This window comes from Paraburkholderia sp. J63 (genome assembly GCF_905220245.1).
In the GTDB taxonomy this organism is placed as follows: domain Bacteria; phylum Pseudomonadota; class Gammaproteobacteria; order Burkholderiales; family Burkholderiaceae; genus Paraburkholderia.
On sequence record NZ_CAJMZF010000029.1, the window covers coordinates 1 to 95,977 of the forward strand.

A 95,977-nucleotide genomic window follows, 5' to 3' on the forward strand; every position below is an offset into this window, starting at 1 on the left:
GCCGCAAGGCAAGTTCATGACGGAGCGTAAGCAATGAGCGACGCAATCGGGAGCAGCGCCGAAGCCGGCGCTCAGGACGCACCGCGCACCGTCGTGGTGATCGGCGGCGGCCAGGCCGCGGGCTGGGTCGTGAAGACGCTGCGCAAGGAAGGCTACGCGGGGCGGCTCGTGATGATCGCCGACGAAGTGCATCTGCCCTACGAGCGTCCGCCGCTCTCGAAGGCCGTGCTCGCGGGCGAGGCCGATATCGAAACGGTGCGCATTGCGAAGCCCGACGAATTCGCCGCCTTGAACGTGGAAGCGTGGCAACCCGATTGCGCGACGGCGATCGATCGCGCGGCGCGCGTGGTCACCACGCGCTCGGGCCGCGAGGTGAAGTACGACCGCCTCGTGATCGCCACGGGCGGCGCGGCGCGCAAGCTGCCCGCGAGCATCGCGAAGAGCGCGCACGTGACCTGCCTGCGCACGCTCGACGAAGCGATGGCGCTGGGCGAGCGGCTGCGTCGCAGCCAGCGCGTGCTGGTGGTGGGCGGCGGCTGGATCGGGCTCGAAGTGGCCGCGACGGCGCGCAAGCTCGGCGTGGCGGCCACCGTGGTGGAAGGCGCGCCGCGCCTGTGCGCTCGCTCGCTGCCGCAGGACGTCTCGGACTTCCTGCTCGAACTGCATCGCGCGAACGGCGTGGACGTGCGCTTGAACGCGGCGCTCGTCTCGCTCGAAGACCGTGCGGAAGGCGGCGTGCGCGCGACTTTCGCCGACGGCAGCACGCTCGACGCCGATTTCGCCGTGGCCGGCATCGGCCTCGCGCCGCACACGGCGCTGGCCGAGGCCGCGGGGCTTGCCGTGGAAGACGGCATCGTCGTGGACGAATTCGGAGAAACTTCGGACCCCTGCGTATTTGCCTGCGGCGACGTGGCGAACCATCCGAATGCCTGGCTCAAGCGCCGCGTGCGGCTGGAGTCGTGGGCCAATGCCCAGAATCAGGCGATTGCGGCGGCCAAGGCCGTGCTCGGTGTGAAGACGCCCTATGCGGAAATTCCGTGGTTCTGGTCCGATCAGTACGACGTGAATCTGCAGATCCTCGGCGACATTCCGGCCGGCGTCGTGCCGGCGCTGCGCGGCAGCCTTGACGAAAAGCGCGCGACGCTCTTTTTCGTCGAAGAGGGGCATCTGCGCGGCGTCATCGCGATCAATTCGGCGCGCGACCTCAAGCTCGCGCGCAAATGGATGAGTCAGGGACGCGCGGTCGACATCGCAGCGCTCACGGACACCAGCAAGGCCCTCGCTTAAGGCCTCACGAGACAACACGGAGACGGGACCAGGCATGAGAACTTTCGACACTACCATCGGCCATGGCGACGGCGCCACGGTCGCAGAGACGTTCAGTGGGCCACACACGCGCGGCTCGATCATCGCGCGGCTCGAACGGCTGCCGACCAACGCCATGCAGGTGCGCGCGCGCCTCTTGATCGGCCTGGCCACGTTCTTCGACGGTTTCGACGTGATCGCGATTGCGACGACGCTGCCGATCCTGATCCAGAAGTGGCATCTCACACCGTGGGAGATCGGCTTTCTGATCGCCTCGGGTTCGGTCGGCCAGTTGTTCGGCGCGTTCCTGTTTCCGTGGCTGGCCGAGCGCCACGGCCGCGTGCGCGCGATCGCCTGGAGCTCGGGCATCATCGGCGTGACGAGTATCGCGTGCGGTTTCGCGCCCACTTTCATGGCCTTCGCCGCGCTGCGCGTGGTCCAGGGCCTGGGTCTCGGCGGCGAGCTGCCCGTGGCCGCAACGTATATCAACGAAGTCAGCCGCGCTCATGGCCGTGGACGTTTCGTTCTCCTCTACGAGATCGTGTTCCCGGTGGGCTTGCTGGCGTCGAATGCACTCGGTGCGTGGGTCGTGCCGCGCTTCGGCTGGCAGGCCATGTACTTCATCGGCGCGCTGCCGCTCGTGCTGTTCTTCGTGCTGCGCAAGCTCGTGCCCGAGTCGCCGCGCTGGCTCGCCGAACGCGAGCGCCTGCAGGAGGCCGCCGATGCCGTGAACGCGTTCGAGCGCACCGCGAAGGGCCCGCTCGATCCGGTCACGAACGCCGCCGACTTCGACGCGCTCGTGAAGCGCCATCCGAAGCGCAGCATGAAGGACCTGTTCGGCCCGGCCTATCTCAAGCGCACGCTGGCGGTGGCCATGCTGTGGATGACCTGCGGCTTCATTCAGTACGGGCTCTCCACCTGGCTGCCCACGATCTACCGCAACGTCTATCACGCGCCGCTGCAACTCGCGCTCAATCTCGCGGTGGCCGCCTCGGTGCTCGGCGTGCTGGGCTCGCTCACCTGCGCGCTGCTGGTGGACAAGGTGGGCCGCAAGCCCATCATCAACGTGTCGTTCGTGCTGTGCGCCGTGTCGCTCGCGCTGGCCGGCGTTTGTCATGCCATGTCGGTCTATGTGGTGGCGACGTTCTGCGCGCTCTCGCTCGGCCTGCTCGCCTGCGGCTTCATCACGGCCTATGTCTACACACCCGAGCTCTATCCCACGAGTATCCGCGCGCTCGGTTGCGGCGTGGGCGGCGCATGGCTGAAGGTGGCGGCCATCTTCGCGCCCACCATCGTCTCGAAGACGATGATCGGCGGCAATCTCGACGTGGCGTTCTATATCCTTGCCGCCGTGCCGTTCCTCGCCGCCTTGACGGTGCATTTCCTCGGCATCGAAACCAAGGGCAAGGTGCTCGAGCAACTGGAGGCCTGAGCGCCGGCACTCGCCATCGTGCGATGGCGAGAACGCGAGGCTTTTAATCAGACGCAGTTTAAATTCGCGTATTAAAAGCCTGTTGAGCGACCACGCAAATTCTTTCTTACGGGAACCATTCGAATAGCGCGGCGCAAATCCATCGCGTGTTCAAATATTCGTCGATGCGCTTGGACGCGCATCGATTCTGTGCTATCAAAATAAGAACAAAGAACAAGATTGGGTTCCGATGTTTTCCGTTTTCAGCTGGGGGTCATGAGCAGGACTCGAAAGCGGAGGCAGCCATGCAAGACCTCAGTGGCTTTCTTCTCTCGTTGCATGGCGCCGCACGTGAAGTGCCGTTCGAAAACTTCCAGGAGCATGCGCTCGTGCTGCTCAAGGAACTCGTGCCGTTCGACGCGGCGCGCTGGGGCACGGCACGCCACGACTCACGCGGGGCCGAATTTCACGCACCGTATCTCTACAATGACTCGCCCGAGTCGCTCAAGGATTACGACGCCGTTCGCGAGCAGGACAGCGCCGCCGCGTGGTGCCTCGCTCATCTCGGCACCGTAATCAACTTTCCGCTTTCCGCGCTCTATGCGCAGTCCCACTGCCCGGGGCTATTGAGTTACGTGCGCCGCTATCGCCATATGCACGGGCTGATCATTGGCTGCAAGTCGGGAGAAGAGGGCTTGAGGCAAGCCATTTCCCTCTATGGCGCATACGAGGACAAGCCATTCGACGAGACGCAACGCAGAACGCTGGAAGTGGTGTTTCCGCATCTTACGGAGGCCTTGCAAACGAGTCTCGCGTTTCAGATGGAGCGGATCAGGCCGCAAGGGAGCGAAGCGAAGTGGTCGATGGCGGTCTGCGATGCGGCGGGAGATTTTTTGTTCGTCGAGCCAGGCTTTCGCGATCTGTTGCGTCAGGAATGGCCGTCTCATGCGCATCATGCTTTACCGGCGGTGCTCGCGCACCTGGCGAGCGCCGGTGCCCAGGCGGGTTTTCAGGGGCATGCAGCGCTGTTCTTTATCGAAGTCGTTCAAGACAAGGCTTTCGTGCGCGCCCGCGCGCGCTTGCCGGTGGACGCGCTTTCCCGGCGTGAACTCGAAGTCGCCAAACTCGTGACGACGGGTCTCACGCACAAGGAGATCGCGCGCTTGCTGGACATCGCGCCCGCCACGGTTCGCAATCATTTACAGGCGATACACGAGCGAGCCGGCGTGCATTCCAATGCCGAGCTCGTGCAGCAACTCAGGCGTGCGGGGCACTAGCTTTCCACCAGTGCGAGGCCGGTGCTTCGAGATGAATGAAATGGCCGGTGTCGAGCTCGATGGACTGCGCGTGCGGAAACAACTGCATCCAGATGCGGCGCTCGGTGGCGAGATTAATGAGCGGATCTTCGCGGCCGAATACCAGTTGTACTTTTTGGATGCCCGGCACGGGCTCTAGCAGGGGCAGCGGATCGGCCCAGAAGTCGCGCACGATGACCTCGAACGCACTGGGGTCCACGACACTCTGGCGTGCGAGCAGATCGAGATACCAGCGCTGGCGCGTGGCCGAGCCCGCGCTCCAGTAAAGCTCGAACAGGTTTGCAAAGCTCGTGACCTGAACCGCGAGCCGAGCGAAGCGGGCGTAGTCGCTGGTCGCCTTGAATTCCTCGAGCGCGGCGAGCAGCGGTTCGGAGGACGGCGAGAGCGCGAGCAGCCGTGTGGCGAGCCGCACGAACGCATCGCCGATGTCGTAGACCGGCGCGAGCAGAAACAGCTTGCCCACGTGTGCGGGCACGCGGGCGACGAGGCGCAGCGCGAGATGCGCGCCGAACGAATGCGCGATCAGATCGACGGGCCTTCCAGTGGTATCGGCGAGCATGCGGATTTCGTCTTCGGCTGCCTCAATGAGCGCATCGAACGGCCGGGCGAACAGCACGACCGAACGCGGCTGGTCCCACCAGTGAATCGGCAGCGTGTGCCCGTAGAGATCGCGTTCGGCGATCGACGAGAGTCCGGGGCCGCCGTGCAGGAATAGCGTGGACAAGGGGGAGTTCATGCTCGCTCCGCGCGACGTGCGAGTGATACCCGCCCTGGCCGGGGCGGGCTGTGCGCGTGGCCGCTCGAATGCCGTATCACTGGACGTCGACGACTCCGGGGTGGTCGCGGCACATGCAGTGGGCGCCCGGTTCGAGGCTCGTGTCATTCAGATGGCAGGTCCAGCCGTGCGTCATGCGGCAGATTTTATTGGTGCCGGCCGCCTGGGGCGCAGGGGCGGCTGCGGCGGCCGTCGTTGCCGCGGCTTCGGTTTGAGCAGCAGGCTGCGCGGCTGCCGGTTGTGCGGGATTGTCCTGCGCCCATGCGGTCGAACACAGAACGCAAGCGAGGAGGAGGGCAGGGGGCATCTTCATGTGCATCTCCAGCTAAGGCGAGAGGCGTCGTGCGCGGCGGCTTTGCGCGTACGAGACCGGGCATCGTCGGGCGCGATGGGGGGACGTTGGTATGCCTGCCGCTTCTCTGAGAGCCGAGGCCGGAAGAATCGAATCGTGTTGCCCGGCCCCTTGTGGATAGGGTGGAAGTTTCGGGTCGCCCGCGCAATGATGCAATTGCATCATGCGTGATGGGCCTGTGGAGTCGGGGCGTTCGGGTGCGTGACGGCTGGCGATACGAGCGGTAAGCGAGCTCGCGAATCAAGGATCGTTGACCGCGTTGATAATGTCCGTGAGGAACCACGGCAGGATCAGTTGCGTATTGGGATCGCTGACGCCAACGCTGAGTCTCGGCGGCTTGGTGGGAACGCGGTTGCTTGCGTAGTAACGCGTATCTGCGGGAGCCTGCCGGGCGGATTGATCGCTCACGGGCGGCGGCGGTGCGGAGGCACAGCCGGCAGTGAGCGCAACGAGTACCACTGCGGAATAAAAGGGTTTCATGAGGACGAACTCCAGCCACGTTATTTTTGACAACGTGGCCGGTGGCGAGTTCGTCCCGGCGCGCGGGCGCCGCTAAGTCCGCGCTATGACGCTCAGTTCGGTAACAGCGACCCGCTTCTCAGCGGTTCCGCACCCGCGACACACCCCACCTCCATCCCGGCGCTGGCAAACCGTGCGCGCTGGCGCGCGTACAGCACGCCGGCAACGGAGCTTTTGACCGTGACGACGCGATCGGTCAGCGGGTCGACGATATCGGCGATCGGGTGGCCGGGCTCGACCCGGGCGCCCACCGCCGTGCGGAACACGAGCACACCCGAGATCGGCGCGATGAGCGACTCGCTGCCGGCAAACGGCGTAGGCCCGAATTCGAGCGGCGGCAGCGGCGCGGGCGTGCCATCGATCACGCCGCGGTGCGTCAGATATTCGACGATCGCATTCGCGTCGTGCTCGGCGAACCCGTACGACACGTCCGCCTGGCCGCGCATCTCGATCGTTACGGAGATCGAACCATTCGGAATCGGATAGCGCTCGCCGTAGCGCGCACGCAATTCAGACCAGCAAAAGCTGTGAATCTCGTCGAAGGGATTGCCGATCGAATTGAGCGCGAGCAGCGAAGCCTTGGCGTCGAGGTAGCGCGCGAGCGGCTCCACATCGGCCCACAGATCCGGGTTCGTGTAGAGATGCATCGCGGCTTCGAAGTCGCAGTGCAGGTCGAGCACCACGTCGGCATCGTACGAGAGGCGCTGCAGCGCAAGGCGCTGCGACTGAAGCTCGGTGGTCGGCGTTTGCTCGGCGAGCGCCTCGCGCATGGCGGCGCGCACGGCCAGCAGGTTCTGTTGCGCGTCGCCAGTGAGGCGCGATTCGATACGCGGTATCACGAGCTCGGCCAGATCGTGAAAATGGCGATTGAAGTTCGAGGCGGTGCCGGTCTCGAAGCGGCCGAGCATCTGGCCGAGCAGACGCTGGTTGAGGCCGATCGGATTGGGCACGGGCACCACCACGATCTCGCCGCGCAGCTTGCCCGCCGCTTCGAGCGCGGCGAGGCGCCTGCGCAGCGCCCACGCGACCAGCATGCCGGGCAGCTCGTCGGCATGGAGCGACGACTGGATGTAGATCTTCTGCCCGCCGGCCGGGCCGTAGTGGAAGCTCGTGAGGTGGCGCTCGGTGCCGAGCGCCGGGGAAATCAACGGATGCGTCTGTGTTTGCATGATCAGTGACTGCGCCCGATGCCGTTAGCTGCCGTACACGTCGAAGTCGAAGTACTTCGACTCGATCTTCTTGTACGTGCCGTCCTTGATCATGCCGGCGATGGCCTTGTCGATCTGCGCCTTGAGGTCGGCGTCGTCCTTGCGCAGGCCGATGGCGGCGCCCACGCCGAGCGTGTCCTTCGGATCGTTTGCGCTCAGGTCGCCGCTCGCGAACTGGAAGCCCGCGCCGCGCGGGGTCTTCAGGAAGCTTTGCTCGGCCTGCACGGCGTCTTGCAGCGCGGCGTCCAGACGGCCCGAGATCAGGTCCGCGTAGACCTGGTTCTGATCCTGGTAGGGCACGACCTGCACACCCTTGGGCGCCCAGTAGAGCTTTGCATAGGCCTCCTGAGTCGTGCCCTGCTCGACGCCGATGGTCTTGCCCTTGAGCGAGTCTGCCGTCGGCTGGAGGCTCGAACCCTTCTTCGCGACGAGGCGCGTCGGCGTATGGAACAGCTTGGTCGAGAACGCGATCTGCGCCTCGCGCTGCGGCGTCATCGACATCGACGAAAGCACGCCGTCGAACTTCCTGGCCTTGAGCGCCGGGATCATGCCGTCGAACTCGCTTTCGACCCAGACGCACTTCGCGTTCATGCGCTTGCAGATCTCATTGCCGAGGTCGATGTCGAAGCCGACCAGCTTGCCGTCCGTGCTCTTCGATTCGAATGGCGGATAACTCGCATCGACGCCAAAGCGGACGGTGGACCAGTCCTTCGCGGAGGCGGACGTTGCGATCGCCAGGATCGCCAGGGACAGGGCAAGCTTCTTCATTGACGTGAATCTCCAGTATCGACATCGGTGCCGCTCGGTAAGCGGCCACATCTTCACGCGGATGAGGTTTCATCCGCAAAGTTGAATAGACAAGATAAACGAATGGATATCGTTTGGTTAAGTAGGGTTTTCGCTGAAGAACTATTGTGAAGCGCCTGTTAGCACGGGCGTTCGTGCGAAACGGCGCGGGGTGCGGGAGGGGGAGTGGTGTCTTACAGGTTTAAAGTATAGACAACTAAAAAGCCCAGACCGCCGAGGTCTGGGCTTTCTTGCGTCTTCAAACCGGGCCGCGTCTTCACGCGGCGCCGGCGTGCATGCGCGGCTTAGCTGCCGTACACGTCGAAGTCGAAATACTTCGACTCGATCTTCTTGTACGTGCCGTCCTTGATCATGTCGGCGATGGCCTTGTCGATCTTCGCCTTCAGGTCGGTGTCTTCCTTGCGCAGGCCGATGCCGGCCGCATCCGACGGGATCTCGGCGCCCGCGAACTGGAAGCCCGCGCCGCGCGGGGTCTTCAGGAAGCCCATGTCGGCCTGCACTTCATCCTGCAGCGCGGCGTCCAGACGGCCCGAGATCAGGTCGGCGTAGACCTGGTCCTGGTTCTGGTAAGGCACCACGTTCACGCCCTTGGGCGCCCAGTTCGTCTTTGCGTAGGTCTCCTGAATCGTGCCCTGCTCGACGCCCACCGACTTGCCCTTGAGCGATTCGGCCGTGGGCAGCAGGCTCGAACCCTTCTTGGCGACGAGGCGCGTCGGCGTGTTGAACAGCTTCGCCGAGAAGGCGATCTGCTCCTGGCGCTGAGGCGTCATCGACATCGACGAGAGCACGCCGTCGAACTTCTTGGCCTTGAGCGCCGGAATCATGCCGTCGAATTCCTGCTCGACCCAGACGCATTTCGCGTTCAGGCGTCTGCAAATTTCGTTGCCGAGGTCGATGTCGAAGCCGACGAGCTTGCCGTCCGCGGCCTTCGATTCAAACGGGGGGTAGCTCGCATCGACACCAAAGCGGATGGTGGACCAGTCCTTCGCGAAGGCGGAGGTTGCGATCGCGAGGATCGCCATGAACAGGGCAAACTTCTTCATTGCTTTGGAGTCTCCAGTATCGACTTCGGGGTTGCCGTGAAAGCCCGCGGCATCTTTTCCGGAAAAGACCGTGCTGTCGGCCGGTTGGATAGACAAAATAGACAATTGGCGATGGACGGTTAAGTAGGGTTTTCGCTGAACACGAACAGATGAATTCGCCTGGGTCCGATTGGAGCAAGAATTGGCGTGCCATGCGCGAGGTGCGTCTTATGTATTTAATGTATAGACAAGAAAATAATGGAATGAATGCATCGTAATGAGTTCGTCAGAAAAGAATAAGCCGCCGCAGATCATTATCGTGCGGCGGTTTCAAAGTGACGCTATCGGGCCTTTGCTCGCCTATTCCCAGAAGCCCCGATGCGAGCATGCCGCTTCATCTTCCAGCACCGGGCCGACGACATCGATATGCCGCTGGCCGCGCAGGAACACCTCGCGGCACGGCAGCGAGAACGTCGGATTTTCGGGGTGCGCGCCGGTGAGCGCGAGCAGCCGGTGTTCGGAGAGCGCATACACCACGCGCCCGATATTGCACCAGTAGATGGCGCCCGCGCACATGCAGCACGGCTCGGCGCTCGTATAGAGCGTGCAGCGGGCAAGCTGCTCCGGTGACAGCACGCGCGCCGCTTGCGCCGCGGCGGCGAGCTCGGCGTGCTGGGTGGGATCGCCTTGCGGCGGCATCGAGTTGTTGCCGGCGGACGCGACGATGTTGCCGTGCTCGTCCGCCACGAGGGCCGCGAACGGATGGCGGCCGTTGCGTCGCGATTCGTCGGCCAGCTCGATGGCTTTGCGCAGCAGCGCGAGGTCGCGTTCGTCGAGCTTGGCGGGTTCGAGATCGGTGGTGGCGTTCATTTGAAGTTTTCCGTTGTGGTCAGTGAAGGAAGGTGGCCCGGTTAGTTCAATGGGCTTCGGTGCTGGTGTTCCCGGCGAGCGCCGCCGTGTTCTCATGCGCTTGCTGTGCGTCGCGATTGAGCAGGACGTTGAGCACGATGGCGGTAATGGCGCCGAGGAAAATGCCGCTGTCGAGAATCAGCTTCACGGGTCCGTGGACCTGGGCGAAAAGGGTAGGGAAGGACATCGGCAACACGCCCACGCTCACGGACACCGCGACGATGATCGCGTTGCGCGTGCCGTCGAACTTCACGCGCGAAAGCTCCTGAATGCCGGCCACGGTCGTCATGCCGAACATCACGATCGCGCAGCCGCCCAGCACGGGCCGCGGCACCGAGGCGATCAACGCGCCGAGTTTGGGAAAGAGCCCCATGAGCACCATGATGACGCCCGCGGACGCCACCACATAGCGGCTTTTCACATTCGAAAGGGCGATGAGGCCCGTGTTCTGCGTGAACGCGTTGTAGGGAAAGCTGTTGAAGAGGCCGCCGAGCATCGTCGAAAGGCCGTCGGCGCGAAAGGCGTTGCCAAGCGTCTGCTGTGAGGAAGGGCGGCCGATGATCGTGCCGATGGCCAGCACGTTGCCCGTGGTTTCCGCCATGATGACCAGCATCGCCAGCGCCATCACGAGCGTGGGCGTCACGGCGAAGCGCGGCACGCCGAACGCGAACGGCGCGCTGATCTCGAACCACGCGGCGTCGCCCACGTGCGCAAAGCTCGTCATGCCGCATGCGGTCGCGATCAGCGTGCCGGCGATCAGCCCGATCAGCACCGAGAGATTGCCGATAAACCCCTTGAAACGCGCATGAATGAAGAGCGTGACGGCCACGGTGGCGAAGCCCAGCAGCAGGTTCGCGGCGGAGCCGAAGCCCGGCGCGTCGGGATTGCCGCCGCCGAGCCAGACGGCCGCCGCCGGCATCAGCGAAACGCCGATGATCGTAATCAGGCTGCCGATCACCACGGGAGGAAAGAAACGCAGCAGCCGGCTGAACACCGGCGCAATGAGCACGGTGAGCGCGCCCGCGGCGATCACTGAGCCGAACACGTAGGTGAGGCCGTATTGCTTGCCGATCATGATCATGGGCGCGATGGCGATGAACGAGCAGCCCTGGATCAGTGGCAGGCGCGCGCCGAACTTCCAGATGCCGATCGTCTGGATCAGCGTGGCGATGCCCGAGGTGAGCAGATTGGCGTTGATCAGCGTGACCATCTGCTGCTGCGTGAGGCCGAGCGCGCTGCCGAGTATCAGCGGCACGGCCACGGCGCCCGCGTACATCACCAGCACGTGCTGCAGCCCGTAGCTTGCGAGCTGGCGCAGCGGCAGGAGTTCGTCGACGGGATGAATGCCGGGTTTGCTCATGAAGTGTCTCCTTTGTATGGGCCGGGCCTCGGCGGCTGGTCGTGCCTCGTCCGGTGCGCCGTAATCCATCACGTTTGCAGGGTCACCAAATGAACATCCATCGTTTTTATCAATAATTCAGGGAAGCGCCATGCGCTATTCGCTCGACCAGCTTGAAATGTTTGCGAGAGTCGCGAAGACCGGCTCGTTCTCCGCGGCGGCGCGCAGTCTGGGCAAGACGCAATCGACCATCAGCGTGGCAATCGCGAACCTCGAAGTGGACTGGGGCCTGCCGCTTTTCGACCGCACGAGCAAGCTGCCCGTGCTCACGCCCGCGGGCCGCAAATTGCTCAACGAAGTGGAGCTGGTGCTCGAGCGCTGCCTCGATCTGGAATCGCAGGCCAACGATCTCGGGGAACTGGTCGAGCCGCGCCTCACGCTCGCGATCGAAGTGCCCTACAACGCGCTGATGCCGGCGATCACCGACTTTTCCACGCATTTCCCGGCCGTCGATCTCGACATTCGCCATCCCTTTCACGGCGACGTGAGCGAGCTGCTGCTCAAGGGCGAGGTGGATCTGGGCGTCGCGTTTGCGCAGCCCGCTTATCCGCGCGACCTCGGTTTTTCGCAGATGGGCAAGCTGATTCTTGCCCACGTCGCGCGCCGCGATCATCCGCTCGCACAGCAGGCGAGCGTGAGCTTTGCCGAGTTGCGCTCGTATCGCCGCCTCGTTTTCAGCGCGCACAACAACACGCTGCCTAGCACGGAATACCTCGATTCGGCGCGTAGCTGGCAGGCGGAAAGCTACCTTGCGCTGCTGGAAATGACGCGCGCGGGACTGGGCTGGACGACGCTGCCGCGCCAGTTGATTCTGCGCGAGCTCGAAGCCGGCGAATTCGTCGAGCTTCAACTGGCCGCCTATCCCCATACCGACTGGCTTGTGGGCGTCGACCTCATCTGGTCGAAAGCGCGCGTGCTGGGCAAGGCGGGCGTGTGGCTAAAGCGCCGCTTGCAGGATCATAAGGTCTACGAACTGGATCGCAATGGCAATGCCACGACGCTCTAATTGGCACGACGTGCGATCCATCGTCGGAAAGGATGCGAAAGAAGAATTCTTTTCGTTTGCTTTATTGTTCGCGTGGCATGGGCGCTGAATGTCTATGCTCCTTCTAACTGCTCTTGCGGCAGCGAGTTGACCTCAGGAGGGAGCCATGCAAGCGGATCCAAAGGTTATCGAATATCTGAACGCTGAGCTCAAGAACGAGCTGACTGCCATCAATCAGTATTTTTTGCACGCTCGCCTCTACAAGCATTGGGGGCTCGAGGCGCTGGGCAAACACGAATATGACGAATCGATCGAGGAGATGAAGCACGCGGACAAGCTGATCGAACGTATTTTCATGCTCGACGGCTTACCGAATCTGCAGGACCTGAGCAAGCTTCTGATTGGCGAGGACGTGCGCGAGGTGCTCGAATGCGACCTCAAGCTCGAGCGAGTCGCCCAGGCGCAATGCAAGGAAGCCATTGCGTACTGCGAGTCGGTGCGGGACTTCGTGTCGAGAGAGATTTTCGTGGAGATTCTGGACGCCACCGAAGATCACATCGACTGGCTGGAAATCCAGCTTGGGTTGATCGACAAGGTTGGCCTCGAAAATTATCAGCAATCGGCCATGGGGTCGGTTAGCTGAGGCGCGGCTGCCCGGCAATTGATCTGAACAATCAAGACCACGCCACGCCACGCCGTGCCACAACGCGCAACGCCGCGAGCGTTTGCTTCGCGGCGTTGCGGGTCTTTGCATCGGCTTTCGCTTCGGCTGATTACCAGTTGTAGCGCGCGGAAGCGATGACCGTGCGCGGATTCCCATAGATGCACACGGCGGACGACTGGCAACCGCCTACGTAGCGACGATCGAACAGGTTCGTCGCGTTGATCGCGAAGCGCCAGTCGCGCGTGTCGTAGTGCACGGCCGCGTCGTAGAGCGTATAGCTGGGCACGGTGATCGAGTTGTCCGCCGCGCCCGCGACCGAGCTCTGGTAGCGCACGCCCGCGCCGAAGCCCAGTCCGGCGAGCACGCCCGTGTGCCAGGTCCAGTCGGCCCACAGCGACGCCATCTGCCGTGGCCGCGGAATATCGACCGGCCATTTGTTCAGCGACTCGTCGTTCGCCTTGACGTTCTTCACGTCCTGATAGACATAGGCCGCAATGATCGACAGATTGTGCGTGAGCTTGCCGACCGCGCTGAATTCGAACCCTCGCGAACGCACCTCGCCCGTCTGCACGTAGGTGCTTTGCGTGGGATCGTCGGGGTTCGGCGTCGCCACATTGGTCTGGTTGATCTGGTAGAGCGCGGCGTTCAGCATCAGGTTCTTGCCGGGCGGCTGCCAGCGCAGGCCCAGTTCGACCTGGCGTCCGCGCGTGGGCTCGGCAATCGAGCCGTCGGCCATGTTCACGCCGAGCAGCGGATTGAACGAGGTCGAGTAGCTGAGGTACGGCGCTAGACCGTAATCGCCGAGGAACGTCACGCCGACGCGTCCGGTAAAGGCATGGTCGGCCTGGGTCTGCTGCGTGCCGCCCATCAGGTCGTTCTGCGTCGTGATCGACCAGTCCTGGCGGCCGCCGAGCGTGAACACCCAGCGGTTCCACTTGATCTGGTCCTGCAGATACAGGCCGAACGCATCCATCGAGCTCTTGATGTCGGTGCGCGGGTAGGCGTCGGGCGAGGAAAAGATCGCCGCGGTGACGGGCGTGTAGACCGGATTGAACAGGTTCAGGTCCGACGCGAGCGCCAGTTGTTCGCTATCGGTCGTGGTCTGCCGGTTGTACTCGAAGCCGGCCAGCACGGTATGGTCGAGCGCGCCCGTGCGGAATTTCGCCTGCGCCTGGTTGTCGACGTCGAAACGGTTGTAGTTGAACTGGAAGATCCCGGCGTAGCGCGTGAGCGACGCCATCGTCGGGTCCGCATCGTCGAGACCGCCGCCGTATACCGACCAGTCATTGGTGGACAGATGCATGAGGCGCGCGCTCTGGCGCACCGTCCATACTTCGTTGAACTGATGTTCGAACTGGTAGCCGACCGACGCCTGGCGCTTGTCATAGCGGTCGAAATCGGGGTCGCCCGTGTAGAGATTGTTCGAGATCACGCCGTTCGGATTGGGCAGCACCGTGCCGCTGGCGGGCAGGAAGTTGCTCGCGGTGTCGGTCCAGTCCTGCAGATAAGTCGCGTAGAGCGTGAACGAAGTGGCGGCGCTCGGCTGCCACTTGATCGAGGGCGCGAGCGCCACGCGCTGATCGGCATTCGGACCGAGCTGCGCATTGCCGTCGCGCGCGACGCCCACGACGCGGTACGAGAGCGTGCCGTCCTTGTCGATCTTGTCGCCGATGTCGAACGCGAGCTGCTTGCGCGCGAAGTTGCCGAGCTGCAGTTCCATTTCGCGGATGCGCTCGCCGTTGGCGAGCTTGCTTTGCACGTCGACGATGGCGCCCGGATCGCCTTGCCCGTAGAGCACCGAGGTCGGGCCGCGCAGGACGCTCAGGCTCTCGATCATGTAGGGATCGACGCGCCAGCTCGCGAGGTTGATCGTGTTGGGCACCGAAAGCCCGTCGACGAACAGCGTCGGCGTGAAGCCGCGCAGCGCGGCATACCAGTCGGAGCGATTGTCCGAGCTATAGGTGGAAAATCCCGGCACGTAGCGCAGCGCCTGATTGACGTCGGTCGCGCGCGTCATCTCGATCTGCTCGGCGGTCACGACGTTGATCGTCTGCGGAATCTCGTTGATGGGCGTGTCGGTCTTGGTGCCGGTGACGCTGCGGCGTGCGACGAGCCCCACGGTGGCGTTCTGGTCCTGGCTGCCCGCGATGGCGATGGCGGGCAGCGTCTTGTCGGCCGCGGCGGGCGCGGCGGCTGCGGCGGACGTGTTCGCGGCGCTGTCCGCCTGGCTGCTCGTCTGTCCCGCCGAGGGCCGAGGCCGGGAAGCGTCCTGTGACGGCGCTGTCTGCGCGAGCGCGTGGCTCGGCGCGGCCGCATAGAACGCCATGCCCGCAGCGGCAGAAATCGCGCGCAGGCGCGTGCTGGTTGCCCATTCCATCCTTCGTTGCTCTCCAATAGTGTGTGGCCGCCCATTGGGCGAATCTCTGGCGGGGAACGCCGGCCTCGTGACCGGCGCGCCCCGCGTTTTCGGGTTGTTCTCGTGCCGTACGCGTGGCCCGCGCCCGGTGTGCTGCTTCTCTCCGCTTCGGTTCCGGCTCCGGCTGGCCCGCCCGATATCGACGCATCGACGAATCGACGCATCGACAATTCGGGCCGCCCAGCGAAGGGCACGCGGCAGCGACTTGGCTGTCGCGCAGCGGCATGGTGGAGCCAGGGGACTGACCGCTCATCGCGGTGAGGGAGAAGGGGCGGTTCATGGCCGCGCCCGGTTTCGTAGGGGGTGTCGCCGTCGCGCGGTCGGTCGGCAGGACGGATCGCGCGCCGGATTATGCAAGAATGAGAATTATTACTACTCCAATTCAGGCCATTCCTTACGGCTGGACAGGAAGAAGCTTACAGGTGACGGAGGCTCGACGTAATGACAACCTCTATCGCGATCCGGCCATTTTGTTGCTGAAACTCGATGAAAACGGAAAAGTTTGAAAATCTGGAACCGGTGTGGCGGCAACGCTTCCTGCCGATTCGCACCGATGCGGAGAATCCCGTGGTCGCGCGCATGTGGGACTTCGAGGACGGTTTTCGCGACCCGTGGCACGCCCACGAGGAGGCGCAACTGATCTACGTGACGCGCGGCGTCGCGCGTGCGCTCACGCAGAACGGCATCTGGACGCTCGCGCCGTTCCAGGCGATCTGGGTGCCGCCGGGCGTCCTGCACGAGCTTCACGCGATTGGCGAGGTCACCGCGCGCACCGCTTACGTCGATGTGAACGCCGCCCCCGAATTCCGGGCCTGGACGCAGTGCAAGGTGGTGCAGGTGGGGCCGCTGCTGGACGCCTTGCTGGTGGCCGTGGCCGTGAGCACCGGCGATCGCGACACGCGGCGCACGACGCTCGCGCTGCCGCTGCTCCGGCTCGAACTGTCGAGCGCGCGGCCGGCGCTGAGCGGCACGCTCCCGCTTCCCGCCGACCGGCGCCTGCGGGGTGTGTGCGAGCAGTTGCTGCTATGTCCCGAGAACAACGACACGATCGATGTCTGGGGCGTGCGCGTGGGTGCGAGCGCGCGAACGCTGGCGCGGCTCTTTCGCGACGAAACGGGGCTCAGCTTCGGGCAGTGGCGGCAACAACTGCGCCTCGTGGAGGCCGTTGCGCGGCTCGCCCAAGGCACGCCCGTCGCCGCGGTGGCCGTCGAGCTCGGCTATCAGAGCCCGAGCGCGTTCACGTCGATGTTCCGGAAAACGCTGGGCGCGAGCCCGCAGCGGTATCTCAGGCAGCGCGAAAGCCCGTGATCGGCGTCCCGCCCGGCCGTCCGTCGGCCATCAGAAAGCCCAGTTCAGCCGGCCCGCAAACGCGTTCTCACGCGTATGGCCGCCATACTGGCCCTGATAGTTCACGTCGAGGCTCAGGCGATCGGTGAGCCGCGCCGAGAGACCCGCCGTGAACTCCCCGACCGTGCGCGACATGCCAGTGCCGTTGACCGTGAACGTCGCGCCGGGGATGCCGTTGAGCCCGAGCATCATCGAGCTGTCCGAGCTGCCCAGCAACTGCCGCATGCCGAGACCGAGGCTCGCGACCCACTCCGACGACCTGAACGTCCACGCGTGATCGAAGCGCAGCATCAGGCGCGCGTCGGCCGTCGTGGTGTGCTGCCCCGGCACGTTCAGGCCGAGCGCCGGATCGCTTTCGCGCGTGCCATTGAGGTCGAGATGCGCGGCGTCGAGGCCGACGAGCGGCGTCACCGAATTGCCGTGCCCGATGTTCCACGTCTGCGCGATGCGCGCCTGCGCGCTCCAGATTCTTGCGGTCTGCGAGGCCTGCTCGTAGTCGACCGGGCCTTGGCTATAGCCGACCAGCAAGCCTGCGTTCGCCGTGCCGACCGGATGCGACGCGTACATGCCGACCTGCCACAACGTCGAGCTAAGCGTGTCCGCCGCATAGTCGCGGGTCGCGCCGACGTGCGTCGAGCCCGCGCTCGCGCCGAGCGTCCACCCCGAGTAGCGCGTCTGCGCGCCCGCGAGAAAGCCGCTCGCGGTCGTGCGCACGCCATCGGCATTGCCGTCGCCCTGGAGCTGGCCCGCCGAGCCGGACGCGTCGAACCAGACGTCCTTGTCCGACGTCGCGCCCACGCGTCCGGAGAGGCCGATATGCGCGTACACCGGGTCCCAGCTGTCGCGCACGCTGTCGGCGAGCACGGCGGGAGTATCGGCGTAGATCTGGCCGTCGAGACGGTCGAGCATGCGCGCCTGGTCCGCCGGGGCCTCCATGTAGAGGTTGTTCAGCGCCGTTTCCAGGGCGCCGCTCGCGCTCGGCACCGCGCCGTCGAGCACGGTGGCGACGCGCAGCTCGTTGGGCGTCTGCGCGCGCGGCGCGAACGCCGCGGTCGGGAACACCGTGATCGCGACCTGCGGGTCGGCGTCGTAGGTCATGAAGAACCCGTAGTTCGAGGACAGCCCTTCCACCTGCACCTGCGAGAACGTGCCGGTGAGCGTCGCCGTGGGGTCCGGGTTGTCTATCAGCACGTACTTCGTCTTCAGATAGTTGCCCGCGCTGGCGTAGACGGTGGCCGCGCCTGCGAGGTGAATGTCGCCGGTGACGTTCAACTGCGTATGCGAGGCGCCGGGCGCCGCACCATCGGTGCCGGCTGTCGGCGTGGCGGTCGGCGCGATCGCGAACACCACGTTGCTGCCGGCGCTGAGCGTCACGTTGCCTTGCAGCGTGGTCGCGCCGCCGCTCGCGCTCACCGCGAGCCCGTTGGCCGTCTGGACGGTGTTGCCCGCGACGAGCACGCCGCCCGCTGCGTTCACGAAGTCGCCCTTGAGCGTGCCCGCGCCCGACACGAGCCCCTGGTTCGTGAACCCGCCCGCGAAGTGGGCCGTCTGCCCGGCCGCGAGCGTCGTCACGCCCGAGTTCGTCGCGGCGCCCGCGAACGACGCGGCGCCGGGCAGGAACTGGCCGCCCGAGAGCACCGATACGGCGCCCAGCAGACTGCCTCCGGCGCCCAGCCGCAGCGTGCCCGTTTCGACGGTCGTGCCGCCCGTATACGTGTTTGTGCCGGTGAGGGTGGTGGTGCCGTTGCCGGCGAACAGCATCGCGCCGGCGCCCGTGATCGCGCCCGAGATCGTGCTGTCGAAGCCCTGGTTGTCGATCGCGCCGCCCTGCGCGCCCAGCGTGATCGGCGCCGTTTCGGTGATGGCCGCGAGCGTCCGCAGCGTGCCGCCGTCGAGCGTGATGGCGCCGGTGCCCAGGTTGGCAGCGGAGCCGATCGCGACCGTCGTGCCCTGCTGGATCGTCGTGCCGCCGCTATAGGTGTTCGCGCCGGACAGCGTGGTGGTGCCCGCTCCGGCCAGGGTGAGATGGCCCGCGCCGGAGACGGTGCCCGAGAACGCGGCGCTGTTGCCGCCGTTGTCGATCACGCCGCCATTCGCCGCGACGTTGGCGTTCGCGCGCTGCACGACGTTGCCGTTGGCGATATAGGTGCCGCCGTCGAGCGTCAGCGGACCGGCGCCGAGGCTGCCCGCGACCAGCGTGCCGCCGTTGATCGTGGTGCCGCCCGAATAGGTGTTCTGGCCGGCCAGCACCTCGGTGCCCGCGTTGAGCGTCACGCCGCCGGTGCCCGCGATCGTGCCCGTGAACACGTCCGCCGCATTCGTGAGCACGAGGCCGTGGGCGCCCAGCTTGACCGCGCCCGTGCCGGCCAGCGTAGCGATGCTGCGATCGCCGCTTGCGCCGCTGATGTCGAAGGTGCCGTTTGCGACCACGCCGAGCGAGCTCGCGATGCTGCCATTGCCCGCGAGCGCGATAGTTGCGCCCGCACCGATTCCCGTTGCGCCCGTATAGGCGTTGATGCCGGAAAGCGTGAGCGTGCCGCCCGTGACGCTCACGCTGCCGCTGCCCGCGATCGAGCCCGAGAATGCGCCGTTCGCATTCGTGATCGTGAGCCTGTTGCTGCCGAGCTGCACGGTGCCCGCGCCCGAGAGCGCCGCGATGCTCGCGTCATGGCTCGCGCCGCTGAGGTCGAACGTGCCGTTATCGGTCACGCCGCTCGAGTTGCCGACGGTGCCGGCGCCGGCGAGCGCGAGCGTCGCGCCCGCGGCGATGGCCGTGGCGCCCGTATAGCTGTTCGCACCGGCGAGCGTAAGCGTGCCGCCCGCGACCGTCACGCCGCCGCTGCCGCCGATCGTGCCCGCGAACGTGCCGTTTGCGTTCGTGATCGCGAGGGTGTTCGCGCCCAGCACCACGCTGCCGTTGCCGGCGAGGCTCGCAATCGCTTCGTTGCCGCTCGCGAGGCTGATGTCGAAGGTGCCGTTGTCGGTCAAGCCGCTCGAAGCCGCAATGCTGCCGCTGCCGGCGAGCGCGAGCGTCGCGCCGCTGGCGATCGTCGTCGAGCCGGTATAGGTGTTCGCGCCGCTGAGCGTGAGCGCGCCGCCGTTGCCGCTGTTCACGATCGTGAGGCTGCCCGGCGTGCCCGCCGTGGCGTCGGCAATCGGATTGACGATCTGCGCGCTCGTGCCGGCCGTATCGATCGTGCCGTTGTTGCCCGTGATCGTGAAGCTGTAGGGGGCGAGCGGCGTGCCGTCGAGCACCAGCGTGCCGCCGTCGAACACCGGATTCAGCGTGGCGGGCGAGCCGGCCAGGCCCGCGGCGTTGGCCGTCGACGTGATATTCGTGGCACTCGCGCCCTGGCCGAGCTGTTGCTGCTGTTGCAGATAGCCGATCAGGTTCTGGATCAGCGAAGTCTGCTCATAGCCGGTCTGCAGGAAGTTCACGTCGAGCACGGAAATCAGCGCGCCCTGCATGGCGTTGCTCAACGTGCCGACGCCCCAGGCGGCCGCGCCGCATACGCCCTGGCCGTCCGCGGTGATGCACGAGCCGTTGCCGAGCGACGAGAACGCACCGATGGCGGCATAGCTGACCGACGCGTTCTGGTTCGCGCTCAGGTATTGCGAGGCGGTCGTCTGCGCGTTGCCCGAATTGTCGCTCGTGCTCACGCTGACGTCGCCGCCGCCCAGCGAGGCGATGAACGGACCGAGCGCCGCATCGCGGGTCGCGCCGTACCAGGCGTTCTCGCCCATCACGAAGAGATCGCCGCCGCCTTGCAGATAGCTCGTGTACAGGCTCGTGTAGTTGAGCGGCTGCGCGGCGCCGAGGTCCCACACCTGGGCGAAGCCGGACAGCGTGGCGGGCATGCTCGTTTCGTTGATGACCGTGACGGTGTTGCCGGCCGCCGTGGCGAGCGTGGCAAGATTGGTCGCGATGGTCGGGACGTCGCCGTAATCGACGATCAGCACGTTGGCGGCCTGCGCGGCCGGTTGGCCCGCCGCCAGCAGCGCGAATCCGAGACCGGCCGCCGCATACCGAAGGGGCTTGCCCGTGCGCGTGCCGGCGCGTTGCGATGCGCACATCGGAGCGATCTGCCGCTGCATGGTGGTCCGCCCGCGAAAGCCGACCGACTCGAACTTGCCGCAGATTTTTATCAGGCGATAAATCATTTAGTTGTCCATTTTAAATGGGGCAGGCCTTTGCAATGGCGCGATGGCGGTTCTGGCGCAACCGTCCTCATGCGGACAGACGCGAGCGAACCATCGACTGCAATGGTCTGGAATAAACGTCGTTATGCGGGGTTGGGGGAGGGTGTCAGGCCGGGTCCGATGCTGCCCACTCTGCTTGCCTGTATGCCGGGGCGGCTCGCCCCAATTGCCGAATTGCTGTCTCGCACCGCCTGCTCCGTCTTCATTCGTATTTCGCCGCTCGATGCTGCAGGTGCTCAGCGCAGGTGCGGCATCGTCCTGTTTAACGGAAGTTTTTCCGGTTTCATTAATTTATTTTTGTATCGATATGCGGCGCAGGCACAATGGGTGGAAATATTTACCGGAAATGGACGATTGAAGCGTTCGGCTTGGCGTTCCCGGCGCCGCTCAGCGGGCCCCCAGCCGTTATAAAATCCCGGCTTTCGCCGCCCGCCTATCAGGACCCTCGATGATCAAAAAGGTCGACGCGCCGTTTCAGCAGATCAAAGCCCTCGTTCGCAAGCGCATTCAAACCGGCGACTGGAAGACCGGGGAGCGCATCCCCTCCGAACTCGATCTCGCCGCCGACCTTGGCGTGGCGCGAATGACGGTGAATCGGGCGCTGCGCGAGTTGACCGACGAAGGGGCATTGCAGCGCATCGTCGGTGTCGGGACCTTCGTTGCCGAGGAAAAGCCGCAATCGAATCTGCTGATGATCGCGCACGTGCGCGACGAGATCCACGCACGCGGGCATCAATACCGCTGCCACGTGATCAGCCAGGCGCGCGCGCTCGCATCGACCGAGATCGCGGCGGCGTTCGGCCTGCCGGTCGACGCACCGGTGTTCCATGTGGTTTGCGTGCACGAGGAGAATGGCCGGCCGATTCAACTCGAAGAGCGTTATGTGAATCCGGCCGCCGCGCCGGATTTCATCGACCAGGACTTCCGGACCGAGCCGCCGTCCGAGTATCTGTACAACAACGTCTCGCATTACGAGCTCGAGATCGAGCATATCGTCGACGCGACGATGCCGACGGCCGAGCAGGCGAAGCTGCTCGACATGCGCGCCGACGAGCCGTGCCTGACGCTCACGCGCCGGACCTGGACCAACGGGCTGCCCGTGACGTTCGTGCGCTTCGTGCATCCGGGCAACCGCTATCGGCTCGGTTCGCGCTTCAAGCCCGGCGCCACGCGCCATCAAATCTGATTCGTCTTCCGCTTCGCCGATGACTGGCGAAGCGCGCGGCGGTCCCTATGCTTGCCCGCCGCGCGCGCGTTGCTCCTTTAGAGCTCGCTCACCTGCCCATCGCTTTTCGACCACAGAACGGGGAACAGCGGATGCGCGAGCGATGCGCCTTCGGGCAATGCATCGGCGAGCCCGGGAAAGTCCGGCGACGTTTTCCAGCGGCGCGGCGCGTGGCGAACGTCGTCGCCGACGAAGCGGATCGAGAACGCGCGCCGCCGGTTGCGCGTGCCGCCCGACGCATGCAGCGTCAGCATCCGGAAGCACACCATGTCGCCCGGTTCCAGCGCCCAATGCCGGATCGGGAACGCCTCGCGATTTGCTTCGATGTCCGGAAGATCGGCGAGGCTGCCTTCGGGGAACCACTTCGCTTCCTTGTCCATGAACGTGCGCGGCATCAGCCACGGGCCGCGATGCGAGCCCGCGACGAATTCGAGCGTCGATTCGAGCGGGACCGGATCGACCGGAATCCACATGCTGACGTTGTCCTCGCCTTCGATGTTGTAGTAGGGCTGGTCCTGATGCCACGGCGTGCGCTGCTGCGTGCCCGGCTCCTTCACGAGCAGATGGTCGTGATGCAGGCGCACCGTGTCCACGCCCATCAGTGCCGCCGCGACCGAAGGCGCGGGCGAGCGCGCGATGAACTCGCGATAGGCGGCGTTGTGCTCCCAGTTGCAGAAGTCCTCGAAGAACCAACCCGGATCGTCGGGACGGCTCGCCACCTTCGAGCGCGGGCTCGGATGCGCGAGATTGCTGTCGATGCCGGTCTTGAGCGCCTCGATTTCGCTGGCCGAAAAAATGCCCTTGATGCAGACGGCGCCCTCGGTGCGGAAGGCTTCGATGAGCTCGGGCGTGACCGCTTTTTCAACGCGTTCACGAATGGTCATGGTCATGGCTGGGCTCCTGGTGATTGCGGTGATTGAATTCATTGCTGGGCGCCGTAAATATCGAAATCGAAATATTTCGCCGCAATCTTCTGGTAAGTACCATTCGCGCGAATGGCGGCGATCGCGCCGTTCAGGCGATTCTTCATTTCGGTGTCGTCTTTGCGCAGCCCCATCGCCACGCCATGGCCGATGATGCGCGCGTCGGTGACGTCGCCGCCGGCGAAGGCGTAGCCCTTGCCGCGCGGCGTATTCAGGAACGCGTAGCCGGCCTGCGTCTTGTCCTGGAAGGTGGCGTCGAGGCGGCCATTGACGAGGTCGGCATAAACCTGATCCTGGTTCTGGTACGTCACGATCGTGACGCCCTTGGGCGCCCACTCGGCCTTCGCGTAGGTTTCCTGGGTCGTGCCCTGATCGATGCCGATGCGCTTGCCGACGAGCGACGCCACGGTCGGCTGCAGTTTGGAACCGGCTGGCGCGACGAGCGCCCCCGGCGACGAATAGAGCTTGTTCGAGAAGTCGATCTGCTTAAGACGTTCGTCGGTGGCCGTCATGGCCGACATGATCACGTCGAACTTCTTCGCATGCAGCGCGGGAATCATGCCGTCGAAACCCTGCTCGACCCAGACGCATTTCGCATGGAGCTGCGCGCAGATCGCATTGCGCAGATCGATGTCGAAGCCGGCGAGCGAGCCGTCGGGCTGCTTGGCCTCGAACGGCGGATAGGTGGGGTCGACGCCCCAGCGAATCGTCGAGGTGTCCTGAGCAAATGAAACGAGAGGCGCCGCGGCAAGCGAGACGGCGAGAAACTTGACGATCCGGTTCATGACTGCTTCCCCTGATAGGTCGGCGCGACGGGCGAGGGCCGCGCGGCCGGTTGGTCGAACTGCGGTAATGGGCGTCTTTGTCGTGCGAGCGGGTTTCGAGGCCTCGATGAAACTGCCATGCAGTCTAGACCACGTGGATTGGCGTGTGCAAGCGGGGAGGGCGCGTGGAGCCGGTGAAGCGTGGCGGAGCGCTGAGGTGGGCTCTGAGGCGACTACGATTGATGACGATAAATACGGCTTATAACGCGAAATTAGCCATTAAATCGGCGAAGAAGTGCATTCCTAGGGATTTGCCCTGGCTGCCGTGCGCGAGCGGGAATCGCGCGTTGCACCGATCGTTGGCTCTATCAATATGTCTATACAACTTGGTGCGCGAGGAAGGTATTCGGGAGGTGTCGCCCTGGCGATCCGCGCGTAACATAGAACCCGTTACTGCGAACCTTGGGAGGCAGCCATGAAAGCGGTATGCCCGCTGCACGGACCAACGACCATCATCGGCACGAATGCATACGGTTTTCCGGTTTATGCGTGCTGCTGCGACGACGTGCCCAATATCATGCATGACGCATGTACAAGAGAACCGGCGTCACGTAAATCCGAGCCGCCGCGGCAAATTCCACAACCGAAGACGAGAAAGGAATGAGGCAGGGAATGAACCCGGGAATGAGGCTGACGTTCGGCTTGCCGAAGGCTTGCTGAAAAATATGTATTTATTTAATCGGTGACAAATCACCGCAAGATAAACCCCGATAACGGCGGCGAAAAAGTAAAACGCCTATATATGCCGCCGCGCCGCGCGTTATTTCCATCAGGGATAGTGCCCATCGCCCGTGCCGCCGGTGCTGATGCAAACTACCTTTTATCCTCCTGTTAAAGCCGTTCTTTGTAACAACCCAAAAATGTTTGGAGGACTTATGGCACAGCGCATTGCCTACGTAACTGGCGGAATGGGTGGCATTGGAACCGCAATCTGCCAGCGGCTGCACAGCGATGGCTTTACCGTCGTCGCCGGGTGCGGCCCGAATTCACCGCGCCGCGCAAGATGGATCGAGGAGCAAAAAGCGCTTGGGTTCAATTTTGTCGCTTCTGAGGGTAATGTCGCCGATTGGGAATCTACAGCGAAGGCTTTCGACAAGGTCAAGTCGGAGGTAGGCGAAATCGACGTGCTCGTCAACAATGCGGGCATTACTCGAGACGTCGTATTTCGCAAGATGACGCACGAAGAATGGATCGCCGTGATCGACACCAATCTCACCAGCTTGTTCAATGTTACGAAACAAGTGATTGACGGCATGGTTAATCGCGGATGGGGGCGCATTATCAACATTTCGTCCGTCAATGGCCAGAAAGGCCAGTTTGGTCAGACGAATTATTCAACGGCCAAAGCCGGTATTCACGGCTTTACGATGGCGCTAGCCCAGGAAGTCGCGACCAAGGGAGTCACGGTCAATACCGTTTCGCCGGGTTATATCGGCACCGATATGGTGCGCGCGGTAAAACCCGAAGTGCTCGAAAAAATCGTCGCGAGTATTCCAGTGCGGCGCCTCGGCGAGCCGCATGAGATCGCATCGATCTGCGCATGGCTGGCTTCCGCCGAAGCGGGATTTGCCACCGGCGCCGACTTCTCGCTTAACGGTGGACTTCATATGAGTTGAGCCCCAGCGTCATGGGGCTGCTGAGCGGATGCTCACCAGGATCCCTGCCAGGCGGAATACGCCAGGCAGGGATTTTTCATTTTCAGCACACGGCCGCGAGTACGGGTTCTGAAGCGGCGTATTGCCCGTCGTATGGCGCCGGTGGTGCGACTTGTGTTTCGGCTTCGCCTGGGAATGCGCTTGCGGATGGGCTGGTGTATGCGCTTCGCCAGCGTGTTGCGGCTTGCTTTGGCCTTCGCCTAAGCCGGTCTGACCTTCACCGAAATAATAGGTCTGCGAGGTTTGCGCGTGAGCGGCAGCCGATAGCGACAATGCCATCAATAACAGGCATTTCGAAAGTTTCATGCGTATTCCTTTTCCTCGTTACGAAGGGGGTTGCGATTCAATGCTCCCGCGCGGCGCGCGCGGGCTGTCCTTATTTTCCCTCGTCCTTGCCCGCGACCATCGCGGACGCCGCTTTCAGGCATTCGATGAAGCGCAGCGCGGCCGGCGTCAGCAACGCATGGCGCCGCATCACGATGGCGACCGTCAAAGGCGGTAGCGGCTCGGCCAGGTTCAACGCCACGATCCCGCGCGGCCTGTGCCCGGCCTCCATGAGCGGCCGCGCGAACACCCCGAGCGCATCGGTCTGCGAGACGAGCCCCAGCGTCGCCGAAAACGAGGGGCAATGGATCACGTGCTTGGGCATCTCGATCCCGAGCGGCATGAAGATCGAGCGGACCAGGTCGTCGCCGTGCTCTCCGTATCGCGGCACGCACCATTGCGCGTCGGTCAGCTCGCGCAGCGATCGGGCGCGTGCAAGCCGATGCCGGTTTCTCGCCACCACGGCGAAAACGGTCCGGAATAGCGGAATGCTCGCGAATTCGTCGCTGTCCGGCGTCATGTCCTGGAGCCGATGCGTAACGATGAAGTCGAGCGTGCCATCGCGCAGCCGGGCGAGATCGTTCGCGCTGAGCGCGTCGTCGAGATTCACGCTAGCGCCGGGCAGGCTGCGCGTGAACGCAGCGAATGCGCGCGGCAGGATCGTGAGCGCCACGGTCGGGCTGACCGCGAGCGACACCGATCCGGTCGTGCCCAGCCGCAGTTGCTCGATCTCGTCGCGCGTGCGCTGCATTTCCTCGACGATCAGCCGCGCGCGAATGGCAAACGCGCTGCCGTACTCGGTGAGCGCAATGCCCTTGACGCTGCGCGTGATGAGCGGCGCATCGAGATCGAGTTCGAGCTCGCGCACGATGCTGCTGACCGCCGGCTGCGTGACGCCGAGCGCACGGGCCGCGCCGCGGATGGTCCGGTGCTCGGCGACCGCGAGAAAGGCATTGAGCTGCTTGAGTTTCATGGGCGGCTGGCGGTGAAGCCGTGAATTCCGGCACGTGCGCCAAGTGAAAAGAAAAAATTATCGCACGTAAAAAATTCTTGAATTTTCTTTATCGTGGCGGCTCGCTATGCTGGGTGCTTTCAAGGAGCGACCACGATGATCCTCGTTAATCAGCAACGGCTCTGGGATTCGCTGATGGAGATGGCGACAATAGGCGCGACCGCGCATGGCGGCAGTTGCCGGCTCGCGTTGACCGACGAGGACGTTGAGGGGCGGCGCCGCTTCATTCGCTGGTGCGAGGAAGCCGGTTGCGAAATCCGCATCGACCCGATCGGCAACCTGTTCGCGCGCCGGCCCGGCACGCAGCCCGATGCGCCGGCCGTGATGTGCGGCAGCCATCTCGACACGCAGCCGCTCGGCGGCCGCTTCGACGGTGTCTACGGCGTGCTCGCCGGGCTCGAGGCCATTCGCACGCTCAACGACCTCGGCGTGGTGACCCGTCATCCCATCGACGTCGTCGCATGGACCAATGAAGAGGGCTCGCGCTTCACGCCGGGCATGATGGGCTCGGCGGTCTACGCCGGCATCCTCGATCTCGAGACCGCCCGCGCGCGGCCGTGCATGCAAACAGGCGTGCTGCTCGGGCAGGAACTCGAGCGCACCGGATTCGCCGGTCCCGCGCGCGAGCAGCAGATGCCCAAGGCTTATTTCGAGGCGCATATCGAGCAAGGCCCGGTGCTGGAAAATGCCGGCAAGCCGATCGGCGTCGTGACCGGCGTGCAGGGCATGGATGAGATCGACGTCACGGTGACGGGCTTCGAATCGCACGCGGGCACGACGCCGATGAGCGTGCGCAAGGACGCGATGGGCGCCGCGGCCGCGATGATCGCCGCGATCATCGAGCACGGCCACGCGTTCGATGCCGATGCGCGCGTGACGGTCGGCCATGTGTCCTGCCAGCCGAACTCGCCGAGCACGATACCCGGCAAGGTCTGCTTCACCGTCGACGTCCGCCACCCTTCGAAGCCGGCGCTGCAACGGCTCGTGGCCGACATCGAGGCGATCTGTCTGCAGCGCACTGCGCTGCGCGGCGCGACTGTGCAACTGCAGAAGGTCGCCGAGTACGAGCCCGTGGTTTTCGATGCGCAGTGCGTCGAGCGCGTGCGGGAAGCGGCGGCCGCCGCCGGCTATCCGTATCTGGAGATGTGCAGCGGTGCGGGGCACGACGCGGTGAACCTTTCATACGTCGCGCCGACTGCAATGGTGTTCGTCCCGTGCAAGGCCGGACTCAGCCACAACGAGGCCGAAGACGCCGATCCCGTGCATCTCGCGCAAGGGGTGGCGGTGCTGGCGAACCTGCTGGCCGATTGCGCGCGGTAACGGTAGTGGTGGGGTGTGCGGCGGCTAGTGCGGCGCGTTAGCTTCGATCTGGTCTAGCGTCGCCAGCACGAACGCATAGACGTCCTCGAGCGCCGAAACGAGGCGCGTCCCCGGCGGCACGCCATCGAAGGCATCGGCCGGGCCGATGCAAATCAGGGGCTTTGCAAAACGCGTCGCCAGCCGGATTTCGTCGAGGGTGCCCCGGCTGCCTGGGAGCGCCACGACCACGTCGCTCGTGAGTATGTTCACGTAGTTCCGGTTCAACGCGTCATCGGGCGTGTCGGCTTGCTTGCGCGGCAGCGGTGTGAGGATCGGCAGGTCGATAAACGGATTCGGATAACCGGCGAGGGGCGCAAAACCGCGGACGGGATGGGCCTCGCTCGGCATGATTCCAATGGATCGGCCCTTGCGGCCCGGCGTCGTCGAGAACGCCCGCGCCGTCGAAAGCATGACGCCGAGACCCGCGCCCGTCAGCAAATCGAAACCGCGCCCGGCGATCCATTTTCCAAGCGGCGCCGAAAGGGCTTCCCATTCGGCCTTGCCCGAACCCATGACTCCAACGATTGCCACCGGCTTTCCTCCTGATCCTTTGATCCTCTGATGCGCGTGAACGCGAGACGCGCTGCCGGCCAGCTTTGCTTAGCCGACCGGGCCAAAACGCCGAAACGATTCTCGACGATTTGGTGGGCAGTGTCGAACGGTCTCGTCGGCGCCTTTCACGAATCTTGCGCCTCGGCGCGACGCTATCGGGCGGTCTCCCGTGCAACTAACAGCCAAAAACGTCACGCGCACGATGGCGGCGATACGTGTGCGTGACACAGCGTCATACAGGAAAAAACACGCTTCGACGCCTAAACTGTTCTATGAGACTAACGCCGCTGTGGCGGGGGTTCATCGAGGGCCGGCGGACCCAGCGTCGTGCCGGACGATGCGCGAGAGATCGAGGTAAACATCATGACAAGGCGCGGATTGTGCCGACTGCTGTTCGTACTGGTGGCGCTATGCATGAGCGCCACGGCGAGCGCCGGGAGAGGCGGTGGCGGCTGGTATCACGGCGGAGGCGGAGGCGGAGGCGGCGGCTGGGGCGGCGGGTATGGTGGCGTGAACCACAGCGGCAGCTGGAGCGGCGGCGGCAGTTGGAGCGGAAGCAGGGGCAGTGGGAGCTGGAGCGGCGGCGGCAGCTGGAACGGCAGCTACCACGGTGGCGGCTGGTATCACGGCAGCTATTACCATGGCGGCTACTATCACGGCGGCTACTACCACGGATGGTATGGCTGTTGCGGGTCCGTGAGCGTCGGCTTCTACTTCGGGCCCGGCTTCGTCTACGGCTATCCGTTCTATCCGTATTACTACCCGCCCTATTACACCAGCGTCTATTACCCGTACGTATCCGGCGACTTCTCGCAGCCGACCGAGTACGTCGAGCAAGGCCAGGTCCAGGACCAGGCCGGCGGCGGCGACATGAACGACCAGAGCGGCGGCGCCCCGCAACTCGCGTTCTGGTACTTCTGCGAGAAGCCGCAGGGCTACTATCCCTATGTCCGGGCTTGCCCCGGAGGCTGGCAGAAGGTGCCCGCGCGGCCGCCTGATAGTTGAAGTTGAGCCGTTGAACGCGCGCGGGCGCCCAATCAGGATTCAGTGATTGGGCGAAGCGCGATCGTCGGCACAAACCCCCGCGATCCGCATGGCCGATACACACGCCGAACGCAAGCAAAGCCTTGTCGCGCCGGCACGTGGCGCAAAAGCGCACCCAGTTGAGCAAGAAACTGCTTGACGTGACACCAGGGACCGCGTACTGTCGTGCACCAAAGTCTCAAAAGTGCTCGATTGCTCTTCAATTGCCGCTATCCGCGGCTCTCGTTGGCCTCTCCTTTTTGATTTTTCATTCGCCCTTTTTTCGGGGCGTGCAACTTTATTCGTCTGTTTAAGGAATTACTAGTGGAAACCGGTACTGTCAAATGGTTTAACGATACCAAGGGTTTTGGCTTCATTACGCCGGACAAGGGTGGTGATGACCTGTTCGCACACTTCTCGGAAGTGCGTGGCACGGGCTTCAAGACGCTGGCCGAAGGTCAGAAGGTCACCTATGAAACGAAGCGCGGCCCGAAGGGTCTCCAGGCTTCGAACATCACGCCGCAGTAACGCTATCGGATCGCGCCCGCTGCTCCTTGCAGCGGCGCGATCTCTCGCCTTGCTCTGGCACGCGTATGTCACGCTTGCCAGCTATCTTTTCTTGCATTCCTGTTCCCGCCGCGCCTGCAGGCTAAAGGTGTGGTGTCTATAGCTCGCCCGGGTTCGTCCGGTTTTCGCGCTGGCTACTCGATATCGGGTTCCCGTCGTCCGGCTGCGAGTCCGGTGTGCTCATCGAAGGCGTCCCTCGAGTCCATGGCTCGGGAAGTCTGAAGCCTTGGCGGATCGCCGGGTTTCGGCGCGCCAGGCGTCGTTGCTTGCTGGTCCAGGTTTGCACAGATCCGTTGCCGGCGCATGCGCGCCGGACAACGCTCAACATCACCACGCGTGCAAGCGTTGCAGTGATCGGCGCTGTTCGCCGACGTGCTGTATTGCGCAACGCAACGCTCTCTGGAGGCATCGATTTGGCAAAGGAAGAACTGCTGGAACTGGACGGGGTCGTCGACGAAGTGCTGCCGGACAGCAAGTACCGCGTCACGCTCGAAAATGGCGTGATCGTGAATGCGTACGCATCGGGCCGCATGCGCAAGAATCACATTCGTATTCTTGCTGGCGACCGCGTCACGCTGGAACTGTCGGTCTACGATCTCACGAAGGGGCGGATCAACTTCCGTCACAAGGACGAGCGCGCGCCTACGGGTCAGCCGCGTCCCGCGATGCGCCGCCGCTAAGCGCGCCTTGCTCCCCAACACACGCGTGCGCGCCTGCGCAAGGCACGGCGCGGTGTTGAACGGCATGAACGGTCCCGCTCAATGAAGCGCAGACGATTGCGCATCGCGTTGCGGGGCCTCGCCGTTACCCTGTCCCATCACTACCCTCGCTATCAAGCGGTTCCTTGAGGCGGCGTCTTGTGACGCGCGAGGAACCGGTCGAGCTGGCCTGCGAACGCTTTGCCGTCGCGCGCGCTGAAAGGCGCGGGGCCGCCCGTATCAATGCCCGCATTGCGCAGTTGATCCATGACGTCGCGCATCGTCAGGCGCTCCTGAATGTTCTCGCGCGTGAACCAGTTGCCGCGCGAGTCGAGCGCATGGGCGCCGCGCTCGAGGACCGCCGCCGCGAGCGGTATGTCCGCGGTAATCACCAGATCGCCCGGCGCGACCAGTTCGACGACGCGGGCATCGGCCGCATCGAAACCCGCCGGCACCTGAATCGACTTGATGAACGGCGACGGCGGCGTGCGCAAATATTGGTTGGCCACCAGCGTCACCATCACTTCGGCGCGTTTGGCGGCGCGAAACAGGATGTCCTTGATGACGGCGGGGCAGGCGTCAGCGTCGACCAGCACTTGCATGAAAGCCATTCCAGTACGTTAAAACGCGATCATAGCTCAAGGTTGGCGCTGCTTTTGCCATGACCGTTGCCATGATCGTTGCCGTGACCCGAAGCGTCTCCTCGCAACGCCACCTCGACGCAAAAGTCATGAACAGCCGTCACCATCTGCTGCAGCCCCGGCTGCTCCAGCGGGTAGTGTCCGGCGTTTTCCAGCATCGTCACCTTCACGGGCACGCGCCGGATTCGTTGCAGGAACAACTGACTCAGATGCAGCGGCGTCCAGCGATCCTGCGCCGGCTGCGTGAGCAGGATCGGGCACACGTTGAAATCCTCGGGCTCGACCACGGGCCGATAGCCCGTATAGCTGGCCAGAAAACGCATGGTTACCCACTTGCCCGCCGAGGTCTTGTCCGCCATGCAGGCCTCGAGCGCAGCGGGGTCGTTGACGAGCGCGTGCATCTTGCTCGCGGCCGCCATCGGCATGCGCAGGCCCGCGAGCGGCGTGCACGCGGCGAGCGTCGCGAGCGGGCCGCCCACGCGGCTCATGAAGCGGTTGTAGGCGGTCTCGTCGCGAACCTGCTGGAGGCGTTGATCGAGAAACGTCATGCCGACAATGCCCTTGACCTTGCCGTTCTTCGCGGCGACGTGATACGTCTGCATTCCGCCCGCGCTCAGCCCGTACAGCACGATGGGCCGGTTGTCCCGCGCGAGTTCCGCGTCGATGAGATCGCTGCCGGCCTGGACCCAGTCGTCGTAGCGAATGGGCTGGCCGCGGCGGACCTGGGTGAGGCCGTATTCCGGCATGTCGATCGCGATGGTTTCGAAGCCTCGGCGGGCAAGCGGCGCGCCCAGTATCGTCGACATCTGCCGGCCGTTCGTGCCCACGCCATGGAACAGAATCACCTTCAGCGGCGCGCGCGCATTGCGGTAGCAATCGAGATGGATGCGGTGCCCGTTCCATGACCACCACTCTTCCTGCGGCAGTTGCGCGGGTTTCAACTGGAACTCGACGGGGAGAAAGCCTTGAATCCGTTGCCAGCTTTCTTGTTGCGCATAGGTCGTCATTCGGAATCTCTCTTGGGTGCAAAGGCGGCGAGCGTGGCGCGAGCGGCACGCGGCGCTCGCGCATCCACTGCAACCGGATGACCTGGATAGTGCGTCCTGCATGGGAAAACACCAATGCTGGGACGGGACAATTGTTTTAGTATTTGGGCCAAATTGATGCGTCGAGGGGTTTCTCCGCATGAGCTTCTGGGATTTCACCCGGAGTCCGGCCAGCGCCCGGCTGATGGTCGATTTCGGCGACGAGCGCGGCCTGCCGCACGCGAAGCTGCTCGCCGGCACGGGCTTGTCGGCCGCGCAGCTCGACGATCCGAACACCGAGGTCACGGCGGCCCAGGAGCTGCGGCTCTCCGACAACCTGCTGCGGCTGCTCGGGGACCCGCCGGGAATCGGCCTCGCGCTGGGCGGGCGCTATCACTTCTCGGCGTACGGCGTGTGGGGCTACGGCCTGATCGCGAGCGCCACGGGACGCGATGCGCTCGCGCTGGCCATGCGCTTCCTGCCGCTCACCCACGCCTTCACCGTGATCACCTTCCGGGAGGCCGACGATTGCTGCGTGCTCAATTTCGGCGCGCCGGAACTGCCTGCCGCGCTGAGCCGCTTCTGCGTGGAGCGCGACATGGCGGCGGCGGCCGTCTTGCTGCATGAAGTGGGCGGGAAAGACTTCGTGCTGTCGAGCTTCACGCTGCAGGCGAGCAAGCCGCGCGAGGGACGCGGGGCGCATGGGGCGCAACTGGGCGTTCAGCGTCTGCACGGGGTCGAACCGGCCTATGGGGCGCGCGCGAACTGCCTCACCTTCGAACGCGCGTGGCTCGACCGCAAGCTGCCGCAGGCCAACGCCACGACCGCGGCGATGTGCGAACAGATGTGCAAGCAACTGGTGGAGGCACGCCGCGCGCGCGTTGGCACCTCGGCGATGATCCGCCATTACCTCAATGCGATGTGGGGCGGGGCGCCGCTTTCGCTCGAAGAGATGGCGCGGATGATGAACACGAGCGCGCGCACGCTCAAGCGCAGGCTCCAGGAAGAGGGCACGACGTTCCGGGCGCTGCTCGACGAATCGCGCAGCGCGATGACCGAGACGCTATTGAGCGACGCGCGCCTGACGCTCACCGAGATTGCGGAACGGCTGGGGTATAGCGATTTGTCCAGTTTCTCGCAGGCGTTCAAGAGATGGCATGGCGTGGCCCCGCAGGTCTATCGCGCTGGCATGGCGCAAGGGCTCAAGGAGATGAAATAGTCGGATTGAAGGTTGATCAGGATGCCGAATAGATTCGCACATCGAACGGCGGTTGTGCCCGGCAAATTGCCGTTCTCATTGGAGGGATGATCTTGATGAAAGAGGATCTTGCAAAGCTGGCGGCGGACCTCGAGCGCCTGCTCAAGCTTCGCAGCCTGCCGTTCGGAATGACGCTATACGAGCGGCGCGAAGACATGGAAGCGATTCATCGCATTCGCCGCCCCAAGGCGATCCATACGCTCGATCAGATCGTGGGGCAGGCCGCCCGCCTGGGTTTCACGGTCGGCGTCACGGCCGAGGATCTGGTGGGCGCGCAGTGCCGGTCGGTCGTTGGCCTCGGAAATGCCAAGGATGACGAATGGAAATCGGGCCAGCAAATGGCGGGCGTCTGGTACGCCACGCTCGAAGATTCGCGCGCTCATCAAGCGGCGATGGAGTGCGTCGCGGACGGCCAGTATGAAGCGCTCGTGGTTTCTCCGCTTGCCGCGGGCCGTATCGATCCGGCCATCGCGCTGTTCTATGCCACGCCCGGCGCCATGATGTACTTCATCAATGGTCTGCAGTGGTCGGGGTACAAGCGTTTCGACTGGAGCGTGGTGGGCGAATCGGCGTGCGCGGATTCGTGGGGGAAGGCGCTCAAGACCGGGCAGCCGAGCCTCTCGATTCCCTGCTTTGCGGAGCGCCGATACGGCGGCGTGCTCGACGACGAAATGCTGATGGCGCTGCCGCCGGCGATCCTCGCGCAGGCCATTGCGGGCATGGAGGCGCTTGCGAAGAATGGACTGCGCTATCCGTTCGCACAGTACGGGATCCAGCAGGACGTTCGTGCCGGGATGGAAGTGAGCTACGCGAAAAAGTAATGGACGGGCGATGGCTGCCGCACGGACGACGTGCGGCAGCCCGATGAATCACGGCCTGAAGCACCAGTAATGGCCAATCGGGTTGCTCATGGCCGCGAGTCCATATCGATACGCCGCGCGCGCACGCATTTCAATCAGGTGGTGCAAGTCCGCGGTCAACCGGACGGCGCTGCCGATGTACGAATGATTGAGGCCGAACAGGCTGGTTTCGATGGCGCTGGCATCGACCGTCTCTACGCCGGCCAGAACCAGCAGCGCCTGGCCGGCGTCGCCGGCGCGGGGCGCGCCATTCGCTTTTTTCGATGCCGCCAGAGCTTTGTCGTTTGACGACGCGTAGAGCGTGGTCGCGATACCGAGCTTTGCCAAAGGCGGGACGATCTGAGTCCTGAATACGTCCGCATCGATATCCGGAGCGGCAAAAACCACCTCCGTCATCCGCTCCAGTTCCTTGCGGTGACCTGACATCATCAACTTGATGGTTTCCCCCAACACCCGGTTTCCCATGCTGTGCGCGAGTACGACGACCTCGTCGAATTTTCCGTTGCGCATGACGGTCAGGACGAACTCCTGGAAATAGATGGCCGCCTGATCCGCATCGTTCCCGTCGCGGATGTAATCCAGCACCTTGTCGCCCGAGGGCCAGCTATAAACGAAGGGCACGCCCGAAAACTCGATGTCGTAGGCGATTTGCGCGGCCCGGCGGGCCGCATCTTCGAAGCTCGTATTGAACCCGTGAATGAAGATCAAGGCCCTGCGCTTTTCACCCTTATGCGGGTGCTCCGATATGGCTTGCCCGAATTCGCTGGCGCTGTATTCGTCGACACGCATCAGGACGACATGTTTTGCGGGGTTCTGCAAAAAGTATCGCAGCATGAACGGCGATTCGAGTTTTCCGATCCTGTGGTTATGCGGAATGCTGACCTCGCATACGCCATAACTGAGTTGGTTCCCGCGGCCCGCGCCAAAGCGTTTCGCCGGCGATTTCGCGCGAGGGTGGCGCTCACGATCTGTGCCGAAGAAGATTTCGACGACTTCGAAGCGTTCTTCCTTCACAGGCACCGAGCTTTCCATCTCGACGGAAACGAAGTTTTTCTTCGCCTCTTCTATCAGGGGCAAGAACCCACGGCGCTCAATCTCCATCTTCCGAAGATCGGCGTAGGGATCCTTCGGCGATCGCGAGAGTATGCCGAGCCGGCCAAAGCGCACCTCGCGATCGGCGAGAAGGGTGTCGCGCAATGCCTCGACGACGCTGTCCAATGCGTACCTTGCGTCGGCCCCGTTCAGGTTGGCTTCCGTTGCAAGCCGCATCACCAGGTCTTCGCGCGGCGGCATCGGTCCAAATTTTCTCGGTGCCCGCACCGTGGCAACGGGCCGCCGATGCCAACCGGATCGCGGGCCGCCTTCGTCCCGAAGCGTGGGGGAGGGCCTGAAATACACCTGCTCGTTCGCCTCAATGATGGCTCCGGCAGGCTTCCCCGATTTCATCAGCTCGTATAAATCGAAAGAAAACGCGCCGATGCCGACCAGCGTGATGACCTTGCCCTGCCCGATCTCTTCGAGCACGATCCGCGACAGAAGCGAGATGGCCAATTCGGCGACTTCGTTTTGTAGCCCCGTTCGCTCGGAGATCAGCCTGATCAATTCAGGTTCGTCGATGGTGTTATCCGTTTCCATCTTGTAGCGTGAGTTTGGAGTGCAATGGGGAGGGTCTCGATGTTTTTATCGCGGTCGGATGCCGCTCAATGTGCGCTGCCACGCATTGTACGGCGAAGCGCGGGCCAGCGATTTCACGCGTGCGCGTGCGCGTGCGCGTGCGCGTGCGCGTTCGCGCTCGAGCGTTTATGCGCGGGACATAAACGAGCGCTGCTACGGCTGGCGGGGCACCGCTTCAGTCATGCCGCGCCAGTTCTTCACGCTATTCGTTAGCAGAACGTAGGTTGGCAGCATGACAATCGAATTGTCGAAGTTGCGCACCTTGATCGTGTTCAGCGCAATGTCGATGACGGTGCCGTCGGCGACGAAGCCTGGCACTTCTATCCAGTCGCCCACTCGCACCATGTCGTAGACCGTGAGCTGAATACTGGCCACGAAGCCGAGCAACGAGTCGCGAAAGACGATGATGAGCAGCGCCGTCATCGCACTGAGGCCGGTGAGGAAATAGGCAGGCGAGCGCTCGAGCAACACGGAGATCACCGAAATCAGCGCGATCACGTAGAGCACGATGGTGGCGATCTGCAGGAAGCTTTTGATCGGCCGCTCGCTCGCGGACGGGAAGTGGCTGTAGCGCTCGCCCACGCTGTCGAGGAACGCGAGCGTGGCGCGCAGCAGCGTATACACCATATAGCAGGCCGCGAGCACGGCCAGCGGATGCCCGAGCGCCGCAATCAGCGGAAACGTGAGGCCGGACAGCAGCGGCGCGGCCGCGTAGACGAACAGCGCGGGCACGAGCGGCGCGAGCCGATGGAAGACCCGGTGGCGCTCGGCGGCGCGCAGCCACTTGCGTCGCTCCTGGCGCGCAAGACGGCCGACGATCATCAGCATGATCGCGCGCGTGACGTAGTAGCAGATCGCGCTCGCCAGCAGGATCGCGAGCAGCAGCGCGGCGACCAGCACAACGGCGACCCACGTGCTGTCGGTATAGACGTGGAAGTGATGCCAGTCCGGCCCGCCCTCGAAACGCAGCGCCTTCTCGAACATCGATCCCTCCCGTGCCGCCCGCCCCGAATAGCAGAACAGGTGGGTCTGGTCTGACGATTCGCGCCAGCGTCAGGCTCGGGCGGTCATGCCCCGCGTCTGGAGCGCTTGCCGCCAGGCATTGGGCGCGGCGCCGAACGCATCGCGAAAGCGATGGCTCAAGTGGCTTGCATTCGCATAGCCGCACGCTGCCGCGACCTGTGCAAGCGGCAGGGCGGTCGTGCGTAACAGCATACGCGCGCGTTCGAGACGCTGGGCGGCAATCCACGCATGCGGCGGCAGTCCGAACGACGTGCGGAACATGCGCGCGAGATGGTATTCGGAGAGGCAGGCGACCTCGGCCAGCGCGCCCAGCGTCAATGGCTCGCCGAGATGGGCGTCGATGTAATCGCGCAGGCGCCGCCGCGTAGTCACCGAAAGGCCGCCCTTGAGCGACGCACCCGGGCGGCGGACGCCCTGGCTGCGCAGCAGCAGGCTCAGCACTTCGTGGGCCGTTTCGTTGCTGCGCAGCAGGCCGTCCGGACTGGCCCAGTCCTCATGAGCGAGCATCTGGCAAAGCGCGGCGATGCGCTCGTCCTCGAAATACGTGCGGTCTGCCAGCGTGAGCTCGCGCGGTTCACGGTCGAGCTCACGCACGGCACGTTGCGTGAAGTGCCCCGGCAGAAAATAGAGGTGCATGAAATGCATGTGGCCACGCACCCACCAGCGCGATTCATGATCGCCTGGCAGCGCGCAGAGGCGGCTTGGCGCGCCGTAAATGCCCGGCAGCTTTTGTCGTTCGGTGCGGTAGCCGCCATCGATATAGCACGACAGCGTGTGATGGCCCGGCTGATCGTAGACGGTCTCGGTCTCGCGCGTTTCGCGCGTCCAGACAGCGGCTGCAAGCTGATCGCCGAGCCAGGCAAACCGCTCCAGCGTCGCGTTGGCGGCGCTCAAGGTGCGGCACACCGAATGCAGCCCGAACGGGGTATCGGCGAAATCGGGTGCGGCGGGAGACACCGGAGCGTCCATGGTTCGTAACGGCAAGGGGAGAAGTCGTCGCGGGTGGGTCACGGCAGTATACGCTCCGGCCCCGCCACACGCGGGCCATCGGCAAGAAATGCGCAATCCTGGACAAGCGCGTGCCGCCGCCGCACGCCATAGTGGGTGCATCGCGTATCCGCTACTTTCCGCCATCTCCGCCTTCTTCCGCCATGAATCTTCTTCTTTATGCGCTCACCGTGCTGATCTGGGGCACCACCTGGATCGCCATCAAGTGGCAGCTTGGCGTCGTGCCGGCGCCCGTTTCCATTGCCTGGCGCTTCGGGATCGCGGCGCTGTTGATGTTCGCGCTGCTGGCGATCATGCGCCGTCCCATATGGCCGCCGCGAGCGGCCTGGCGCTATCTGGCGGCCCAGGGCCTGGCGCTTTTCTGCCTCAATTTCCTGTGCTTTTACTACGCCGAGAGCATCGTGCCGAGCGGCCTCGTCGCCGTGGTGTTCTCGACCGCGCCGCTGCTCAACTCGATCAACGGGCGGCTGTTCATGGGCCGGCCGTTGCAGCTTTCCGCGGTGGGCGGGGCCGCGCTGGGGCTCATCGGGATCGTTTGCCTGTTCGTGCAGCAGATGGCCGGGCATATCGGCGATCAGACCGTCTGGTTGGGACTTGCCGTTGCGTTTCTCGGCACGCAGTGCTTTTCGGTCGGCAATCTGCTGTCGAGCCGCATGCAGTCGATGGGGCTGCATCCGCTGGTCACGAATGGCTGGGCCATGCTGATCGGTACGGTGGTGCTGCTGGCCGGCAGCGCGCTGGCTGGACTGCCGTTCGGGATCGAGATGGACGCGCGCTACCTCGGGGCGCTGGCCTGGCTCGCGGTGGCGGGCTCGGTAGTGGGTTTTACGGCCTATCTCATGCTGGTTGGGCGCATTGGTCCCGAACGGGCCGCCTATTGCACGGTCCTGTTCCCGATCGTGGCGCTCGCGGTATCGACGGTTTTCGAAGGCTATCGCTGGTCGTGGTTGACCGTGGTGGGCTTGCTGCTGGTTGTTGCGGGCAATCTTGTGGCGTTTGATTTGACGCGGCGTGTGTTCGTGCGCCGTGCGGCGGCCTCGTGAGAGCCGCTAATCGGAACAGAAGGCGGAAGGCTACGCACTTGCGACGAGGCTGATGCCCGTGCTGGAAGGCCCTGAGTGGGGTATCTCGCACAGCGGGCCTTGGCCCGCAATGCAGGTGCCGACGCCGGCACCCCTTCCCGCTACGCGTGCGCGCGGCCGCGGTGCGCGCGCATCGCCAGCCAGCTCAAGCCCGCCCCGACTCCGCCCACCATTCCCCCGAAGGTGCCGATCCACGCAAGCCCGAACTTGTGCGCGATATGGTTGCCGAGCAGCGCGCCCGCGCCAATGCCCACGTTGTACAGGCCCGAGTAGATCGAGACCGCGAGGTCCGTGGCGTCCGGCGCGAGCCTCAGCACCCATGCCTGCATGGCGAGGCCGAAGCAGACGACCGCGCCGCCCCAGATCACGGTATGGACCGAGAGCGTGACGATGCCGAGGGCGCAGGGAAACAGCACCAGCAGGCAGGCCGCGAGCGCGACGATGGAGGAGAGCAGGAATTGCTCCGGCCGGTGCGGATAGATGCGGTTGAAGCAGATCGCGGCGGGAATGCCGGCGACCCCGAACAGGATCAGCAATGTGGTGATCCGGCCTTGGCTCGCACCATTGACCGTTTGCACGAACGGCTCGATATAGGTGTACGACGTGAAGTGCGCGGACACGACGAGAATCGTGATCAGGTAAAGCAACACGAGCGTGGGCTTCCTGAATAGCGTGGGCAGGCTGCGCAGCGAGCCCGACTGATGGCTCGGCAGTTCGGGCAGCACGGCGCGCAGGACCACCAGCGTGAGGGCGGCGGCGCCGGCGATCACGACGAAGGTGACGCGCCACCCCAATGTCTCGCCGATCACGCGTCCGATCGGAATGCCGGCCACCATGGCGATCGAGGTGCCCGTCGCGAGCAGGCCGAGGGCGTGACTCTTCTTCTGCGGCGGCGCGAGCCTGACCGCGAGCGCAACCGAAATCGACCAGAAGATGGCGTGCGCGCACGCAATGCCGAGTCTGCCGAAGACCAGCACGGGAAAATTCCAGGCGACACTGGTGACGATGTGGCTCGCAACGAACAGCACGAATACCCAGACCAGCAGCTTGCGACGCTCGACGTTACGGGTCAGCACCGTCAAGGGCAGCGATACGACGGCCACGGTCCATGCGTAGATCGTGAGCATGAGGCCCACGTCGGTGGGCTGCATGTGCAGGCTCGCGCCGATGTCGCTGAGCAGCGCGACGGGCACGAACTCGGTGGTATTGAAGATGAAGGCGGAAAGCGCCAGGGCGAGTACGCCCCACCACGAGTGCTCGGGAGAGGCCAGTTCAGGCTTGGACATGCTTGCTTGCAGGAAAAAACAGACGAAAGCGGATTATCGCGTATAACCTCGCGGTCCATCGATCTGGTAGGCGGGCTATCCGCATCTGGGCGCGCAGGATGCGTGCGTGCTCCGCAGCGCGAGGGCGATATCAACGACGCCTCAATCACCAGCCTTATATAGTTAGTCATCCTTCTAAAAAATTCTCGAGCGCCAACTTTGACGAAAGCCAGTCGGCTACGCGTCACAGCACGCCTGGTTCAAAGGCACCCCAGACCTTCGCCACCTCCAAAGCTGAACAACGGCTTTCATTCATGCCGTCGCCGCAATACCATCGAAAATCGCCGCGGTAATACGCGTGTCGTAGACGTCTGTTTGACTCCAGCGTGTGGTTTGCCGCACCGGCTCCCGGTCCGGTGCATAGGGCATGCAGCTGGAGGCCGCCTGCCAGGCGACTTTCGTTCCTTCCTTTTACCTGTCCATGCCGAACGCCCGCCATGCCATTGCCAACTGGGGCTGAGCCAACCCACCGTCACCGCACAGATTCGCGCGCTGGAGGCCCAGTACGGGGTCGAGCTGTTTTATCGCGGCGGCAAACGCTTATCCCTCACCGATGTTGGAATTGCATTAATGGAGAAAGCGATCCAGATGTTCTCCCTGGAGACTGAAACCGATTTCTTTCTCGGCAGCCGCGAGTCCGTTCGCGAGGCGATTGTGCTCAACATGGGCGTGAGTGCGATTCCAAAGCGCGAGGTGCCGAATCACCCCGATCTTCGGATGCTGACGTTCACCGACGCGCAACCCGCGATGAGCGAGTACCTGTATCGCTTGAACGACCGGCGCGACGCGCGGCTCATTGCGGCGTTCATGGCCGAGGCGTCGATCGTCTATCCCTGGGCTCACCCTGCAAAGATACGAATGAGGTCATCGGCAAATTTTCAGTTGACGTCACAGCGGCTACTTGAGCGTTGAATATAGTCTGGCTCAGTGACTCCCGCGGTGGTGGCCCTGTTTTCGGGTCGCTCTACCCGCCCGTTGAAGGGAGCGCGGAACCCAGACATGAGGCCGTATGAAAGACGAGTTTGACCTGGCGGTAGTGGGCGCGGGAATCGTGGGGCTCTCCATCGCGCTCGCTGCCGCGCGCAAGGGTAAGCGCGTTGTCGTGATCGAGCGGGGCGCGCGGGCCACGGGCGCATCGATACGCAACTTCGGCTTCGTGACGGTGACGGGCCAGGAAGCCGGCGACCACTGGGCTCGCGCGATGCGAAGCCGCGAGATCTGGATGCGCGTGGCCGACGAAGCCGGCATCGAGGTTCACCATCGCGGCCTGCTGTTGCCCGCACGGCGCAGCGAAGCCGTGGACGTGCTGCACGCCTTCCTCGCGACGCCGATGGGCGAGGGCTGCAAGATGGTCACACGCGAGGAAGCCGCGAGCATGGTGCCCGCATTGCGAACCGGCGAAGTCAGCGAGATCCTCTATAGTCCGCACGAACTGCGCGTCGAGTCCACCGAGGCGATACCAAAGATCGCCGCGTGGCTCGCGCAAAGGCATGGCGTTTCGTTCCACTGGAGCACGGCGGTGAACGCCATCTACGGGCATCGTGTCGAGACGAGCCGCGGGCCGATCCACGCCGACGCCATCGTCGTATGCCCCGGTGACGATCTGTCGACGCTCTATTCGGAGCGTATCGGGCAGTACGGGCTGAAGATCTGCACGCTGCAAATGTTGCGGCTCAAAACGGGTCATCCGCAAACGAGGTTCGGCGCGGCGGTGATGTCCGATCTGAGCCTCGCGCGCTACGAGGGCTTCAGCGCATTGCCCGAAGTGCAAGCATTGGCAAGCCGGCTAGATGAAGAGGAATCCGAAACACGTGCGGCCGGCATCCATCTGATTACTGTTCAGTCCGCGGACGGATCGCTGGTCGTGGGTGACAGTCATGTTTATGGCAACGCCCACGATCCGTTTGCACAGACGCGCTTCGACGAATTGATTCTTGCCGAGTTCGATCGCGTCTTCGATCTGCCCCAGCGCGAAATCGTTCAGCGATGGGTGGGCTCCTATGTGTCTTCGGGCGAGCGGACCGTTCTGGTCGATCGCCCCGACGACCATGTCCGGGTCGTCATGGTAACGGGGGGCACCGGCGCGTCGACGGGGTTCGCACTCGGCGAACAGGTAATCGACGATCTCTATTCATGAAATGCGAGGCGAAGCGATGAAGGCAGATGAAATGACGAAGCTGAAGGCCGTCGTGTTCGACTGGGCAGGAACGGTCGTGGACTTTGGTTCCTTCGCCCCGATGGGCGTGTTCGTCGAAGTATTCAAGCAGTTCGGGGTCGAGGTGACGATCGACGAGGCGCGCCTGCCGATGGGCCTGCCCAAGTGGGACCATATCGACGCGATGCTGCGCATCCCGCGCATCCACGACGCGTGGAAAGCAAGTCATGGCCGCAACCCGCTCTCCACCGATGTCGACGACATCTATCGCGTGTTCGTGCCGCTGAACGAGGAGATCGTCGACCGCTATGCCGATCTCGTGCCGGGCGCGCGCGAAACCGCCCAGGCATTGCGGGCGCGCGGCCTGAAACTGGGCTCGACCACGGGCTATACGCGCTCGATCATGGCGCGTGTTCTGCCGCTCGCGAAGGAGCAGGGCTACGAAGTCGACAACCTCGTTTGCGCCGGCGACCTTCCGGAAGGGCGGCCCACGCCGATGAACATGTACAAGTGCTTTCTCGACCTCGGCGTTTGGCCCGGCTATGCCGTCGTCAAGGTCGACGATACGGGCGTCGGGATCGAGGAGGGCGTTCTCGCGGGATGCTGGACGGTCGGCGTTGCGCTGAGCGGCAACGAAGCCGGCATGACCGTGGACGCCGTGCGCAATGCGTCCGCCGACGAACTCGCCGTGGTCCGGCGCCGGGCGACGGCCGTGCTGAAAGAACACGGCGCGCACTTCGTCATCGATACGGTTGCCGATCTGCTGCCGGTGATCGACGAGATCGAAAAGAAGCTGGCCGCCGGTCAACGCCCCTGGACCGATAGATAAGCGGAGCGCCGGGAACGCCAGGCCGGCGTTTCCGGCAGAAGAAGCGCCCGGATTCGGTCACTCGCTATTTGTCGAACGGCAAGGGGAGCTGGTTCGAGACCGAGTTCGCCGAATTCACGAAGGAAACCGGCATCAAGGTTCAGTACATCGAGGGTGGCTCGGGCGGCGTGGTCGAACGGCTCTCGAAGGAAAAGTCGAATCCGCAGGCCGACGTGCTCGTGACCCTGCCGCCCTTCATGCAGCGTGCGGCCGCCACCGGCCTGTTGCAGAAGTTCCGGCCGCAGGCGGCGGCCGCGATCATGGGCGGCACCGAGAGCTATCAGCCGCTCGTCAACAACTACACGAACTTCATCTATAACGCCGCCGTGCTGAAGGATGCGCTGCGCACGTATGCCGATCTGCTCGATGCCAAGTACAAGGGCAAGATCCAGTATTCGACGCTGGGGTCTTGCGCGCCTCTCTGATCGCCGCATTCGGCTTGAGCTTCGCGATGTCGATGGGCGAACTCGGCGCGACGGTGATGGTCTATCCGCCGGGCTGGGTCGGCTTGCCGGTCACGATTTTTAGCCAGACCGACCGCGGGGACGTGTTCTCTGGCGCGGTGCTGACTGTCGTGTTGATTGTCGTTACGCTGGTGCTGCTGATCGGGCTCGAACGCATTGCGGCCAGGACAGCGGCCACGCGTTAGAACCGGCTGTGTGTGCGTATTCGGGCTTCGCAATGAAGCCCGTTCCATTGGGCGAGGGCCTCTGCCGGGCGCTACGTCCACTTGGTGTGCCGGGGTTTGCCCGGCACACGGCCAGCGTCACGATGCATTCACGAGAATGCAATCGCTACTGCCGGCTCTTGAGCTTGTTCTTGACGCTGGCAACACCGTCTACCTGCGCGGCCGCTTCCGACGCGGCCTGCACCTGATCGCGGCTCGGTACGGAGCCGCGCAGGGTCACGGCACCGTGGTGCACGACAATCTTCACGCGCGAGGTGTCGACGTTCGCACCGGATACCGCGCTTCGGATGTCGTTTGCGAGTTTCTTGTCCTCCTTGTTTGATGCGACCAGGGCGGAGGCGGAGTCAGGGGCTAGCGGTACACCTTGCGCCCAGGCGCCGGCAGCGCCGCCAATGGAAATGGCGACTACGCAGGCACGAAAAATAGCTCGATTCACGGTTTGTTCTCCTTTGTCACTGTGTGTTTATTGGAACATCAGATAATACGTGCGATGCGCAGAATTAACGTCGTTAATTAATAAGGCATCCATACTAAAAGAGCGATATCAATCCTCGCTCGATCATGTATTGCCGGGCAACCAGCGCGCTCGATAACCTCCGGATTCGTTACAGGGCTGGCGTTGGGTCGAGGTCCATGGCGTCCATAGTATAGGCAGAAAAATCCGGTTTCCGCCAAATCCCCCATTTTTATCCCCACCCCTCCCCCATCGTCATTATTGTCCGCTCGCGACGATGCTTAAGATCGACGCAGATGTGCAGAAACAGGCGCATCCCCGGAGATAGCCCCTTTAAAAAAGCCTCGCGCACGCCCCGCGTGCAGCCCCTGGAGACACCCCGTGACTCTCGATTGCTCGGCAAGTCCTATTTCGGCAGAAGAAACCGTCGGAGGCGTTCGCATTGCACTGATCCTCATGGGCGTCGTGATTACGCTGCCGGCCTTCGCGATGGGCGCGCAGCTCGCGCATTCGCTCGGCACCCAGCACGCCATCGTGGCGAGCTGGGTCGGCGGTCTGTTGCTGGCGGCCGTCGCATCGCTTGCGGCCGTGGCCGGAGCCCGCTCGCGCCTGTCGAGCTACATGCTCATCGTCCAGGCGTTCGGCACTCGCGGCGGCACGATCGCCAATACGGTGCTCGCCATTTCGATGTTCGGCTGGTTCGCCGTGATCGCAATGCTGTTCGGCCGCGCGATGCAGCCGAGCGCCGCTGCGCTGCTGCCGCATATTCCCGTCACGGCATGGGCGTTGATGGGCTGCGCGCTGATGACGGCGACCGCCGCGGTCGGCTTCCGCGCGCTCGATCTGCTCTCGCTCGTGACCACGCCGCTCAAACTGGGCCTGCTGTTCGCCACGTTCTGGTTCGCGCTGCACATGCCGCACGCCATGAATGCGCTGCACTTCGCGGGCGCCGATAGCCTCTCGGTCGGCTCCGGCATTTCCTTCGTCGTGGGCGGCCTGATCGTTGGCGCGGTGCTCGCGCCGGACGTTTGCCGGTATGCGCGCACGCCCTTGCAAGGCGCGCTCGGCGTGTGCATTGCGTATGGCATCGGCTTTCCGCTCGTGCTCAATCTTTCGGGTATTCCGAGCATCGTGACGGGCGCGGCCGATCTCGTCGAAATCATGAAGCTGCTGGGCATGGGCCTGCCGTGTCTGCTCATCATCCTGCTTTCGGCGTGGGTCACGAACGCATACAACCTGTACGCGGCGTCGCTCGTGCTCGTGACCGTCGCGCCAAAGCGCCCGCGTTGGGGCCTTGCATTGGCCGCCGGTGTGTTCGGCACGCTGCTCGGTGTGCTCGGCGTGGGCGACAAGATGGTGCCGTTCCTGATCGTGCTTTCCGTCGCCGTGCCGCCGATCGCCGGCGTGTACCTCGCGAACTTCTATCTCGCCGCGGGCAAAGTCGCCGACGTCACGCCAGCATGGCGCATCGAGGCCCTGGCAGCCTGGGCGCTCGCGACGGGCATCGCCGGCTGGATGCAGGCGCAACAGATGAGCGTGACCACGATTCCCGCACTGGACTCGCTGTTGCTGTCGATCGCGGCATACGCGGTCCTGCGCCGTCTCGTGATGAGGCGCTTGCCCGTCAATACGCAATCGCAGAGCTGAGCTTCTGCGGCGCACTTTACTCGCCCCCTGCGCCGCATTCCGGGAGACCCGATGGAAGCGGCCGCCAGGGCGGTGCAATTCACCCAACAGAACGAGGAGCATATGTACCGAGCAGGAATCGACGTAGGCGGCACCAACACCGACGCGGTGCTGTTGCATGGGCGCGAGGTCGTCCTCGGCATCAAGACCGCTACCACGCGCGACGTCACGAGCGGCGTGCTCGATGCACTGTCGCGCGTATTGCGGGAGTCCGATGTCGCGCCCTCGGCGGTCGGCGCCGTGATGATCGGCACAACCCATTTCACCAACGCCGTGATCGAGCGGCGCGAGCTTTCGCGGGTCGGCGTGCTGCGTCTGTGCCTGCCGTCGAGCGCCGATATTCCGCCTTTCTCGGGCTGGCCCGCCGATCTGGTCGAAACGCTCAATCCGCTCGTGCGTCTTTCGGCGGGCGGCCACGAGTTCGACGGGCGCGAGATCTCGCCGCTCGACGTCGCCTCGATCCGCCGCTTTGCCGACGAATGCGCGCAGGCCGGCATCGATCACATCGCGATTTCAGGCATATTCTCGCCGCTCGCGCCGGGCCAGGAGGAGCGCGCGGCGGAGATTGTGCGCGAGCGTCTGCCCGCCGCGCATATCACGTTGTCGTCGTCGCTTGGCAACCTCGGGATGCTCGAACGCGAGAACGCGACGATCCTGAACGCAGCGCTCGTCGATCTCGGCGGACGCATCAGCCGCGCGTTCAGCGACGCGTTGCGCGCGACCGGAGTGAGCGCGCCGTTCTTTCTCACGCAGAACGACGGCACCCTGATTGCCGCTGAACGTATCGCCGATTATCCGATTCTCACCGTGGCTTCGGGCCCGACCAATTCGATGCGCGGCGCGGCGTTCCTCTCGGGCAAACCGGATGCCATCGTCGTCGATATCGGCGGCACGACTTCGGACGTCGGCATGCTGCAAAAGGGCTTTCCGCGCATGGCCGGCGTTGCGGTCGAGCTGGGCGGCGTGCGCACCAACTTCCGCATGCCCGACGTGCACTGCATCGGCCTCGGCGGCGGCTCGCTCGTCGATACATCGGCGCGAGCGATAGGCCCGCGCAGCGTCGGCTATCAACTCTATGAGAAGGCGCTCGTATTCGGCGGCGATACGCTGACCGCGAGCGACATTGCGGTGGCCGCGGGCATTGCCCAATTCGGCGACAGCAAGCACGTCGCGCATCTTGGCGCAGACGACGTTCGCGCGTGCACGCAACGCATGCACGCGATGGTCGCCGCCGCCGTGGACCGCATGCGCATCTCGGATGCGCCGGTGCCGGTGCTGCTCGTCGGCGGCGGCAGCGTGTTGCTGGACGGAGACGTGGACGGGCTGCCGACGATGCGTCCGCCGTCGTTCAACGTGGCGAACGCCGTGGGCGCGGCCATCGCGCAGATTGGCTGCGAGATCGATCACGTCTACCGCCTCGAAGACATCGGCCGCGAGGACGCGATCGCCGATGCGCAGGCACGCTGCCGCAAGAAGGTGATCGACGAAGGCGGCGTGGCGGAAAGCATCGATACGCTGAACGTGGAAGAGACGCCGCTTGCCTATCTGCCCGGCAAGGCCACGCGCATTCGCGTGAAGATGGTGGGCGACCTGCGTCTGTGAACCGCTCAAAAAAAAAGCGCATATCAATATGGAGAACGAATCATGTGGAAAATAGACGCCGACCAGCTGGACGCCATTGCGCTTGGCAGCGCGATCTACGGAACGGGCGGCGGCGGCGATCCGTACCTGGGCAAGCTGCTCGGCCAGCGTCTGATGCGCGAGTCGGGTCCCGTTGACCTGATCGACGTGATGACGCTCGACGACGACGCGCTGGTCGTGCCCGTGGCCGGCGCCGGTGCGCCCGTGGTGATGACGGAAAAGCTGCCGAGCGTCGAGCCGCTGATCCTTGCGCTGCATGCGCTGGAAAAGCATCTCGGGCGCAAAGCCGACGCCACATTGTGCATGGAGGCGGGCGGCTTCAATTCGACGATCCCGTTCTCGGTCGCCAGCCGCGTGGGTATCCCGCTCATCGACGGGGACACCATGGGCCGCGCGTTTCCCGAGCTCCAGATGTCGACCTGCACGATGTACGGCATTGGCGCGACGCCGATGGCCGTTGTCGACGACCGGTCCAACGTGGTGCTGATTCAATCGGGCAACAACCATTTCGCGGAGCGCACGACGCGCTCGATTCTCGTCGAAATGGGCGGCGCGTGTTCGTGCGCGCTGTATCCGATGACGGGGGCGCAGGCCAAGCGCGCCGTGATTCGCGGCTCGCTGCGCGCGCTGCAACGCGCGGGGCAGGTGGTGCTCGACGCGCGTCGCGAGGGAAGCGACGCAGTTAGCGCGCTGCTCGGCGCGCTCGGTGGCGTTCGTCTCTTCGAGGGCAAGGTGACCGACGTCGTGCGTCGCCTTGAAGGCGGCTGGCAGCGCGGGGTCGTCACGATCGCGGGCCTCGACCGGTTTGCCGGCCGCACGGCGCAACTCGAACTCCAGAACGAGTTCCTGCTCGCCCGCGTCGATTCGCGCGTTGTCTGCATGACGCCCGACCTCATTTGCACGCTCGACATGGAAACGGGCGAGCCCATCACGAGCGAAGCGATGCGCTACGGGCTACGCGTGACGCTGATGGGACTGCCGAGCCACCCGTCGTGGCGTACGCCCGCCGGTCTCGATCTCGCGGGGCCGCGCTACTTCGGCTACGACACCGACTACGTCCCGCTCGAAACGCTCACGAGCGCCGCACAGGAGGACGCGCTCACCGAAGCGTGAACGAAGCCATCCGCCCTGCAAAGCGCAAAGAACCCTAAACGGCGGCAAGGGCAACCCAGGTGGCCGCGCGAGACTCGCGCCGGCCATGGGAAAACGTGTGAGGAGATCTCTATGGCAGCAGCTCGTCGTCAAACTGGAAAGTTGGCCCGGCTTTCTCGCGCATGCCGCGCGCGGGCCGCATCGGTAGCACGCTTCATGCACGCGCGCGTTGCGGCGCTGCGCACAAGCCGTGGTTGCGCCATGGTACTCGGTGCGGCCGCCTTCATGGCCGCGGTGTGGTCGCCCGCCGCCTGCGCGGGCAATTTCATCGGTTTCTCGCAACCGGGCATTCCCGGCACCTTCGGCGTGCTGCTGTTTCCCTCGTACTCGCATAGCGCGCCGAACATCAACACGGGCAAGATGTTTACGGAGCTCGCGTACTTTTCGAAGACCGGTGTCACGGGCACGACGCGCGACCAGTTTGAAACGTGGCTGGGCTTCTATTCAGGTGTGCAGACGACCCCGAAAGGATCGGACGATTCCGCATTCGGGATTTCCACGCCGGAGCTGGGCCTCGAATACTACTATCACGTCGTGGAATCCGCGGATAACACCTTCGGGACCGACGACTTTCGCAGTTGGTGGATCAGCCCGATGCTGATTTTCAACGCGCCGAACGGATCGAGCAAGACCGGTGGATTTGGCGCGGGCGCGAACCAGTGGTCGATCAGCGCGAGCGTGAACAACTATTTCGGCTATGGCCGCTGGCATGCGACGGTGGCGCCCATCGCCGGCGCGTATCTGTTCCATAACTACAATCTGACCGAATTGCCGTCCGGCAGCGGCGTGCGCATGCGTGGTGGTCTTTCGCTTTCGCTGTTCGATATCGCCGCCGGCTATCAGTTCGTTCCGAACCTGTTGGCCGGTATTCATCATGTTTACAATATCTACAATATTGGCGGATCGGATTTTCAGCGCGCGACGGAAGGGATGATCGGCCCGACGTTCACATACCTCGGTTTCGCCGCGCAGAACTGCTTCATCTCCGGTACGCTCGACGTGGACTATCACCATCAGGGCGTGCCGCGCAGCGTGAGTGTGAACTTCTCGCTGGTGAAGAACTTCTGATCCGCGCCTCCCTCTATTACGCCGCAGGAGAGTGATTGTGGAGCGCCGAGCGCGACTGGACCTTGCTACCCGTTTCGAACCCGACGTCCGCATCGACGATGCGCTCGCGCGCGAGCGCCTGCTGCGCCAGTTGAGCGACGCCGCGCCGGCTCGCGCACGCGTCGTGGTCGTGCGGGCTCCTGCCGGGTTCGGGAAAACAACGTTGTGCGCGCAACGATCGAGGCAATTGCAGGAGTCGGGCGTCGCCACGGTGTGGCTGAACTGCATGGAAGGCGATCGAAAGGCGGCGGACTTGCGCGCACTGCTGGGCGAGGCCCTGCGGCATGCGGGCTTGGTCCCGGCGCGCGCCCCTGCAAAACTCGATGCGTTGCTCGCGACGGCATGCGAGCGCGCCGGGGAAATCGCGGTCTTCATCGACAACGACGAACATCTCGCCGGAACCGACGCCGACGAGCAATTGACGGCGCTGGCGCAGGTCCTGCCCGAAGGGGTGACCTTGTACCTTGCGGGCCGGCGGCCGCCCGACGCGTTCCAGTCGCAGCGCTGGCTCGGAGGTCATTGGCGCGTGCTCGACCCTGCGTTGCTGTGCTTCAGTACCGATGAAGCGGCGCGCTTTCACCAGCAGGCAGGGTGCCAGGCGCCGCTCGCCGCCTTGCTCGAAAGCTGCGAGGGCTGGCCGGTCGCGATGCAGTTCGCGCGGCGTCAAGACGCGCAAGGCAGTGGTGCGATCGGTGCTGCAATCGGCGGCGCCCAGGTGGAAGCCGATGCCTGGCTCGCGACGCAGATCGTCGACCCGCTCGACGCTGCCGATCGCGCCTTCCTCGTCGAAACGGCCATTCTCGACGAGGTGCGCGCCGACATTGCCGACGCCGTGCGCGAGCGGGCCGATAGCGGGCACCACATCACGCGGCTGGCCGCGCTTTCGCCGATGATCCGGCCGGGAACGTCGCCGCTCTCCATCCATGTCGTTCCGTGGCTGCGGCAACATCTGCTGCGTCGTGCGCTTCAGGATGGCGACGCGGTCGTCAACGCTCGCCATATGCGCGCCTCGGGGGCCTATGCCGCTCGCAACGATCTGCTCGCCGCCGTCGACCACGCCGTGGCGGCCCACGAGCCCGAGGCGGCGGCGCGGCTGCTCGAAGCGCGTGGCGGTGCGCGCCTCATGGCCGATGCGGGCGTCGGACGCGCGCGCGTATTGCTTTCGCGCTTGCCCGCCGAGATCCGGCACCGCCATCCTCGCTTGCGGCTACTGCATATCGGCATCCTGCTCGTCGAAAACAATGCGAGCGAGGCGTGCTGGGATCTCGAACGGCTGCAAGCCGAATTGCGCGACCCGCCCGCTGGTTCGCCATCCCCGCGGCTCGCTGACGACGCCGCCTTTCAGCTCGATCTCGCGCTCGTGGAGACGATGGTCCTGGTCCATCGCGCCGAGCATGAACTCGTGGTCTCGCCGTGGGCCGATCTCGATCGCGTGACCCGGCTCGCCATGACGCGCTTCTGCGAAGACTGGCGCCTGCTCGGCATCCTGATTCCGCTTCAGGTGATGTTCATTCATCGCTATGGGCCGCTTTCCGACGCCGCACGCTACATCGCAAGAATCGAGACGATGTACCGGAGCCCGGACCACGATTACAACCTCGCGTGGGTGCGCCTCAATCGCGCGCGCGAATGCATGGGGTCGGGGCATCTGGCCGAAGCGGACCGCATTCTCACCGAAGTGAGCGACCCGCGCCTCGCCGTCGCGCGCTTCGGACAGAACTCGTTTATTCATCGGGTCGCGACGATGCGCGCGCGCATTGCGTACCTCACGGGCCACGTCGAGGTCGCGGCGCGCATACTCGACAGCATCCCGGCGAACTCGGCGGGGCTGGTGCTCGAAGTCATCTGTGCGCTCTACGTCGATCGCGCGCGCTGCCATTTCGCGCTAGGGCAAAGCGATGCTGCGCTGGCGCGTCTCGATGCGGCGGACCGGCTCGCCGCGCTGGAGACGCTGCCGCACCTCGGGGTTCAGTCGGCATGCTTGAGGCTCGTATGGCTTGCCGACTCGGGGCAGGTGGAGGCCATGCGCGCACTCGAGGAACGCATCGATCTCGCGGCGCTCTGGAATACGGCGTGTGAACCGCGTGCGTTACCGTGGGACGACGTCGAAATGGTTGGGCACGCAACGATTCGCAGCGCGCTCGCGCAAGGCCGCAGCGACATCGCGCGCGAAGCAGCGGACCGGCTGCACGCGCTCGCGGAGCAAATGGAGGAGCGGCCCGGCATCGTGGTGGCGCGCCTGCTGCGCGCACGCGCCTTGAAAGCCGCAGGGGCCGATCACGCGAGCTTCGAAGCGTGGGCGGCGGCGGTGTCGATCGCGGCCGAGGGCGGCATGAGCCAGCCGTTTGTCGAAGACTGCCCGGACATGACCTTCGTGAACAGGGCGCTACTGGACGAAACCCCGGCGCAGCACGCTTTGCGCAAGCGCATTCAGGCGCATTTCCTCGATGCGCTGCGTTTGCGCATTGACCGCGACGAGCGGCTCACGCCGCGCGAACGCGATGTGATGTACTGGCTCGCCCAAGGGCAGACGACCAAGGAAATCAGCCGTGCGCTCGGTGTCTCGCCCGAGACGGTCAAGCAGCATCTGAAGACGATTTTTTCGAAGCTCAATGTGAATACGCGTGCGGCCGCTATCGAGGCCGTGCAGGTCGCGGCGCAGAGTGGGACATGACTGACGCATCTGAGGAGACGATATGGCTGTGGAGGCTGCAATCAATGAAGCGCCGCGTGCGCTCGACGCCAGCGCGTTGCGCGATTACGTGGCACAACGCTGGGACGACGAAATCGTCCGGGCGTTGACCGACTATATCGGCGTGCCCGCCAAGAGTCCCGCATTCGACCCGCACTGGGCACGCAATGGCTATCTCGAACGCGTGGTGGCCGATGCCGTGCAATGGGCCGAACGTCAGCCGGTGAAAGGGCTGAAAGTGGAGGTGATCCGGCTGCCAGGACGCACACCGCTGATCTGGTTCGAAGCGCCGGCCACTCGTTCGGGCAGCAGTCAAACCGTGCTGCTTTATGGTCATCTCGACAAACAGCCCGAGTTCGATGGCTGGCGTCGCGATCTCGGACCGTGGACGCCCAGGCTGATCGACGGGCGGCTTTATGGCCGCGGCGGCGCGGACGATGGATATGCGATCTATGCGAGCGTGACGGCGCTCGCCGCGCTCGATGCACAGGGTGTGGAGCGTCCCCGCTGTGTCGGCTTGATCGAGACATGCGAGGAGTCGGGTAGCTACGATTTGCTGCCCTACGTGGAGGCTCTGCGCGAACGGCTTGGTCAGGTGGGCCTCGTGGTGTGCCTCGACTCCGGTGCGGGCAATTACGATCAATTGTGGCTGACCACGTCGTTGCGCGGCGCCGCGGTGGGCGACCTCGAAGTCGAGGTGCTGGAGGAAGGGATTCACTCGGGCGCATACGGCGGCATTGCCGCATCGAGCTTTCGCGTGATGCGCCAGCTTTTCGAACGGCTCGAAGACGCTTCGACGGGCCGCCTCCTGCCCGCGCGATTTCATTGCCCGATCCCGCCGTCCCGGCTGCGCGAGGCGCAAGCGGCCGCGCAGATTCTTGGCGATGAAGTCTGGAAGAAGTTGCCCTGGGCATGCGGCCAGGACGGCAGCAAGGTGTTGCCGACGACGACGGACCCCAAAGAAGCATTGCTCGATTCGACGTGGCGGCCATCGCTCGCGGTAACGGGCGCATCGGGCCTGCCAGGGCTTGCCGATGCCGGGAACGTGTTGCGCCCGCGCACGGCGTTCCGGCTTTCGCTGCGTCTGCCGCCGCTGGTCGATGCGGCGCAGGCCGTCGCCGCGCTCAAGACATTGCTCGAACTCGATCCGCCCTATAACGCAAAGGTGACATTCAAGCCCGCGGCGGGTGTGGCGAACGGCTGGAACGCGCCCGAAACCCGCGGCTGGCTGGAGGCCGCGTTGAGCGAAGCCTCGCGCGCGCATTTTGGCGCCGATGCGGCTTGTATGGGGCAGGGGGGCACGATCCCGCTGATGAACATCCTGCAGGCCGGCTTTCCGAAGGCGCAATTCATGGTGTGCGGCGTGCTGGGACCGCAGTCGAACGCGCATGGGCCGAACGAGTTTCTGCATGTGCCCTATGCAAAGAAGTTGACGGCGGTGGTGTCCGAAGTCATTGCGCGCGCATTCCCGACCGATCAGCACGAGCACTAACCAAGTTTCATCCAGGTGGCGCTCGCAGCACTGTGATGAGCCGAACGACTATGGCCAATAATTCGATATGCGAAATATTATGGATCACGCAGTGAAGCCAGCCACTTCGTTTTCATCCCACGACAGGAAGGTGAACGCATGAAGATTCGCATCATTTTGCCCATTACCGGCGACGCGCTGATTCCCGAGGTACTCAGCGAGGCACGGCATTGGGCGCTGCCCACGACCACGGTGGATGCCGTGAGCATTCAGAGCGGCAGCACCAGCATCGAGTCGGAGTACGACGACGTGATCAACGGTCCTGGCATCCTCGCCCAGGTCAAGCAGGCCGTCGCCGACAAAGTCGACGGCATCTTCGTCTCGTGCTTTGCCGATCCGGCGGTGTCGGCGGCGCGCGAGATTGCCGATATTCCCGTGGTGGGCGGCTTCGAACCGGCTGTGCTGACGGCGCTCGGGCTTGGCGAGCGCGTTGGCTTCATCACGGTACTGCCCGAGGTGCTGCCGATGTTGCGCGGACTGTCGCGCGGCCATGGCATCGATGGCCGGATCGCGCCACCGAGGGTCGTGAACATTCCGGTCCAGCAACTCACGGATCGTCGCAAGCTGCTTTCGGCACTGCTGGAGCAGGCAAAGGAAGCCGTCGTCACGCGGAAAGAGGCCGATGTCATCGTGCTCGGCTGCACGGGCATGCTCGGGGTGGCGAAGGACCTGCAAGCGGCGCTGCTGGACGCGGCCAATGTCCATGTTCCCGTCGTCGATCCTACCGCTGCCGCCATCACATGGCTCGAAAGTGCCCATCGAATGGGGCTGCGGCCGAGCCGGACGACCTATATGCCTCCACGGAACCCGCATTGACGGGAGGCGCGTGAAGTTTGCCGGTGCGTGCCGTGGCCCGCAACGCAAACTTCAACGCGGCGCGCGATCCTTCCGCGCGCCGCCGGGCAACCGCACGGCGCGCGCATACGAAGCCAGCATCGTCGCCAGTTCCTGCGCCGCGGGCGTGAGCGGGGCCGCCGCGCGCTGCAGAAGACAGACCTGCTGATCCGCGGGACGCTCGGCAATCGGAATACAGGTCAGGCGGTCGGCAAACGGTCCCCGCGTGGCGACCACCGAAGCCTCCAGCGCAAGGCAATCCGTCTCGCTGACCCAATGCAGCGTTTCGAACAACCCTTCCACGGTTGCGATGATGCGCGGCGCCGGCAAGCCGTGATCGGCGAAGAAGGTCGTGAGCCGGCTAGAAGCGAAGGTGTCCGTAATATTCGGCGAGCGCGTGGCGAGCCAATTGGCGCTCGCGAGTGCGCGAAGCGAGCGCGCCCGTGCCAACGGATGATCGCGGCGGCAGACCACTACCGGATTCGACGGATAAAGCTCCGTCACCGAAAGATCGGTGGTATCGGTCTGGTCCGAAACAAGCGCGAGCGCGAAATCGAGCGTCCCCTCGCGTATCCACGAAATCATCATGCGCGAAGTGCCGGTGCGCAAACGCAGCGCCACGCGCGGAAATCGCGCGCTGTATTCGCCGAGCACCGGCGCGAGCGTGTCCATTAGCGGCTCGGTGGTCAGGCCGAACGCCACTTCGCCCGCATAGTCGCCGCGTAGTTGCTGCGCTTCCGCGCTCGCGCGCTCGCACTCGCCGAGTATCGACGCCGCCCGCACCAATAGCCGCTGCCCCAGCACCGTGAGCGTGACGCCGCGATTGGTGCGCATGATCAGCTCGCCGCCCAGCTCCGTTTCCAGGTTGCGCAATTGTTGCGTGACGCCGCTCTGCGCCATGCCGAGCGCGCGGGAAGCCGCCCGCACGCTGCCGTTCCCGGCAACGGCGACGAAGATGCGTAACTGCGAAAGCGTGAGGCTCACGGCGGTGGTCTTGTGCGACCGGTGATCGGTCAAAGTGATCATGATAGACGAATGCGGGCTTTTCCAGAACGCGGCGACGTCCTACCATCGGACAGGCTGGAGACACCGTTCCTTCCTCGATCCTTCGCCATGAAAAAAATCGCATCGATCCTTCTTTCCGTCGCGCTGACCCTCGGCATCCACGCCTCCGCGCGCGCGAGCGACACGCTGCGCCTCGGCATCGACCCGACTTATCCGCCCATGGACGCCAAGGCGCCCGACGGCTCGCTCAAGGGCTTCGACGTCGATCTCGGCAACGAAATCTGCCGGCGCATTCACGCGCATTGCCAGTGGGTCGAGCTGGAGTTCTCGGGCATGATCCCGGCGCTGCAGGCGCGCAAGATCGACGCGATCATGTCGTCGATGGCGATCACGGCGAAGCGCGAGCAACAGATTCTCTTTACCTCCAAGCTGTTCCAGTTCAAGTCGCGGCTCGTCGCGCGCCAGGGCGCCCCTTTTGGCAGCTCCGCCCAGGCGCTGGCCGGCAAGTCGGTCGGGGTGCAGTCGGGCACGCAGTTCGAGACCTATGCGCTCGCGAACTGGGCGCCGGCGGGCGTGCATGTCGTCACTTACAAGAGCCAGGATGAAGTGTTCGCAGACCTGATCAATGGGCGGCTCGACGCCGCGCTGCTGGGCTACGTCGAAGCCGATTACGGCTTCCTGCGCACGACGCAGGGCAAAGGCTTCGCGTTCGTTGGCGGCCCGATCTCGATGGGCGACCGTGGCACGGGGATAGGCCTGCGCAAGGACGAAACCGCGTTGCAGGCGCAGATGAACGCGGCCATCGCGTCCATGCTCAAGGACGGCACCTATGCGCAGATCGCACACCGGTATTTCGACTTCGATCCGTACGGAAACTAAGTCCTGCCAATTATCGATTTTTTGACATCGCTTTTTATTCATGAACCGGCAATCGATTCCGCTCCTCAGTGCCACGCCCGGCACGCATCGCGAACTGACCAGCTTCCATTTCGGCCCTGTCGACGCGCACCAGAAAGTCTATATTCAGGCGTCGCTCCATGCCGACGAAACGCCGGCCATGCTGGCAGGGGTTGTGCTGCGCGCGCAACTGGCGGAACTCGATGCGCAAGGCGCGCTCGCCGCGCGCGTCGTGCTCGTGCCGCTCGCCAATCCGGTCGGCCTGAATCAGCACGTGCTCGGCCAGTTCATCGGCCGCTTCGACCTCACGAGCGGCAGGAACTTCAACCGCCATTTCCACGCGTTCCCGAAGCTGCTCGCGCGCGCGCAGCAGGTGCTCGGCCCCGACGTCGAGCGCAATCGCGAGCTCATCCGGCAGCTCATGCGCGAAGAGCTGGACGCGCGTGAGCCGCTCACGGAATTCGATTCGCTACAGTCGGCGCTGCTCAAGCTCTCGCACGACGCCGATCTCATCATCGACCTCCATTGCTCGCTCGAGGCCGTGATGCACGTGTACACGAGCGAGGCGGGCTGGCCGGACGTCGAGCCGCTTGCGCGCTACCTGGGCTCGCGCGCACAACTGCTCGCGACCGACTCGGGCGCGCAGGCGTTCGACGAAGCGCATAGCCTGCTCTGGTGGGAGTTGCGTCAGCAGATGCCGGCCACGCAGCCGGTGCCGGCCGGACCGACTGCCGTGACGATCGAATGCCGCGGGCAGCGCGACGTCTCGTGGGACAGCGCGCAGCGCGACGCCAATGCGCTGATCGATTACCTGCGCTGGCGCGGCGCGATCGTCGGTGCAGACGCCAAGCCGCTGCCCGAATTGCTCATGCCGGCCACGCCGCTCGCCGGCAGCGCGCAGTTCTATGCGCCGCAAAGCGGGATTCTCGTGCATCGCGCCAATATCGGCGACTGGATACGCGAGAACGATCCGCTGTTCGATATCGTCGATCCGATGACGGGCGGGACCGTTACCGTGAACAGCACGGTGGAGGGCGTGTTCTATATGCGCAGGGCGATCCGTTTCGTCACGGCCGGCGCGCCGCTCGGGCGCGTGACGGGAACGAAGCCGATACGCAGCGGCGTGCTGCTCGGGGCTTGAGGCGCGACGGGTATGGCTTCTGCTGTACCACGCTGAATGCTTGCGTAAGCACGCGCAAGTAGATCGTAGCCTTTGCTGGAGCGGATCACGGTAAAGCAGCACGGCGCGGACGACTGGCGTATTGGGCAAGACGCGAGCCGGCATCGTTCAAGGCGGCCCAGTCTCGCGTGGCCATGCGCGGCCGCGCTGGTTCTTGTTGCTTGCGCCGCCTGCTCGACCGTTCCCGTGCAATCGCTACCCGGCCCCGCGGCCGCGTCCATCGTCGTCGCGCGGCGCGGCTGGCATACCGATGTCTGTATGCGCAGCGAAGATTCCGGTCCATTGAAGGCGTCACTCGCAGCGGATTTCAAAGGCGCGCGCTTCCTTTGCTTCGGCTTTGGCGAACGGCAATATGTCGTGACGCGCACGCATAGTCCGCTGGCGGCGCTCAGGGCGCTGTTTCCGAGCCAGCCGGCCGTGTTGATGACGGTGCTGAACGCGCCCCCGGCGGCGGCGTTCGGGCGCGCGAGCGTGACCCCGCTCGCGGTGACGCGCGAGGGCCTGGCCGGACTCCTCGCGTTTCTCCAGCAGTCGATCGAGCGCGATGCATCGGGCACGCCGCTGCGGCTGGGCGAAGGGCCTTACCCTGGCAGCGAGTTCTTCGCGGCCACGGGCACCTACGATGCGTTCTACACCTGCAACACGTGGACCACGGACGCGTTGCGCTCGGCTGGATTGCCGGTGGGCGGCGCCGTGCTCTTTTCGGGCGATCTGATTTATCGGGTGCGCCAGCTCCCCGCCAACAAGCAGGCGCTTGCCGCGCCTTCGCCGGACACCGCTTCGCACTGATGCGCGGCCATCAGGCCATCAGCCCTTATTGGCAAGGCGCAGTCGCGCAATCGGTTGCGGGGCCCTGCTGAGGCACGACGACCGTGGTCTTGTCGGGCGGTGTCGGGGAACTGCTGCTAAACGAGAGACAGCCCGTGAGCAGAAGCGGGAGAACGAAAACGACTCGGAACCATGGCATGACAGTGCCCCAGGCAGACAGGATGACACCGTCTCAAGCAAGATCGGCTCCCGATAGGTCTGAGTATTCTGGCTGGCTCGATCCTGCATGGTTCCTGCATGGTCATGCTGGAGCGCGGCCTTTTCATTCCACGGCCAACTGATGGAGCAAATACTGAAGCCGCCGCGACTGCAAGGGCAAGATGCCTGGCGTCGAGCGAATCTGCTGCACGCGATCACGCCAGTAACGCCGGCCGAAGATCGCGATATTGCCGTCGACGGCAATGGCGGCTTCGAGGTGGGCAATGGCGCCGTCGAGATTCTTCACGGTGTACGGGCTTTCTCTCTGCGGGCCTGTCCTGGTGTCCTGGCGCGTGCCCCCGCGCTTCGCCGGGTGGCCCCCGTACTGCGGATCTCTCAGTGGTCCTGGCGCAACCTTGATTATCATTTTGCTCCCCCGAATATCGCAACAGAGGAGCAACGGTCATGCCAGATGGCCGGGACTCCACGCGAGCGGGCCAGGACCGTTTTTGACGCCGCTGCGCCTGGACGGTCCCGTCCGCGACTATCGGGGGGAGTGGACGTTTTCGGCCAGTTACCGGTCTTCGCCGCTTGCGGCAGCGTCCTGGCGAAGTTCGGCGAGCAACGCCACCGCACGCGCAATGCGGCGGGTGAAATCGTCCGATAGCCCGCGCAAGCCGCGCGCGAGCGTCTCGATGGCTTCGGTGCGGCGGCCGGTGGATTGCAGGAGATCCGCGAGATAGTGCGCGGCGTCCACGCGCGCGGGCACCGAGCCGAACGCGAGCGCCGTGGAAAGCGCGGTGCGCAGCCCCTGCTCCGCGGCTCTCAGGTCGCCGAGCGCCCACTGCGCGCGGGCCCGCGTGACCAGCAATTCGCCGAGGTAGGCGCGCTCCTGGCGGGCGAGGGTTTCATCGGCGGCGGTGGCGAGCATCGCCTCGCATTGCGCGGCGCGGCCGGCGCGCAGCAGCAGTTCGCCGTGCTGCCACATCTTGAAGGAGTAGAACAGCGTGCCGCCGTTGCTGGCCAGATGATTGTCGTAGCCGTCGAGCATGACGGCTTGCGCTTCGTCTTCCTGGCCGCGCGCGCTCAGGTGGCAGCCGCGGAACACCTGGCCCACGCCCCGATAAAAGGCGAAGCCGTGGGTGATCGATACCGATTCGAGCTCGCTTGAGAGCAGCCCGAGCCGCTCCTGATCGTCGAAGAGGCACGCGAGCCACACGGCCCCCTGCAGATTGACCGCGTGAGCCAGCGCGTGCGTGACCGGACCGGAAGCGCGCAGGATCAGCATTTCCATCGCGCGTCGCGCCTGCCCGAACGCGCCGATCTGGTAGGCGGCGAGCCCTTCGAACGTCAACGCGAGGCTCGCCAGATCGATGCCCTGGGAACCGGTGCGCACGTCGTCGAGCCCGGCGTCGAGCAGATGGCCGCGCGCGAGGCAGGCGAGCGCCTCCTCGCTGTCGCCGAGCCAGAACAGCGTGTTGGTCATGGCGAAGTGGGCTTCGTCGAGCGAGACGCGATCGCCGGTATTCTGCGCACGGTGCAGCATGTCCTGTGCGCTCGCGCGGGCCTGCTTGAGTTGCAGCGTCGCGAGCTGCGTGGTCCAGATGCCGAACTGGATGGCCGCGATTTCGGCCGGCTCGCAGATGCCTTCGCCGGCGGCCAGCGCCGCCGTGTAGCACGCCGTGGCTTCGCTATTGAGCCAGCCGTGCACGCTGCGCAGGCTCATGCCGAGCAGCCGGTAGGCGTCGAACTGGATGCGGCGCGCCGCGTCGCCTTCGTGATTCGCCTGCAGGACATCGAGGCAATGGCGCAAATGGGGAATGGCCTCGGCGAAGCGCGACGTCTCGATCAATGCGCTCGCATGTTCGAGCTGCTTGTGCGCGTCGCGATGATGCACCTCGCGCGATTTCAGGCGCCGTTCGATGGTCTTGCGGCCGACCCCGAGCAACACGGCGGCGGCGCTCTTGTTGCCCGCGCTGCGTTCGAGCGCGCGATCGATCAGGAGGTCTTCGGCGGCGGCGAGCTTGTCGCGTCCTTCGAGCTGTAGCAGCAGGTCGGCGAGCGCCGTGCGCGAAACGGACCCGGCCGCTTCATTGGCGAGAAACGGTTCGAGCGCATCCACGTCGATCAGCGTGCTTTCGGCCAGCACGTTCAGCCGGCTGATCAGGTTGCGCAATTGACGGATATGTCCCGGCCAGGGGTGGCGGCTGAGCCGCCGGATGGCGGCCGGCGAAAACTCGAGGCGGCGCGCGTGCTGCGCGGCGAAGTGCGCGACGAGCGCGGGGATATCCTCGGCGCGCTGGTCGAGGCCGGGCACGGCCAGCACGAACACGGCGAGCCGGTAAAACAGATCTTCGCGAAAGAGCCCCTGCTGCGCGAGCTCGCGCAAATCCCGGTGCGTCGCGGCGACCACGCGCCCTTCGAAGCGCAGCGTCGATGAGGCGCCCACGGGACGAAAGGTCCGCGTTTCGAGCACGCGCAGGAGCTTGGGCTGCAGCGCGAGCGGCAGCTCGCCGATCTCGTCGAGCAGCAGCGTGCCCTTGCCGACTTGCTGGAACAGACCCGGGCGGCTTTCGCCGGCGCCCGTGAATGCGCCTTTGGCGTGCCCGAACAGCTCCGCTTCCACGAGGTGCTCAGGAATGGCGCCGCAGTTGACGTCGACGAACGGTTGATCGTGGCGCAGGCTCAGTGTATGGATACGGCGTGCGACGAGCTCCTTGCCCGAGCCGGTCGGCCCGATGATGAGCAAGGCGTGATCGGTGGGCGCGACGCGATCGATCATGCGGACCAGCTGGCGAAACGCCGGCGCTTCGCCTATGAATGCGCCATGGTCCGTTTTATCTCGCGTGAATGGAACGACAGGGGACGAACTCATGGTCGGCTGGGCTCTCGCGCGTAAGGTTTTGTAATTGTTGCCCCTGGATGTTCCCTCCAGGCCGCTCTCGCTATCATGTTGGAAAATTAACGGCCGCGCCACGGGGGCCGCAGGCGCGGCGCTGGCTGGAGGGCGAAGCGCGGCGACCGGAGCGTGACCCGTGCCCGATCGGTTTGATTGGCTCGATGTGCCGGGAACGGGGTATCGAATTGGCCGCTTTGCTGTCCCGTAGCGATCAGTCTGCCAGATTTACAAAGGATACCGAAGTATTTCGAGCGGCCGTTTCCGGTGCAATGAGAACCGATGGCAACAACGGCGCGGCAAGCGAATTCACCACGAAATCACGTCGCAAGATTGTGTTGCGTCATTTATACAACACGTTCGTTTGTGCACACACGGCCGTCCCCCGACTCTGATAGTCTTTTCTGAACCACAGTCCGGTCCTTTCAGGGGACAGAGATGTGCGATCGTGGAATCGAAGACGGGGAGGGCTCACCCATGCTGCGCTGGCTTTCAAACCTGATTGCACACAATGCCGCAACGCCGCAGAAGCAGGCGGAGCGCGCGCTCGGTGAATTACGCATGGCGCTGTTCCAGGCCGAACAGCGGGTCCTGGATGCGCAATTGCAGGCCGACTATTACCGTATGCGAATTGCGTTTTGCGAAGAAGTCTTGAAGACGGGTATCGAACAGGTGTCGGATCAGCGCAAGGGGCAACGCGAACCGGTTCCACACGAATTGCGGCCGAATTTGAAGCTCACCACGGCTCAGTAGACCGCTGCTTGTCATAACGGACTACTGATTATTTCAGCATCCCGGGAAGGGGGCGTGCCCCTTTCCTGTCCTGTCGCACCCGTTTCGAGGCCGGAGTCCTTGCGCTTCGGCCCGGATGCGGCGCGTGCTCGCGCGGTTCTATCGGCGCTCACCGCCAGTCCGTCGCCACGTCCTCGGGATCGGTCAGCGTCAAACCCGAGGCCGGCAGCGGCAGCGCGGTCTTGTAGCGTACCTGCTTCAGCGCGAAGCTCGAACGGATGTTCGACACGCCCGGAATCTTGGTCAGATGCTCGAGGATGAAGTGCTCGAGCGTCTGCATGTCGGGCATCACGACGCGCAGCAGATAATCGGCATCGCCCGTCATCAGATAGCACTCCATCACTTCCGGGCGCTCGGCAATCGCTTTCTCGAAGCGTTGCAACGCCTCTTCCACCTGCTTTTCCAGGCTGACCTGAATAAACACGTTGATGCGCAGGCCCAGGCGCTCGGGGTTCAGCAGCGTGACCTGCTCCTTGAACAAGCCCAGTTTTTCCAGCGCGCGGACCCGGTTGAAGCACGGTGTTTGCGAGAGATTGACCGCGTGCGCGAGGTCGGCATTGGTGATGCGCGCGTTCTGCTGCAACTGGCTGAGGATGCCGATGTCGATGCGGTCGAGCCGCTTCGGATTCGAGCCCATAGTGGCAATTCTCCAGAAATGGCGTCGTTGCCAGAATAAATACACTATCGAACGCGCGAATGGCAAGTAAAAGAGCGTCCCTATTTTCCCTCGTGCCCGTTAGCATGGACTCGTCATCGGGTGAACCGGAAGCTTGAATACGAGGGGCGATTTCATGACGGACATGTCGAGCGGAATCATGCAGTTGTGCGCGCCGGGAGCCGGCCGCGAGGACTCCGATCCGGAGGAAACGCGCGAATGGCTGGAGGCGCTCGAAGGCGTGGTCGAGCACGTGGGCGGCGAACGCGCGCAGTATTTATTCGAGCGGCTGGCGGCGCATGCGCGCGCGCTCGGCGTCGAGTCGGCGCGCGTGCGCGCGACGCCCTACGCCAACACGATTGCGCCCGATGCGCAGCCGCGCTACCCCGGCAATCTCGAACTCGAAGAGCGCCTTGCGGCCGCGCTGCGCTGGAACGCGCTCGCCATGGTCGTGCGGGCCAATCGCGCCTATGGCGAGCTGGGCGGACACATCGCCAGCTATGCCTCGGCCGCGGATCTGTTCGAGGTGGGCTTCAATCACTTCTTTCGTGCGGCGGGCGAGGCAGGCGCGCCGGGAGCAGGCGGCGACCTCGTGTATTTCCAGCCGCATTCCTCGCCGGGCGTCTACGCACGCGCTTACCTCGAAGGCTTTCTCGACGAGCGGCATCTCGAACATTACCGGCGCGAGATCGCGGGCCCGGGCCTCTGCTCGTATCCGCATCCCTGGCTGATGCCGGACTTCTGGCAATTCCCGACCGGCTCGATGGGCATCGGGCCCATCAACGCGATCTACCAGGCGCGCTTCATGCGCTATCTGCACAATCGCGGGCTGGCCTCGACGGACGCGCGCAAGGTGTGGGGCTTTTTCGGCGACGGCGAAATGGACGAGCCCGAGTCGGTCGCCGCGCTGCCGCTGGCCGCGCGCGAAGGGCTCGACAATCTGGTGTTCGTGATCAACTGCAATTTGCAGCGGCTCGATGGTCCCGTGCGCAGCAATGGCCGCATCGTCGACGAACTGGAGGCCCATTTCGCCGGCGCGGGCTGGAACGTCATCAAGGTGCTCTGGGGCTCCGACTGGGACGCGCTGTTCGCGCGCGATCGCACCGGCGCGCTGATGCGCGCCTTCGCGAACACGGTGGACGGCCAGTTCCAGACCTTCTCGGCCAACGATGGCGCCTATAACCGCGAGCGCTTCTTTGGGCAGAACCCGGAGCTCGCCGCGCTGGCGGCCCAACTGACCGACGACGAGATCGACCGCCTGCGGCGCGGCGGTCACGACGTGCGCAAGCTGCACGCGGCCTATGCGCAGGCGCAGGCTCATCGCGGCCAGCCGAGCGTGATTCTCGCCATGACGATGAAGGGCTTCGGCATGGGCGCGGCGGGGCAGGGCAAGATGACGACGCACCAGCAAAAGAAGCTGGAATTCGAGGATCTGAAGGCATTCCGTGACCGCTTTCGCCTGCCGCTCGCCGACGAGGACGTCGAGCAACTCAGGTTCTACAAGCCCGCGCCGGACAGCCCCGAAATGCAGTACCTGCACGCCCGGCGCACGGCGCTGGGCGGCTATCTGCCCAGAAGGCGCCGGGCGGCCACGCAGGCGCTCGCGATTCCTTCGTTATCCTCATGGGCGCAGTTCGCGTTCGATAGCGGCGAGCGCTCGATGTCGACCACGATGGCCGTCGTGCGCATGCTCTCAGCACTGCTTAAGGATTCGCAACTGGGCCCGCGTATCGTGCCCATCGTCGCGGACGAGGCGCGTACCTTCGGCATGGCCAACATGTTTCGCCAGGTCGGCATCTATTCGCCGCTTGGGCAACTGTACGAGCCCGAAGATCTCGGCTCGATGCTCTACTACCGCGAGGACACGCGCGGGCAGATTCTCGAAGAGGGCATTTCGGAGGCCGGCGCGCTCTCCTCGTGGATCGCCGCGGCCACCTCGTACAGCGTGCATAACCTGCCGATGCTGCCGTTCTACATCTTCTATTCGATGTTCGGCTTTCAGCGGATCGGCGACCTCATCTGGGCCGCTGCCGACCAACGTGCGCGCGGCTTCCTGATCGGCGCAACGGCGGGCAAGACGACGCTCGGCGGGGAAGGGCTCCAGCATCAGGACGGCACCAGCCATCTCGCGGCGTCGACGATCCCGAACTGCCGCGCCTACGATCCCGCCTTCGCGTACGAAGTGGCGACGATCGTGGACGCGGGCATGCGCGAGATGGGCGAGGCTCAGCGCGACATGTTCTATTACGTCACGGTGATGAACGAGAACTACGCGCAGCCGGGCGCGCCCGAAGGCGACGCGCAGGCGTTGCGCGAAGGCATCCTGAAGGGGATGCACTGCTTGCCGTGCGCGTCGAACGCCGCCGCTTGCGTGCAACTGCTGGGCGCGGGCGCGATACTCGGCGAGGTGCTGGCCGCTCAGCGCATGCTCAAGGACGACTGGGGCATCGACGCCGCGGTCTGGAGCGTGACGAGCTTCACCGAGCTGCAGCGCGACGGGATCGAGCGCGAACGGCTGGAGCGTCTGGGCGAGCCCGCCGGGGCGCCCTATGTCACGGCTGCGCTGGGTGCATCGCGCGGCCCCGTGATCGCGGCCACCGATTATGTGCGCGCCGTGCCCGAGCTGATCCGCGCATTCGTGCCGCGCCGCTACGTGACGCTCGGTACCGATGGCTTCGGCCGTAGCGATACCCGCGACGCGCTGCGTGCTTTCTTCGAAGTGGACCGCGCATCGATCGTGCTCGCCGCCTTGAAGGCGCTCGCCGACGAGCAGGCAGTCGATGCGAGCCTCGTGGCGCAGGCGCGGCAGCGCTATGCCAAAGCGGCTGGCGATGCGGTTGCGCCGTGGCGCAAGTGAGCAGTTGACACGATCTTGTTGCGTCCGGAAGGAGACGTTGACGTGAAAGAAAAAATTCTCGTGACCCGAAAGGTCTTTCCCGCCGTGATCGAGCGTCTGCGCGAGCACTTCGACGTGGAGACGAACGACGGCGATCAGATCTATACGCGCGGAGAACTCGAGGTGCGCATGCCCGGCAAGGTCGGCGCGCTCGTGAGCGCCACCGAATCGATCGACGCGCCGCTGCTGCGGCACTGCACGTCGTTGCGCGCGGTCGCCAATCTTGCTGTGGGCTACAACAATCTCGATCTCGCGGCGCTCTCGACGGCGAAGGTGATCGCGACGAACACGCCCGACGTGCTGACCGAAAGCACCGCCGATTTCGGCTGGGCGCTGCTGATGGCCACGGCGCGGCGCACGGGCGAGGCCGAGCGCTGGCTGCGCCTCGGCCTCTGGGAGAAATGGGCGCTCGACCTGTTTCTAGGCGTGGACGTTCACGGCACGACGCTGGGCGTGCTCGGCATGGGCCGGATCGGCCGCGCGGTGGCGCGGCGCGCGGGCGGCTTCGGCATGAGCGTGCTCTATCACGACCGCGCGCCGGTCGATGCGGCGCGCGAGCTTGGCGCGCGCTATTGCGGCAAGGACGAGCTGCTGCGCGCGGCCGACCATCTGATCATCACGATGCCGTATAGCGCGCAAGCCCACCACACGATCGGGCGGCGCGAGCTCGCCTTGATGAAGCGTAGCGCCACGCTCGTGAACATCTCGCGCGGCGGGCTCGTCGACGAGGAGGCGCTGGCCGACGCCCTCGCCGAAGGCCGGCTGGCGGGCGCGGGGCTCGACGTGTTCGAGCAGGAGCCGCTCGTTTGCAGCCGGCTGCTCGCGAGCCAGAAGGTGGTGGCCACGCCCCATATCGCGAGCGCGAGCGAAAAGACGCGCATGGCGATGGCGAATCTCGCCGCCGACAACCTGATTGCCGCGCTGGGCTACGGCGCGCACGCAGGCCGGCCGCCCTCCGTGCTGAATCCGCAGGTGCTCGATACGGCTTGATGCCGCTTGATACCGCGGGATCACGCCCGATCCCGCCGCGCGCCGGCGCCCTGCGTGCCGCCGGCCGTGCGATAGAATGCGTCGCTGGGTACCTCCAGAAGAATCAACCGAGGAACGAGGCAGTGGCGCAATCCGACCAGAAGAAAATCAAGCGAACGCGTCCCGAGGTGATGGACGCGATCCGTGACTCCGCGATTGCGGAATTCGCGTTGCATGGACTCAAGGGGGCTTCCACGCAGAGCATTGCCGAGCGCGCGGGGCTCTCGAAGGCGCAGCTCCACTACTATATCGAGAGCAAGGAGGATCTCTACGAGAAGATCCTCGAGCACGTGGTCGACGAATGGATCCGCGTCTTTTCCTTTGGCGACGTGGAGCTCGGGCCGCGCCGCGTGCTATCGGACTACGTGCGCAAGAAGCTCGAGTTCTCGTTCGATCAGCCGCTGCTTTCGCGCATTTTCGCCAATGAGATGATGCGCGGCGCGCCGGTCCTGACACCGATGATGAGCCGTCCGCGCACGCGCACCGCGCACGCGGTGGAATGCATCAATCACTGGATCGAGCAGGGCCTCATGCGTACGCTCGACCCCATGCTGCTGATGATGAACATCTGGTCGCTGACGCAGTATTTCGCCGATTTCGAATACCAGGCGCGCTACATGCTGCGCGTAAAAGAAGGGCAGCCGCTGGATCAGGAGCACATCATCGCCGAAGTCACGGCCTTCGTGCTGCAAGGCTGCGGCGTGGTCGCCGAAGACTGAACGCTTGTCCGGCCGTCGCACCGGACGCCATCCTCGCGTGCGCCTTGCGCGGCGCACCACGCCTGTCCAGCAGCGCTTTCGTCTCTGCATCGCGCGCCCCCATTTCCTCTGTTGATTTCCGCTTGCCCATCCGCGCTGCATTGCAGCGCGAATTACTTTGGTTTCCTGAATAATGCATCGGGACGCCAATAAAATTGTCAACCCGAAAATAATTGACCATTCGGTTTGACCAATCGGTTAAATCATCTATCATCATTTCCAGACAGCACTGTTGCAGCATCCGAATCCGTGCGGGCGCAGGTGGGAAACACGACATGCGCGCGTGCCGGCACCTTACCGAAAGGCGTGAAAGGAGAAGCAGAACATGTCGTCAGTCACCCGTCTCCCCAGTCGTTATTGGGCCGAATACACGAGCAAGGCCTTTGCCGCGCTCGATCGTGAGCGGCTCGTCGCCGTATTGCCGGTTGCGGCCATCGAGCAACACGGTCCCCATTTGCCCATGTCGGTCGACACGACCACCATCGACGGTCTCGTCGAGGCCATCGTGCCGCGTCTGCCCAACGACCTCCCCGCGCTGTTCCTGCCCACCCAGAGCATCGGCAAGAGCAACGAGCACGCGCGCTATCCGGGCACGCTCACGTTTTCCGCGCAAACGCTCATCCAGATGTGGAGCGAGATTGGCGCCTGCGTCGCGGCGGCGGGCGTGAAAAAGCTCGTGCTGTTCAACAGCCACGGCGGCCAGGCCGCGGTCATGGACATCGTCGCGCGCGATCTGCGAGAGCGCTTCGGGATGATGGTGGTGGCGTCGAACTGGTACACGCTGGGTCTGCCGCAAGGGCTTTTCGGCAACGACGAGATGAAGCACGGCGTGCATGCGGGCGACGTCGAAACGTCGATCCTGCTGGCGCTGCGCCCCGAGCTCGTGGCCATGGACGAAGCGCGGCACTTCGAATCGCTCACGCAGGTCATGAGCGAGCGCTACCGCCATCTGTCGATTGGCGCGAGCGGCAAGCTCGGCTGGCAGACCCAGGACCTGAATCCCGCGGGCGCGTGCGGCAACGCGGGCGCCGCAACGGCGGAAAAGGGGCGGCAGGTGATCGATTACGTGGCCGAGCGCTTCATCGAACTGCTGGGCGAAGTGGCCGACGCGCCGCTCGCGTGGCTCGACAACGCGCCCGAGTGGCGCTGAGCCGCTGCGAAGGCGAGGGAGACGACAGCATGGAGACAGCCATGACACAAACGCCGCTGGTGCATCTGCGGGACGTCCACAAGCGCTATGCGAACGGCACGATTGCGTTGAACGGCATGACGCTCGACGTGGGCGCGCACGAGTTCATCAGCTTTCTCGGCCCTTCGGGCTGCGGCAAGAGCACGGCGCTGCGCATGATCGCCGGGCTTTCGTCGATCTCGGGCGGCTCGATCGAATGGGCCGCGCGCACGGAGCGCGGCGCGGGGCAGACGCACGACGTGAGCTTCGTGTTCCAGGAGCCCACGTTGATGCCATGGGCCTCGGTGTTCCAGAACGTCTATCTGCCGCTCAAGCTGCGCGGCGAATCGCGCGAGCGCGCACGTTCGCGCGTTGAGGAGGCGCTCGCGATGGTGGGGCTCTCGCGCTTTGCGAACGTCTACCCGCGCGAGCTCTCGGGCGGGATGAAGATGCGCGTCTCGATCGCGCGCGCGATGGTCACGCGCCCGCGCCTCTTGCTGATGGACGAGCCCTTCGCGGCGCTCGACGAAATGACACGTATCAAGCTGAACAACGACCTGCTCGCGTTGTGGCAGGAGCACCGCTTCACGGTGATCTTCGTTACGCATAGCGTCTACGAGTCGGTCTATCTCTCGAACCGCGTGGTGGTGATGGCGAGCCGCCCGGGGCGCGTGATCGACGAGATCGAGATTGCCGCGCCGTATCCGCGCGGCGACGCGTTCCGGGAATCGGCGCTCTACACGCAGTTGTGCCGCGAAACGTCGAACAGCCTGCATCGCGCGATGGATACGTCCGCGATCGATCACTGACTTCAGAGGAGCCGGCATGTCTTCTTCCGTACAAACCCTGAACGTGGATGTTCCGTCGAATGCGGCCGCCATCGCCGACGCCGCGCGCCAGCGCGTGCGACGCGAAAAGCTCTTGCGCTTCGCCGTGCCCACCGGCTGGCTGTTCGGCGCGCTGCTGCTATGGGAAGCGATCGTGCGCATCAATCACGTGCCCGATTACATCATTCCCGCGCCCAGCGTGATCCTGCGCACGCTGTTCGAGAACTGGGATTCGCTCTCGCTCTCGCTGCTGTTCACGCTCAAGCTCACGTTCCTCTCGCTCGCGCTCGCCGTCGTGGGCGGCGTTGCGCTGGCCATGCTGTTCGCGCTCTCGCGCTGGGTCGAACTGAGCTTCTTTCCGTTCGCCGTGATCCTGCAGGTGACGCCCGTGATCGCCATCGCGCCGCTGATCCTGATCTACGTGGACAGCACGTTTTCCGCGCTGCTGATTTGCGCCTGGATCGTCGCGTTCTTTCCGATTCTCTCGAACACGGTCATCGGCTTGCGCAGCGCCGACCATAACCTGCGCGACCTGTTCGCGCTGTATCGCGCGACGCCGTGGCAACGCCTGCGCTATCTGCTTGCGCCGAGCGCGCTGCCTTATTTTCTCGGTGGCCTGAAGATCGCGGGCGGCCTGTCACTGGTGGGCGCGATCGTGGCGGAGTTCACGGCGGGGGCGGCGGGGCGTCAAACCGGTCTTGCGTCGCGGATTCTCGAAGCCACTTTCAGAAACGAGATTCCGAAGATGTTTGCCGCGCTGCTGCTCGTCTCGCTGTGCGGCATCAGCATCTTCCTGCTGTTCAACTGGCTCTCGAAAGCCGTGCTTCGAGGCTGGCACGAAAGCGAAGTCGACCGCGACGCCTGACCCAACCTGCCGCGCCGCGTCGCGGATTGCGGCAAGACGATAAAACGGGAAAAACAGACATGAGAGACAGCCATATCGACTGGGACCGCTTCGCCGGCGAACTGAACGGCATTCGCACGATCACGAGCGGGGGACAGTTGCGGGGGCGTTCGCGAGACTTCTCGTGGTATAGCCCGATCCTGAACGAGCAATTGAAGGATTGCGTAGCAGACCTGATCGTGTTTCCGCGCAGCGAGGACGACGTGAAGCGCATTGCGGCGCTGGTGTCGCGCTGGCGCGTGCCGCTGACGATACGCGGCGGCGGCACCGGCAACTACGGCCAATGCGTGCCGCTGCAAGGCGGCGTGGTCATGGACATGACCGACCTGAAGCAGGTCGTCGAAATCGGCCAGGGTTCGGTGCGGGTCGAGGCGGGCGCGCGCATCGGCGAATTGCAGTCGGCCGTGCGCGCGTCGGGGCAGGACCTGCTGATGTTCCCCTCGACGCTGCGCGTCGCGACCATTGGCGGCTTTATTGCGGGCGGCTATGCGGGCGTGGGCTCGATACGCCACGGCATCCTCAAGGATCGCGACAACGTGCGCGGCATCCGCGTCGTGACGGTCGAGGACGTACCGCGCGTGATCGAGCTCCAGGGCGCCGACATTCAGAAGGTTCATCACGCATTCGGCACCAACGGCATCATCACGCAACTGGAGCTGACGCTCAAGCCCGCGCAGGACTGGCTGCACACGATCACGCTGTTCGAGTCCTATGGCGACGCGCTGCGCTTTTGCACGGCCGTGAGCACGCCGGAGCTCGACCTGTATTTGCTGACCTCGGTGGAGCGCGGCTTCGCGCCGTTCTATGCGCACCTGGGCGAGCGCTTTCCGCACGACCGCCATGCGGTGTTCGCAATGGTGAGCCCGCAGTCGATCGACGCCTGGCGCGAGCTGGCGGCGCGCCATGGCGGCGTGGAATCGCAGTGCATGAACGCGCATGCGCTGGAGGAGCACGGCTTGCCGCCCGCTTACGAGTGCGCGTACAACCACACGACGCTACAGGCGCTGAAAACCGACCGGCAATGGACCTATCTGCAGATCGCCCATCCGCAGCCGTTCGACATCGAACTCTCCGAGCGCCTCGCGCAGGAATTCGGCGACGAGATCTACTGGCACCACGAATTCGCCCGGCAGTTCGGCGAGTACCGCGTATTCGGCATTCCGCTCGTGCGCTATACCACCGCCGAGCGGCAGTACGAAATCATGCGCATATTCGAATCGCACGGCTGCGCGACGTTCGACCCGCACGTCGTGACGATCGAGGACGGCGGCATGAAGGAAATCGATCACGCGCAGATCGACTTCAAGCGGCTGGCGGACCCGCACGGCCTGCTGAACCCCGGCAAGATGCGCGGCTGGGAAGAACTGGCCGCCGGCACGCTGGCGGACTGAGTCTGTCTTTCGAATGGGTTTCTCTCCATCTTCAATATTATGGGATGCTAAACAATGAAAAAGTTATGGCGTTCAATGGCGCTTGCCGCGAGTCTTGCAGTCGGTGCGCTTGCCGCGTGCCTGCCGGTGCGTGCGCTGGCGCTCGACAAGGTCGTGCTCGGCACCGACTGGCAGGCGCAAGCCGGCCACGGCGGCTTCTATCAGGCGCTGGCCGACGGCACCTACCGCAAGTACGGGCTAGACGTCGAAATCCGCCAGGGCGGGCCGCAGGTCAACAACCGCCCGATGCTCTCGGCCGGCAAGATCGACTTCCTGATCGCGGGCAATCTGCTGCTTTCGTTCGACAACGTCAAGAACCATATCCCGACCGTGGTCGTCGCCGCGATCAACCAGAAGGACCCGCAGGCGCTGATGGCGCACGAAGGCGCCTTCAACTCGTTCGACGACCTGCACAAGGCGAAGGTCATCCTCGTGTCGAAGGACGGCCAGTTCAGCTTCTGGCAGTGGATGGTGGCGCAGAAGGGCTTTCGCGACGCGCAGCTACGCCCGTACAACTACAGCATTGCGCAGTTTCTCGCCGACCCCGGCGCGGTGCAGCAGGCCTACGCGACTGCCGAGCCGCTCTACGCGCAGTCGGCCGGCGTGAAGACGCGCACCTTCCTGCTCGCTGACGAAGGCTGGAACACCTACTCGTCGACGATCGAAACGCGCTGGGACATGGTGAAGAACAAGCCGGACGTCGTGCAGCGCTTCATCAACGCATCGATTGTCGGCTGGTATCACTTCCTCTACGGCGACCATTCGGCGGCCTACGCGATGATCGAGCGGCAGAACCCCGAGATGACCCAGGCGAAGCTCGACGCCGAGGTGGCGAAGATCCGCGAACTCGGCCTGATCGACTCGGGCGATGCGCTGACGAAGGGGATCGGGGCCATCGATCCCGCGCGCATCAAGAGCTTCTACGGAAAGATGGTGAAGGCGGGCATCTACAAGGCGCAGGACGTCGATGTGTCCCAGGTCGCCACGACGCAATTCGTCGACAAGGGCGTGGGGCTCGATCTGCGCAAGCAGCTTCTGGGTCAGTCGGTGGCAGCGGCCGCGCCGCATTAAGGGGGAATATTAGATGAGCGAAGCAATCGCGAAGCCGCTTGCAAAATACGCGGCCTACAAACGTAAGGGCAATTTTGTGTTTCTTTCCGGGGTCATCGCGGTGGATCCGGCCGCCGGAAAGATCGTGCGCGGCTATGAAGACGTGCCCGAGTCCGTGCGCGAGCGCATCGGCTGGACCGGCGAGTTTTCGGTCGACGTGAAGGAGGGGCCCATACGCGCGCAGTCGTGGTACGTGCTCGACCGGATTCGCGCGACGATCGAGGCGGCTGGCGGCAGCATGTCCGACGTATTCAAGCTCGTGCAGTATTTCCGCGATCTGCGCGAATACCCCGGCTACAACGCCGTGCGCAAGACCTTCTTCGGCGACGATCCGCCTGTTTCCACCGTGGTCGAAGTGTCGGCGATGCTGCCCGACGAGTCGGTGCTGGTCGAGGTCGAGGCCACGGCGTGGCTGCCGCAATAGGGGGGAAGCGATGGCATCGACATTGACCGTCCGCGTGGCGGACGTGGCGATCGAGACGGACGAAATCCGCCGCTTCGAACTGGTCGCCGAAGCGGGCGGCGAGTTGCCGGCGTTCGAGGCGGGCGCGCATATCGACGTCCACGCCGGGGAAGCCGGGGTGCGCCAGTACTCGCTGTGCAATGCGCCGTGGGAACGCGAGCGCTACGTAATCGGCGTGAAGCGCGAAGCGCAGAGCCGGGGCGGGTCCGCGTGGATGCACGCGCTCGAATCGGGGGCCTCGCTCACGATCGGCGCGCCGCGCAACCACTTCGCGCTCGACCCGCTCGCGCGGCGTCACGTGCTGCTGGGCGCGGGCATCGGCTTGACGCCGCTGCTCTCGATGGCCGAGGCGCTGTGGCGCCGCGACGCCGAATTCGTGCTGTACGCCTTTGCACGCTCGGCCGCGCATCGCGCGTTTGCGGCGCGGCTGCGCGAGGCGCCGTGGTCGTCGCGCGTGCGCTACCACCTCGACGATACGGGCCCGCGAATCGATCTCGCTGCCGAACTCAAGGCGCTGGCCGCACCGGACACCCACCTCTATATGTGCGGCCCCCAGGGCTTCATGGACGCCGTGCGCGAGGGGGCGCCCCAATGGCCCGAAGCTGCGCTGCATTTCGAGTACTTCGCCCCGGTGGTGCCCGCCGAGCATACGGGAGACACCGGAGACGATCGGCCGTTCGAGGTCGAGCTCGCGCGGCGCGGCGAGACGTTCCGGATCGGCCCCGACGACACCATCGCCCAGGTGTTGATCGACGCCGGTATCGATGTCGTGACGTCGTGCGAGCAGGGCGTTTGCGGCACCTGCGTAACGGATTATCTGGCCGGCGAACCCGATCATCGCGACTTCTGCCTGAACAAGAAGGAGCGCGAAAGCAAGGTCGCGATCTGCTGCGCACGGGCGAAGACGGACCGGCTCGTCCTCGATCTCTAGCGCGAACGCACACGTAACGCACGATCCGCTGCGTGCTCTCTTAGCGCGCGGTTTAGTACGGTAATTAGTCAGGAATGCAAATAAATATCGGGAATTATCTATAACGAAACGCATGGCGAAACGCGCACTGGCGAGACCAGATGGCGAGAGGAGCAATCATGAAGAGGGACTTGAGGTTCGCCGTCGCATGCCGGCGCGGACTGCGGCTGGGCGTGTTCGGCGCAGTTGCGTTGCCGGCATGCGCGCTGGCGCAAACGGCAGCGGCGCCCGCGCCAGCTTCCGGCATCAGCGTCGCGGAGCAGAACGGCCAGGACACCGTGGAGCATGCCGCTGCGTCGGCGGCCGCCGCCGCGCCCGCGGTGTCGCCAGGCACGGCAACGAACCTGCTCGAAATGTTCACGAAAGGGCAGTTCTTCGGCGACGTGCGAACGATCTACTTCTCGTCGCATAACGCGTTCTATCAGACCGGCCTGAACCAGGACACGATCAGCTATGGCGGCGGGCTCGGCTACAAGACCGCGAACTTCTACGGCTTTTCGCTGGGCGTGAGCGGCTATCTTCAACGCGGGATCAATCACTCGGACGACCCCGCGCGCGTGGACGGCTATCTGGGCCCGAACCTCACGGCGCTCGGCGAGGCGTATCTGCAATGGCAGCACAACGGCTTCAGCATCACGGCGGGCAACCAGGCGCTGGACGTGCCGTTCGCCTCGACCTACGACTGGCGCATGGCGCCACAACTGTTCCAGGGCGTGGCGGCCAGATACGGCGACGACGAGAACTACGTGACGGCCTTCCGGATGCTGCGCTTCAAGTCGTATATCGACGACTCGTTCAAGCGCCTGACGACCTACAACGTGAACGTGGACCCGTACTCGCCCATTGGCGACGAGGAGACGAGCGGCTTCTACGGCGTTGGCGGCATGCGCACGACGGCGCTGGGCCCGGTCTCGGTCAAGGGGCAGGCGTGGTACATGGGCTATATGGACTATGCGCGGATGACCTATCTCGAAGGGCAGGTGAGCCGCAAGGATGGCGACGTGAAGCCGTTCGCGGCCGCCCAGTTCTTCTACGAAACCGGCGACGGCAAGGAGTTGCTCGGCCCGGTGCATAGCCAGGTCTATGGCCTGCAATTCGGCGTCAAGCGCAATTCGCTCACGCTCAGCGTGGGCTACGACTACATCAAGCCCAACGGCAACTCGTATCTGAACGGCGCGCTTGTTACACCGTATGCGCACAATGTGGCTTCCGGGCCGTTGTTCGCGCAACCATTCCTGTCGAGTACGCAGGACCTGGGCGCGGGCAACGCCTATGCCATCGACCTGAACGGCGCGCCCATCAGCAACCTGTTCATCGGCTTTCGATACTCGTTCATGGACCTCAAGAACGCGCCGACCGCGGTGAGCCTGAACCAGTCGGAGTATCTCGCTTACGCAATCTATACGTTCTCTGGCAAGCTCAAGGGCTTCAGCATTGCCGACTTCGTGGCGCTGCAAAGCTCGCCGGCAATGCGCAGCAAGTTCATCCAGAACCGGCTGACACTTCAGTATGCGTGGGGGCCGCAGTGACGCAACGGAGCGAACATGGCAATGGCCGATGAACTGAAACGCCTGAACGAGGCGGCCGGGCGCGAGGGCTACTGGCTGCACCGGGCCAGCGTGCCGCGGGCACTGGCCGTCGGGCAGCGAATGAGCAAGGCGGGGCTCTCGCGGTGCTCGCTCAAAGTACGCGCGGGCCGTATCGAGCGCATCGTGCCGGCGGTGGAGCATGAGGCAGCCGCTCGCGATATCGCGGACGGCTTGCCGTCGCTCGATCTCGACGGCGGGTTGCTCGTGTGCGCATGGGTGGATGCGCACACGCATCTGGACAAGGGCCATATATCGCCGCGAACGGGCGAGTGCGGCGGTGGCCTGCTTGCCGCGATCGCGGCCACGCAGGCCGACGCGGCGCATTGGACGCCCGACGACCTGGCGCGCCGCATGGCATTCTCGCTGCGCAGCGCCTATGCGCACGGCACGCGCGCGATGCGTACGCATATCGACTGGGTGAGCGCCGACGCGCCGCCCGCGTGGGAAGTCGCGCACGCGCTCCAGCGCGACTGGAGGGATCGCATCGAGCTGCAATGCGCGGCGCTGTGCCCGCCCGAGCTGTTTGCGCACGCGGGCGATGGCGAGCGCATCGCCCGCGCCGTTGCCAACCGGCGCGCGGTGCTGGGCGCGTTCGTCTATCCGATGGCGGGCGTCGAAAAGCTCGTCGACCGTGTGTTCGCGCTGGCCGAGCGCTTTGATCTGTGGCTCGATTTTCACGTCGACGAGCATCTGCAGCCCAATGTGGACGCAACGCGCGCGATTCTTGCGGCGGCACGCAGAACGGGCATGGGCCACAGGGTGCTGTGCGGGCATTGCTGCTCGCTCGGTGTCGTTGCGTCCGCAACGGCTGATGAATTGCTCGCGGAGTTCGCAAGCGTAGGGGCGACCATCGTCAGCCTGCCGTTCACGAATCTCTATCTTCAGGATCGCCAGGCATTACGCGCACCACGGATGAGAGGCCTCGCGCCGCTGCGCGAGGCGCACACGCAAGGCGTGAAGCTCGCGCTGGCGTCCGACAATCATCGCGATCCGTTTCTTCCGTTCGGCGACCTCGACCCGTTGCAGACACTCGCGCTGGCCTCGTATGCGGCGCATCTCGAACAGCCCTTCGAGCGCTGGATTCAGACGGTCACGACGACCCCGGCGACGGCGCTAGGTCTGCCGTGGGACGGCGTCCTGCGCGAGGGGGCACCGGCCGATCTCGTGCTGCTGCGCGCGCGCGACAGCATGGAAGCGTGCTCGCGCCCGCAAGCCGACCGGCGCATCGTGCGCGCGGGCCGCTTCGTCGAAACGGTATTGCCCGACTATCGCGAGCTCGATGCGCCGCAGCGGTGCACCAGTGCTCGCGCGACCCACCCTGCATGAATCCGCAATCAGGAGAAGACATGCGTGAAATCACCCATATCGCGGAGCTGCGCAGCATCGCCCGGCGCAAGATTCCGCGCGCGATATTCGACTACGTGGACGGCGGCTCGTACGACGAACGGACCTTGCACGATAACAGCGCCGATCTGGCGGCGCTGCGGCTGCGCCAGCGCGTGATGGTGGACGTGTCGCAACGCACGCTCGCGACCTCGATGGTGGGCGAGGCGGCCAGCATGCCGCTCGCGATTGCGCCCACGGGCCTGACCGGGCTCGTGCACGGCGACGGCGAGATACTTGCGGCGCGCGCGGCGCAGGCGGCCGGCATACCGTTTTGCCTGAGCACGATGTCGATCTGCTCGCTGGAGGACGTGAGCGCCGCCGTCGAGAAACCGTTCTGGTTTCAGCTCTACGTGATGCGCGACCGCGGCTTCAGCCAGTCGTTGATCGAACGCGCCCAGGCCGCGCGCTGCCCGGCGCTCGTGCTCACGGTCGATCTGCAGATCCAGGGGCAGCGCCATCGCGACATTCGCAACGGTCTCGCGGTGCCGCCGCGGCTGACGCTGCACAATCTGCTCGATATCGCGACGAAACCGCGCTGGATGCAGCGCGTGCTGTGCGGCAAGCGCAAGACGTTCGGCAACCTGATGGGGCACGTGGCGGGCGCCGACAATCTGGCCACGGTATCGCAATGGATCGCCGGGCAATTCGATCCGTCGCTGAGCTGGCGCGACATCGAATGGGTGCGCAAGCTCTGGCCGGGCAAGCTGATCCTCAAGGGCATCCTCGACCTCTCCGACGCACAGCGTGCGGCCGCGAGCGGTGCCGATGCGATCGTGGTGTCGAATCATGGCGGCCGGCAACTGGACGGCGCGGCTTCGTCGATTCGCGCACTGCCCGAGATCGCAGAACGCGTCGGCGATCGCTGCGAGGTGCTGTTCGATGGCGGCATCCGCTCGGGTCAGGACGTGCTGAAGGCGCTGGCGCTTGGAGCACGCGGCTGCATGACCGGGCGCGCGTTCCTCTATGGACTCGGCGCGTATGGCGAGCGCGGCGTGACGCGCGCATTGAAGATCCTGCGCGACGAACTCGATGTGAGCATGGCGTTGACCGGCACGACGAACGTGCGCGACGTGACGCGGGCCTTGCTATGGCAGGAAGGGGAGGGCCCGGAGATGCGCATGGAGACTGCGAGGTCTTGGGCCGACGTCGCGTGACCGTACGCGCCGAGCCGCTATACGGGGCTGTGACGTATCGCTGACTATGCCGAGCGCCGTGCCCGTCCGCGTGGCCGCCTGCGGGCCGGGGCCACGCGATGCGCCGCGATCAATACCGATGCCACCGTCACCCCCAGCATGGCGCACCCGAGATACGGCGCCACGCTCGCGTGCACCTGCTCGGGTAGTGGCGGACCCATTGAGTCCGCAACGAAGTCCAGACAGGTCGGAATCTCCCAGAGCAGAAAGAGCGCGAAGCAGTGGACGAGATATTCGCGCAGCGGCGCGCGGCTCATGAAATATAGCGAGAGTGTTGCGAGCACAACGAGTGTCGAGTCGCCCCAGTGATAGCTGCGATACCACGCGGGAAGCCAGCGCGTTGCCGCTTCGATGCGCAGGCCGAGTATCCACGCGGCAGTGTTGCCGGAGGCCAGTGCGAGCGTGGTGAGAAGAAGTGGTGCCTTCATCGCCGGAAGTCTACAGGCCTTCGGGCGGTGACGGTAGGGGAAGCGAGGGGAACAACCGCGGGGTGCGTGGCCGATGTTTCGATAACGAAGCTGGCTCGCTCCGGGCTCGATCACGGAAGCGAGTCAGTTATTCGGGCAACAGACCTGGCAACAGGCGCGCGACTAAGGCCTCTTGCGCAAATGCATCACGTCACGGCGGCAGCTTACTGGCCGAAATAAACCGGCTTCATGCCGTCATAGGGCGGACGCACGGCAACCGGGGCACCCGAAGCAGACGAGCCGTTCGCGACGCCGCCAACGGCACTGTTTTGCGCCGCGACCTTGGCTTCCGCGGCAAGAATGTCGTCGGGATAGTGCGGATCGTTGCCGCGTGCGGGGCTATAGCCGGCCTTTTCGAGCTGCACCAGTTCGGCGCGAACCTGCGCGCGGGTCACTGGCGCATTGGACTGGGCGAACGACGCAACCGGAACAGCGATGGCAACGGCAGCAACGGCAACTGCAACGGCGTGAACAAGGGACTTCATGACGACAACCTCCATGGTGTTTTGGCTTTCGGTGCAGCGGATTCGCCGCAACCGATGCCTAAACTTTAGGAGCTTCGAAGCCCAGGGTTAACCATTGTTTCGGGAAGATATCCTCTCATCCTGCAGAAAGATCCGCCGCGCGGACCTCGCTAGGGCTTGACGAATTTCAGCGTCATTCGATCCGATTCCCCGATCGCGGCATAGCGTGCGCGGTCTGCGTCGCCGCCCGCGTAGGTCGGCGGCAGCGACCAGACGCCGTGCGGATAATCCTTCGTGTCCCGTGGGTTTGCGTTGATCTCGCTGCGCCCCGCGAGGATGAAACCCGCGGCCTGCGCATGCGCGATGACGAAAGCCTCGGTCACGTAGCCGGTGTCGATCATCTGCTGCAAGCTCGTGCCCGGCGCAGCGCGATGCTCTTCGACGCCGAGTTCGCCGCCGGGCTTCAAGGCGGCATAGAACGCGCGCAGGTTCGCATCGAGCTGACCGTCCTTGATCCAGTTATGGATGTTGCGAAACGTGAGTACCCGGTCGAATCGCTCGTGCGCGTCGAAGCCGGTGAACTGGCCCGCGTGCAAGGTGCCCACCACGACGTTTCCATAGATGGCCGGGGCGGCCGCGAGCTTGCGCAGATACGCTGCATCGGTTGGACGGTCTTCGGCGCTCAGATCCGCCGAGGTGCTGATGTATTGCGCCTCGTACAGGTGGCCGGCGTCGTGCAGCCAGGGCGCCAGAATATCCGTGTACCACCCGCCGCCCGGCGCGATTTCGAGTACCGTTTGCGTGGGAGTCAGGTCGAAGAACGCCAGCGTTTCCTTCGGATGGCGATAGACGTCGCGTGCTCTCGCGCGCTCGCTGCGTTGCGGGCCGGCGATGGCGGCATCGAGGGACGTCGCGCCCGAGGCTGTCGATTGCGAGTCGTGAGAGGAGGGCGATGATGGCGCAACGCATCCGGTCATGGTCAATGCGAACAAGGTTGTAGCGAGGGCGATGGTGCGTGGCAGTGCGGACTTTGCCAGCGTTTGGCGGTGGATGGGGGGCATGGGACGCGGCGCGAGTGAGAGGTACGGGAGAAGATACGCGTTTCTTTGAGGATGTGCTGGGCGATCGCATAACACCCCGCGCCGTGCTCCTCCAGCAGCGCCGAATCAGCAACGCGCTGCGTATCCAGCAGCGGGCAGCCCGCCAACCCCGCAAAACCCCGAAATCCACACGAATTTTTCTGGCACAGCTCCTGCTGTAAAGATCCAACGCACCGACGTTTAAACGAGTTACGTTGACATTCACAGAGGACTCCAGATGACCCCACCCGATCGCCACACCGCTTCAACAGAACCCAACCCGCTCTCTCTCGGCGCCGACTACGAGAGCCTTGCCGCACGCTTTCGCCCGGTCTTTGCCCGCATCGCGGAGGGCGCGCTTGAGCGCGAGCGCACGCGAAGCCTGCCCTACGAACCCATCGAATGGCTCAAGCAAGCCGGATTCGGGGCCGTTCGCGTGCCGCGTGAATATGGCGGCGCAGGCGCATCGCTGCCGCAACTCATCCAGTTGCTCATCGAGCTGGGCGAGGCCGATTCGAATCTTCCGCAGGCCCTGCGCGGACACTTCGCGTTCGTCGAGGACCGTCTCAACGCCGCGCCGGGGCCCGCGCGCGATGTCTGGTTCCAGCGCTTCGTCGCCGGTGAACTGGTGGGCAACGCGTGGACGGAAGTCGGTAACGTGGCCATCGGCGATGTAATCACGCGCGTGTCGCGCGATGGTGAGCGCTGGGTCGTCGATGGCGAAAAATACTATACGACGGGCAGTATCTTTGCCGACTGGATCGACGTCTACGCCCGTCGTGCCGAAGACGGCAAAGACGTGATTGCCGCAGTCAGAACCGACCAGCCCGGCGTGCGCCGCAGCGACGACTGGGACGGCTTCGGGCAGCGCTCGACGGGCAGCGGCACGACGACCTTCGAAGCCGCCGAAGTGAGCGAGGCCGATATCATCGATTTCGAAACCCGCTTCAAATACCAGACGGCTTTCTATCAACTGGTGTTGCTCGCCGTGCTGGCCGGCGTCGGGCGCGCCGCCTTGCGCGACGTGACCCAGGAGGTGCGTTCGCGCCGGCGCATTTTCAGCCATGGGAATGCGTCGTCGGTTGCACGCGACTCGCAGGTGCAGCAGGTCGTGGGCCAGGTTGCCGCGCGCGTGTTCGCTGCGGAATCCACGGCCGTGCGCGCGGCCGAGGCCGCGCAGCGCGCGTATGAAGCGCGCTTTGGCGAGAGCCGCGAAGCCGAGCGGGAGGCCAACGTGGCGGCCGAGCTGGATTCCGCGCGCGGGCAGATCGTGATCGCCGATCTCGTGCTCCAGGCCACCACGCAGTTGTTCAACGCGCTGAGTGCATCGGCGACGAGCGAGACCAAGCGCCTCGACCGGCATTGGCGCAATGCGCGCACGGCCGCCTCGCATAACCCGATCATCTACAAGGAGCGCATTGTCGGCGACTGGGAGGTGAACGGCACGGAGCCGCCCTATGTGTGGCAGATCGGCAGCGGCCCGGTGGAAACGGCTGCCGCGGAGTAAGTCCGCAAGACGCAGCGCCCGCGCCGGATTGGGCGGGCGATGCAATGAGCCGGAGCGACGCTACTTCAACGCCGCAATCTGCCCCGCTCGAATCAGCCTGGCACGCAGCACATTGCGGCTGATGCCGAGCAGCCTGGCCGCCTGAATCTGGTTGCGATGGCTGAATTCGAACGCGACGCGGATGACGGTGTCTTCGATACGCTCGTAGAGGTCCCCATGCTGTTCGTCAAAGAGGTTCCGCAGCGTCGCTTCGAGCGCGAGCTGCGGACTGGTCTTCGGATCGTCCGCTGTTGCTGATGCCGCTACGGCCGGTGACGCATCGGATATCCTTGGCACCCCGAACGAAGCGATCTGAAGATCGCTTTCCTGCAGCGTGTCCTGCCGGCTGACGAGCAGCGCATGATGGATCACATTTTCCAGCTCGCGGATATTGCCGGGCCACGCATGCGTCTGGAGCTTGTGCTCCGCGCGCGGATCGATGCCTCGCGGCCCATAGCCAAGGCGGCTGCGATAGTCCTCGATGAAATAGCGCGCGAGCGGCAGGATATCGCCGGGCCGCTCGCGCAGGGTCGGAATGGCCAGTTGCACGACATTGAGGCGGTAAAACAGATCCTCGCGGAAATGCCCGGCGGCGACCGCATCGCGAAGATGGACATTCGTCGCGGCAATGACGCGCACGTCGATCGGCAGGCTTTTGCGCGCGCCCAGGCGCACGATTTCCCGCTCCTGGAGCACGCGCAGCAGCTTGACCTGCATGGACAGCGGCAGGTCGCCGATCTCGTCGAGGAACAGCGTCCCGCCGTTGGCCGCCTCGAACCAGCCGGGCTTCGCGCAGAACGCGCCCGTGAACGCGCCTTTCTCGTGGCCAAACAGTTCGCTCTCGACCAGGGTCTCCGAGAACGCCCCGCAATTGACGGCCACGAACGGTCCGCTCCTGCGCCGGCTCAGGCTATGCACATGGCGTGCGATCAGCTCCTTGCCGGTCCCGGTCTCGCCGATGATGAGCACGTTCGCATCGCTCGGCGCCACCATGCGGATGCGTTCGAGCAGCGCCAGCGAGCGGGGATCGACAAACACCTGGGCGCGCGCGCGTATTGACGTCGTCAGCGCGCGCTGGTTGGGCAGTGTCAGGACGGAAGCAGCGTCATCCTCGTCGGGCGCGGGAGGAGACAGCTCGTCGGGCAATAGCACATCGTGGCTCGGAGAATTCATGAGTAAAAGCTCGGTGTCGGCCAGGTATGTTTGAGCGCCCATTCGCCGATCTCGCGAATCTTGTAGGCAAGCGGGTCGTGGAGGGTGTGCGTGCGCAGATTGCGCCAGTGCCGGTCGAGACGCAGCGCCGCGTGCGTGGCGCGCGCGCCGGCGACGTCGAACATGCGCGTACAGATATCGAGGCCCGCGCGCGCCGCCGCGACCTTCGCGCTGGCGACGGCCAATGCGACTTCCCCGCGCTCGGCGCCGGTCAGCGCGGTGTCGCGAGACCATGCGGCGTCGAGCTGGTCGGCGGCGCGGTCGGCCAGCAGTCGCACGGCCTCCAGGCTGACCCAGAACTCGCCGAACTGGCCCAGTACATAGGGGTCCTCGCCGGTGCTCGCGACCTTCGACGGCGGCCATGGGCGTGCCTCGTGCAGGGTGTAATGGCGCGCGCTGCTGAAGGCGGCCTCGCTGATCCCCAGATACACGTTCGCGAGGATCAACTGCGCGATCACGGGCCTGAGGCAGGCAAACGGCGTCGAGAGCGGGCCGGGATCGGCGAGGATCTCGTGGTGCTCCACGCGGACCTTTTCGAAGGTGACCGAACCGCTGTCGGTTTGCCTTTGGCCGATATTGTCCCAGTCGTCGGCGATCGAAATGCCGCTGCGCTGGGTTGGCACGGCCGCGACGAGGAAGGCGCCCGTATCGGCCTCGCGCGCGGAGGCAATCAGCATTTCCGAGTCGAGTGCGCCGGAACAGAAGCTCTTCTGTCCGCTGAACTCGCTCCACGCTCCATGCGTGCGGCTGATCGTTCGATCGTCGAGCGGGTTCAGCGCATTGCCCCAGAACCAGTGATGGCGGGCCGTCTGCTCGAACCACGATTCCCATTGCGACGGCATGCCGAACAGCCGGACCGTCGCGAGCATCAGATGATGAAACCCGAATACGTGGGCCAGCGAGCTGTCCGCGCGCGCGAGCACGCGCACGGCATCGAGCGTCGTGCGCCAGTTGGCGCCGATGCCGCCATACGCCACGGGAATGCTCAGGGCCAGCAGGCCGCTTTCACGTAACGCGTCGCGCTCCACTTTCGGCGTGCCTCCCAATTGATCGCGTTCGGCCGCCGTCAGCGAGAAGCGTTGTGCGAGCGCTTGCGCCGTCTGAAGAGGGGACTCGCGCCGCTTTTGCTCTGGCTCTGGCTCCGGCGACGCAAAAGCCCCTGTCAATCCGCTTGTTTTCAACGAGTGAACGATGGAGGCCATTTGTATGAACAAGGTGATGCAGCCAAGGCCCCGCACGCGATGGAGCGACCCTGCTGCCGTGACAGCAAGTGTTGAATGTTTTCCGGGCCGCGGAAAACATTGTTTTTTCATAACCAAAGTCGAATTGCTGCGCTAGCAGCAGGAACGCGGGATTGCGCGTTTGACGCGCGCGGCGCGAAGCGCCTGCTGCTTCCTGAGCAGCAGGGATTCAGCAGAACTGTCTGCGCAGAGTCATCGCGATCGGGCATGTGGATAGAAGCCGCCGTTCGCTGTGCTCATGAATAAATCTGCATTGCGCTGTGACCGGCCTGCTGACGGCGTCCGCGCCCGGCGCAGGGCGCCGCAGCGATCCGGCGCGTGCGAATGGCATGCTCCTTGCATTTGACGGATGCACAAGGATCACGGTCTTCACCATAAATTACGAAGGATTGCTTATGAGCAAGACGTATAAGGTCGTCGCGGTATCGGGCGGATTGCAGCGGCCGTCACGAACGCTTTCGCTGGCGCGGGCGCTGCTGGACGAACTCGGTAACGCGCTACCGATCGAAGCTCGCATCATCGAGCTGGCCGAGATCGGCGGCGGTCTTTCCAGCGCGCTCGCGCGTGCGCAGGTGAGCGCCGAGCTCGAAAGCCAGCTTCGCGAGATCGAGACGGCCGACGTGCTCGTCGTGGCGAGCCCGGTTTATCGGGCCTCGTATACGGGGCTGTTCAAGCATCTGTTCGACCTCGTTCATGCCGATGCGCTGATCGACGTGCCCGTCCTGCTCGCGGCAACCGGAGGCAGCGAACGCCATGCGCTCGTGATCGATCATCAGCTTCGGCCGCTATTCAGCTTCTTCCAGACGCGCACGCTTCCGGTAGGCGTTTACGCATCCGAAAGCGATTTCAGCGACTACCAGATCGCGACGCCCACCTTGCAGGCCCGGATCGCGCTTGCCGTCAATCGCGCCGTGCCCATCCTTCGCGCGGGCTCGGCCTCTGTCGCGGCGCCGCTGGCCGCCTGAGCCGTACCTGAGCCTTGCCAGAGCATCACCACTTTCCAACAGGGACTACTTTCATGAGCCATCCGACCTCCTCCGACGACGCCGTCAAATTTGCCTACTGGGTTCCCAACGTCAGCGGCGGGCTCGTCGTCAGCACGATCGAGCAACGCACGGACTGGAGCCTCGAGTACAACCAGCGCCTGGCGCAGACGGCCGAGGCCGCCGGTTTCGACTACGCGCTGAGCCAGATCCGCTTTACCGCGGGCTATGGCGCCGAGTATCAGCACGAGTCGGTTTCGTTCAGCCAGGCGCTGTTGCATGCGACGACGAAGCTCAAGGTGCTCGCAGCCATTCTGCCGGGGCCGTGGAATCCGGCCGTCGTGGCCAAGCAACTGGCCACCATCGATCATATTTCCAATGGCCGCATTGCGATCAACGTCGTGAGCGGCTGGTTCAAGGACGAATTCACGGCGATCGGCGAACCGTGGCTCGAGCATGACGAGCGCTACCGGCGCTCGAAGGAATTCATTCAGGCGCTGAAGGGAATCTGGACGCAGGATAACTTCACTTTCCGGGGCGACTTCTACCGCTTCAACAACTACACCTTGAGCCCGAAGCCCGTGCAGAAGCCGCATCCGGAAATCTTCCAGGGCGGCAGCTCGCGCGCCGCGCGTGACAATGCGGCCAGCGTATCGGACTGGTACTTCACGAACGGCAATACGCCGGAGAACCTGAAGGCACAGATCGACGACATCCGCGAAAAAGCCGCGAAGCACCATCACAAGGTGAAGATCGGCGTGAACGCCTTCGTCATTGCCAGGGACACCGAAGAAGAAGCGAAGGCCGTGCTCGACGACATCATCGCCCATGCTCACGTGGAAGCCGTCAATGCGTTCGGTTCCGCGGTGAAGCAGGCCGGTCAGGCCTCGCCCGAGGGCGAGGGCAACTGGGCGAAGTCCACCTTTGAGGACCTCGTTCAGTACAACGATGGTTTCCGCACGAACCTCATCGGCACGCCGCAGCAGATCGCCGAGCGCATCGTGGCGCTCAAGGCGATCGGGGTGGATCTCGTGCTCGCGGGGTTCCTCCATTTTGTCGAGGAGGTCGAATACTTCGGCAAGAAGGTGCTGCCGCTCGTGCGCGAACTGGAAAGCCGCCAGGCGCCCGCATACGCCTGATCGAGACCCGCTGCACCGGGCGCGGGCCGCCCGGTGCGAAGCCAAAACACCCATACATCAACGCGCCAACACGACTCCCCAGGACACATGACATGACGCAAGCGCCTTCCGCCTTGCTCGCACTCGATGGTATTTCGCTCTCGTTCGGGGGCACGAAAGCCATTACCGATCTCAGCTTCGAGGTGGCCACCGGCGAGATTTGTGCCTTGATCGGTCCCAATGGCGCCGGCAAGAGCTCGCTGCTGAACATCATCAACGGTGTCTACCGGCCGCAGCAAGGCACCGTGCATTTCGACGGTCAGGCCTACCGGCAGATGGATCCTTACCGGGCCGCTCATCGGGGCATTGCCCGCACGTTCCAGAATCTCGCGCTGTTCCGGCGCATGAGCGTGTTCGACAACGTGCTCGCCGGTCGCAATCTCCGCCGGCGCAGCACATGGATCGAGCAGACCCTGCAGGTCGGGCGTGCCCGGCGCGACGAACAGGAGCAGCGCAGCCGGGCCGATGCGGTCATCGCGGCGCTCGAACTCGAGCCTTGCCGCGATCGTCAGGCGGGCACGCTCTCGTACGGTCTGCAAAAGCGCGTCGAACTCGCACGCGCCCTCGCGGCCGAGCCGCGCCTGCTGTTGCTCGACGAGCCGATGGCCGGGATGAACGCCGAGGAAAAGCGCGCGATGGCCGGCTATATCGTGCACGCGAGCGAGCACTTCGGGGTGACGGTCGTGCTGATCGAGCACGACATCGGCGTGGTGATGGGCATATCGGACCACGTGGTGGTGCTCGACTACGGCAAGAAGATCGCCGATGGCAGACCGGAGGACGTGCGCACGAATCCCGATGTGCTCGCGGCCTACCTGGGAACGCGACACTAAAGGATATCGGGCCATGCAATTTTTCTTCGAGGTGCTGGTCGGCGGCTTGCTTGCGGGCGTCATGTATTCGCTCGTCGCGCTGAGCTTCGTGCTGATCTACAAGGCATCGGGCATCTTTAACTTCGCCCAGGGCTCGCTCGTGCTGTTCGGCGCGCTGACTTACGTGAGTCTCGTCGAGCGGGGCCTGAGCGCGTGGCTCGCATTCGCGCTCACGCTCGCCGCGCTGGTGTTGATCGCGGTGGCGACGGGGCGGCTCGTGCTTCGGCCGCTCGTGAACCGTCCGCCCATCGTGCTGTTCATGGCGACGCTCGGATTGAGCCTGATTCAGGAAGGGGCCGCGCAACTGATCTGGGGCGCGCAGGTGCACGGGCTCGATATCGGCATCGACGACAAGCCGCTGCATCTGGCCGGCGTGATGGTGAGCCGGCTCGATCTGTTCGCGGCGGCCACGGCGGGTGTGCTCGTGCTCGCCCTCTCGCAACTCGCGAGGTGGTCGCGCTTCGGGCTGGCTTTGCGCGCCATTGCCGACGACCCGCTCGCGGCCTTCGCCGTGGGCATTCGGCTGCCGCGCGTCTGGGCCATCGTCTGGGCGCTGGCCGGCTTCGTCAGTCTGGTCGCGGGCCTGCTGTGGGGTGCGCGTCTCGGTGTGCAGTTCTCGTTGTCGCTGATCGTGCTCAAGGCGCTGCCCGTGCTGATCATCGGCGGATTTTCGTCGATCGGCGGCGCCATCGCGGGTGGCCTGCTGGTCGGCGCCGCGGAGAAGCTGGCCGAAGTCTACGTGGGCGCTATCGTCGGGGACGGCATCGAAAACTGGTTCCCCTATCTGCTGGCGATGCTGTTCCTGCTCGTGCGCCCGGTTGGCCTGTTCGGCGAACGCGCGGTCGAGCGGGTCTGAGGAGAAACGGATGGAATTGACTCGTGAAGAAGTTGCCGCGCCAGGACGCGCGAACGTCGGCCAACTGCTGGCGGCGCTGGCGCTTGCGCTCGTGGTGTTCGTCGGGGTGCCGCTCTGGGCGAACGACTATTGGCTCAACGCTATCCTCGTGCCGTTTCTGATTCTCTCGCTCGCAGGGCTGGGGCTGAACTTCCTGACCGGATTCGCAGGCCAGCTTTCGCTGGGGGCCGCCGCGTTCATGTCGGTCGGCGCCTATGCAACGTACAACCTGCTCGTGCGCGTTCCCGCGCTTCCGCTTGCCGTGGACCTGCTGCTCGGCGGCGCGGTCAGCGCCACGGTGGGCGTCCTGTTCGGCCTGCCGTCGCTGCGGATCAAGGGTTTTTATCTGATCGTCTCCACGCTCGCGGCGCAGTTCTTTGTCGTCTGGCTGTTCACCCGCGTCGCCTGGTTTTCGAATGACGATACTTCAGGGGTTCTGAGCGCTCCGGCGTTGACGATGGGGCCCTGGCGGATCAGCACCCCGGCGTCGCGCTATCTGTTTGTGCTCGGCGTCGCCACGTTGCTCTTCGCCTTCGGCGTGCGTCTCGTGCGCAGCGAACTGGGCCGGTGCTGGATGGCGGTGCGCGACATGGACACTGCCGCGAGCGTGATCGGCATCCCGGTCGGGCGCACCAAGCTGCTGGCGTTCGCGCTGAGCTCGTTCGTGCTCGGCATCGCCGGCGCGCTGTGGGCATTCGCGTATCTGGGCACCGTCGAGCCCGATGGCTTCAATCTGAATCTGTCGTTTCAGATCCTGTTCATCATCATCATCGGCGGCATGGGCAGCATCGGCGGGAATTTTCTCGGCGCGGCGTTTGTCGTGCTGCTGCCGATCCTGCTGTCGAATTCGGCCGGTGCGCTGGGCGCCCTCGGCATCGCGGAAGACCAGTTGCAAAACCTCCAGAAGATCGTGTTCGGAACGCTGATCATCGTGTTTCTCGTCAAGGAACCGGACGGGCTCGCGCGGCTGGTCCAGCTGGCCTGGCAGCGCTGGACCGCGAAAGAGCAGGAGTAGTAGCAAAAATTCATTCGGATGATTTTCAATTTATTCAATAAGGATTGCGAAGCATGAAAGTCGAAAAATTTCGGAAAGCACGCAGCGTATCGACGAAATGGGCGGCGGCGCTGGGCGCGATGGTCGCGATTGCGGGAGCGATGGTTTCGCAGGCACAAGCGGCCGGCGAGCAGTATTTTCCGCTCCAGAGTTATCGCGTGGGGCCCTACGCGGCCGGAGGAAGTGGCTTCTTCGGCGGCTTCATCGACTACATGAAGCTGATCAACGCGCGCGACGGCGGCGTCAACGGCGTGAAGCTCGTCTGGAAGGAGTGCGAGACCGAATATGTCGTGGAGAAAGGTGTCGAATGCTACGAGCGGCTGAAGAACAGCGGGCCGGACTCGGCACCGGCCGCGGCCACCAATCCGTTGTCGGTCGGCATTGCCTACGCGACGCTCGACCGTTCGACCGCCGACAAGCTCCCGCTCATCACGATCAATCACGGCCGCACGGATTCGACGGACGGTGCGGTCTTTCCCTATGTGTTTCCGCTGCAGCTCAATCCGTATAGCGAGGTGTCGGCGATCATCAACTACATCGGGCAGCGCTCGGGCGGGCTCGACAAGCTCAAGGGCAAGAAGATCGTCGTGCTCTACCACGGCTCGCCCTACGGCCGGGAAACGATTCCCGTCGTCGACCTGCTCGCGAAGAAGTATGGCTTCGACGTGACGCAGATCGAGGTGCCGCATCCGGGCAATGAGCAGGGCTCGCAATGGCTGAAGATCCACCAGATCGATCCCGACTGGGTCATCCTGCGCGGCTGGGGCGTCATGAATCCGGTGGCGCTCAAGACCGCGCAGAAGGTCGGCTATCCCGTCGATCACATCATCGGCAATATCTGGAGCAATTCGGAGGAAGACGTGCGCCCGGCCGGGGACGCCGCCAAGGGGTTTGTCGCCATCACGACGCATCCGTCCGGCACCGGCTTCCCGGTCCTTCAAGCGATTAACCAGTATGTGATCAAGCCCGGTAACGGCAACCTCAAGGATGCGTCGCGCTTCGGCACGGTCTATTACAACCTCGGTGTCGTCAATGGCATCCTGAACGTCGAGGCGGTACGCGTCGCGCAACGCAAGTTCGGCAATCAGCCGCTCACGGGCGAGCAGGTGCGCTGGGGCTTCGAGCATCTCGATCTCGACGATGCGCGCCTGAAGCAACTGGGCGCGCTGGGGCTCGTGCAGCCGCTCAAGCTCTCCTGCGAGGATCACGAAGGCGGCGGCGCCGTGCGTTTCCAGCAATGGGACGGGCAGAAGTGGAACGTGATCAGCGGCTGGGTTCAGGCCGATCGGGCCACGCTGCGTCCGCTGATCGAAAAATCGGCGCTCGCCTACGCGAAGGAAAAGGGCATCACGCCGCGCGCATGCAGCAAGGAGCTCTGAGATGAGCGAGGCGCCGATTCTCCAGGTGGACGGGATCGCGGTCACGTACAGCCAGATCATCGCGGCGGTCCATGACGTCTCGCTCACGGTGCCCGCGGGCGGCATCGTCGCGCTGCTCGGCGGCAACGGCGCGGGCAAGACCACGTCGCTCAAGGCGATCTCGAGTCTCGTGCGCGCCGAGCGGGGCGAACTGACCGCCGGCCGTGTCGTGTACCGCGGCGCGGACGTGACGCAGGCGCAACCGTGGACGCTCGTCGAGCGCGGTCTCGTGCAGGTGCTCGAAGGGCGCCGATGCTTCGCTCACCTGAGCGTCGAAGACAACCTGAGGATCGGCTCGTTCGCGCGCAGGCCTGCGCGCGCCGATATCCGCGTGGGGCTCGAACGCGTCTACGGGATTTTTCCGCGCCTCAAGGACCGTCGAAAGACGCTGGCCGGCTATACGTCGGGCGGCGAGCAGCAGATGGTGGCGATCGGGCGCGCGCTGATGGCGCGTCCGTCGCTGGTCCTGCTCGACGAGCCGTCAATGGGCCTCGCGCCGCAGATCGTCGAGGAAATCTTCGAGATCGTGGCGGCGCTCAATCGCGACGAAGGGGTCAGTTTTCTGCTCGCCGAACAGAACGCGACGGTGGCGTTGCGGTATGCGCACTACGGCTATGTGCTGGAAGGGGGGCGCGTCGCCGCGCAAGGCCCGGCGAACGAGCTCGCGGAACGGGATGTTTTACAGGAGGCGTATCTGGGCGGGGCGCCAGGGCGCTATGCGGGGCGGCGGGTTCAGGATGAGCGTGTGGCCGTGGTGTAGTGGGCGGCCATGAGTTCAACGTGTCACTGGAGCGCGTCGGTCGTTCCTCGTCCCGCGTGCTGCTGGAGATGGCGTTCGAGGACGTCGGGATTGCAGGGCTTGGCGAACACCTCGACGCCGAGCGATTCGAGACCGTCGAGCGACTCCCGCGCGAAGCCGGTCAGCAGCGTCACGCTCAGCGCCGGATAGCGTCTGCGGATCTCGGCCGCGAGCCGCACGCCGCTCATCGCCCCTGGCAACTGGACGTCCGAGAGCACCGCATCGATCGACTCCGCGCCGCCTTCGAGAACGGCCAGCGCGGCCTGCGCATCGGTTGCGTGGATCACCGAATGCCCGAGGGCTTCGAACAAGGCGTGCTCGGCATGCGCGACGAGCGGGTCGTCCTCCACCAGCAGCAGGCGCAGTGGACGATGCGTGGCGGCGCGGGCGGTCTCGGGCTCGGCGCGCTTCGGCGCGACCGGTTCGGCGCGCGGAATGTGCAGGCCGAACGTGGTCCCGCAATCGCGCCCGGTCTCCAGTGTCACGAAGCCGCCCGCGCGCTCGCAGAACGCGCGCACCTGCGCGAGCCCGAGACCCGTGCCATGGCCCGCGGGCTTGGTCGTGAAGAACGGCTCGAACGCGCGCGACTCGGTGGCGGTGTCCATGCCGTGGCCGTTATCGCTGAACACGAGGCGAACATAGTCGCCGCCCGGCGCCGCCGGAAGCGGCGCGACGCGCGCGTTGCCCACGCGCAGCGAAACGCGCCCGCCTTCCGGCATGGCGTCGCGAGCGTTGACCGCGAGATTGAGGAGCGCAAGCTCCAGTTCCGCCGCATCGACGCGGATGGGCCACACGTCGGGCTCCACGTGCTGGACGAACCGGATGGAGTCGCCCAGCGCCGAGCGCAGCAGCGGGTAACCCCCCCAAAGACGCAGGTCGACAATGTCCTCGTGGAGCGGCTGCTTGCGTGCCACGCCGAGTAGCCGGCGCGTGAGCGCCCGACCCTTGGCGATCACGCCTTCGACGGACTGGAGGGCCTGCTGCGCGTCGGCGGCCGAATGTGCGCCGCGCGCCGCATGGGCTGCGATCGCCATGAGCACGTTATTGAAGTCGTGCGCGACCATCGCGACCATGTTGCCCAGCGTTTCTAGCCGCTGGCTCTCGGCCCGCGCGCGCTCGTGCGCGGCGAGCGCGAGACGCTGGGCATCGAGTTGGCGCCATGCGGCCTGCTCCCGGCTCAGGCGGCGCAGATACAGCGCGAGCAGCAGCACGATGATGGCCGCGGGTCCCAGCGTCGTGAGCACGAGCCCGATGGACTGGCGCAGCCAGGCCGCGCGCAGCGGCGCGATGGGCCACGCCGCGACCACGTAGGCGTCGTAGGTCCCCACGCGACGGTAGGCGACGATGCGCCCGCGGTCGTCGCCCGGGTCCCGCGCGGGAAGCCGCAGCACGCCTTCGCCGACCCGCTCGCGCAGGGCGCTGACAAGACCGGGAGGCATGGCATGGTCCTTGTCGCTGTCGTCGGGATACCAGACGAGCGGTGCCGCGCCGGCGGTCAGGAGACCCAGTTGCAGCGGGCTATCGGGCGCCCGCAGGTCGCGGAAGAAGTCGCGATAGTAGGCGAGGTTCATCGAGACCGAAACGAAGCCGCCGAAGCCGCCGCGCGCGTTGGTCCACCCTTGCGCGACGTTGAACGTGTGAGCACCCGTCACGCGGCTCACCATCGGCTGCGAAATGTGCAGCAGCGCGGGGGCGTTGCGCACGACGCCGAAGTCCGAGCGATCGGCCACGTTGATCGAGCCGGAGGCGGCGTGGCTCGATACCAGCAACTCGCCGCCGCTGCTGAATATGTTGACCACGAGTATTTGCGGGTAGCCCGCGCCGAGCTGGCGCATCTGGTTGCGGATGGACGCCGACGAATGCAGGATCTGCCGGTCGCTCATGTGCGAGACGTGGCTCACGAGGCGCGGGATCAGCGTGGCGTCGATGTCGAACAGCTTGACCGCCTGCTGCTGGGCGACCCGGGCCGAGCGCACGGCGGCTTCGGTGGCGGTGCGCAGCCGCTCGTTCCAGTTGCCGCGCACTTCGAGGCCGACATAGAGCGTTGGCAGCGCCACCGCCGCGACCATGAGGGCATGGACGACGCGCCGCATGCCGCGAAAATGCGACTCGCGCAGCCGACCGGCTGGCGGGAACGGTTCGTTGGCGGTGGAAGTGTTCATGGGAAGTGCTGCGAAAGCCATGGTGCCGAACCGCCCGACGCGGTCGATATAGCGTGCGGCCAGCAAGTTTTATTCCCGGCGCGCATGCCTCGCGGACATCGGCGCTTTCCCCCGCTGGGTGGCGTATCAGAGACGTTGGCATCGCGCCGCCGCGCGGGCGCGGTAATTGCTACCCTCAGGGCGGTGAAATCCCTGCCATGGCCGTCGCCCGACGCTGCCGACTTCCCGGCAGACCCTTCCGGCAGACCCTCGCGGCAATGCCCGAAATGGCAGAGAATACTCATCCGTCCTGAAACCTGAAGAGCATGAAAGAGAGAGCCACCGTTGTGTGCTGGCAGCGCGAAAGAATTCTCCTCGTGGCGCGAGGACGAATGAGGTGGTCGCTGCCCGGCGGTACGATCCGCCGCGATGAATCGCCGCTGGAGGCGGCCCGGCGTGAGCTCAGTGAGGAGACCACGCTCGACGGTTGGGAACTGGGTTATCTGTTCCAGTTTGGCGGCTTGAACAAACGGCACCATGTATTTTTTCTGATTTTGCCCGACGATGCGCGGCCCGAACCGAACAATGAAATATTGAAATGCCGCTGGTTTCGCCCGCGAAAAGTAAGCGCGCTGATAACCAGTGTGCCGACTCGGGAAATCATCAATATGCTATTTAGCTAGAAGCTGACCGCTGCACTGCGCGATGCAGCGCCGATTGACTGAAGAAGCTTATGTTTATGGGTTATTCGGCCTGTTTCGACGAATAAGGAAATACGGGGAGCGGAAAAGTTATTATTGTTTGCAAATTTAATATCCGGTCGGTTTGCGAACATTTTCACATAGCGTACAGTCGTATTTTTTTTGCGAATTTATTAATAGAATTGACATTCTTCAGGTGTGGCCTATATTGTCCACACCGTGGGATAACGTGTGCAAACGAAACACCGGCGAAACACCAGTGAAACACCAGCGCCGTACCGGCGCGACATCAGCACACGAACCGGTTAGACC

86 protein-coding genes and 1 pseudogene are annotated in these 95,977 nt (G+C 64.6%); 55 read left to right on the plus strand and 32 right to left on the minus strand.

Translation table 11 applies throughout. The annotated features are described in order from the left end of the window. Positions 1–33: 33 nt before the first annotated feature. The 3 genes from U5775_RS26030 to U5775_RS26040 all read left to right on the plus strand — a co-directional run bounded on the left by U5775_RS26030 (position 34) and on the right by U5775_RS26040 (position 3,993). On the plus strand, positions 34–1,287 hold the full coding sequence (locus U5775_RS26030) for an NAD(P)/FAD-dependent oxidoreductase (RefSeq protein ID WP_322060986.1): 1,254 nt from the start codon (positions 34–36) through the stop codon (positions 1,285–1,287). Between the two features lie 34 nt (positions 1,288–1,321). After that, on the plus strand, positions 1,322–2,737 hold the full coding sequence (locus U5775_RS26035; protein ID WP_322060987.1) for an MFS transporter: 1,416 nt from the start codon (positions 1,322–1,324) through the stop codon (positions 2,735–2,737). 146 nt (positions 2,738–2,883) lie between these two features. Then, the gene (locus tag U5775_RS26040; protein ID WP_322060988.1) at positions 2,884–3,993 is read left to right on the plus strand and encodes a helix-turn-helix transcriptional regulator; all 1,110 of its coding nucleotides are present in this window, start codon (positions 2,884–2,886) and stop codon (positions 3,991–3,993) included. Here U5775_RS26040 and U5775_RS26045 read toward each other — a convergent pair. The 8 genes from U5775_RS26045 to U5775_RS26080 form a co-directional block, all read right to left on the minus strand. Continuing rightward, positions 3,974–4,768, minus strand: a complete 795-nt coding sequence (locus U5775_RS26045) for an alpha/beta hydrolase (RefSeq protein WP_322060989.1) — start codon at positions 4,766–4,768, stop codon at positions 3,974–3,976. The two genes, U5775_RS26040 and U5775_RS26045, sit on opposite strands and share 20 nt — an antisense overlap. Positions 4,769–4,844: 76 nt before the next feature. Continuing rightward, positions 4,845–5,120, minus strand: a complete 276-nt coding sequence (locus U5775_RS26050) for a hypothetical protein (protein ID WP_322060990.1) — start codon at positions 5,118–5,120, stop codon at positions 4,845–4,847. A gap of 279 nt (positions 5,121–5,399) precedes the next feature. After that, positions 5,400–5,639 carry a hypothetical protein gene (locus U5775_RS26055; protein WP_322060991.1) on the minus strand — a complete coding sequence of 80 codons (240 nt, stop codon included), beginning with the start codon at positions 5,637–5,639 and terminating at the stop codon, positions 5,400–5,402. 92 nt (positions 5,640–5,731) lie between these two features. After that, positions 5,732–6,847: a succinylglutamate desuccinylase/aspartoacylase family protein gene (locus U5775_RS26060; RefSeq protein ID WP_322060992.1), complete on the minus strand. Its 1,116-nt coding sequence runs from the start codon at positions 6,845–6,847 to the stop codon at positions 5,732–5,734. 24 nt (positions 6,848–6,871) lie between these two features. Then, on the minus strand, positions 6,872–7,654 hold the full coding sequence (locus U5775_RS26065) for an ABC transporter substrate-binding protein (RefSeq protein WP_322060993.1): 783 nt from the start codon (positions 7,652–7,654) through the stop codon (positions 6,872–6,874). A 323-nt stretch (positions 7,655–7,977) separates the two neighbouring features. Continuing rightward, entirely contained in the window at positions 7,978–8,736 is a 759-nt protein-coding gene (locus tag U5775_RS26070) for an ABC transporter substrate-binding protein (RefSeq protein ID WP_322060994.1), read from the minus strand. Between the two features lie 339 nt (positions 8,737–9,075). Further along, the gene (locus tag U5775_RS26075; RefSeq protein ID WP_322060995.1) at positions 9,076–9,585 is read right to left on the minus strand and encodes a nucleoside deaminase; all 510 of its coding nucleotides are present in this window, start codon (positions 9,583–9,585) and stop codon (positions 9,076–9,078) included. A gap of 46 nt (positions 9,586–9,631) precedes the next feature. Next, the gene (locus U5775_RS26080; protein ID WP_322060996.1) at positions 9,632–10,984 is read right to left on the minus strand and encodes a nucleobase:cation symporter-2 family protein; all 1,353 of its coding nucleotides are present in this window, start codon (positions 10,982–10,984) and stop codon (positions 9,632–9,634) included. Positions 10,985–11,114: 130 nt separating this feature from the next. Here U5775_RS26080 and U5775_RS26085 point away from each other — a divergent pair, with 130 nt between their 5' ends. Together U5775_RS26085 and bfr are read left to right on the plus strand one after the other, a co-directional pair. Then, positions 11,115–12,029 carry a LysR family transcriptional regulator gene (locus tag U5775_RS26085; protein ID WP_322060997.1) on the plus strand — a complete coding sequence of 305 codons (915 nt, stop codon included), beginning with the start codon at positions 11,115–11,117 and terminating at the stop codon, positions 12,027–12,029. 145 nt (positions 12,030–12,174) lie between these two features. Further along, positions 12,175–12,651 carry a bacterioferritin gene (bfr, locus tag U5775_RS26090; RefSeq protein WP_322060998.1) on the plus strand — a complete coding sequence of 159 codons (477 nt, stop codon included), beginning with the start codon at positions 12,175–12,177 and terminating at the stop codon, positions 12,649–12,651. A 130-nt stretch (positions 12,652–12,781) separates the two neighbouring features. Here bfr and U5775_RS26095 read toward each other — a convergent pair whose 3' ends face one another. Beyond that, positions 12,782–15,049, minus strand: coding sequence for a TonB-dependent siderophore receptor (locus U5775_RS26095; protein WP_322060999.1), 2,268 nt, complete (start codon positions 15,047–15,049; stop codon positions 12,782–12,784). 317 nt (positions 15,050–15,366) lie between these two features. Here U5775_RS26095 and U5775_RS26100 point away from each other — a divergent pair, with 317 nt between their 5' ends. Together U5775_RS26100 and U5775_RS26105 are read left to right on the plus strand one after the other, a co-directional pair. Next, on the plus strand, positions 15,367–15,594 hold the full coding sequence (locus U5775_RS26100; RefSeq protein WP_322061000.1) for a hypothetical protein: 228 nt from the start codon (positions 15,367–15,369) through the stop codon (positions 15,592–15,594). Further along, the gene (locus U5775_RS26105; RefSeq protein ID WP_322061001.1) at positions 15,575–16,396 is read left to right on the plus strand and encodes a helix-turn-helix transcriptional regulator; all 822 of its coding nucleotides are present in this window, start codon (positions 15,575–15,577) and stop codon (positions 16,394–16,396) included. The genes U5775_RS26100 and U5775_RS26105 overlap by 20 nt, the downstream gene beginning before the upstream one ends. 30 nt (positions 16,397–16,426) lie before the next feature. On the opposite strand, the gene U5775_RS26110 is transcribed toward U5775_RS26105, so the two are convergent. Continuing rightward, positions 16,427–20,596, minus strand: a complete 4,170-nt coding sequence (locus U5775_RS26110) for an autotransporter domain-containing protein (RefSeq protein WP_322061002.1) — start codon at positions 20,594–20,596, stop codon at positions 16,427–16,429. Positions 20,597–20,755: 159 nt separating this feature from the next. On the opposite strand from U5775_RS26110, the gene U5775_RS26115 reads away from it, so the two are divergent. Together U5775_RS26115 and hutC are read left to right on the plus strand one after the other, a co-directional pair. Further along, entirely contained in the window at positions 20,756–21,046 is a 291-nt protein-coding gene (locus tag U5775_RS26115) for a hypothetical protein (protein WP_322061003.1), read from the plus strand. 37 nt (positions 21,047–21,083) lie between these two features. Further along, positions 21,084–21,821 carry a histidine utilization repressor gene (gene hutC / locus U5775_RS26120; RefSeq protein ID WP_322061004.1) on the plus strand — a complete coding sequence of 246 codons (738 nt, stop codon included), beginning with the start codon at positions 21,084–21,086 and terminating at the stop codon, positions 21,819–21,821. Positions 21,822–21,898: 77 nt separating this feature from the next. Here hutC and U5775_RS26125 read toward each other — a convergent pair whose 3' ends face one another. Together U5775_RS26125 and U5775_RS26130 are read right to left on the minus strand one after the other, a co-directional pair. Continuing rightward, complete coding sequence (locus U5775_RS26125; protein ID WP_322061005.1) at positions 21,899–22,750, minus strand: phytanoyl-CoA dioxygenase family protein; 852 nt, start codon at positions 22,748–22,750, stop codon at positions 21,899–21,901. 32 nt (positions 22,751–22,782) lie between these two features. Beyond that, positions 22,783–23,568, minus strand: coding sequence for an ABC transporter substrate-binding protein (locus tag U5775_RS26130; protein ID WP_322061006.1), 786 nt, complete (start codon positions 23,566–23,568; stop codon positions 22,783–22,785). 914 nt (positions 23,569–24,482) lie between these two features. Between U5775_RS26130 and U5775_RS26135 the strand changes: the two genes are divergently transcribed. Further along, a complete protein-coding gene (locus U5775_RS26135) occupies positions 24,483–25,223 on the plus strand; it encodes a 3-ketoacyl-ACP reductase (RefSeq protein WP_322061007.1) in 741 nt (246 codons plus the stop codon). 9 nt (positions 25,224–25,232) lie between these two features. Here U5775_RS26135 and U5775_RS26140 read toward each other — a convergent pair whose 3' ends face one another. Together U5775_RS26140 and U5775_RS26145 are read right to left on the minus strand one after the other, a co-directional pair. Beyond that, positions 25,233–25,568 (minus strand): hypothetical protein, encoded by a 336-nt coding sequence (locus U5775_RS26140; protein WP_322061008.1) that lies wholly within the window; start codon positions 25,566–25,568, stop codon positions 25,233–25,235. 70 nt (positions 25,569–25,638) lie between these two features. Continuing rightward, positions 25,639–26,559, minus strand: coding sequence for a LysR family transcriptional regulator (locus tag U5775_RS26145; RefSeq protein ID WP_322061009.1), 921 nt, complete (start codon positions 26,557–26,559; stop codon positions 25,639–25,641). A gap of 135 nt (positions 26,560–26,694) precedes the next feature. Between U5775_RS26145 and U5775_RS26150 the strand changes: the two genes are divergently transcribed. Further along, entirely contained in the window at positions 26,695–27,918 is a 1,224-nt protein-coding gene (locus U5775_RS26150) for a Zn-dependent hydrolase (protein ID WP_322061010.1), read from the plus strand. A 24-nt stretch (positions 27,919–27,942) separates the two neighbouring features. On the opposite strand, the gene U5775_RS26155 is transcribed toward U5775_RS26150, so the two are convergent. Further along, on the minus strand, positions 27,943–28,488 hold the full coding sequence (locus U5775_RS26155) for a DNA-binding protein (protein WP_322061011.1): 546 nt from the start codon (positions 28,486–28,488) through the stop codon (positions 27,943–27,945). A gap of 384 nt (positions 28,489–28,872) precedes the next feature. Between U5775_RS26155 and U5775_RS26160 the strand changes: the two genes are divergently transcribed. From U5775_RS26160 to infA, 3 genes are all read left to right on the plus strand, one after another. Further along, positions 28,873–29,514 (plus strand): hypothetical protein, encoded by a 642-nt coding sequence (locus tag U5775_RS26160; RefSeq protein ID WP_322061012.1) that lies wholly within the window; start codon positions 28,873–28,875, stop codon positions 29,512–29,514. 342 nt (positions 29,515–29,856) lie between these two features. Next, positions 29,857–30,060: a cold-shock protein gene (locus U5775_RS26165; protein ID WP_322061013.1), complete on the plus strand. Its 204-nt coding sequence runs from the start codon at positions 29,857–29,859 to the stop codon at positions 30,058–30,060. Between the two features lie 452 nt (positions 30,061–30,512). Beyond that, positions 30,513–30,779 carry a translation initiation factor IF-1 gene (gene infA / locus U5775_RS26170; RefSeq protein ID WP_028216505.1) on the plus strand — a complete coding sequence of 89 codons (267 nt, stop codon included), beginning with the start codon at positions 30,513–30,515 and terminating at the stop codon, positions 30,777–30,779. Positions 30,780–30,931: 152 nt separating this feature from the next. On the opposite strand, the gene U5775_RS26175 is transcribed toward infA, so the two are convergent. Both U5775_RS26175 and U5775_RS26180 read right to left on the minus strand, forming a co-directional pair. Next, a complete protein-coding gene (locus U5775_RS26175) occupies positions 30,932–31,399 on the minus strand; it encodes a YaiI/YqxD family protein (protein WP_322061014.1) in 468 nt (155 codons plus the stop codon). A gap of 29 nt (positions 31,400–31,428) precedes the next feature. Further along, a complete protein-coding gene (locus tag U5775_RS26180; protein WP_322061015.1) occupies positions 31,429–32,445 on the minus strand; it encodes an alpha/beta hydrolase in 1,017 nt (338 codons plus the stop codon). Positions 32,446–32,623: 178 nt separating this feature from the next. Here U5775_RS26180 and U5775_RS26185 point away from each other — a divergent pair, with 178 nt between their 5' ends. Together U5775_RS26185 and U5775_RS26190 are read left to right on the plus strand one after the other, a co-directional pair. Next, positions 32,624–33,682: an AraC family transcriptional regulator gene (locus tag U5775_RS26185; RefSeq protein ID WP_322061016.1), complete on the plus strand. Its 1,059-nt coding sequence runs from the start codon at positions 32,624–32,626 to the stop codon at positions 33,680–33,682. A gap of 95 nt (positions 33,683–33,777) precedes the next feature. After that, on the plus strand, positions 33,778–34,542 hold the full coding sequence (locus U5775_RS26190) for a DUF169 domain-containing protein (RefSeq protein ID WP_322061017.1): 765 nt from the start codon (positions 33,778–33,780) through the stop codon (positions 34,540–34,542). Positions 34,543–34,590: 48 nt separating this feature from the next. On the opposite strand, the gene U5775_RS26195 is transcribed toward U5775_RS26190, so the two are convergent. The 3 genes from U5775_RS26195 to U5775_RS26205 form a co-directional block, all read right to left on the minus strand. Further along, positions 34,591–36,216, minus strand: a complete 1,626-nt coding sequence (locus tag U5775_RS26195) for an alpha/beta hydrolase (protein ID WP_322061018.1) — start codon at positions 36,214–36,216, stop codon at positions 34,591–34,593. Between the two features lie 192 nt (positions 36,217–36,408). Then, positions 36,409–37,239 carry a mechanosensitive ion channel family protein gene (locus U5775_RS26200; RefSeq protein ID WP_322061019.1) on the minus strand — a complete coding sequence of 277 codons (831 nt, stop codon included), beginning with the start codon at positions 37,237–37,239 and terminating at the stop codon, positions 36,409–36,411. A 69-nt stretch (positions 37,240–37,308) separates the two neighbouring features. Further along, on the minus strand, positions 37,309–38,247 hold the full coding sequence (locus tag U5775_RS26205; protein ID WP_322061020.1) for an AraC family transcriptional regulator: 939 nt from the start codon (positions 38,245–38,247) through the stop codon (positions 37,309–37,311). Between the two features lie 182 nt (positions 38,248–38,429). On the opposite strand from U5775_RS26205, the gene U5775_RS26210 reads away from it, so the two are divergent. Beyond that, complete coding sequence (locus U5775_RS26210; protein WP_322061021.1) at positions 38,430–39,329, plus strand: DMT family transporter; 900 nt, start codon at positions 38,430–38,432, stop codon at positions 39,327–39,329. Positions 39,330–39,469: 140 nt separating this feature from the next. Here the strand turns inward: U5775_RS26210 and U5775_RS26215 are convergent, their stop codons facing one another. Then, entirely contained in the window at positions 39,470–40,654 is a 1,185-nt protein-coding gene (locus tag U5775_RS26215; protein ID WP_322061022.1) for a sugar transporter, read from the minus strand. A 486-nt stretch (positions 40,655–41,140) separates the two neighbouring features. On the opposite strand from U5775_RS26215, the pseudogene U5775_RS26220 reads away from it, so the two are divergent. From U5775_RS26220 to U5775_RS26240, 5 genes and pseudogenes are all read left to right on the plus strand, one after another. Then, positions 41,141–41,605 (plus strand): annotated as a pseudogene (locus U5775_RS26220) (LysR family transcriptional regulator); the annotation flags it as partial. Between the two features lie 97 nt (positions 41,606–41,702). Beyond that, a complete protein-coding gene (locus tag U5775_RS26225; protein WP_322061023.1) occupies positions 41,703–42,830 on the plus strand; it encodes a TIGR03364 family FAD-dependent oxidoreductase in 1,128 nt (375 codons plus the stop codon). Positions 42,831–42,861: 31 nt separating this feature from the next. Further along, complete coding sequence (gene phnX / locus U5775_RS26230; protein WP_322061024.1) at positions 42,862–43,677, plus strand: phosphonoacetaldehyde hydrolase; 816 nt, start codon at positions 42,862–42,864, stop codon at positions 43,675–43,677. Between the two features lie 68 nt (positions 43,678–43,745). After that, on the plus strand, positions 43,746–44,141 hold the full coding sequence (locus U5775_RS26235; protein WP_322061025.1) for an extracellular solute-binding protein: 396 nt from the start codon (positions 43,746–43,748) through the stop codon (positions 44,139–44,141). Beyond that, positions 44,126–44,365 (plus strand): hypothetical protein, encoded by a 240-nt coding sequence (locus U5775_RS26240; protein WP_322061026.1) that lies wholly within the window; start codon positions 44,126–44,128, stop codon positions 44,363–44,365. Before U5775_RS26235 ends, U5775_RS26240 begins: the two co-directional genes overlap by 16 nt. A 145-nt stretch (positions 44,366–44,510) precedes the next feature. Here the strand turns inward: U5775_RS26240 and U5775_RS26245 are convergent, their stop codons facing one another. After that, complete coding sequence (locus U5775_RS26245; RefSeq protein ID WP_322061027.1) at positions 44,511–44,840, minus strand: BON domain-containing protein; 330 nt, start codon at positions 44,838–44,840, stop codon at positions 44,511–44,513. Positions 44,841–45,239: 399 nt separating this feature from the next. Between U5775_RS26245 and U5775_RS26250 the strand changes: the two genes are divergently transcribed. From U5775_RS26250 to U5775_RS26280, 7 genes are all read left to right on the plus strand, one after another. After that, positions 45,240–46,505 (plus strand): cytosine permease, encoded by a 1,266-nt coding sequence (locus tag U5775_RS26250; RefSeq protein ID WP_322061028.1) that lies wholly within the window; start codon positions 45,240–45,242, stop codon positions 46,503–46,505. Positions 46,506–46,607: 102 nt separating this feature from the next. After that, positions 46,608–48,146 carry a hydantoinase/oxoprolinase family protein gene (locus U5775_RS26255; RefSeq protein ID WP_322061029.1) on the plus strand — a complete coding sequence of 513 codons (1,539 nt, stop codon included), beginning with the start codon at positions 46,608–46,610 and terminating at the stop codon, positions 48,144–48,146. Between the two features lie 42 nt (positions 48,147–48,188). After that, complete coding sequence (locus tag U5775_RS26260) at positions 48,189–49,298, plus strand: DUF917 domain-containing protein (RefSeq protein WP_322061030.1); 1,110 nt, start codon at positions 48,189–48,191, stop codon at positions 49,296–49,298. Between the two features lie 240 nt (positions 49,299–49,538). After that, positions 49,539–50,405 (plus strand): hypothetical protein, encoded by an 867-nt coding sequence (locus tag U5775_RS26265; RefSeq protein WP_322061031.1) that lies wholly within the window; start codon positions 49,539–49,541, stop codon positions 50,403–50,405. A gap of 37 nt (positions 50,406–50,442) precedes the next feature. Further along, on the plus strand, positions 50,443–53,118 hold the full coding sequence (locus U5775_RS26270) for a helix-turn-helix transcriptional regulator (RefSeq protein ID WP_322061032.1): 2,676 nt from the start codon (positions 50,443–50,445) through the stop codon (positions 53,116–53,118). 22 nt (positions 53,119–53,140) lie between these two features. After that, positions 53,141–54,628 (plus strand): M20 family metallopeptidase, encoded by a 1,488-nt coding sequence (locus tag U5775_RS26275; RefSeq protein WP_322061033.1) that lies wholly within the window; start codon positions 53,141–53,143, stop codon positions 54,626–54,628. Positions 54,629–54,766: 138 nt separating this feature from the next. After that, the gene (locus U5775_RS26280; protein ID WP_322061034.1) at positions 54,767–55,483 is read left to right on the plus strand and encodes an aspartate/glutamate racemase family protein; all 717 of its coding nucleotides are present in this window, start codon (positions 54,767–54,769) and stop codon (positions 55,481–55,483) included. A gap of 51 nt (positions 55,484–55,534) precedes the next feature. Here U5775_RS26280 and U5775_RS26285 read toward each other — a convergent pair whose 3' ends face one another. Next, a complete protein-coding gene (locus U5775_RS26285; RefSeq protein WP_322061068.1) occupies positions 55,535–56,485 on the minus strand; it encodes a LysR family transcriptional regulator in 951 nt (316 codons plus the stop codon). A gap of 129 nt (positions 56,486–56,614) precedes the next feature. On the opposite strand from U5775_RS26285, the gene U5775_RS26290 reads away from it, so the two are divergent. The 3 genes from U5775_RS26290 to U5775_RS26300 all read left to right on the plus strand — a co-directional run bounded on the left by U5775_RS26290 (position 56,615) and on the right by U5775_RS26300 (position 59,372). Further along, complete coding sequence (locus U5775_RS26290) at positions 56,615–57,385, plus strand: transporter substrate-binding domain-containing protein (protein WP_322061035.1); 771 nt, start codon at positions 56,615–56,617, stop codon at positions 57,383–57,385. A 40-nt stretch (positions 57,386–57,425) separates the two neighbouring features. Continuing rightward, a complete protein-coding gene (locus U5775_RS26295) occupies positions 57,426–58,544 on the plus strand; it encodes a succinylglutamate desuccinylase/aspartoacylase family protein (RefSeq protein WP_322061036.1) in 1,119 nt (372 codons plus the stop codon). A gap of 225 nt (positions 58,545–58,769) precedes the next feature. After that, positions 58,770–59,372: a DUF2459 domain-containing protein gene (locus tag U5775_RS26300; protein ID WP_322061037.1), complete on the plus strand. Its 603-nt coding sequence runs from the start codon at positions 58,770–58,772 to the stop codon at positions 59,370–59,372. Positions 59,373–59,673: 301 nt separating this feature from the next. Here the strand turns inward: U5775_RS26300 and U5775_RS26305 are convergent, their stop codons facing one another. Together U5775_RS26305 and U5775_RS26310 are read right to left on the minus strand one after the other, a co-directional pair. Next, positions 59,674–59,856 (minus strand): hypothetical protein, encoded by a 183-nt coding sequence (locus U5775_RS26305; protein ID WP_322061038.1) that lies wholly within the window; start codon positions 59,854–59,856, stop codon positions 59,674–59,676. 267 nt (positions 59,857–60,123) lie between these two features. Then, positions 60,124–62,424 carry a sigma-54 dependent transcriptional regulator gene (locus U5775_RS26310; RefSeq protein WP_322061039.1) on the minus strand — a complete coding sequence of 767 codons (2,301 nt, stop codon included), beginning with the start codon at positions 62,422–62,424 and terminating at the stop codon, positions 60,124–60,126. A gap of 498 nt (positions 62,425–62,922) precedes the next feature. Here U5775_RS26310 and U5775_RS26315 point away from each other — a divergent pair, with 498 nt between their 5' ends. Beyond that, positions 62,923–63,198, plus strand: coding sequence for a hypothetical protein (locus tag U5775_RS26315; protein ID WP_322061040.1), 276 nt, complete (start codon positions 62,923–62,925; stop codon positions 63,196–63,198). Positions 63,199–63,346: 148 nt separating this feature from the next. Here U5775_RS26315 and U5775_RS26320 read toward each other — a convergent pair whose 3' ends face one another. Continuing rightward, the gene (locus U5775_RS26320; RefSeq protein ID WP_322061041.1) at positions 63,347–63,874 is read right to left on the minus strand and encodes an Lrp/AsnC family transcriptional regulator; all 528 of its coding nucleotides are present in this window, start codon (positions 63,872–63,874) and stop codon (positions 63,347–63,349) included. 154 nt (positions 63,875–64,028) lie between these two features. Here U5775_RS26320 and mdeB point away from each other — a divergent pair, with 154 nt between their 5' ends. From mdeB to U5775_RS26385, 13 genes are all read left to right on the plus strand, one after another. Next, positions 64,029–66,749 (plus strand): alpha-ketoglutarate dehydrogenase, encoded by a 2,721-nt coding sequence (gene mdeB, locus U5775_RS26325; protein WP_322061042.1) that lies wholly within the window; start codon positions 64,029–64,031, stop codon positions 66,747–66,749. Positions 66,750–66,791: 42 nt separating this feature from the next. Further along, the gene (locus U5775_RS26330; RefSeq protein WP_322061043.1) at positions 66,792–67,778 is read left to right on the plus strand and encodes a D-glycerate dehydrogenase; all 987 of its coding nucleotides are present in this window, start codon (positions 66,792–66,794) and stop codon (positions 67,776–67,778) included. A gap of 122 nt (positions 67,779–67,900) precedes the next feature. Continuing rightward, complete coding sequence (locus U5775_RS26335; protein WP_322061044.1) at positions 67,901–68,536, plus strand: TetR/AcrR family transcriptional regulator; 636 nt, start codon at positions 67,901–67,903, stop codon at positions 68,534–68,536. A gap of 364 nt (positions 68,537–68,900) precedes the next feature. Continuing rightward, a complete protein-coding gene (locus U5775_RS26340) occupies positions 68,901–69,725 on the plus strand; it encodes a creatininase family protein (RefSeq protein ID WP_322061045.1) in 825 nt (274 codons plus the stop codon). A gap of 29 nt (positions 69,726–69,754) precedes the next feature. Then, on the plus strand, positions 69,755–70,552 hold the full coding sequence (locus tag U5775_RS26345) for an ABC transporter ATP-binding protein (protein WP_415913654.1): 798 nt from the start codon (positions 69,755–69,757) through the stop codon (positions 70,550–70,552). Positions 70,553–70,568: 16 nt separating this feature from the next. Next, positions 70,569–71,435, plus strand: a complete 867-nt coding sequence (locus U5775_RS26350) for an ABC transporter permease (RefSeq protein WP_322061047.1) — start codon at positions 70,569–70,571, stop codon at positions 71,433–71,435. 59 nt (positions 71,436–71,494) lie between these two features. Continuing rightward, a complete protein-coding gene (locus U5775_RS26355; RefSeq protein ID WP_322061048.1) occupies positions 71,495–72,865 on the plus strand; it encodes an FAD-binding oxidoreductase in 1,371 nt (456 codons plus the stop codon). Positions 72,866–72,919: 54 nt separating this feature from the next. Further along, the gene (locus tag U5775_RS26360) at positions 72,920–73,975 is read left to right on the plus strand and encodes an ABC transporter substrate-binding protein (RefSeq protein WP_322061049.1); all 1,056 of its coding nucleotides are present in this window, start codon (positions 72,920–72,922) and stop codon (positions 73,973–73,975) included. 13 nt (positions 73,976–73,988) lie between these two features. Beyond that, positions 73,989–74,438 (plus strand): RidA family protein, encoded by a 450-nt coding sequence (locus U5775_RS26365; protein WP_322061050.1) that lies wholly within the window; start codon positions 73,989–73,991, stop codon positions 74,436–74,438. Between the two features lie 10 nt (positions 74,439–74,448). Continuing rightward, positions 74,449–75,408 (plus strand): PDR/VanB family oxidoreductase, encoded by a 960-nt coding sequence (locus tag U5775_RS26370; protein ID WP_322061051.1) that lies wholly within the window; start codon positions 74,449–74,451, stop codon positions 75,406–75,408. Between the two features lie 158 nt (positions 75,409–75,566). Beyond that, entirely contained in the window at positions 75,567–76,976 is a 1,410-nt protein-coding gene (locus tag U5775_RS26375) for an OprD family outer membrane porin (RefSeq protein WP_322061052.1), read from the plus strand. A gap of 15 nt (positions 76,977–76,991) precedes the next feature. Next, complete coding sequence (locus U5775_RS26380; protein ID WP_322061053.1) at positions 76,992–78,362, plus strand: cytosine deaminase; 1,371 nt, start codon at positions 76,992–76,994, stop codon at positions 78,360–78,362. Between the two features lie 20 nt (positions 78,363–78,382). Continuing rightward, entirely contained in the window at positions 78,383–79,576 is a 1,194-nt protein-coding gene (locus U5775_RS26385; protein WP_322061054.1) for an alpha-hydroxy acid oxidase, read from the plus strand. 44 nt (positions 79,577–79,620) lie between these two features. Here U5775_RS26385 and U5775_RS26390 read toward each other — a convergent pair whose 3' ends face one another. The 3 genes from U5775_RS26390 to U5775_RS26400 form a co-directional block, all read right to left on the minus strand. Then, complete coding sequence (locus tag U5775_RS26390; RefSeq protein WP_322061055.1) at positions 79,621–80,043, minus strand: hypothetical protein; 423 nt, start codon at positions 80,041–80,043, stop codon at positions 79,621–79,623. A 203-nt stretch (positions 80,044–80,246) separates the two neighbouring features. Then, positions 80,247–80,567, minus strand: a complete 321-nt coding sequence (locus tag U5775_RS26395; RefSeq protein ID WP_322061056.1) for a DUF4148 domain-containing protein — start codon at positions 80,565–80,567, stop codon at positions 80,247–80,249. Between the two features lie 149 nt (positions 80,568–80,716). Next, positions 80,717–81,523 (minus strand): methyltransferase, encoded by an 807-nt coding sequence (locus U5775_RS26400; protein WP_322061057.1) that lies wholly within the window; start codon positions 81,521–81,523, stop codon positions 80,717–80,719. A 340-nt stretch (positions 81,524–81,863) separates the two neighbouring features. Between U5775_RS26400 and U5775_RS26405 the strand changes: the two genes are divergently transcribed. After that, positions 81,864–83,132 carry an acyl-CoA dehydrogenase family protein gene (locus U5775_RS26405; protein WP_322061058.1) on the plus strand — a complete coding sequence of 423 codons (1,269 nt, stop codon included), beginning with the start codon at positions 81,864–81,866 and terminating at the stop codon, positions 83,130–83,132. A 60-nt stretch (positions 83,133–83,192) separates the two neighbouring features. On the opposite strand, the gene U5775_RS26410 is transcribed toward U5775_RS26405, so the two are convergent. Both U5775_RS26410 and U5775_RS26415 read right to left on the minus strand, forming a co-directional pair. Then, positions 83,193–84,344: a sigma-54 interaction domain-containing protein gene (locus U5775_RS26410; RefSeq protein ID WP_322061059.1), complete on the minus strand. Its 1,152-nt coding sequence runs from the start codon at positions 84,342–84,344 to the stop codon at positions 83,193–83,195. Then, on the minus strand, positions 84,341–85,585 hold the full coding sequence (locus U5775_RS26415; protein ID WP_415913655.1) for an acyl-CoA dehydrogenase family protein: 1,245 nt from the start codon (positions 85,583–85,585) through the stop codon (positions 84,341–84,343). Before U5775_RS26415 ends, U5775_RS26410 begins: the two co-directional genes overlap by 4 nt. A 434-nt stretch (positions 85,586–86,019) precedes the next feature. Between U5775_RS26415 and msuE the strand changes: the two genes are divergently transcribed. From msuE to U5775_RS26450, 7 genes are all read left to right on the plus strand, one after another. Next, complete coding sequence (msuE, locus tag U5775_RS26420) at positions 86,020–86,589, plus strand: FMN reductase (protein ID WP_322061060.1); 570 nt, start codon at positions 86,020–86,022, stop codon at positions 86,587–86,589. A 53-nt stretch (positions 86,590–86,642) separates the two neighbouring features. Next, positions 86,643–87,746, plus strand: coding sequence for a dimethylsulfone monooxygenase SfnG (gene sfnG / locus U5775_RS26425; protein ID WP_322061061.1), 1,104 nt, complete (start codon positions 86,643–86,645; stop codon positions 87,744–87,746). A 92-nt stretch (positions 87,747–87,838) separates the two neighbouring features. Beyond that, complete coding sequence (locus U5775_RS26430) at positions 87,839–88,618, plus strand: ABC transporter ATP-binding protein (protein ID WP_322061062.1); 780 nt, start codon at positions 87,839–87,841, stop codon at positions 88,616–88,618. 13 nt (positions 88,619–88,631) lie between these two features. After that, positions 88,632–89,513, plus strand: a complete 882-nt coding sequence (locus U5775_RS26435) for a branched-chain amino acid ABC transporter permease (protein WP_322061063.1) — start codon at positions 88,632–88,634, stop codon at positions 89,511–89,513. A 10-nt stretch (positions 89,514–89,523) separates the two neighbouring features. Then, positions 89,524–90,567, plus strand: a complete 1,044-nt coding sequence (locus U5775_RS26440) for a branched-chain amino acid ABC transporter permease (protein WP_322061064.1) — start codon at positions 89,524–89,526, stop codon at positions 90,565–90,567. A gap of 119 nt (positions 90,568–90,686) precedes the next feature. Further along, entirely contained in the window at positions 90,687–91,985 is a 1,299-nt protein-coding gene (locus U5775_RS26445; RefSeq protein ID WP_322061070.1) for an ABC transporter substrate-binding protein, read from the plus strand. Position 91,986: 1 nt separating this feature from the next. Beyond that, the gene (locus tag U5775_RS26450; protein WP_322061065.1) at positions 91,987–92,784 is read left to right on the plus strand and encodes an ABC transporter ATP-binding protein; all 798 of its coding nucleotides are present in this window, start codon (positions 91,987–91,989) and stop codon (positions 92,782–92,784) included. A 23-nt stretch (positions 92,785–92,807) separates the two neighbouring features. Here U5775_RS26450 and U5775_RS26455 read toward each other — a convergent pair whose 3' ends face one another. Beyond that, positions 92,808–94,985 (minus strand): ATP-binding protein, encoded by a 2,178-nt coding sequence (locus tag U5775_RS26455; protein ID WP_322061066.1) that lies wholly within the window; start codon positions 94,983–94,985, stop codon positions 92,808–92,810. Between the two features lie 305 nt (positions 94,986–95,290). On the opposite strand from U5775_RS26455, the gene U5775_RS26460 reads away from it, so the two are divergent. Then, entirely contained in the window at positions 95,291–95,647 is a 357-nt protein-coding gene (locus U5775_RS26460; RefSeq protein WP_322061067.1) for an NUDIX hydrolase, read from the plus strand. The last annotated feature ends 330 nt before the right edge of the window (positions 95,648–95,977 follow it).

Coding starts and splice junctions, on each gene's coding strand:
- U5775_RS26185 (WP_322061016.1), top strand. CDS start 32,624: ATGAGCTTCTGGGATTTCACCCGGAGTCCGGCCAGCGCCCGGCTGATG.
- U5775_RS26395 (WP_322061056.1), bottom strand. CDS start 80,567: ATGAAGTCCCTTGTTCACGCCGTTGCAGTTGCCGTTGCTGCCGTTGCC.
- msuE (WP_322061060.1), top strand. CDS start 86,020: ATGAGCAAGACGTATAAGGTCGTCGCGGTATCGGGCGGATTGCAGCGG.
- phnX (WP_322061024.1), top strand. CDS start 42,862: ATGACGAAGCTGAAGGCCGTCGTGTTCGACTGGGCAGGAACGGTCGTG.
- U5775_RS26410 (WP_322061059.1), bottom strand. CDS start 84,344: ATGAATTCTCCGAGCCACGATGTGCTATTGCCCGACGAGCTGTCTCCT.
- U5775_RS26205 (WP_322061020.1), bottom strand. CDS start 38,247: ATGGACGCTCCGGTGTCTCCCGCCGCACCCGATTTCGCCGATACCCCG.
- U5775_RS26045 (WP_322060989.1), bottom strand. CDS start 4,768: ATGAACTCCCCCTTGTCCACGCTATTCCTGCACGGCGGCCCCGGACTC.
- U5775_RS26105 (WP_322061001.1), top strand. CDS start 15,575: ATGAAAACGGAAAAGTTTGAAAATCTGGAACCGGTGTGGCGGCAACGC.
- U5775_RS26130 (WP_322061006.1), bottom strand. CDS start 23,568: ATGAACCGGATCGTCAAGTTTCTCGCCGTCTCGCTTGCCGCGGCGCCT.
- U5775_RS26390 (WP_322061055.1), bottom strand. CDS start 80,043: ATGAAGGCACCACTTCTTCTCACCACGCTCGCACTGGCCTCCGGCAAC.
- U5775_RS26255 (WP_322061029.1), top strand. CDS start 46,608: ATGTACCGAGCAGGAATCGACGTAGGCGGCACCAACACCGACGCGGTG.
- U5775_RS26380 (WP_322061053.1), top strand. CDS start 76,992: ATGGCAATGGCCGATGAACTGAAACGCCTGAACGAGGCGGCCGGGCGC.
- U5775_RS26360 (WP_322061049.1), top strand. CDS start 72,920: ATGAAAAAGTTATGGCGTTCAATGGCGCTTGCCGCGAGTCTTGCAGTC.
- U5775_RS26095 (WP_322060999.1), bottom strand. CDS start 15,049: ATGGAATGGGCAACCAGCACGCGCCTGCGCGCGATTTCTGCCGCTGCG.
- U5775_RS26435 (WP_322061063.1), top strand. CDS start 88,632: ATGCAATTTTTCTTCGAGGTGCTGGTCGGCGGCTTGCTTGCGGGCGTC.
- hutC (WP_322061004.1), top strand. CDS start 21,084: ATGATCAAAAAGGTCGACGCGCCGTTTCAGCAGATCAAAGCCCTCGTT.
- U5775_RS26265 (WP_322061031.1), top strand. CDS start 49,539: ATGGTACTCGGTGCGGCCGCCTTCATGGCCGCGGTGTGGTCGCCCGCC.
- U5775_RS26350 (WP_322061047.1), top strand. CDS start 70,569: ATGTCTTCTTCCGTACAAACCCTGAACGTGGATGTTCCGTCGAATGCG.
- sfnG (WP_322061061.1), top strand. CDS start 86,643: ATGAGCCATCCGACCTCCTCCGACGACGCCGTCAAATTTGCCTACTGG.
- U5775_RS26345 (WP_415913654.1), top strand. CDS start 69,755: ATGGAGACAGCCATGACACAAACGCCGCTGGTGCATCTGCGGGACGTC.
- U5775_RS26070 (WP_322060994.1), bottom strand. CDS start 8,736: ATGAAGAAGTTTGCCCTGTTCATGGCGATCCTCGCGATCGCAACCTCC.
- U5775_RS26080 (WP_322060996.1), bottom strand. CDS start 10,984: ATGAGCAAACCCGGCATTCATCCCGTCGACGAACTCCTGCCGCTGCGC.
- U5775_RS26280 (WP_322061034.1), top strand. CDS start 54,767: ATGAAGATTCGCATCATTTTGCCCATTACCGGCGACGCGCTGATTCCC.
- U5775_RS26145 (WP_322061009.1), bottom strand. CDS start 26,559: ATGAAACTCAAGCAGCTCAATGCCTTTCTCGCGGTCGCCGAGCACCGG.
- U5775_RS26275 (WP_322061033.1), top strand. CDS start 53,141: ATGGCTGTGGAGGCTGCAATCAATGAAGCGCCGCGTGCGCTCGACGCC.
- U5775_RS26450 (WP_322061065.1), top strand. CDS start 91,987: ATGAGCGAGGCGCCGATTCTCCAGGTGGACGGGATCGCGGTCACGTAC.
- U5775_RS26375 (WP_322061052.1), top strand. CDS start 75,567: ATGAAGAGGGACTTGAGGTTCGCCGTCGCATGCCGGCGCGGACTGCGG.
- bfr (WP_322060998.1), top strand. CDS start 12,175: ATGCAAGCGGATCCAAAGGTTATCGAATATCTGAACGCTGAGCTCAAG.
- U5775_RS26065 (WP_322060993.1), bottom strand. CDS start 7,654: ATGAAGAAGCTTGCCCTGTCCCTGGCGATCCTGGCGATCGCAACGTCC.
- U5775_RS26160 (WP_322061012.1), top strand. CDS start 28,873: ATGACAAGGCGCGGATTGTGCCGACTGCTGTTCGTACTGGTGGCGCTA.
- U5775_RS26440 (WP_322061064.1), top strand. CDS start 89,524: ATGGAATTGACTCGTGAAGAAGTTGCCGCGCCAGGACGCGCGAACGTC.
- U5775_RS26310 (WP_322061039.1), bottom strand. CDS start 62,424: ATGAGTTCGTCCCCTGTCGTTCCATTCACGCGAGATAAAACGGACCAT.
- U5775_RS26060 (WP_322060992.1), bottom strand. CDS start 6,847: ATGCAAACACAGACGCATCCGTTGATTTCCCCGGCGCTCGGCACCGAG.
- U5775_RS26365 (WP_322061050.1), top strand. CDS start 73,989: ATGAGCGAAGCAATCGCGAAGCCGCTTGCAAAATACGCGGCCTACAAA.
- U5775_RS26405 (WP_322061058.1), top strand. CDS start 81,864: ATGACCCCACCCGATCGCCACACCGCTTCAACAGAACCCAACCCGCTC.
- U5775_RS26225 (WP_322061023.1), top strand. CDS start 41,703: ATGAAAGACGAGTTTGACCTGGCGGTAGTGGGCGCGGGAATCGTGGGG.
- U5775_RS26140 (WP_322061008.1), bottom strand. CDS start 25,568: ATGAAACTTTCGAAATGCCTGTTATTGATGGCATTGTCGCTATCGGCT.
- U5775_RS26445 (WP_322061070.1), top strand. CDS start 90,687: ATGGTCGCGATTGCGGGAGCGATGGTTTCGCAGGCACAAGCGGCCGGC.
- U5775_RS26290 (WP_322061035.1), top strand. CDS start 56,615: ATGAAAAAAATCGCATCGATCCTTCTTTCCGTCGCGCTGACCCTCGGC.
- U5775_RS26260 (WP_322061030.1), top strand. CDS start 48,189: ATGTGGAAAATAGACGCCGACCAGCTGGACGCCATTGCGCTTGGCAGC.
- U5775_RS26455 (WP_322061066.1), bottom strand. CDS start 94,985: ATGAACACTTCCACCGCCAACGAACCGTTCCCGCCAGCCGGTCGGCTG.
- U5775_RS26400 (WP_322061057.1), bottom strand. CDS start 81,523: ATGACCGGATGCGTTGCGCCATCATCGCCCTCCTCTCACGACTCGCAA.
- U5775_RS26055 (WP_322060991.1), bottom strand. CDS start 5,639: ATGAAACCCTTTTATTCCGCAGTGGTACTCGTTGCGCTCACTGCCGGC.
- U5775_RS26320 (WP_322061041.1), bottom strand. CDS start 63,874: ATGGGCTCGAATCCGAAGCGGCTCGACCGCATCGACATCGGCATCCTC.
- U5775_RS26135 (WP_322061007.1), top strand. CDS start 24,483: ATGGCACAGCGCATTGCCTACGTAACTGGCGGAATGGGTGGCATTGGA.
- U5775_RS26125 (WP_322061005.1), bottom strand. CDS start 22,750: ATGACCATGACCATTCGTGAACGCGTTGAAAAAGCGGTCACGCCCGAG.
- U5775_RS26340 (WP_322061045.1), top strand. CDS start 68,901: ATGTCGTCAGTCACCCGTCTCCCCAGTCGTTATTGGGCCGAATACACG.
- U5775_RS26210 (WP_322061021.1), top strand. CDS start 38,430: ATGAATCTTCTTCTTTATGCGCTCACCGTGCTGATCTGGGGCACCACC.
- U5775_RS26430 (WP_322061062.1), top strand. CDS start 87,839: ATGACGCAAGCGCCTTCCGCCTTGCTCGCACTCGATGGTATTTCGCTC.
- U5775_RS26150 (WP_322061010.1), top strand. CDS start 26,695: ATGATCCTCGTTAATCAGCAACGGCTCTGGGATTCGCTGATGGAGATG.
- U5775_RS26050 (WP_322060990.1), bottom strand. CDS start 5,120: ATGAAGATGCCCCCTGCCCTCCTCCTCGCTTGCGTTCTGTGTTCGACC.
- U5775_RS26370 (WP_322061051.1), top strand. CDS start 74,449: ATGGCATCGACATTGACCGTCCGCGTGGCGGACGTGGCGATCGAGACG.
- U5775_RS26315 (WP_322061040.1), top strand. CDS start 62,923: ATGCTGCGCTGGCTTTCAAACCTGATTGCACACAATGCCGCAACGCCG.
- U5775_RS26030 (WP_322060986.1), top strand. CDS start 34: ATGAGCGACGCAATCGGGAGCAGCGCCGAAGCCGGCGCTCAGGACGCA.
- U5775_RS26115 (WP_322061003.1), top strand. CDS start 20,756: ATGCTGCCCACTCTGCTTGCCTGTATGCCGGGGCGGCTCGCCCCAATT.
- U5775_RS26295 (WP_322061036.1), top strand. CDS start 57,426: ATGAACCGGCAATCGATTCCGCTCCTCAGTGCCACGCCCGGCACGCAT.
- U5775_RS26200 (WP_322061019.1), bottom strand. CDS start 37,239: ATGTTCGAGAAGGCGCTGCGTTTCGAGGGCGGGCCGGACTGGCATCAC.
- U5775_RS26175 (WP_322061014.1), bottom strand. CDS start 31,399: ATGCAAGTGCTGGTCGACGCTGACGCCTGCCCCGCCGTCATCAAGGAC.
- U5775_RS26415 (WP_415913655.1), bottom strand. CDS start 85,585: ATGGCCTCCATCGTTCACTCGTTGAAAACAAGCGGATTGACAGGGGCT.
- U5775_RS26385 (WP_322061054.1), top strand. CDS start 78,383: ATGCGTGAAATCACCCATATCGCGGAGCTGCGCAGCATCGCCCGGCGC.
- U5775_RS26035 (WP_322060987.1), top strand. CDS start 1,322: ATGAGAACTTTCGACACTACCATCGGCCATGGCGACGGCGCCACGGTC.
- U5775_RS26180 (WP_322061015.1), bottom strand. CDS start 32,445: ATGACGACCTATGCGCAACAAGAAAGCTGGCAACGGATTCAAGGCTTT.
- U5775_RS26085 (WP_322060997.1), top strand. CDS start 11,115: ATGCGCTATTCGCTCGACCAGCTTGAAATGTTTGCGAGAGTCGCGAAG.
- U5775_RS26215 (WP_322061022.1), bottom strand. CDS start 40,654: ATGTCCAAGCCTGAACTGGCCTCTCCCGAGCACTCGTGGTGGGGCGTA.
- U5775_RS26190 (WP_322061017.1), top strand. CDS start 33,778: ATGAAAGAGGATCTTGCAAAGCTGGCGGCGGACCTCGAGCGCCTGCTC.
- U5775_RS26100 (WP_322061000.1), top strand. CDS start 15,367: ATGGCCGCGCCCGGTTTCGTAGGGGGTGTCGCCGTCGCGCGGTCGGTC.
- U5775_RS26075 (WP_322060995.1), bottom strand. CDS start 9,585: ATGAACGCCACCACCGATCTCGAACCCGCCAAGCTCGACGAACGCGAC.
- mdeB (WP_322061042.1), top strand. CDS start 64,029: ATGACGGACATGTCGAGCGGAATCATGCAGTTGTGCGCGCCGGGAGCC.
- U5775_RS26110 (WP_322061002.1), bottom strand. CDS start 20,596: ATGATTTATCGCCTGATAAAAATCTGCGGCAAGTTCGAGTCGGTCGGC.
- U5775_RS26460 (WP_322061067.1), top strand. CDS start 95,291: ATGAAAGAGAGAGCCACCGTTGTGTGCTGGCAGCGCGAAAGAATTCTC.
- U5775_RS26355 (WP_322061048.1), top strand. CDS start 71,495: ATGAGAGACAGCCATATCGACTGGGACCGCTTCGCCGGCGAACTGAAC.
- U5775_RS26195 (WP_322061018.1), bottom strand. CDS start 36,216: ATGGAAACGGATAACACCATCGACGAACCTGAATTGATCAGGCTGATC.